At 65.5% G+C, this 113452-nt stretch carries 99 protein-coding genes (1 of these 99 cut by a window edge); 57 read left to right on the forward strand and 42 right to left on the reverse strand.

The window, feature by feature from the left end; all coding sequences use genetic code 11:
* The 4 genes from tssI to tssJ all read right to left on the reverse strand — a co-directional run.
* A partial coding sequence (gene tssI / locus AC27VE_RS12955) for a type VI secretion system tip protein TssI/VgrG (protein ID WP_488704058.1) occupies positions 1-5405 on the reverse strand: 5405 nt, incomplete at its 3' end.
* A gap of 82 nt (positions 5406-5487) precedes the next feature.
* Positions 5488-6267, reverse strand: coding sequence for a type IVB secretion system protein IcmH/DotU (gene icmH / locus AC27VE_RS12960; RefSeq protein WP_390882064.1), 780 nt, complete (start codon positions 6265-6267; stop codon positions 5488-5490).
* A gap of 16 nt (positions 6268-6283) precedes the next feature.
* Positions 6284-7630 carry a type VI secretion system baseplate subunit TssK gene (gene tssK, locus AC27VE_RS12965; RefSeq protein ID WP_088589392.1) on the reverse strand — a complete coding sequence of 449 codons (1347 nt, stop codon included), beginning with the start codon at positions 7628-7630 and terminating at the stop codon, positions 6284-6286.
* A gap of 65 nt (positions 7631-7695) precedes the next feature.
* On the reverse strand, positions 7696-8313 hold the full coding sequence (tssJ, locus tag AC27VE_RS12970; RefSeq protein WP_427959020.1) for a type VI secretion system lipoprotein TssJ: 618 nt from the start codon (positions 8311-8313) through the stop codon (positions 7696-7698).
* A gap of 254 nt (positions 8314-8567) precedes the next feature.
* Here tssJ and AC27VE_RS12975 point away from each other — a divergent pair, with 254 nt between their 5' ends.
* The 12 genes from AC27VE_RS12975 to AC27VE_RS13030 all read left to right on the forward strand — a co-directional run bounded on the left by AC27VE_RS12975 (position 8568) and on the right by AC27VE_RS13030 (position 25429).
* Positions 8568-9170, forward strand: a complete 603-nt coding sequence (locus AC27VE_RS12975; RefSeq protein ID WP_488704059.1) for a tetratricopeptide repeat protein — start codon at positions 8568-8570, stop codon at positions 9168-9170.
* Between the two features lie 73 nt (positions 9171-9243).
* Complete coding sequence (gene tssB / locus AC27VE_RS12980; RefSeq protein ID WP_006226593.1) at positions 9244-9759, forward strand: type VI secretion system contractile sheath small subunit; 516 nt, start codon at positions 9244-9246, stop codon at positions 9757-9759.
* A complete protein-coding gene (tssC, locus tag AC27VE_RS12985; RefSeq protein ID WP_280026376.1) occupies positions 9752-11248 on the forward strand; it encodes a type VI secretion system contractile sheath large subunit in 1497 nt (498 codons plus the stop codon). Before tssB ends, tssC begins: the two co-directional genes overlap by 8 nt.
* Positions 11249-11293: 45 nt before the next feature.
* Complete coding sequence (locus AC27VE_RS12990; RefSeq protein ID WP_006226591.1) at positions 11294-11797, forward strand: Hcp family type VI secretion system effector; 504 nt, start codon at positions 11294-11296, stop codon at positions 11795-11797.
* Positions 11798-11864: 67 nt separating this feature from the next.
* Positions 11865-12350: a type VI secretion system baseplate subunit TssE gene (gene tssE, locus AC27VE_RS12995; RefSeq protein WP_006226590.1), complete on the forward strand. Its 486-nt coding sequence runs from the start codon at positions 11865-11867 to the stop codon at positions 12348-12350.
* A 51-nt stretch (positions 12351-12401) separates the two neighbouring features.
* On the forward strand, positions 12402-14240 hold the full coding sequence (gene tssF, locus AC27VE_RS13000; RefSeq protein ID WP_280026377.1) for a type VI secretion system baseplate subunit TssF: 1839 nt from the start codon (positions 12402-12404) through the stop codon (positions 14238-14240).
* Complete coding sequence (gene tssG, locus AC27VE_RS13005; RefSeq protein ID WP_488704060.1) at positions 14204-15295, forward strand: type VI secretion system baseplate subunit TssG; 1092 nt, start codon at positions 14204-14206, stop codon at positions 15293-15295. Before tssF ends, tssG begins: the two co-directional genes overlap by 37 nt.
* A 20-nt stretch (positions 15296-15315) precedes the next feature.
* Positions 15316-18012 carry a type VI secretion system ATPase TssH gene (tssH, locus tag AC27VE_RS13010; protein ID WP_488704061.1) on the forward strand — a complete coding sequence of 899 codons (2697 nt, stop codon included), beginning with the start codon at positions 15316-15318 and terminating at the stop codon, positions 18010-18012.
* A gap of 17 nt (positions 18013-18029) precedes the next feature.
* On the forward strand, positions 18030-20729 hold the full coding sequence (locus tag AC27VE_RS13015; RefSeq protein WP_488704062.1) for a type VI secretion system Vgr family protein: 2700 nt from the start codon (positions 18030-18032) through the stop codon (positions 20727-20729).
* Between the two features lie 2 nt (positions 20730-20731).
* On the forward strand, positions 20732-21673 hold the full coding sequence (locus tag AC27VE_RS13020) for a hypothetical protein (RefSeq protein WP_488704123.1): 942 nt from the start codon (positions 20732-20734) through the stop codon (positions 21671-21673).
* Positions 21670-24807 carry a T6SS effector BTH_I2691 family protein gene (locus AC27VE_RS13025; RefSeq protein WP_488704063.1) on the forward strand — a complete coding sequence of 1046 codons (3138 nt, stop codon included), beginning with the start codon at positions 21670-21672 and terminating at the stop codon, positions 24805-24807. The genes AC27VE_RS13020 and AC27VE_RS13025 overlap by 4 nt, the downstream gene beginning before the upstream one ends.
* A 13-nt stretch (positions 24808-24820) precedes the next feature.
* Complete coding sequence (locus AC27VE_RS13030; protein ID WP_488704064.1) at positions 24821-25429, forward strand: hypothetical protein; 609 nt, start codon at positions 24821-24823, stop codon at positions 25427-25429.
* 39 nt (positions 25430-25468) lie between these two features.
* On the opposite strand, the gene AC27VE_RS13035 is transcribed toward AC27VE_RS13030, so the two are convergent.
* Positions 25469-27988 (reverse strand): isoleucine--tRNA ligase, encoded by a 2520-nt coding sequence (locus tag AC27VE_RS13035; protein WP_488704065.1) that lies wholly within the window; start codon positions 27986-27988, stop codon positions 25469-25471.
* Positions 27989-28474: 486 nt separating this feature from the next.
* On the opposite strand from AC27VE_RS13035, the gene AC27VE_RS13040 reads away from it, so the two are divergent.
* Both AC27VE_RS13040 and AC27VE_RS13045 read left to right on the forward strand, forming a co-directional pair.
* Positions 28475-29524 carry a hypothetical protein gene (locus AC27VE_RS13040; RefSeq protein ID WP_488704066.1) on the forward strand — a complete coding sequence of 350 codons (1050 nt, stop codon included), beginning with the start codon at positions 28475-28477 and terminating at the stop codon, positions 29522-29524.
* Entirely contained in the window at positions 29521-30882 is a 1362-nt protein-coding gene (locus tag AC27VE_RS13045) for a hypothetical protein (protein WP_488704067.1), read from the forward strand. Before AC27VE_RS13040 ends, AC27VE_RS13045 begins: the two co-directional genes overlap by 4 nt.
* 48 nt (positions 30883-30930) lie before the next feature.
* Here the strand turns inward: AC27VE_RS13045 and AC27VE_RS13050 are convergent, their stop codons facing one another.
* Both AC27VE_RS13050 and AC27VE_RS13055 read right to left on the reverse strand, forming a co-directional pair.
* A complete protein-coding gene (locus tag AC27VE_RS13050) occupies positions 30931-31731 on the reverse strand; it encodes a hypothetical protein (RefSeq protein WP_488704068.1) in 801 nt (266 codons plus the stop codon).
* On the reverse strand, positions 31724-32161 hold the full coding sequence (locus AC27VE_RS13055) for a response regulator (protein WP_234818323.1): 438 nt from the start codon (positions 32159-32161) through the stop codon (positions 31724-31726). The genes AC27VE_RS13050 and AC27VE_RS13055 overlap by 8 nt, the downstream gene beginning before the upstream one ends.
* 393 nt (positions 32162-32554) lie before the next feature.
* On the opposite strand from AC27VE_RS13055, the gene AC27VE_RS13060 reads away from it, so the two are divergent.
* Both AC27VE_RS13060 and AC27VE_RS13065 read left to right on the forward strand, forming a co-directional pair.
* The gene (locus AC27VE_RS13060; protein WP_488704069.1) at positions 32555-33073 is read left to right on the forward strand and encodes a hypothetical protein; all 519 of its coding nucleotides are present in this window, start codon (positions 32555-32557) and stop codon (positions 33071-33073) included.
* Positions 33074-33239: 166 nt separating this feature from the next.
* Positions 33240-33608 (forward strand): YMGG-like glycine zipper-containing protein, encoded by a 369-nt coding sequence (locus tag AC27VE_RS13065; RefSeq protein ID WP_488704070.1) that lies wholly within the window; start codon positions 33240-33242, stop codon positions 33606-33608.
* Here AC27VE_RS13065 and AC27VE_RS13070 read toward each other — a convergent pair.
* Both AC27VE_RS13070 and AC27VE_RS13075 read right to left on the reverse strand, forming a co-directional pair.
* Positions 33579-34370 carry a GntR family transcriptional regulator gene (locus AC27VE_RS13070; RefSeq protein ID WP_488704071.1) on the reverse strand — a complete coding sequence of 264 codons (792 nt, stop codon included), beginning with the start codon at positions 34368-34370 and terminating at the stop codon, positions 33579-33581. The genes AC27VE_RS13065 and AC27VE_RS13070 overlap by 30 nt on opposite strands.
* Positions 34371-34412: 42 nt before the next feature.
* On the reverse strand, positions 34413-34859 hold the full coding sequence (locus AC27VE_RS13075; RefSeq protein ID WP_488704072.1) for a cupin domain-containing protein: 447 nt from the start codon (positions 34857-34859) through the stop codon (positions 34413-34415).
* Between the two features lie 200 nt (positions 34860-35059).
* On the opposite strand from AC27VE_RS13075, the gene AC27VE_RS13080 reads away from it, so the two are divergent.
* Both AC27VE_RS13080 and AC27VE_RS13085 read left to right on the forward strand, forming a co-directional pair.
* On the forward strand, positions 35060-35941 hold the full coding sequence (locus tag AC27VE_RS13080) for a dihydrodipicolinate synthase family protein (protein ID WP_488704073.1): 882 nt from the start codon (positions 35060-35062) through the stop codon (positions 35939-35941).
* Positions 35938-36903: a Bug family tripartite tricarboxylate transporter substrate binding protein gene (locus tag AC27VE_RS13085; protein ID WP_488704074.1), complete on the forward strand. Its 966-nt coding sequence runs from the start codon at positions 35938-35940 to the stop codon at positions 36901-36903. The genes AC27VE_RS13080 and AC27VE_RS13085 overlap by 4 nt, the downstream gene beginning before the upstream one ends.
* An 11-nt stretch (positions 36904-36914) precedes the next feature.
* Here the strand turns inward: AC27VE_RS13085 and AC27VE_RS13090 are convergent, their stop codons facing one another.
* The 3 genes from AC27VE_RS13090 to AC27VE_RS13100 all read right to left on the reverse strand — a co-directional run bounded on the left by AC27VE_RS13090 (position 36915) and on the right by AC27VE_RS13100 (position 40612).
* Positions 36915-37832, reverse strand: a complete 918-nt coding sequence (locus tag AC27VE_RS13090; RefSeq protein WP_488704075.1) for a LysR family transcriptional regulator — start codon at positions 37830-37832, stop codon at positions 36915-36917.
* A 32-nt stretch (positions 37833-37864) separates the two neighbouring features.
* Positions 37865-39160 carry a serine hydroxymethyltransferase gene (locus AC27VE_RS13095; RefSeq protein ID WP_488704076.1) on the reverse strand — a complete coding sequence of 432 codons (1296 nt, stop codon included), beginning with the start codon at positions 39158-39160 and terminating at the stop codon, positions 37865-37867.
* Positions 39161-39370: 210 nt separating this feature from the next.
* Entirely contained in the window at positions 39371-40612 is a 1242-nt protein-coding gene (locus AC27VE_RS13100) for a calcium:cation antiporter (RefSeq protein ID WP_488704077.1), read from the reverse strand.
* 200 nt (positions 40613-40812) lie between these two features.
* Here AC27VE_RS13100 and AC27VE_RS13105 point away from each other — a divergent pair, with 200 nt between their 5' ends.
* Positions 40813-41421, forward strand: coding sequence for a LysE family translocator (locus tag AC27VE_RS13105; RefSeq protein ID WP_088589412.1), 609 nt, complete (start codon positions 40813-40815; stop codon positions 41419-41421).
* A 3-nt stretch (positions 41422-41424) separates the two neighbouring features.
* Here AC27VE_RS13105 and AC27VE_RS13110 read toward each other — a convergent pair whose 3' ends face one another.
* From AC27VE_RS13110 to AC27VE_RS13120, 3 genes are all read right to left on the reverse strand, one after another.
* Positions 41425-43494 carry a DUF8189 domain-containing protein gene (locus AC27VE_RS13110; protein ID WP_424625035.1) on the reverse strand — a complete coding sequence of 690 codons (2070 nt, stop codon included), beginning with the start codon at positions 43492-43494 and terminating at the stop codon, positions 41425-41427.
* Positions 43495-43670: 176 nt separating this feature from the next.
* Positions 43671-44378 carry a hypothetical protein gene (locus tag AC27VE_RS13115; protein WP_488704124.1) on the reverse strand — a complete coding sequence of 236 codons (708 nt, stop codon included), beginning with the start codon at positions 44376-44378 and terminating at the stop codon, positions 43671-43673.
* A complete protein-coding gene (locus AC27VE_RS13120) occupies positions 44378-45274 on the reverse strand; it encodes a LysR substrate-binding domain-containing protein (RefSeq protein WP_488704078.1) in 897 nt (298 codons plus the stop codon). The genes AC27VE_RS13115 and AC27VE_RS13120 overlap by 1 nt, the downstream gene beginning before the upstream one ends.
* A 127-nt stretch (positions 45275-45401) precedes the next feature.
* On the opposite strand from AC27VE_RS13120, the gene argH reads away from it, so the two are divergent.
* Complete coding sequence (argH, locus tag AC27VE_RS13125) at positions 45402-46934, forward strand: argininosuccinate lyase (RefSeq protein WP_488704079.1); 1533 nt, start codon at positions 45402-45404, stop codon at positions 46932-46934.
* 30 nt (positions 46935-46964) lie between these two features.
* Entirely contained in the window at positions 46965-47933 is a 969-nt protein-coding gene (locus tag AC27VE_RS13130; RefSeq protein ID WP_427959956.1) for a Bug family tripartite tricarboxylate transporter substrate binding protein, read from the forward strand.
* Here the strand turns inward: AC27VE_RS13130 and AC27VE_RS13135 are convergent, their stop codons facing one another.
* Positions 47934-49670, reverse strand: a complete 1737-nt coding sequence (locus AC27VE_RS13135; protein WP_488704080.1) for an alpha/beta hydrolase — start codon at positions 49668-49670, stop codon at positions 47934-47936.
* Positions 49671-49674: 4 nt separating this feature from the next.
* Positions 49675-50334: a glutathione S-transferase family protein gene (locus tag AC27VE_RS13140; protein ID WP_488704081.1), complete on the reverse strand. Its 660-nt coding sequence runs from the start codon at positions 50332-50334 to the stop codon at positions 49675-49677.
* Between the two features lie 218 nt (positions 50335-50552).
* Between AC27VE_RS13140 and AC27VE_RS13145 the strand changes: the two genes are divergently transcribed.
* The gene (locus AC27VE_RS13145) at positions 50553-51320 is read left to right on the forward strand and encodes a class II aldolase/adducin family protein (protein ID WP_488704082.1); all 768 of its coding nucleotides are present in this window, start codon (positions 50553-50555) and stop codon (positions 51318-51320) included.
* A gap of 49 nt (positions 51321-51369) precedes the next feature.
* On the opposite strand, the gene AC27VE_RS13150 is transcribed toward AC27VE_RS13145, so the two are convergent.
* Positions 51370-52176 carry a hypothetical protein gene (locus tag AC27VE_RS13150; RefSeq protein ID WP_488704083.1) on the reverse strand — a complete coding sequence of 269 codons (807 nt, stop codon included), beginning with the start codon at positions 52174-52176 and terminating at the stop codon, positions 51370-51372.
* A gap of 200 nt (positions 52177-52376) precedes the next feature.
* Here AC27VE_RS13150 and AC27VE_RS13155 point away from each other — a divergent pair, with 200 nt between their 5' ends.
* The 3 genes from AC27VE_RS13155 (at position 52377) to AC27VE_RS13165 (ending at position 54582) form a co-directional block, all read left to right on the forward strand.
* Positions 52377-52961, forward strand: coding sequence for a YceI family protein (locus AC27VE_RS13155; protein WP_006226558.1), 585 nt, complete (start codon positions 52377-52379; stop codon positions 52959-52961).
* 132 nt (positions 52962-53093) lie between these two features.
* Positions 53094-53351 (forward strand): helix-turn-helix domain-containing protein, encoded by a 258-nt coding sequence (locus tag AC27VE_RS13160; protein ID WP_488704084.1) that lies wholly within the window; start codon positions 53094-53096, stop codon positions 53349-53351.
* Positions 53341-54582 (forward strand): type II toxin-antitoxin system HipA family toxin, encoded by a 1242-nt coding sequence (locus AC27VE_RS13165; RefSeq protein ID WP_488704085.1) that lies wholly within the window; start codon positions 53341-53343, stop codon positions 54580-54582. Before AC27VE_RS13160 ends, AC27VE_RS13165 begins: the two co-directional genes overlap by 11 nt.
* A 16-nt stretch (positions 54583-54598) precedes the next feature.
* Here the strand turns inward: AC27VE_RS13165 and AC27VE_RS13170 are convergent, their stop codons facing one another.
* The 4 genes from AC27VE_RS13170 to AC27VE_RS13185 all read right to left on the reverse strand — a co-directional run bounded on the left by AC27VE_RS13170 (position 54599) and on the right by AC27VE_RS13185 (position 58552).
* Entirely contained in the window at positions 54599-55651 is a 1053-nt protein-coding gene (locus AC27VE_RS13170; protein WP_488704086.1) for an alpha/beta fold hydrolase, read from the reverse strand.
* Positions 55652-55802: 151 nt separating this feature from the next.
* Positions 55803-56249 (reverse strand): SRPBCC family protein, encoded by a 447-nt coding sequence (locus AC27VE_RS13175; protein WP_488704087.1) that lies wholly within the window; start codon positions 56247-56249, stop codon positions 55803-55805.
* Positions 56250-56504: 255 nt separating this feature from the next.
* Positions 56505-57014 carry a DUF1993 domain-containing protein gene (locus tag AC27VE_RS13180; protein WP_006226555.1) on the reverse strand — a complete coding sequence of 170 codons (510 nt, stop codon included), beginning with the start codon at positions 57012-57014 and terminating at the stop codon, positions 56505-56507.
* Between the two features lie 89 nt (positions 57015-57103).
* Complete coding sequence (locus AC27VE_RS13185) at positions 57104-58552, reverse strand: HD domain-containing phosphohydrolase (protein ID WP_488704088.1); 1449 nt, start codon at positions 58550-58552, stop codon at positions 57104-57106.
* 160 nt (positions 58553-58712) lie between these two features.
* Between AC27VE_RS13185 and AC27VE_RS13190 the strand changes: the two genes are divergently transcribed.
* The 4 genes from AC27VE_RS13190 to AC27VE_RS13205 all read left to right on the forward strand — a co-directional run bounded on the left by AC27VE_RS13190 (position 58713) and on the right by AC27VE_RS13205 (position 62254).
* A complete protein-coding gene (locus tag AC27VE_RS13190) occupies positions 58713-59471 on the forward strand; it encodes an alpha/beta fold hydrolase (RefSeq protein WP_006226553.1) in 759 nt (252 codons plus the stop codon).
* Positions 59472-59645: 174 nt separating this feature from the next.
* Positions 59646-60521 (forward strand): NAD(P)-dependent oxidoreductase, encoded by an 876-nt coding sequence (locus AC27VE_RS13195; RefSeq protein WP_488704089.1) that lies wholly within the window; start codon positions 59646-59648, stop codon positions 60519-60521.
* A 59-nt stretch (positions 60522-60580) separates the two neighbouring features.
* Positions 60581-61546 (forward strand): Bug family tripartite tricarboxylate transporter substrate binding protein, encoded by a 966-nt coding sequence (locus AC27VE_RS13200; RefSeq protein WP_006226551.1) that lies wholly within the window; start codon positions 60581-60583, stop codon positions 61544-61546.
* Positions 61547-61585: 39 nt separating this feature from the next.
* Positions 61586-62254: an RraA family protein gene (locus tag AC27VE_RS13205; protein ID WP_088589429.1), complete on the forward strand. Its 669-nt coding sequence runs from the start codon at positions 61586-61588 to the stop codon at positions 62252-62254.
* A 15-nt stretch (positions 62255-62269) separates the two neighbouring features.
* On the opposite strand, the gene AC27VE_RS13210 is transcribed toward AC27VE_RS13205, so the two are convergent.
* The 3 genes from AC27VE_RS13210 to AC27VE_RS13220 form a co-directional block, all read right to left on the reverse strand.
* A complete protein-coding gene (locus AC27VE_RS13210; RefSeq protein WP_088589430.1) occupies positions 62270-62632 on the reverse strand; it encodes a hypothetical protein in 363 nt (120 codons plus the stop codon).
* Between the two features lie 40 nt (positions 62633-62672).
* Positions 62673-63338, reverse strand: a complete 666-nt coding sequence (locus AC27VE_RS13215) for a GntR family transcriptional regulator (protein WP_424625045.1) — start codon at positions 63336-63338, stop codon at positions 62673-62675.
* Positions 63339-63401: 63 nt separating this feature from the next.
* Entirely contained in the window at positions 63402-64415 is a 1014-nt protein-coding gene (locus AC27VE_RS13220) for a helix-turn-helix transcriptional regulator (protein WP_488704090.1), read from the reverse strand.
* A 229-nt stretch (positions 64416-64644) separates the two neighbouring features.
* On the opposite strand from AC27VE_RS13220, the gene AC27VE_RS13225 reads away from it, so the two are divergent.
* Together AC27VE_RS13225 and AC27VE_RS13230 are read left to right on the forward strand one after the other, a co-directional pair.
* Positions 64645-66738: a TonB-dependent receptor domain-containing protein gene (locus tag AC27VE_RS13225; protein WP_488704091.1), complete on the forward strand. Its 2094-nt coding sequence runs from the start codon at positions 64645-64647 to the stop codon at positions 66736-66738.
* Positions 66711-67622, forward strand: coding sequence for an alpha/beta hydrolase (locus tag AC27VE_RS13230; protein ID WP_488704092.1), 912 nt, complete (start codon positions 66711-66713; stop codon positions 67620-67622). Before AC27VE_RS13225 ends, AC27VE_RS13230 begins: the two co-directional genes overlap by 28 nt.
* Positions 67623-67653: 31 nt before the next feature.
* Here AC27VE_RS13230 and AC27VE_RS13235 read toward each other — a convergent pair whose 3' ends face one another.
* Positions 67654-69006 (reverse strand): ATP-binding protein, encoded by a 1353-nt coding sequence (locus AC27VE_RS13235; protein WP_488704093.1) that lies wholly within the window; start codon positions 69004-69006, stop codon positions 67654-67656.
* Positions 69003-69671, reverse strand: coding sequence for a response regulator transcription factor (locus AC27VE_RS13240; RefSeq protein WP_006226543.1), 669 nt, complete (start codon positions 69669-69671; stop codon positions 69003-69005). The genes AC27VE_RS13235 and AC27VE_RS13240 overlap by 4 nt, the downstream gene beginning before the upstream one ends.
* 131 nt (positions 69672-69802) lie before the next feature.
* Between AC27VE_RS13240 and AC27VE_RS13245 the strand changes: the two genes are divergently transcribed.
* The 6 genes from AC27VE_RS13245 (at position 69803) to AC27VE_RS13270 (ending at position 75896) form a co-directional block, all read left to right on the forward strand.
* Entirely contained in the window at positions 69803-70567 is a 765-nt protein-coding gene (locus AC27VE_RS13245; protein ID WP_427959993.1) for a MipA/OmpV family protein, read from the forward strand.
* Positions 70568-70680: 113 nt separating this feature from the next.
* Positions 70681-71679 carry a Dyp-type peroxidase gene (locus tag AC27VE_RS13250; RefSeq protein ID WP_488704094.1) on the forward strand — a complete coding sequence of 333 codons (999 nt, stop codon included), beginning with the start codon at positions 70681-70683 and terminating at the stop codon, positions 71677-71679.
* A 291-nt stretch (positions 71680-71970) separates the two neighbouring features.
* Positions 71971-72162, forward strand: a complete 192-nt coding sequence (locus AC27VE_RS13255; RefSeq protein WP_488704095.1) for a hypothetical protein — start codon at positions 71971-71973, stop codon at positions 72160-72162.
* A 45-nt stretch (positions 72163-72207) separates the two neighbouring features.
* Positions 72208-72399: a hypothetical protein gene (locus AC27VE_RS13260; RefSeq protein ID WP_488704096.1), complete on the forward strand. Its 192-nt coding sequence runs from the start codon at positions 72208-72210 to the stop codon at positions 72397-72399.
* 78 nt (positions 72400-72477) lie between these two features.
* The gene (locus tag AC27VE_RS13265) at positions 72478-73725 is read left to right on the forward strand and encodes an HlyD family secretion protein (protein ID WP_488704097.1); all 1248 of its coding nucleotides are present in this window, start codon (positions 72478-72480) and stop codon (positions 73723-73725) included.
* Positions 73722-75896, forward strand: coding sequence for a peptidase domain-containing ABC transporter (locus tag AC27VE_RS13270; RefSeq protein WP_192816742.1), 2175 nt, complete (start codon positions 73722-73724; stop codon positions 75894-75896). Before AC27VE_RS13265 ends, AC27VE_RS13270 begins: the two co-directional genes overlap by 4 nt.
* On the opposite strand, the gene AC27VE_RS13275 is transcribed toward AC27VE_RS13270, so the two are convergent.
* The 3 genes from AC27VE_RS13275 to AC27VE_RS13285 all read right to left on the reverse strand — a co-directional run bounded on the left by AC27VE_RS13275 (position 75835) and on the right by AC27VE_RS13285 (position 79151).
* Complete coding sequence (locus AC27VE_RS13275) at positions 75835-76470, reverse strand: response regulator (RefSeq protein WP_488704098.1); 636 nt, start codon at positions 76468-76470, stop codon at positions 75835-75837. The two genes, AC27VE_RS13270 and AC27VE_RS13275, sit on opposite strands and share 62 nt — an antisense overlap.
* A 126-nt stretch (positions 76471-76596) precedes the next feature.
* Positions 76597-78384 carry a sensor histidine kinase gene (locus AC27VE_RS13280; RefSeq protein WP_488704099.1) on the reverse strand — a complete coding sequence of 596 codons (1788 nt, stop codon included), beginning with the start codon at positions 78382-78384 and terminating at the stop codon, positions 76597-76599.
* An 83-nt stretch (positions 78385-78467) separates the two neighbouring features.
* The gene (locus AC27VE_RS13285) at positions 78468-79151 is read right to left on the reverse strand and encodes a LuxR C-terminal-related transcriptional regulator (protein WP_006226533.1); all 684 of its coding nucleotides are present in this window, start codon (positions 79149-79151) and stop codon (positions 78468-78470) included.
* A 228-nt stretch (positions 79152-79379) separates the two neighbouring features.
* On the opposite strand from AC27VE_RS13285, the gene AC27VE_RS13290 reads away from it, so the two are divergent.
* The 5 genes from AC27VE_RS13290 to AC27VE_RS13310 all read left to right on the forward strand — a co-directional run bounded on the left by AC27VE_RS13290 (position 79380) and on the right by AC27VE_RS13310 (position 86935).
* Positions 79380-81239 carry a methyl-accepting chemotaxis protein gene (locus AC27VE_RS13290; protein ID WP_006226532.1) on the forward strand — a complete coding sequence of 620 codons (1860 nt, stop codon included), beginning with the start codon at positions 79380-79382 and terminating at the stop codon, positions 81237-81239.
* Positions 81240-81348: 109 nt separating this feature from the next.
* Positions 81349-82158 (forward strand): alpha/beta fold hydrolase, encoded by an 810-nt coding sequence (locus tag AC27VE_RS13295; RefSeq protein WP_488704100.1) that lies wholly within the window; start codon positions 81349-81351, stop codon positions 82156-82158.
* Between the two features lie 178 nt (positions 82159-82336).
* On the forward strand, positions 82337-83887 hold the full coding sequence (locus AC27VE_RS13300) for a hypothetical protein (protein WP_488704101.1): 1551 nt from the start codon (positions 82337-82339) through the stop codon (positions 83885-83887).
* 70 nt (positions 83888-83957) lie between these two features.
* On the forward strand, positions 83958-86489 hold the full coding sequence (gene uvrA / locus AC27VE_RS13305) for an excinuclease ABC subunit UvrA (RefSeq protein ID WP_488704102.1): 2532 nt from the start codon (positions 83958-83960) through the stop codon (positions 86487-86489).
* Positions 86486-86935: a GNAT family N-acetyltransferase gene (locus tag AC27VE_RS13310; RefSeq protein WP_488704103.1), complete on the forward strand. Its 450-nt coding sequence runs from the start codon at positions 86486-86488 to the stop codon at positions 86933-86935. Before uvrA ends, AC27VE_RS13310 begins: the two co-directional genes overlap by 4 nt.
* 36 nt (positions 86936-86971) lie before the next feature.
* Here the strand turns inward: AC27VE_RS13310 and AC27VE_RS13315 are convergent, their stop codons facing one another.
* Entirely contained in the window at positions 86972-87748 is a 777-nt protein-coding gene (locus AC27VE_RS13315; RefSeq protein ID WP_488704104.1) for a bestrophin-like domain, read from the reverse strand.
* Between the two features lie 142 nt (positions 87749-87890).
* Here AC27VE_RS13315 and AC27VE_RS13320 point away from each other — a divergent pair, with 142 nt between their 5' ends.
* Positions 87891-88940, forward strand: coding sequence for an NADP(H)-dependent aldo-keto reductase (locus AC27VE_RS13320; RefSeq protein WP_006226526.1), 1050 nt, complete (start codon positions 87891-87893; stop codon positions 88938-88940).
* 26 nt (positions 88941-88966) lie between these two features.
* The gene (locus AC27VE_RS13325) at positions 88967-89581 is read left to right on the forward strand and encodes a hypothetical protein (RefSeq protein WP_427955892.1); all 615 of its coding nucleotides are present in this window, start codon (positions 88967-88969) and stop codon (positions 89579-89581) included.
* Here AC27VE_RS13325 and AC27VE_RS13330 read toward each other — a convergent pair.
* Positions 89578-90387 carry a metallophosphoesterase gene (locus AC27VE_RS13330; RefSeq protein ID WP_488704105.1) on the reverse strand — a complete coding sequence of 270 codons (810 nt, stop codon included), beginning with the start codon at positions 90385-90387 and terminating at the stop codon, positions 89578-89580. The two genes, AC27VE_RS13325 and AC27VE_RS13330, sit on opposite strands and share 4 nt — an antisense overlap.
* Before the next feature lie 98 nt (positions 90388-90485).
* On the opposite strand from AC27VE_RS13330, the gene AC27VE_RS13335 reads away from it, so the two are divergent.
* The 6 genes from AC27VE_RS13335 (at position 90486) to AC27VE_RS13360 (ending at position 98051) form a co-directional block, all read left to right on the forward strand.
* Positions 90486-90917, forward strand: a complete 432-nt coding sequence (locus tag AC27VE_RS13335; protein ID WP_488704125.1) for a lysozyme inhibitor LprI family protein — start codon at positions 90486-90488, stop codon at positions 90915-90917.
* Positions 90914-91564: a DNA-3-methyladenine glycosylase I gene (locus AC27VE_RS13340; protein WP_488704106.1), complete on the forward strand. Its 651-nt coding sequence runs from the start codon at positions 90914-90916 to the stop codon at positions 91562-91564. Before AC27VE_RS13335 ends, AC27VE_RS13340 begins: the two co-directional genes overlap by 4 nt.
* Positions 91565-91807: 243 nt before the next feature.
* A complete protein-coding gene (locus AC27VE_RS13345) occupies positions 91808-94333 on the forward strand; it encodes an autotransporter family protein (protein ID WP_488704107.1) in 2526 nt (841 codons plus the stop codon).
* A 77-nt stretch (positions 94334-94410) separates the two neighbouring features.
* The gene (locus tag AC27VE_RS13350; RefSeq protein WP_488704108.1) at positions 94411-95400 is read left to right on the forward strand and encodes a bifunctional helix-turn-helix transcriptional regulator/GNAT family N-acetyltransferase; all 990 of its coding nucleotides are present in this window, start codon (positions 94411-94413) and stop codon (positions 95398-95400) included.
* A 187-nt stretch (positions 95401-95587) separates the two neighbouring features.
* Positions 95588-95755: a hypothetical protein gene (locus AC27VE_RS13355; RefSeq protein ID WP_167390088.1), complete on the forward strand. Its 168-nt coding sequence runs from the start codon at positions 95588-95590 to the stop codon at positions 95753-95755.
* Positions 95756-95819: 64 nt separating this feature from the next.
* Positions 95820-98051, forward strand: a complete 2232-nt coding sequence (locus tag AC27VE_RS13360; RefSeq protein ID WP_488704109.1) for a phosphocholine-specific phospholipase C — start codon at positions 95820-95822, stop codon at positions 98049-98051.
* A 99-nt stretch (positions 98052-98150) separates the two neighbouring features.
* Here AC27VE_RS13360 and AC27VE_RS13365 read toward each other — a convergent pair whose 3' ends face one another.
* From AC27VE_RS13365 to AC27VE_RS13385, 5 genes are all read right to left on the reverse strand, one after another.
* On the reverse strand, positions 98151-98846 hold the full coding sequence (locus AC27VE_RS13365) for a pentapeptide repeat-containing protein (RefSeq protein WP_427955905.1): 696 nt from the start codon (positions 98844-98846) through the stop codon (positions 98151-98153).
* 66 nt (positions 98847-98912) lie between these two features.
* Positions 98913-99245, reverse strand: a complete 333-nt coding sequence (locus tag AC27VE_RS13370) for a GFA family protein (protein WP_488704110.1) — start codon at positions 99243-99245, stop codon at positions 98913-98915.
* Positions 99246-99261: 16 nt separating this feature from the next.
* Positions 99262-99912 carry a response regulator gene (locus tag AC27VE_RS13375; protein ID WP_488704126.1) on the reverse strand — a complete coding sequence of 217 codons (651 nt, stop codon included), beginning with the start codon at positions 99910-99912 and terminating at the stop codon, positions 99262-99264.
* A 57-nt stretch (positions 99913-99969) separates the two neighbouring features.
* Positions 99970-100308, reverse strand: a complete 339-nt coding sequence (locus tag AC27VE_RS13380) for an Hpt domain-containing protein (RefSeq protein WP_488704111.1) — start codon at positions 100306-100308, stop codon at positions 99970-99972.
* 2 nt (positions 100309-100310) lie between these two features.
* Positions 100311-102872, reverse strand: a complete 2562-nt coding sequence (locus AC27VE_RS13385) for an ATP-binding protein (protein WP_488704112.1) — start codon at positions 102870-102872, stop codon at positions 100311-100313.
* A 227-nt stretch (positions 102873-103099) separates the two neighbouring features.
* On the opposite strand from AC27VE_RS13385, the gene AC27VE_RS13390 reads away from it, so the two are divergent.
* On the forward strand, positions 103100-103894 hold the full coding sequence (locus AC27VE_RS13390; protein ID WP_488704113.1) for a hypothetical protein: 795 nt from the start codon (positions 103100-103102) through the stop codon (positions 103892-103894).
* Positions 103895-103914: 20 nt separating this feature from the next.
* On the opposite strand, the gene gvpU is transcribed toward AC27VE_RS13390, so the two are convergent.
* Positions 103915-104361, reverse strand: coding sequence for a gas vesicle accessory protein GvpU (gene gvpU, locus AC27VE_RS13395; protein WP_488704114.1), 447 nt, complete (start codon positions 104359-104361; stop codon positions 103915-103917).
* A gap of 177 nt (positions 104362-104538) precedes the next feature.
* Here gvpU and AC27VE_RS13400 point away from each other — a divergent pair, with 177 nt between their 5' ends.
* Positions 104539-104913, forward strand: a complete 375-nt coding sequence (locus tag AC27VE_RS13400; protein ID WP_280026455.1) for a hypothetical protein — start codon at positions 104539-104541, stop codon at positions 104911-104913.
* A 12-nt stretch (positions 104914-104925) separates the two neighbouring features.
* On the opposite strand, the gene AC27VE_RS13405 is transcribed toward AC27VE_RS13400, so the two are convergent.
* Positions 104926-105885 (reverse strand): helix-turn-helix transcriptional regulator, encoded by a 960-nt coding sequence (locus tag AC27VE_RS13405; protein WP_427955920.1) that lies wholly within the window; start codon positions 105883-105885, stop codon positions 104926-104928.
* Positions 105886-106005: 120 nt separating this feature from the next.
* Here AC27VE_RS13405 and AC27VE_RS13410 point away from each other — a divergent pair, with 120 nt between their 5' ends.
* Positions 106006-106611 (forward strand): glutathione S-transferase family protein, encoded by a 606-nt coding sequence (locus AC27VE_RS13410; RefSeq protein ID WP_488704115.1) that lies wholly within the window; start codon positions 106006-106008, stop codon positions 106609-106611.
* Between the two features lie 14 nt (positions 106612-106625).
* Here AC27VE_RS13410 and AC27VE_RS13415 read toward each other — a convergent pair whose 3' ends face one another.
* Entirely contained in the window at positions 106626-107945 is a 1320-nt protein-coding gene (locus tag AC27VE_RS13415) for a ParB/Srx family N-terminal domain-containing protein (RefSeq protein WP_488704116.1), read from the reverse strand.
* A 145-nt stretch (positions 107946-108090) separates the two neighbouring features.
* Between AC27VE_RS13415 and AC27VE_RS13420 the strand changes: the two genes are divergently transcribed.
* Entirely contained in the window at positions 108091-108765 is a 675-nt protein-coding gene (locus AC27VE_RS13420) for an ankyrin repeat domain-containing protein (protein ID WP_488704117.1), read from the forward strand.
* On the opposite strand, the gene AC27VE_RS13425 is transcribed toward AC27VE_RS13420, so the two are convergent.
* The gene (locus AC27VE_RS13425; RefSeq protein ID WP_488704118.1) at positions 108732-109922 is read right to left on the reverse strand and encodes an MFS transporter; all 1191 of its coding nucleotides are present in this window, start codon (positions 109920-109922) and stop codon (positions 108732-108734) included. The genes AC27VE_RS13420 and AC27VE_RS13425 overlap by 34 nt on opposite strands.
* 84 nt (positions 109923-110006) lie before the next feature.
* Here AC27VE_RS13425 and AC27VE_RS13430 point away from each other — a divergent pair, with 84 nt between their 5' ends.
* Positions 110007-110786 (forward strand): AraC family transcriptional regulator, encoded by a 780-nt coding sequence (locus AC27VE_RS13430; RefSeq protein ID WP_488704119.1) that lies wholly within the window; start codon positions 110007-110009, stop codon positions 110784-110786.
* Positions 110787-110816: 30 nt separating this feature from the next.
* Here AC27VE_RS13430 and AC27VE_RS13435 read toward each other — a convergent pair whose 3' ends face one another.
* Positions 110817-111926 (reverse strand): porin, encoded by a 1110-nt coding sequence (locus AC27VE_RS13435; protein WP_006226504.1) that lies wholly within the window; start codon positions 111924-111926, stop codon positions 110817-110819.
* Positions 111927-112180: 254 nt separating this feature from the next.
* Here AC27VE_RS13435 and AC27VE_RS13440 point away from each other — a divergent pair, with 254 nt between their 5' ends.
* Together AC27VE_RS13440 and AC27VE_RS13445 are read left to right on the forward strand one after the other, a co-directional pair.
* On the forward strand, positions 112181-112834 hold the full coding sequence (locus AC27VE_RS13440; RefSeq protein WP_488704120.1) for an NUDIX hydrolase: 654 nt from the start codon (positions 112181-112183) through the stop codon (positions 112832-112834).
* A gap of 95 nt (positions 112835-112929) precedes the next feature.
* On the forward strand, positions 112930-113452 hold the 5' portion of the coding sequence (locus AC27VE_RS13445; RefSeq protein WP_488704121.1) for a phosphoribosyltransferase family protein. It continues 311 nt past the right edge of the window; 523 of the gene's 834 nt are visible here — the first part of the coding sequence; it begins with the start codon at positions 112930-112932; its stop codon lies beyond the right edge, outside the window.

Raw genomic sequence — 113452 nt, forward strand, 5'->3', positions numbered from 1 at the left:
CCTGGAATGGCCATGCCTCCCGCCTCTTGCATGCCCGGCAGACCAGCACCTTGTGGGAAGTTTGTACCGGCAGCCGGCACGAAACCGGGTGTTTGTGCAGAGACACCCGAGAGGGAGGGGGCGCTGTTTGACAGGGAGGGCGTACCGGCTAATGCCGCGTCCGAACTCGACAGGGAAGGCGTGCTTGACAGCATGGCGTCCGATCCAGGTTGGGTCGGCACACTAGTCAACGCAGCCTCCGTTGCCGGCATGGCGGTATTGGTCGCGACGACAGAGGCAGTATCCGGGGATATGCCTGGGATGGCGTCAGGCATGTGCAGCCCGGGCCGCGCCGTGCCGGTGTGCGACGCAATGGCCGGCAAGTCCACGGTGGCGGGCAAAGCGCCTTCCGTGACGGAGGCAACTGATGCGGCATGTGTCGCGCTGCTGGCAGCGGATGCGGTCGCGCTGAACAGGGTGCCGGCGCCCGCGGCAAGCGTCGAGAGCAGGGCGGCGTTGGGCGGTTCGCCAAGACGATGCGTGGTGTTTTCGTAGTGTGCGTTTTGGTCGGTCTGCTCGGTGCGGCCGTTGTTTTCAGCGCGTTCGTCGTAGTGACGTGTGTCGCGAGCGCCAGTCTTTGTGCTTACTTGTGCTTCTGTCGTGCCTTGTGCGATTGGCGCAGGCGATTGCGCGTCCTTAGCATCGACATCGGCAATGGCATTGGCACGATCGGCGTCGCCCCGGGCACGTAGCGGCGTTGCCGCTGCAATGGTCGTGGCAACCGCCGCGATCATGCCGGCGCCCGTTGCGCCGAGAGGCAAGGCATGAGGCGCGAGGTGCTCTGCTGTACGCGAGGTCTCGTGCGTGGTCTCGGCGGTTGCGGCCGACGCCTGCGGCGTCGCGCGGGGGGTGTTTGAGACCGCTTGGGTGTTGCTGATATTGCTCGCACCGACCACGCCTGCGCCGACGACGCTTGCCGCCATCCAGCCTGCGCTTGACGGGCTCGCCGTCGCGGGATTCGCGGCTATCTGACTCGGGGCGGTTGCGCTGAATGTTGACGGCACGGTGTCCGGGCCGACGTCGCCCTGCGCCCCGTCGGGCAGGCTAGGCGCGTTGAGCGTGCTGGCGGTGGTTGTGGCGTTGCCGAAAGACGCCGACATTTCTGACGTGGCGGACGGGGACGCCAGCGTGCCCGAGGCTATCGAGGCCGACGTATCAAGTCCCGGCGAACCGAGCGACGGTGCAAGGTTCTGTGCGTTCAAGGGCGCGTTGCCAAGAGGCGTGAGGTCGACGCCGGTGGGCACAGATGTGTTGCTCAGCGTGGCGGCCGAGAGGGCGCCACCGGCTTCGGATGGGGCGAGCGCACCCGTTGCAGCGATGCCCGCGCCCGCGGCGATAGTCGCGCTTGCGCTTGCGCCTGTGGCTGTAGCAATGCTCGTGCTTGCACCAGTGGCTGCCGCACTCGCGGCGACGGGCGTGCTTGTGCCAGCGGGTGCTGCGTTCGCTGCGATGCTGGAGCCTGCACCCGCGGCGAGGCCCGCATTCGCGCTGGCACCCGCTCCCTGGCTAGCAATGATGCCCGCCTCTGGGGGCAGCGTAGACGGGGCAACCGGAGCGCTTGCACTCGCTGCGCCTGCCGGAGGCGTGCTGGCCGTGTTCTGGCCGCTCGTGTGGGTCGCGACGGAAGGGGCTGTGGCCGCCGTTGCCGCAGCGGAAGCGTCAGGGGACGCCGTGGTGGAGGCAGAGGCGGTCTGTAAGGCTGGTGCCGCGGCGGAGTCGGGAGCCGCGTCCGGAGCCGCAGCAGGCATCGCAGCCGGCGCCGATGCTGCTTGTGCCTGTGCGGGTGTCTGTGTCGCAGCAGGAGCCGAAGTCGAGACGGGTGCCGAACCCGAACCCGAACCCGAACCCGAACCCGAACCCGAACCCGAACCCGTCACAGGCGTAACTCCCCCCGCCGCCGTTCCGCCATCGGGCCGGGGCGTCTGCGGCGCGACCTTGTCGCCTTGTGCACTGTTTGCGGCACTGGCCTCGCCAGTCATTGCCGGCGCGGCGCTTCCCGCCGTCCCCGCATTCGAGACGTCGGCCTGCGGCGTCGGGCTTGCTCCTGCCGATGCGGCCGGCGATGTCGAGGAGGCACCCGGCAGCGCCGAGCCTGCGCCCACGCCGCCATCCACCCCCGTCGCCGCACCCGCACCCGCACCCGCACCCGCACCCGCACCCGCACCCGCACCCGCACCCGCACCCGCAAACGTCGCCGCGCTACTGATCATTTTCGATGCGCCCTCGGGCGCGACGGAGGCCAGCATGTCGGTCGCGGCGGGCATTGCCGCCATGGGGTTCTTGATCAATTCTGCGGCCTTCGTCACCGTGCCGGCGGCCGCTGTTGCGCTGTCGATCATGCCGCCCGCGCCAGGCGCGACCGAGCCTAGCAGGCCGGACGCGGCCGGCAGCGCCGACATCGGGTTCGCGATCATCGCCTGCGCCTGCGACACCATGCCCATCGTGTTCTTGGCGGTGTTCAGCAGCCCGCCCACGGCGGGGCTTGCGCCGCCCAGCAGCCCGGGGGCGGCCGACAGCGCGCCCATCGGGTTCTTGGCCAACCCGGCCAGCGTATTCGCCTGGCCGGCCAGCTGCGAGAGCTTGGAGGCCGCGCCAGCGGCAGTCTTGCCCAGGTCGCTCAAACCGGCAGGCATCGCCTCGCCCAGCGCGCCCAAGCCACTGTCCGCAACGCCGGCACCACCTGCGCCGCCGAAGCCGGCCATCAGGCTGGCGCCGGCCTTCTTTGCCGCCGTGGCGAAGACGCCGTCCTTATGCACCAGCTCCGCGCTGACGATGAGCGGGTCATCGACCGTGGTGCTGGGCAGGGCGGGAAGATTGGCCGCATCGCTGCCCGGGCCAACGAAGTTGTGCGTGGCGCCCTTGACCGAGAACAGCCCGGGTCCCTTGAAGACGATGTCGGCGCCGTCGAGCGTGACGCTGCCGCCGGCGGCCTGCAAGGTGACGCGCTGGTTGCCCAGGATCTCGATGCCCTCGGCGGATGAGGTGACGGTGATGTCCTGGCCGGCCAGCGCCTCCAGGATGTCGGTGTGCGCATGCAACGAGACGGGCGCTTGCGCCGAGATGGCGCGGATCGGGCCCTGCTGCGCGAACACGCTGGCAGACCGCGCCGAGACAGCGGCGTACGTCTGTTGAGCCGCGACGTGGGCATCGGATTGGGCGGTGGTGTGCAGGTGCTCGCCCGCATGCAGCACGGCGCTGGCCGGGGTGGCCAGGTTCAACGAATTCGGTGCATCGACAAAAAGGTGGGGGCCATTGATGCGTTCGACGGGGGCATCGCCAGTGCGCTGGCCGCTGGCGGCCTTGCCAGCGGCCTGGCCGTTGACCTGCGGTGTGTAGCGACCTTCCTGCTCGGGATCCAGGGCCTGGAGCAATGCGTCGTAGCCCTCGGCCGCAGCCAAGGGGCGTGCCTGATGCTGGCCGGCGCTATCGTTCAGGCGCCGCGAGGCGTCTTGCGCACCGCGCAGCAGCAGCAGCGCTTCCTGCGCGTCCGCCTGCGTGGACTTGCCCTGTTCGCGTGCGGTGGCCGACACCAGCATGCCCTGGCCCGATCGCACGACCGCCCAGGCGTCCGAGCGCAGTTCGAAGCCGGTGCCGCGCCATTGACCACGGCTGGCCGCATCCAGTTCCTGTTCCACCAGGTAACCCAGACCCAGTTGCGTGGCGGCGGTGGAGCTAGCCAGGCGCGTGCGCAGTTTGCCCTTGGTGTCGTCAAAAACCCATTGGTTGCGCCCCGCGCCGTCCAGCCCCTGGCTGTGCCATCCGCTCAGGACGCCCGCGTGATTGGCGTCGCCGTTCTCGCCGGCGGACCACGGCGGCAGATCGGCATCGTTGTAGAGCTGGCCTGCGACCACGGGCTGGTCGATATCGCCGTCGATGAATTCGACGATGACCTCGGTGCCACTGCGCGGCAGATGATGCGCGCCCCAGTTTGGTCCTGCCTGCGAACTGGCCACGCGCAGCCAGGTGCCGGATCGTTCGTCGCCCGGCGCGTTGCCACTCGCGTCGCCGTGGGTGCGGTGCGGCAGGCCGCCCGGCAGCGGCTTGTCGCCGCGTTGCCAGGGGAATTGCACCTTCACGCGCAGATCGCGGTCGGACGTAATGGATGCGTCGCTGGCGCTGACCACGACGGCGGCAAGGCCTTCCGGGGCGGTCGGGCGGGGCAGCCAGACGGGCATCAGCGCCGCGGCTTCGGGCTGCGCGCTGAAGCGGTTGCGGTAGGTGCCACGCTCCATGTCGGGCGTGTCCAGCACCTGGGCAGCCTGTCCGCCCAGGTTGTTGGTGGCCTCGTGGATGACCTCCAGCAGGGCGTAGCGGTTGCCGCCCAGTTCGTCGACCGCCTGCCCGCCGCCGCCTTGCGCGTAGCGCTCGTGTTGGGTCAGCGCGAACAGCCGGCCCGGCGCCAGCGAACGCACGGTGCCCGCGCCGTCGAAGCGCACCAGTCGGGATTCATGGGTGCGCAGCGACCGCGCCACGCTTTGTTCGGCGGCGTCGTCATCGGCATAGCGGCCGTGTCCGGCGTAGTCGTAGTCCTCAAGCACGGGCAAGGCTTCGACCTGGACCTGCGATCGGGTCTTTGCGGCGTGGGCGGTCAGCGTGCGTTCGTTCCAGGCCGCTCGCGCGACGGCGTTCGGACGCACGGCCTGGGCCGCCGCGAAGCGCGTAATGCTGTCGCTGGTTTCCGTGGCGTCGCTGCGGTGAAAGCGCAAGGGCGACGCCGGATCTTCGGGGCGGGCGGCATCCGCATCGAAAATCACCACGCGATGGCGTGCACCGCCGCCTGAAGCCTGTGCGTCGTCTTGCTGATGTTCGAAGCGATAGCTTAAGCCGGCCTCGGCCAGGATGCGCGCAACGAAGTCCAGATCGGATTCGCGGTACTGCGTGCACGTCGTGCGCGGCGCAAGCGCATCGGTCAGCTCAAAGGCGAACGCGGCCTGGGGATAATCCGCAAACACTTCGCTAACGATGTCCTGCACCGACAGGTCCTGATAGATGAAGCTGTCGCGCCGCAGCGCCAACGCGGCCATCCACGGCGCGGCATGGAGGCGGTAGCGGGCCAGTCCGCCATCGGCGCCCAGGGCGTCAACGCCTTCGACGACCGCGTGCCAGCGCCGCATCGAGCCGTCGGCCTGCAGCAGGCTGACGGTGATCTCCTTGCCCAGCAATGCCGCCACGTCGATCTCGGCGCTGGCGGCCAGGCAGTCGAGAGTCAGCGAGAACAGGCGCGAGACGCCTTCGCGCAGCGTCATGCGTTCGGCAACCAGCTCCGCGTCCAGCGGTGCGCTCACGCGCAAGAGGCGCGCTTGTTGCGACAGGGTGGCGATGTTCAGCGACGAGTAGGCCGGGGCGTTCGAAGGCAAGGCGTTCATAGGGCTTGGCGGTATTCGATCGGCGGAGCCGAAGGCGCGCAGCGCGCGCCGGAAGGGACGGGGGCGTGTTGTGCGGGGCGCGCTAAGGCAGCGATATCGTCAGATGCGCCGCGCGCGGGCCCAGCTTGACGATGTCGTGATAGGGCGCCATGGCGGTTTGCATTTCCGTGTTCAGGAAGTGGCCGATACCCAGGAATGCCAGCAAGCCCATCAGTGCAAACACGGCCATGATCGACCACAGCGGCACGTCACGCTTGAGCGTGTGGGCAACCTTGTCCGGCAGTGGCCAGTGCGGCGCGAAGCCGGTGCGCTTGCCGCGCAACAGCGCGATCTCGTCGCCCAGCCGCGCCGTCAGATAACCCAGCTTCTCCTGGCCTTCGATCAGGTACTTGCCCTGAAAGCCCAGCAGCAGGCACATGTAATAGATCTCCAGCGATTGCAGGCGCGGCGCGCCCTGCGCGCGCAGGTCTTCAAGCCGGGCAAAGAAGTTCTCGCCAGCCAGTTGCTCGCCGAACAGGGTCAGCTGCAACGGCTGCAGCATCCACGTATCGCGGATGGCGAAGCGGGAGTTCAGCACCGTTTCGTCGACGGCCGCGCAGAACGCGTACTTGGTGGCGTACACGTCTTCAGCGGGGATATCCATCTTCTTGGCGGCGCGTTCGTAGTCCGCCAGGAACTGTTGCACGCGCGCGGAGAAGGCGGCCGCATCAGTGGGTTCCTGCCCGCTCTTCAACAGGAACAGCATCAGGAAGCCGTCGTACAGCAGGTCCAGCAATGACTTGGCGGGGCGGCTGGCGTGGAAGTCGGCAGCACGCGGAGGCAGTGTCGCGCCGGGCATCAGGGAGGGGGCGTCAGCGGTCATGGCGATGTCGTTCCTGTCAGCGGGTCACTGCGATCAAATCCAGCTTGAGTTCGGGAATGCCTGCGGGGGCATAGATGGCGATGCTGCGCGCCTGCAGCATGCGGTCGTACAGCGACCCGCGCGTCTGCAAGGCGAAATACACAGCCCCCGGCTTTACCGGCACGGCGGGCGGCACTTGCGGCGTGTAGCTCAGCGGCACGCCGGGCATCGCGGACAGCACCAGCTTGTCGACGTCTTCCGGCGCACCCACCTTGAAGCGCATGGGCACGCTCTCGGCGAGTTCGGCGGCAGGCATCGCCGCTTGCACGGCCAGATAGAGCGACGTCGTTTCGTCGAGCTTTTCCGAATCCAGCCGGCCCATGTGGAACGATGGCCGCAGTTCTTCAAGCACGATCGAGAAGTAACGCGTGGAGATCACGGTTTCAAGCAGGTCGCGCAGGATCTCGTCCATGCGGGCGAACGCGGGCCCAGGCGCATCGTGGCGATACACGGGCAGGTCGGCCAGTGTGTGGACCTTGGAAAACGTCATCAGCGCACCGGCCAGCCGCGCCAGTTCCTGGAACAGGCGTTCGGGATGCAGCTGCGGGTGATGGAACAGGTGCGAAAGCGTCGCGTAGGCTTCGTTTGCGGTGTGCAGCAGCCAGAACGAGGCAACGTCGCCCGAGCGGAATTCAATGATGTTCTTGCTGGGCTCGCGATGAAAACCGTAGAGCGCGTTGACCTTGGCCTGCAACGCATCAAGCAGGCGGCGCAGTTGCTCATGCAGCGCGCCGGAGGCCGTCAGCGACAGACTGGGGGCGATGAACGTGGTGTCCAGTTCATACCCGGCGCTTGCCGTGCGGCGCACGCGGGCGACGGGAATCGCCAGCAGTTCGTCACGCGGTTCGAATTCGGAGATCAGCCGCACGTCCTTGCGCAAGAAGGCGAGTTCTGCGGTCGTGGCGCCCGTGTAGAGATCGGGCGCGGGCGTGTTGTTGTGCGTGTAGCGCGTGTCGAAACTTGCCGCTGCCTGGCCATCGCGATAATTGCCGCCGATCGCCTTCAAGGGATGGATCGCCAGATAGAACACCGCTTCGCTCACGCCGTCCAGCGCCGTCAGCGCCACGGGCGGCGGAAGCTCATCACCGTGCGGCGCGTTGTAGAGCTCGCCATCCGGAAACACGGCGCTCATCTCGGTCGCGCGCAGCATGCCGTTTGCCAGCGCCGACGCATCGAAGCGCGCCGCGCGCAGGCCCCACGCATACGGGTGCAATGCGCGGGCCATCTCGGCCAGCCGGTCTTCGTGATACGCGTCCTGCCGCTGAAAATGCTGCGGTCGCAGGAACAATCCTTCGCCCCAAAGGACTTTGGCTGAGTAACTCAAGTTGGCGCTCCCTCTCTTGTCTTTCTATGTCTATATATAGAAGGCGGGCGGCCGCGCAGTGCGCGTCAACCGGGACACTGCACGCCGGACAGGCGCGCGGGATCATAGGTTGGTATGCCCGCCGGCAACGTGGGTTTACCCGTGGCGACCGTCAGCGCACACGCATGCGCGCCCAGGACGATGCCACTGTCTTCCACGCCGTCGACCTTGAATACGTACTTCCAACGCATCGGCGCGGGGGCATAGAACAGCCCTGCGATCGCGATGTAATCCGCTTGCTTGGGGACTTTTTCCACGCCCTCGTAGCGCTGTCCTGGCGTGAGCGTGAGCTCGCGCGAACCCAACAACGTTTCACCTAGCGCCGCTTTCTCTTGCGCAGTGTCTATCAATTGCGTGAGCGGTGCACGTTGGAATTGCTCAGGATTCTTCAGGTAGTATATTTTTGTAACGACAGCCATCGATTGCCCGCTGCTGGCATTCAAATTTTCTCCGGCGTGTATCGCCAATTTCACTTCCACAGGCGCGTTTTCCTGCTTTTTCAAGCCCGCCATCTCCATCGCATTACCCGTCAAACCGGCCACTGCGCCGATAGCCGATACGGCCGCACATCCAGTAATGGCGGTGCTTGCAAGCGTGCAAGCAATCACTGCGAAGAAGCGTGATAAATGGATATGTTTGGACATGGCCCTTTATACCGGAACTGTGTGAAGCAATACAGATCGCAGCATGATGAATGCAAATTCGATGCAAGTAACATGAAGACACTCGCTGTAGCGCTGTACTAACAAAAGGTTGTTGAAATACGGCCCCTAGTTACAACCTTGCTAGGTGCTTAAAAATGCCCTTTTCCCGCCTCGTTGTTCTTGCAGGTGTCGTTGCAGTAATGGCCGGCTGTGCATCGGTAAAACCGCAGTCGGAAGCGGAATTCAAACAATCCATGGATGCGGCGCAAAAGACGCTGGAACAGAAGGGATCCGACCAGGCTGTCGCGCAGTTCGAAGAGATCGCGCAGCGCAATCCGTCCAAGGGAGAACCCTGGTCTTACATCGCGAAGATCCGGTTCGACGAACAGAAATACGGCCAGGCCATCGTCGCCGCCGATGAGACGCTGAGCCGCGACCCGCAGGACTTTGTCGCCAAGACCGTGCGTGCGGTGGGCGGCCTGCGGGTGGCGATGCAGTCGCTGGCCGACCTGCGCGCCGACGCGCTGCTGGCCGGTAATGCACGCGCCGATGCCGTGGCGCTGGCCGCGTCGATGCGCGAGACCTTGGGACAGGACGTGTTGTTCCCCGAAGGCCGCCGTCCGCCGCCGCCGCGTCCCCGCCAGCCGCGCAAGGTGGAGCCCGCCACGCCCGTTGGCGCGGCGCAGGATGCCGGCGGGGCAGCCCCCGCATCGCAAGCCGCGTCGTCCAGTGCGGCGCCCGCAACCGTTCCCGCAGCACCGCCAGCGGCCCAGCCGTCAGCGCCCAAAGTCCCCACCCCCCCCGCCCAGCAGCCTAATCGCGCGCCGAATCCGTTCGGCGACCTGCTTACCAAGTGATTCGCCTCGGCGTGTGCCGCGCCATGCGGCGCACGCTTGACCGACAGACACGATCCTTTGCACGGAGCCTTCCATGGCCAAGAAAGAAAGCGTTCAGAAACGATTGCAGAAAGTTCGCCCGCCGCGCGTTCAGCTCACGTATGACGTGGAGAAGGGCGACGCCATCGAACAGAAGGAGCTTCCCTTCGTGGTCGGCGTAGTGGGTGACTTCAGCGCGCAATCCGAAGCCGAGTTGCCGCGGCTGAAGGACCGCAAGTTCGTCAACATCGACGTCGATAATTTCGACGACGTGATGCGCGGACTGGAGCCGCGCGCCGCGTACCGCGTGAAGAACAGCCTGACCGAAGAGGGCGGCACGTTCGGCGTGGACCTGAAGTTCCGGTCGATCGAGGATTTTCGTCCGGAGGCCGTCGTGCAGCAGGTCGACCCCCTGCGCGAGCTGCTGGACATCCGCACCAAGCTGGCCGACCTGCGCAACAAGCTGGCCGGCAACGACAAGCTTGAAGACCTGCTGGGCGAAGTGCTGACCAGTACGGAAAAACTGCAACAGCTGACCAGCGAGACCGACAAGGGAGGCCGCAATGAGTAATTCCGCCGCCGCGCAAAACACCGCCGCCGCCACCGCGGCCGATACCCAGAGCGGGCTGCTGGATCAGATCGTCGAGCAAAGCCGCGTGGCCAAGTCCACGGCCGAGCACGACCGCGCCAAGGACATCATCGGCGAACTGGTGCGCGAAGTCATGAAGGGCACCGTAGTTGTGTCCGACAACCTGTCGGCGATGCTGGACGCGCGCGTCGCCGAGCTGGACCGCCTGATCTCGGCGCAACTCAGCGAAGTGATGCATGCGCCTGAATTCCAGAAGCTCGAGAGCACGTGGCGCGGCCTGCACTACCTGTGCCAAGAGACCGACACCAGCCCGATGCTGAAGATCAAGGTGCTGAACACCACCAAGCGCGACCTGGTGCGCGACTTCCAGACCGCGATCGATTTCGATCAAAGCCTGATGTTCAAGAAGGTCTATGAAGAAGAGTTCGGCACCTTCGGCGGCGCGCCGTTCGGCGCCTTGCTGGGCAACTTCGAAATCACGCGCCAACCCGAGGACATGTACTTCATCGAACAGATGTCGCACGTGGCCGCGGCCTCGCACGCGCCGTTCATCGCCTCGGCGTCGCCCGAACTGCTGGGGCTGGACAGCTTCGCTGACCTGGGCCGTCCGCGCGACCTGGCCAAGGTGTTCGACACCGTGGAATACACCAAGTGGCGCAGCTTCCGCGACTCGGAAGATTCGCGCTACGTGGGCCTGACCATGCCGCGCTTTCTGGGCCGCCTGCCGTATGACCCCGTAGAGGGCACCACGGTCGAAGGCTTCAATTTCGTCGAGGACGTCGACGGCACCGACCATTCCAAGTACCTCTGGTGCAACGCCGCGTGGGCGTTCGGCGCGCGCCTGACGGCCGCGTTCGCGGACTTCGGCTGGTGCGCGGCGATCCGCGGCGTGGAAGGCGGCGGCCTGGTCGAAAACCTGCCCACCCACACCTTCAAGACGGACGACGGCGAAATCGCGCTGAAGTGCCCGACCGAAATCGCGATCACGGACCGTCGCGAAAAGGAATTGAGCGACCAGGGGCTGATCCCGCTGGTGCATTGCAAGAACTCCGATTATGCGGCCTTCTTCGGCGCCCAGTCGGTGCAGAAGGCCAAGAAATACAACACGGACAGCGCCAACGCCAATGCGGTGCTGTCGGCGCAGCTGCAATACATCTTCTCGGTATCGCGCGTGGCGCATTACCTGAAGGCGATGATGCGCGACAAGATCGGCAGCTTCGCGTCGGCGCAGTCCGTAGAGAGTTTCCTGAATCGCTGGGTGTCGCAGTACGTGCTGCTGGACGACAACGCGACGCAGGAGCAAAAAGCGCAGTTCCCGCTGCGTGAAGCTTCGGTGCAGGTGGCCGAGGTCCCTGGACGTCCTGGCGTCTTCCGTGCCGTGGCGTTCTTGCGGCCACATTTCCAGCTTGACGAACTCTCGATCTCGTTGCGTCTGGTTGCCGAACTGCCGGCCCAGGCCCAGAAATCCTGAGCGTCATTGCACTGACAACTCATCCATTAAAAGAGGTTATCAACAATGAAGGACATCTACGTCAAGTTCGGCAATCCGGCGCTCAAGGGCGAGTCGCAAGACAAGGACCACCCGGATTGGATCGAAGTCAGCTCATGGCGCCACGAGATCATCCAGCCGCGCTCGGCCACCGCCTCGACCTCGGGCGGCCATACCGCTGAGCGTACCGAACATGGGGAAATGGTCTTCACCAAGGACCTGGACGTCGTCAGCCCGCTGCTGTATCAGCACGCCTCGGGCGGCACCACCTTCGACGAAGTCACCATCGACTTCCTGCGCGCCGACGGCGAAGGCAACCGCGTCAAGTATCTCGAGATCAAGCTGAAGTACGTGATCATCGCCCGCGTTGCGCCCGAAGTGGTCGCCGAAGGGCTGCCGCACGAGTCGTTCTCGCTGAAGTACGCCGCCGTGCAGTGGAAGTACACGCAGCAGAAGGTGGGCGGCAACCAGGGCGGTAATGCCCAGGGCGCCTGGAGCCTGACCAAGAACGACAAGACCTACTCGGTCTGATCGCGGCTGCATCGGCAAGAAGACCGCGGCCCGTGCCGGGTCGCTGTCTTTTTTATTTGAGGCCCCGATGAAAGGATTCGAACCGAGTCTGTTCGACAAGCTGTTCGAAGGAGAGGGCCAGTCGCCCTATGCGTTGCGCCGCCTGTCGATCGAAGAAATGAAAGAGACGGTGGCGCGCGACATCGAGGCCTTGCTGAACACCCGCATGGTGTTCACCGAGGAAGACTTGAGGCGCTATCCGAACTGCCAGCGGTCGTTGCTGACGTACGGGCTATCCGACTTTTCCGGATTGAGCCTGGCCAGCCACTACGACCGCGAGTTCATCTGCCGTTCGCTGGAACAGGCGATCGCGCGGCACGAGCCCCGGCTGACCCATGTGCGGGTGATGCTGCAGGTCGACAGCCGGGCGACGTCGGTGCTGTATTTCGCGATCACGGCCATGCTGGACGTGGGGCCTGCCCACGAGCCCGTGACCTTCGACGCGACATTGCAGCCGTCGACCTTGCAGTACTCCGTGACCAAGGGTTGGGCCAAGAGCCCGGCCACGGTCTGACGCATCAATCCGTAGTGCAGGTGCACTGGCGCGCTGGAAGGGAAGACAACAATGGAAGAATTGCTGCCTTATTACGAGCGCGAACTTGGTTTTCTACGCAGTTCGTCGCGCGACTTCGCCGAACGGTATCCGAAGATCGCCGCCCGTCTCGGGCTCTCTGGCGAGACCTGCGAGGATCCGCACGTCGAACGCATGATCGAATCGTTCGCATTGCTGAGCGCCCGCATCAACAAGAAGCTGGACGACGACTACCCCGAATTCACCGAGGCGCTGTTCGAGGTGATGTACCCGCACTATCTGCGGCCGTTTCCGTCGTGCAGCGTGGCCCAGTTCGACCTGGGTGGCGCGGGCGCCCAATTGACCGCGCCTGTGCGCATCGCGCGTGGCACGGAGTTGAAATCGCATCCGGTGCGCGGGGTGGCGTGCCGGTTCCGCACGGCCTATGAGGTGACGCTGGCGCCCATCGAGGTGCAGCGCGCCGGTTTCGTGTCCAGCGCCAACGCGCCGGCCACGGCCAAGCTGCCTGCGGGCGTCACTGGCCGGTTTTCGGTCACGCTGGGCTGCCAGGGCGAAACCCAGCATTTTGGCCTGCCTGGCGTGGACAAGCTGCGGGTGTACCTGCATGGCGAACCGTCATTCGTGGCGGCGCTGCGCGATGCGCTGTTCCTGCGCACGGCGGCGGCATATGTCGAGTTGCAGCCGGGGCGATGGGACCGCCTGCCCGCGATTCCGCTGGCGCAGGTCGGACTTGCCGAGGACGATGCCCTGATCGATTTTCCGGCCAGCTCGCATCCGGCTTATCGGCTGCTGGCCGAATACTTCGTCTTTTCCGAAAAATTCAATTTCGTCGATATCGACCTGGCCGCGCTGCGCCCCTATCTGGGTACGGCGCGGCAGTTCACGCTGCATCTGCCGGTCAGCGGGTTGCGCGCCGATTCCAATACCGCGCGCCTGCTGGAGTCGACGACGGTGGACAATCTGCGGCTGGGCTGCACGCCGGTGGTGAACCTGTTCACGCAGCGCGCCGACCCCATCCGCGTGACGCATGCGGCCGCCTCGTACCCGGTGGTGGCCGACGCGCGGCGCGCTTTTGGCTACGAGGTCTATTCGATCGACCGCGTGCGCCAGGTGCGCCAGAACGCGCAGGGCGACGCGGTGGTGGACTTCCGGCCGTTCTATTCGCTGCATCATGGCGAGTCGCCGGAGGCCGCCGGCCATTACTGGACGATGCGGCGCGATGCGGCCATGGCGCAACGCAGCCCGGGCTACGAGACCGAGATCTCGATCGTCGACATCGATTTCGACCCGTCCGTGCCGCAGACCGAAACGCTCAGCCTGGACCTGACCTGCACCAACCGTGACCTGCCTTCGCACATCGCCGTGGGCCAATCGGGCGGCGACCTGTTCCTGGAGGGCGGCACGGTGGCGCGCGCCATCCGCATGCTGCGCCGGCCGACGAACTCGCACCGGTTCCAGCAGGGCCGTGCCGCGCACTGGCGGTTGATTTCGCATCTGGCGCTGAACCACTTGTCGCTGGTGCAAAGCGGGCTGCCCGCTTTGAAGGAAACCTTGCGCCTGTACGACCTGTCCGGGTCGGCCGTGGCCGCGCGCCAGATCGAAGGGCTGGTGGGCCTGGACTACAAGCCGGCCACGCACTGGATGCCTGGCGAGCCTTTCGCAACCTTCGTGCGCGGCATCGAGATCCGCCTGACCGTCAATGAAGACCATTTCGTGGGCACCAGCCTGCACACCTTCGTGGCGGTCATCAACCGATTCTTCGGCCTTTACGTGCACGCCAACAGCTTCGTGCAACTGGTCGTGCTGTCGCGCCGCGGCGCAGAGGAACTACTACGATGCCCCCCATGCAACGGCGACGCCATCCTAGCGTGATGGATACGCTGCTGGCAGAGCCGCAGCGATTCAAGTTCTTCCAGGCGGTGCGCTTGCTCGAGCAATGTTTTGCTCGCCAGGAGCGGGGCGGCACGCGGCACACGGTGCCCGTGCATCTGCGCTTTCCCAATTCGCCGGGGCTGGGCTTTCCCCCCAGCGAAATCGTCGATGCGGTGGCGTACGACAAGAACGGCGAGGTGCTGGCCGACGAGGCGGCGCGCAAGGCCGCCGTGGCCGAGGGGCGGCTGGGGCGGGTGGACCTGACTCCGGCGTTTTTTGGCCTGCTTGGGGCGCAGGGCGCGTTGCCGCTGCACTATTCCGAGATGCTGGCCAATCGCGAGAGCCTGCGGCGCGACCGCGGCGCGCGCGCCTTCTTCGACATCTTCTCGAACCGGGCGGCGGCGCTGTTCTATGCGGCCTGGAAAAAGTACCGCATGCCATTGCGGCATGAAACCGAGCAGGACCATCATTACCTGCCGCTGCTGCTGGCGCTGGGCGGCATCGGTCATCCCGCGCTGCGCGACCGACTGCACAACGGCGCCGGCCGGGTCTATGACGAATCCGTCGCCCACTACGCCGCGGCGGCGCGCCAACGGCCCGTGTCCGCGCCGTTCCTGCAACGCGTGCTTCAGGATTACTTCGGCGTGCCCTTGCGCGTTGAACAGTTCGTGGGCCGCTGGTACGACGTGCCGCCGCAGAACCGCACGCAACTGGGGCACCCGGGGGCCGTGCTGGGCGTGTCGGCGCTGGCTGGCGACCGCATCTGGCAGCGCGACCTGCGCATCCGGCTGTGGATCGGGCCGCTGTCGCGCCAGGCGTTCGCGGACTTCCTGCCGGGCGGCGAGCGGGCCCAGGCGTTAGAGAAATTGCTGACGATGTTCGGCGGCATGACCTTCGAATACGAGGTTCGGCTGGTGCTGGCGCGCGAGAGCGTCACCCCCAGCCAACTGGGCGAAGGCGGCGAGGTGCGCCTGGGCTGGAACTCGTTCCTGTGCACCGGCCCGGCCGACGCGGACCGCGACGACGCCAGCTACGAACTGCACACCATTCACTGATCCATCAGACATAGAAACTCATGGCTACACCGCTGAAGACCTTGATCGGGAAGTTGAACCAGACGTGCCGCCAGGCTGCCGAACGCGCCGCCAGCCTGTGCATGGCGCAAGGCCATTACGAGGTGGATCTGGAGCACCTGTTCCTGGCGCTGCTGGAAAAGCCGGCCAGCGACGTGAGCATCATCGCGCGGCGCTGCCATATCCATACCGACGCGCTGGAAGCCGACCTGAAAGCCGAGATCGGCCGCTTCAAGAACGGCAACACGCGCACGCCGGTGTTTTCGGCGCATCTCCCCAAATTGTTCGAGCACGCCTGGCTGATCGCGTCGCTGGACACGCAGACGACGCGCATCCGCTCCGGGCACCTGTTGCTGGCGCTGCTGACCGAACCTGACCTGGCGCAACTGGCCCGGCGGGGGTCGACCTTGTTCGAGTCGTTCCGGCTGGATGAACTCAAGCATGACTTCGCGGCGCTGACGGAAGGGTCGGAGGAGGCCGGGCAGGCCGTCGCTTTCTCGGAGGGCGCGGCGTCCCAAGGCGAGGCCGGGCAGCCGGCGCCGGGGCTGACCCAGACACCCGCGCTGGACCAGTACACCACCAACCTGACCGAACGCGCCCGCGAAGGCAAGATCGATCCGGTGATCGGCCGCGACGCCGAGATTCGCCAGATGATCGACATCCTGACGCGGCGCCGGCAGAACAATCCCATCTTGACCGGCGAGGCGGGCGTGGGCAAGACCGCCGTGGTCGAGGGCCTGGCGCTGCGCATCGTGGCAGGCGACGTGCCGCCGGCCTTGGCCGACGTGACGTTGCGGGTACTGGACATGGGTTTGCTGCAGGCCGGCGCCAGCGTCAAGGGCGAGTTCGAAAACCGCCTGAAGAACGTGATCGACGAGGTCAAGAAAAGCCCGTCGCCCATCATCCTGTTCATCGACGAAGCTCACACGATGATCGGCGCGGGCGGGCAGGCGGGCCAGAACGACGCGGCCAACCTGCTGAAACCCGCGTTGGCGCGCGGTGAATTGCGCACCATCGCCGCCACGACGTGGAGCGAATACAAGAAGTTTTTCGAGAAAGACGCGGCGCTGGCCCGCCGCTTTCAGGTGGTCAAGGTGGAAGAGCCTGACGAGGGGCTGGCCGCGTCCATGCTGCGCGGCATGGCGCCGCTGATGGAGCGGCATTTCGGTGTGCGCATCCTGGACGAGGCCATCAGTGCCGCCGCCCGGCTGTCGCATCGCTACATTACCGGCAGGCAGTTGCCCGACAAGGCGGTGAGCGTGCTGGACACGGCCTGCGCGCGCGTGGCCCTGGGCCGCAGCGCGACGCCCGCCTTGATCGACGACGCGCGCCATCGCCTGACCCGCCTGCGCACAGAACAGGCGGCGTTGCGCCGCGAGGCCGCCACGGGTACGCCGAACGCGCGCCTGGCTGAACTGGACCAGGAGATCACGACGGTCGAGCAAACGCTGGCGGACGCCGAAGCGCGCCATGCGGCCGAGACCAGCCTGGTGGAACGGATCCACGCGTTGCGAGGCGAGCTTGAAGCTCAAGGGCAGGACGCGCCGGTGGCCGATGCCGCGGCGCCGTCCTCGTCGCGGCGCAAGGCTGCCGCGCCAGCGCTGACGCCAGAGCAGCAGCGGTTGGCCGGATTGATGGACGAACTGCGGGCATTGCAGGGCGAGCAGCCGCTGGTGCCCGCCTGCGTGGACGCCCAGATCGTGGCCGAAATCGTGTCGGCGTGGACGGGCATCCCGCTGGGACGTATGGTCAACGACGAGATCCGCACGGTGCTGCAACTGCAGCCAATGCTGGCAGAGCGCGTCATTGGCCAGGACCACGCCTTGCATGCCATCGCGCAGCGCGTGCGCACCGCGCGCGCCGGCCTGGAAGATCCGGACAAGCCCAAGGGCGTCTTCCTGTTCGTGGGGCCGTCGGGCGTGGGTAAGACCGAGACGGCGCTGGCGCTGGCCGACATTCTGTACGGCGGCGAGCGCAAACTGGTCACGATCAACATGAGCGAATACCAGGAAGCTCACAGCATCTCGGGCCTGAAGGGGTCGCCGCCGGGCTACGTGGGTTACGGGGAAGGGGGTGTCCTGACCGAGGCGGTGCGGCGCCAGCCCTACAGCGTCGTGCTGCTGGATGAAATAGAAAAGGCCCACCCCGACGTGCTGGAGCTGTTCTTCCAGGTGTTCGACAAAGGCGTGATGGACGACGCCGAGGGCCGCGAGATCGACTTCCGCAATACGCTGATCATCCTGACGTCCAACGTGGGGTCCAGCACGATCATGCAGGCGTGCCTGAACAAGCCGGCCGACGAACGCCCCTCGCCTGACCAGTTGTCGGAACTGCTGACGCCGCAGCTGTACAAGGCGTTCAAGCCCGCCTTCCTGGGCCGCATGAAGACCATCCCCTATTTCCCCGTGGACGACGACGCACTGGCGCACATCATCGGGCTGAAGCTCGGACGCATCGCGCGCCGGGTGCAGACTACGCACCGCGCCGTATTCGAATGGGACGAGGCGCTGGTCGAGGCGGTGCTGGCGCGTTGCACCGAAGTGGATACCGGGGCGCGCAATGTGGACCATATCCTCAACGGCGCGTTGCTGCCCGAGATCGCTGAACAGGTGCTCAGCCGTATGGCGCAGGGCGAAACCATCGCCAAGATCCGCGTGGGCGCGGGCAAGAACGGCGACTTCCGCTTCCGCATGAGCTGACCAGAGGAGACGCCGACATGGCCCTTGAACTAGCCGCCGCCAGCCTGTTGGGCGCAGGCTTCACCCAGGCTGATCGCCTGCTGGACCTGAGCACGCCGCTGGGCCAGGACAAATTGCTGGCGGAGCGGCTCTACGGCACCGAGCAATTGAGCGACGGCGGCTTCGTCCTGCACGTGGATACGCTGTCCGACGATGCGCACATCCCGCTGAAGTCGCTGATTGGCCAGCCGGTGCAGGTGACGCTGCAGACCGCCTTGGGCCGCGACGAACACCGTGGCTGGTGCGGCCTGGTGTCCGAGGCCCGCTTCGACGGCGCGAACGGCGGCTTTGCGCGCTATCGGCTGCGCATCGAACCGTGGCTGGCATTGCTGCGCCAGCGGCGCGACAGTTACGCGTTCCAGGACTTGTCGGTGATCGAGATTATCGACAGCGTCTTTGGCGACTACAACGGCCAGGGCGCGGTGGCGCCGCAATGGCGCTGGGAAGTGAAGGACCGCGACGCCTACGCGAAGCGCAGCCTGACCATCCAGTACCGCGAAACCGACTACGCCTTTGTCGAGCGCTTGCTGGCTGAAGAGGGGTTGTTCTATTGGGTCGAGCACGAGGCGGGTGAGGGCGAACCCGGCGGGCATACCGTCGTCATCGCCGACCACAACGGAGCGTTCGAAGCCGGCCCGCAAGAGAGCGTCAAGTTCCAGCGCGCCGACGCGACCGAGACCGAAGACACCATCCAGGCCTGGCGGCAAAGCCGCACCTGGCGCACCAATGCCGTGCGCCTGGCCACCTGGGACTACCGCGCGATGCAGGCCCGCAAGGCCAGCGCCCAGGTCGACGACAAGCTGCCCAACGCCATGGAGCTGGCCGACTCCGATTACCCCGGCCAGTATCTGTTCGAGGACGGAGATCAAGGCGACCGGCTGGCCCACAACGCGCTGGCCGCGCAGCGCGTGCGCCAGGCCCTGCATGAAGGCGAGGGCACCGTGCGCACGCTGGCGGCGGCGCAGCGGTTTACGTTGACGGGCCATTGGGGGCCGTCGCAAGGCGCTGGCGCGGATTTCGTGGTGCTGCGCATCCACCACGAAGCGCGCAACAATTTCGACGAAAGCTTGGGGCGCGCGGTGGCCGACGCGCTGGGCGCGGCCGGCGAGTTCCAGGACGACAAGGCGGACTTCTACCGGAACCGGTTCGAGGCGATTGCCGCCTCGCTGGAGTACCGGCCCAGTACCCGGGATGGCCACGGCGCGCGGCTGCATCCGCGCCCCACGGTGCATGGCGCCCAGACCGCGCTGGTGGTGGGCGCGGCCGACCCGGTGCATACCGACCGTGACCATCGCATCAAGATCCAGTTCCATTGGCAGCGCGGCAGCGCTTCCAGCAATCGCCAGGATCACCCGGCGGGCGCGGACAATGCACCGGCCAGCGATGCGCTGGGCACCTGGGTGCGTGTCGCCGAGCCGGTGGCCGGGTCCGATTGGGGCGGCCATTTCGTACCGCGACTGGGGCAGGAAGTGCTGGTGCAATTTCTGCATGGCGATATCGACCGCCCGGTGGTGGTGGGCGCCTTGTACAACGGCGCGGGCACCGAGAACGCCGCGAACAACCAGGTGCAGGGCGGGGCCGCCAAGGCCACCGGCAACGCGCCTGCCTGGTTTGCGGGTAGTGAAGCGGGCCATGCGCACAATGTCGTGATGTCGGGCTTCAAGACGCAGGCCCTGGCCGAAAGCGGGCGGGGCATGGGGGGGTTCAACCAGCTGGTGCAGGACGACACCCCGGGGCAATCGCGCCTGACCGCGTCCACCACGCAGGCCGAGGCGCGGTTGAACCTGGGGCACTTGAAGCAGCAGCGCGATAACGAACGGCTGTCTGACCTTGGCCATGGCGCCGAGTTGGCCACAAGCGAAGCGCTGGCGCTGCGGGCAGGCGAAGGCTTGCTGATCAGCGCGGACAAGCGCGAGGGTGCTGCCGGCGGCTTGCTGGACAGCGAAGAGGCCATCAAGCAGATGGAAAAGGCCATCGAACAGGCGGGCGAGCTAGCCGCCACGGCCGTCCGCCAGGAAGCCACGCTGTCGGGCGATAGCGACAAGACGCGCGCGTTGAATGAGCTGGACGCGGTGCGCAAGGTGATCGAGGGCACCAAGGCGGAGGAATCCGTCACGGTGCCTGCCTATACGCAGCCGCACATCCAGGTGAGTGCACCCAAAGGCATCGGCCAGTACACGCCGCACAACGCTTTCACGGTAGCCGGAACCACCTTGTGCCAAGTCGCGCCCGACGTGAACTGGGCCGCGGGCGCGAACCTGGCCATCTGCGTGGCGCAGGGCGTGGTGCTCTTCACCAAGGGACTGGGCGGCAGTGGCCGCGCGGTTGAGGAACAAGGCATCCGTCTTCACGCCGCCGGCGGCAAGTTGCGCTTGCAGAGCCAGAAGGCGCGCATGCGTCTGGCCGCGGAAAAGGCGGTGACCCTGGTATCGGCGCAAGGCGCCGTCGACGTGAACGCGTCGAAGAAGGTGCTGGCCACGGCGGCGGGCGCCTATATGCGCATCGAGGGCGGCGGCATCCAGCTGCATGCCCCGGGCAAGGTCGAACTGAAGGCGGGTGTGCATAACTGGGTGGGGCCGCAAAGCGGAGCAGGGCCGGCCCAACCGCCGCAGGGGGATATGGAAGGCTGCGCCGCGGCGCTTGAAGACGCGGCCGGCAGCGGCGCGTTGGCGGCGTGACGATGGACGTGACGCGGCATAACCCCACACCCTGGACGGCTCGCGCCGAGGATTGCGTCGAGCGGGCGATCGCAGGCTTGCGCGCGGTGCTGGACGGGCGCCCCGACCGGCGCGTGCTGCTGTTGTGCGACTCGACGCTGGCCGACCCGCTGGCCGACGACATCGCCGCGGCGGGGCTGGCCCGGCGCGAGGTTGATCTGATTTCACAGGGCGCGACCGCGCCGCCCTTGTATCTGGCAGAGGTGCCCGACGAAATCCGGCACGAGCGCCTGGTCAACGCCAGCATCAGGCTGGCCGTGGACGAGGCTATGCGCCCGGCGCCGGCGGGCAAGCGCCCGCGTTCGATGTCGGCGTGGCTGGCCACCGACCTGCCCCTGGCGGAAGTGGCGCAGCGCCTGGTCCTGCGTGCGCGCTTGCGCGATGCGCAAGGCCGCGTGCGCATCCTGCGGTTCTGGGATCCGCGCACGACGCAATATCAAAGCGAGCTCTACGCCGGCACGGCGCCGGCCTCGTGGATACCGGGCGCAACCTGGATGACCGTGGACGGATTCGCGCGATGGAAAACGCTACCGGATACGCCCGGCCCGATGCAGACGGTCACGCCGGCTTGGCCGCGCCTGGCGCGTCTGGGCCGCATCAACGCCGTGTTGCAACGGCTGAATGCGGACGGGTTGCGTGTCGGTCCGTCGGTGCTGGATGCGGTGCGCCACGCGCTGGACGCCGGCGCGGCATGCGGCATCGATGACGATGAAGACGTCGCGTTGTTCGCGGCATGGCGGGTACGTCTGGATGCGCCACTGGAGCGCGCACCGTCGTTTGCGGCCTTGCTGCGCGAGGTGCAGGAAGAGGGCGGCCGGTTGCGCAACGCGGCCCAAGACATGGATGACGAAGATTGGGAGCGCTTTGCGCAGGAAGCGCAAACGCGGGAGGACTTGCAAGCATGACTGACTACGACGCGCTGCCCTGCAAGGGCAAGTTCTGCGGCCGCCCCGGGCTGCCCATCCTGCCGATGCGGATTGCCTACGTGCCGGGCGGCAAGAACGACCTGCCCGACGGCGTCTACCTGGATACCGAGCTGTACTACGACACCATGCGCCAGGGCGCATACATGCTGCGCGCGATCACGGCCGGTTATGTGTACATCTGGGATCCGCGCCGCAGTTACGGCTGGCGCGCGTTTGCGGCGACGGCGACGGGCCAGATGAAGGAAGTGCCGGTGGATGACGACGACCGGCCGTCCCAGCAGCCGACGTTCACCTGCACGCGCGAAGGGCACGGCCTGGAATCCGCGCTGATCAACGTGGAGGCGCCCGCCAATGCGTCGCGCACGGTCTGGGTGGGGTACTCGCGCGTGTGGTGGACGCGTGATATCCGCCGCGAGCTGGCGCGCGATGAAGGCTGGCGCAAGAAGGTCATGGTGGAGCTGGACGCCAAGGCGGTGTGGGCCGGCGGCTACCCCAAGGCCGATACCGGCTACCGCGTGGCGGAAGACGGCGCCAATCTGGCGAAGCACTCGATCGAATTCCGCGATGCCGCGGGGGCGGCGACCCTGTTCAGCAATACCTTGTCGCCGGGCGTCACCGTCTTCGGCGGGCAGGCCGCGGCGTTGGCGGCCAAGATGCGCCAGATGACACCCAAGGGCGGCATCGTGCTGGCGTTGCGGGACCCGGTGGGGATCCTCGCCGACATTTCCACCTGGCGAAACAAGTGGATGGGCGATCTGGCTGCCCATCATCTGGACCCGACGCGGCTGCGGGAAGTGGGCGTGGCGCAGATCATCGAAGGTCTGGAAAAGCAGATGCAGTCGTCCGGCGATGACCGCAAGCGTCTGCGAGAGCGCGTCGACACGGGCAAGGTCAGCAAGACGCTCAGTGACAACAAGGCGGCCATTGCCCGCATGCGCGAACATATCGAGGGAGCAGGCAAGGACTGGGCGTGGTGGTACGGGCGCGATACGTTCTGGCTGGCGCTCAAGGCGTATTCGTCCAAGGACGCCGCCGCGGGCGTGCGGCTGGAAGAAGACATGGCCCTGTGCGTGGACGGCGCAGGCGCGGTGGAATCCGAGCACAAGGCCATCGATGACTCGCTGAAAGACGAGGACATGACGGGCACGTACGAGGCGATCTGGCGCTCACTGGCGGCCAACGACGACGAGCTGCTGGGTTTCCTGAACCGCGAGGGCAAAGGCAAGGTCATCTCGAAACAGGTTTCGAGTATCCGTAAACTGGTCAAAGCCTACAACGATTGGCTGAAGAAACGCGCGTCGAAGGGTCAGTTGCCGCCAATGCGTGCGGCGGGCGCCGCCATCGGCCGATTCATGGCGACCCAGTTGCTGCGGTTGACCCTGTCGGGCGACCCCATCGCCGAGCGCGTCGCCGCGCGGGTCACGTTGACGATGGCCGCACGCATGAACATCGTGATGACGGTGCGCGTGCACACGACTACGCTGCCCCGGATGATTTCGGACATGCACCAGATCATCTGGGAACCCAATCTAAGCTCGGTGACGGTGGGCGGCGGCGGTGGGCTGTACGCCAACAAGCACATGCAGGCCGGTTGGATGGGAACGCAGGCCGAGCGTTCGACATCGATCACGACCAACTACATCATTCCCGAAGAAGTCGATGCGCAACTGAACGCGGCGGCAGCCAATGCGCGCCCGCGGCCAGGCGCGGGGGGCTCGCCGCAATTGGCGCTACCGGCGCCTGCGCCAGTCCTGGCCTTGCCCGCGCCGACGATGTCGCCGTTGGCGGGTTTGGTGAAGTGGGCCAAGTCGCGCGACGGTGCCAACGCGGGGGCGACGGGGGTGTTGACGCTGGTGGCGCTATACACCTCGGTATCGGACCTGAGCAAGGCAGAGGCGATCAAGGACGCCAAGGCGGCGCGCAAGGCCTGGTTCGGCATCACCTCCGGCGTGCTGGGGGTGGGCAGTGTGGCGATCGAAGTAACGGCGGGCGCGATCGGCGCGCGCGTGGGGGCGAACACCGCGTACACGATGAATCTGCAGCTGAACTTGCGGTTGACGGCAGTTCGTACCGCTGGCGCGGTCTTCGCCGCGGCGGCCACCTTCGTCGATGGCGCCAACAATGCGCTGAACGCGGTCGATCAATACGACGTGAAGAACTACGAGGCCGGGGGCGCCTACGCGACATCCTCATTCTTCCTGTTGCTGTCCGGCCTGACCGGCGTTGCGACGGCCCTCGTTTCGCTGGGAGGCGCGTTCAGCGCTGCCGGCGTGGTGGCGGGCGCCGGCGGGTTGGGAGGCGCCATGGTGGGCCTGACGAGCGGCGGTACGGTGCTGCTGGGCATCCCGGTATGGGGCTGGATCGTGCTGGGCCTTTGCCTGTTGGCGGCGGGCCTATACTTTAAATTCTGGGGCGACAGCGCCAAGGACAGCGAGTTGGAGATCTGGTTTACGCGCTGCTGCATGCGGTCTGCAGAATTCGAAGATGTGAAGGACCGCCCGCCTTTCGAAGACCGGGTGGAAGAGTTGGAGGCATTCAATCGCGCAGTGTTCGGCGTGCGGGTGACGCTGGATTGGAAGGGGTTTTTGAAGGGCGAGGTATTTGGCCGCGACCGGCTGGTGCTGGAAGTGATCATGCCGGGCTATTCCGACCATAGCGACTACGCGTATAGCCTCACGCTGGTCGGGGATGGCGTCAGTGCGGTCGTCTCAAGCAAGGGATCCGTGCGCGCGGAAGATCCCGAATTGCAGCCGCGCGGTCCGTCGAACCTGCAGTTCGTGAAAGGCAGGCCGCGGGAGGAAACCTGGGCCGACCGCGTGGACCAGTATGTCGACAACCTGAGCGCGCGGCCCGGTTGGGCCGACGTGTGGCGCTGGATACGCAAGGACCGCAGCCAGGCGATCGAATTCACCGGCAAGCCGTGGGACGATGTGGTGCAATTCCACGTCAGCAGCGGATGCGGGATTTTGCGGACCGAGGTCCTGGTCGACGACGATATCTTCCACGAAGCGTTGCTCAAGGTGGAATACTGGCCCGATCCGGACCGCATGCCCGACATCCGGTCGCTGCCCATGGGCGGCAGCGGATCCAATCTGGTGAAAGCCAATAACTGACAGGGTTTCAAGCATGAACAGCAACGAAGGAATCCAGGCGGCGGTCTACACCCGCTGGCATCAGCTGTCGGTGCCATTGGCCTTCGCGTTGGCTGCCGGCAGTTTCATGCTCGTGGTGCTGAACCGCGGCCCGATCGGCCTGGCCGCCGTGCTGGCGGTACTTGGCCTGCTCGTGCCGCCCTTGGTGGCCTTCAAGGGCTTTCCCACCCGCAACGCGGTCAAGGTGACGCCGGACGGGCTGGAATTCTCCCGACGCGGGCCGATCGCCTTTGCTGATCTGAAAAGCTGGGGCACCGACGACTACCTCAAGCTCATCCGCCCGGGCCTGCCTACGGTGCTGGTAAGCCCGGCGGATCTGCCCAGCCGCGAGCGCTTGCTGCGCGACTTCGAACAGGCGCTGCAGGCGTGGCAGAAGCGGCAGCCGGCCGGTACGGCCACGGCGCGCCGCACGCATTTCTACGGTTCCACCGCCGGTCGTCTGGTCGGGCTGCTGATCACCGCGCTGGGTGCCGGCTCCGCCGTCATGGCGCTGAGCCAGCGGGAACCGTCGATCTCGCTGGCCATCGTGGGCGGACTGGGCGCGCTGTTCGGCCTGGCGATGCTGTTCGGCAAGCGGGGCTGAATCCAGAGCCTTTCACCCCCGCGCCCAGGCTTTTCGCGGCTAGGACAGGGCCTCGCTGACGGTACCCTGCACCGCGGCGCAACGCGTGCACAGATCGGCATCGTCCGACACGGACGGCTCATGCTTCCTGCAGCAGGCGCATGCACGCCAGCTCGTGGGCGTGAAGCTCACATCACCGCCGTCGTCTGACCGGTCATCGGGGAAGACCGCCGCGGCGCCCAGAACGTCGGCAAATGCGCCAAGCCTTGCTGCCTTCGCCGGCGACCACGTGACGTTGACCTGGGCCGCGCCCTTGACCCATTCGTCCCGGTTGGCTTCCACCCAACGGTTGAGCGTGCCTTTTAGTTCTACCGCTTCGCCATAGGCTGCAAGAGTCGCGGCTTCGTTCTCTGCGACAGGCAAGGTCACGTCGGCAAGCGTGGCCAGCAGAACGCTATCGCCCTGTTCCGCGCCTGCTGCGCGCAAGTATTGAAAGACCTCCTCGCAAGAGTAGGGCAGCACCGGCGTCAGCAGGCGCACCAATGTGCGCACCACCAGGCCAAGCACCTGCTGCGCCTGACGCCGTCGGGGCGCGTCCGGCCGGTCGCAGTAAAGGCTGTCTTTCACCGCCGGAAAGTAATCGCTGGATGCGCTTTCCGCGTAGCGCAGCAGATGGGACACGGCTGCGGCAAAATCATAGCGGTCGGCCGCCAGGCACACGTCGACGCCCAGCTGGCGCAGCAAGGCCACCTGAACTCGGTCCAACGGGTGCGACACGGGCTGCGTCTGCCAATCGAAATCCTGAAGGTTCTGCAGGCAGAAGCGCATGGTGTTGCGCAGCTTGCGAAAGCGCTCCTTGGTCAGCGCAAGCGCCTCGCCCGAGAACTTCAGTTCGCGCGTGAAGTCCTGCTGCAGTGTCCACAAGCGCAGCACGTCCGGGCTCAGGGTCTTCAGCATCTGGTCCAGCGGCTGGTAGTTCTTGCTGGACTTCGAGAACTTCTGGCCCGTGCCGTCCACCACGAAGCCGTGGGTCACCACCTGCTTATAGGGGGCGCCGTGACCGGCCGCCGCGCACGTCAGCAGCGAAGACTGGAACCAGCCGCGGTGCTGGTCGGAGCCTTCCAGGTAGACGTCGGCCGTGCGGCCGTAGCGCTGCATCAGCACCAGTTGATGGGTTACGCCGCTGTCGAACCAGACGTCCAGCGTGCGGCGAGGGCCTTCGCTTTGCCAGGCTTCCACGCCTTCGGTCGCGACGCGCGCCGCCAGCCGCACGTCATCGGGGTCGGCCGGATCCACAAGGGGCGTTCCCCACAGCCGGTTGCGCGAGACGCACCAGGCTCCGCGCCCGGCCAGCATGCTGGTTAGCCGTTCGCGGCCTGCGGCGGGCACGAACTCCACGTCGTCCAGCGCGCGCAGCGCCTGTTGCCGGGTGTCGGCCAGGTCCAGGAACCACTCTTGCGAAGCGCGGAAGAACACTGGCGTCTTGTGGCGCCAGCAATGCGGATACTCGTGCTCCAGGGTGGACACGGACACCACGAAGGGCGCCACGCGTTCCAGCACGTGGGCCCTGGCTTGCGTCAGGTCCATGCCTTGCATCCCCGCCACGACAAAGCGGCCATGCTCGTCCAGGTATTGCTCGACGGCCAGGCCGTACGGCTCGCAGACACGGAAATCATCGGTGCCGAAGGCCGGCGCCATGTGCACCAGCCCCGTGCCCGCCCGGCTCACGAAATCCGCCGGCAGGACGGGCACGGCGTCTCGTGTGTAGGGGCTGACTACCGTCAACCCCGCCAGGTCGACGTCGGGCAGTTGCTCGTCGCCGGGCTGGCGTAGCCGCACCCGGCTACGCGTGCCGTCGCTGGCGGCGACATAGCTCAGGGCCGGGTTGTAGGCGACCGCCTTGTTGGCCGGCAGCGTGTACGGGGTGGTGGTCCATACATCCAGGAACAGATCCTCGTGGCCCACAACCGGAAATAGCACGACCAGGCTGTCGCCGACCTTGGTTTTGTATTCGACCTCGGCTTCGGCCAGCGACGAGGCGCATGCCGGACACCAATGCACGGGCCGCAGCCGCCTGACGGCGCCGGGCAGCGCCTGGAACACCTTCGCTGCGCCCGACTCGAAGCCGGGCGCCATGGTCAGATAGGGCTGCTCCCAGTCGGCGGCCACGCCCAGCTCGCGGAATTGGGCGGTCTGCAAGTCCACTTGCGAGCGGGCGTAGGACCGGCAGGCCGCCACGAAGGCCGGCGGATCGTCCTTGCCATGGCCCAGGCGTTCGACCTCCAATTCGACGGGAAGGCCGTGGCAATCGAAGCCCGGCACATACGGCGCGAAGTAGCCTTGCAGCCGTTTGAACTTCACTACCGAGTCCTTCAGGCCTTTGTTGACGGCATGGCCAAGGTGCAAGCCGCCGTTGGCATAGGGCGGCCCGTCGTGCAGCAGGAAGAGCGGGCGCGCGCCTTGTGTGCGATGCAGGCCGTCGACGACCGCCTTGCTCGACCAGCGCCGCAGGGTTTCCGCCTTGTCGGCGTGGGTGGTGGCCAGCGGGAATTCATGCTTGAAAAGATTCAGCGTGTACATGTTTCGAGTCCAGAAATGCAAAAAGGGCAGCGTTCTGTACGCTGCCCTTTGGAAGGTGAGGTGCGAAGGTGGGGCTTAGCCGCCCAACGTAATTCGCCCCCGACGCCCAATGGCAGCGGAGGTGCGAATAATCACGATCGACAGGAATCTGGACACGGGTTTTGGCTGGTTGGTGTGTTGACGTGGTGGATTCACTCTAGCACAACATCAAGACCCGAAACAAACGCAACAATAATTTTCGGGTTCCGCACCGCCGTCGTTGCCGGCGCAGCTTGCGGCTGGATTGGCGGGGCGCGGCGGTGGCCCGCGCCATTGCTGGCGTTCTGACCGTGGCGTGGGTTTGAAGCGACAGCACGGGCCCGCCGGGATGCGCGCCGCACAGTATCGGGCCATGTTTCAGCTTGCCAGGCGGGCATTGCGATCCGGCCCTGAATCAGTAGTATGCCGGCTCAACGATCCGATTCCGCCTTATTCAAGGACCGCTCCATGATGTTGCCGCGACCGCGACTTGCCCTGTCCGCCCTGGCCTTTTCGCTTGCCTTGTCCGGCTGCGCCACCCAGCCATTCTCGAGCAACGAGGGCACCATGGACGATCCGCGCTATGCGCAGCTGCTGGATCTGATCGACGAAGCGCTGAAATCGGACATGGCCGTGGTGCTGGTGGCCGATCTGACGCCGCACCCTACGCTGGGCGACGCGCTGGCCATGACGAAGTACACCTCCCGCGTGATCTGGATGAACGAAGCGGCGCCGCAAGTGACCTTCAGCCGCAGCTTCCACACCAATTCGCTGCAGAAGGACACCAAGACGCCCCTTCTGTTCAATTCGTTCGAGGTGCATATCCTGCCGCCCGGCAAGTATCTGCTGACCGGCGGAGACGATTACAAGCTGAATGCGTTGCTGGATGAGGTGGGCGCGCAGAGCGGCCCGGTCGGCTCGGGCCGCGGCGCCAACGGCACGTCTTATCTGTCGCCGGAGCTCTATCGCGAGTTCTACAAGCAGACCAATTGGCACGATGCGAGCTACGGCACACAGACGGGGTCGCGAACGGTCTGCACCGCCGTGCATGCGGCGTCGGGCGCCTGCGTGAGCTGGGGCGAGCAGCAATACAGCCAGACGACCCAGACCGGGGCTGCAGGCTACCGCGAAGATACGCAGTATCGCGACATCCCCGCCATCAAGATCCAGTCGCGCATCCCGCCTAAACAGGCGTTGGCCAGCTTCACGCTCAAGGCCGGCCAATTGGTGCTGAGCCAGCGCATGCATCTGAAGACACCCAGCTACAAATACCGGCAGTCCGCCTGCCGCGCAGTCGAGGCCAAGATGATCGAGTGCCCGCTTGAGGACATGACCGTCTACACCCGCCCGGCGCCGATGGAGTTTTCGCAGAAGCTCATCGCGCGGCGCAAGAACGTCAGCGCGGAACATCAGCAACTGCTGGCAAAGCTCCAACCCATGCAGATCACGACGCTGGGCAAGCAGGGCATGGAAGACCCGGTCTGGGGTGTGCCGGTGTCGCTGCGCAAGGGCAAATGAACGAAGCCGGGGGCGGTGATCCGCGCAAGCGCTGGCGCGAGCAGCAGCGGGCCCAGCGTCTGGAACAAGCCGACGATCAGCGCGCCGCGTTCGACGCGCAGGCGGCGCGGCAACGGGCGTGGGCCGAACGGGCACGGCAGCCGCCGGCCCTGGCCCGTGTGGCATGGCAGGGCCTGACGCTGCGGGTAGTGAACGTGGCGCAGGCCCAGACGCTTCTGAGCCGGATCCGAGATACCGACAATGCTGCGTATTACGCGCTGCTGGACGAGGCCGCAGCCGCGCAGCTGCCCGACATCGCCGGGCAGCAGTGGGTGTTCCTGGTGGCCGACGCACCGGTGACGGCAACGACTTTGGACTTGCCCGCGCAACTGCCGGACCATCCGGCATTGCGGGTGGCCGGCTGGGTGTTCACGGCGGGTCTGGATGCCGACGTGCTGCGTGTCGGCAACGCGGCCAATCCGGACATGGCAACCGGCGAATCAGAGGCCAATATCGGGCCTGATGCCGGGCCTGACACTGGGCCTGACACTGGGCCTGACACTGGGCCCGACACCCGGTCTGGCACGATGGTGGTTGCATTGGGCCCGGCACGCGCCGGACTGCTGATGTTGCACGCGGGACGGCACGCGTTCACGGAAGGGCTGCATGCCACGACGCTGCTGTGCCGGCACTATCGGTGCCAGGTGCTGGTGCGTGGCGCCTTGCGCGCAGATTGCTTGATTGCCGCAGGCGGTGACGTGTACTGCACTGAGGCGCCGCGTATCGCCCTGCTGGCGACCGACGACGCCGACCGCAATCGCAGCCGCGTCATGTCGCGCCCGGGCCGCAGCTATCGCTTTCATCCGCCTACGCATGCGCTGGAGGACATCGTGGCGCCGCCCTGGTTGCGGCGCGATGCGCGCGGCCATGCGCGGCTTTCCACGCGCCTGGCGGATCTTGCCGATGCGCAGGCCTTGCTGCGCCCGCGCAAGGCGATCGATGGGGTCTATGACGGCTTCACAGCCGAACTCCAGCAGGCCATGCAGACGCTGTCGGCGTTACTGCGCACCGCGGGCCCGGCGCAGCTATCTGTGCGGTTCGGGCCCAGTCCCTCGAACCACGCCCGGTATTCCGAGAATGCCGCAGGCGCGCGCGAGCTGGTGCGGCAGATCGATCATTCGGAATATGTGCGTATCAGCGCGACGCAGCCGGGCGCGGGCGGGGCCATTGCGCTACGGGCGGAACAGCTGAGCGCACCTGTGCGCGATCGTTCTGTGCGCGATGCCCGGCCAGAAGACGACGACCCCGAGGCGCGCATGATCAAGCTGGCGCTGCGCGACGCAATCGCGCGGCTATTGGCGCACTACGGTCCGGCGTAACCGGCCGGGACAATCCGGCCTGCGCGTAGTCGCTCGGGCGGTTGGGAGTCAAAGATGCCGGTGGCTGCACGCCATCGGCGCATCGATCATCTTGCCCACGGCGTCCGCCATCATTCTTGCGCTTTCTTCGTCCAGCCAGTTCGTGCGTATCGATCGAAAGCCCAGGCCAAGGCTGAAGTGCCAATCCAGGTCGAAAATTCGATAGGCCTTGCCAGTGGCTGGGCAGTGCCATTGCACGTCGGGGTCTTCGAAGGCCGCCCCAATGAAATCGACGTGGTCGCCATAGGGAGGCAGGTCCGGTAGCGGCTCGCCGGTTTCCGGCAGGCTAGGGACTTCCAGGTTTTCGCCGACATGCACGGCGGGGTTCGGGCCGTCATAGGCCAGCAGCATCAAGCCGAATTGTTGCGGATCGGTGTCGTACGTCTGGGCGATATGCGGGCTCATGAATGCGCGTGCCGCGGGCCCGATCAGGTAATGCGGGCTGCGCCACGAGCTGCCCTCGTCATTCTGAAGGGTGCAGTCGAGTTCGATGCCGTGGCCGGTCAGCAGTTCGAGCGTTTGCGCGATGCTGAAGTCCGGCGCGGCCTTCAGGCCGGCGGGCAGGGCGGGACACCCTTCGTACAACGCCAGCACCTCGGCGGGGCTGCGCATCGCATCTTCGTATCGGTAGGTGCAGTTCAGGGTCTGTGCCAGCGTCAAGCTCAGGTCGACCAGCGCCGGCATCGGCACATTGCGCCCGAACGGAGGCAGCACCATGCCGGTTTCCAGCAGACGGGCTTCAAGCTGTTTCCAATCCGGCGGCGGCAGATGGGGATACCGCGGGAACAGGAACTGGTGATGTTCAGACATGCGCCGCGTCTAGAACGACGTGCGGACGCGCGAGGGCATCGGGGTTGCCCCGGTAACGGGGCTGCCGCGCAGGCGCGGGCGTCAGGCGGCGGATCGTCTTCAGCACTTCTTCCGGTTCTGCCGGTTTGCGCAGGTAGGCCGCATAGCCGTCGCAGGTCTCGCTGATTTCATGCTCGGGCCGGCCGCTCAGCACCAGCACGGGCGTTTCGCTCAGATAGGCGTTTTCGCGCATCGCGGTGAGCAGTGCGCCGCCGTGCATGCCCGGCATGGAAAAGTCGGTGATCACGAGGTCAGGGCGCAGGTCAAGCATCTGCCGAAGCGCGGTCAGGCCGTCGGTATGCGTCGTGACGTCATAGCCTTCCATGCGCAAGATCTCGCTCAACATGTCGACCAGCATCGGCTGATCGTCGACCAAAAGTATTTTTTTCATGATGGTTCAGTGCCACGTACTGCAGCGTTTGGATTTCTGGCCGCCCTGGCCGTCCGCAAGCGCCGTTGTTGTACGGCCATGCGAAGTGTGGTGGGGCAGGGCCAGCGGCATTTCGCTCCTTCCGGGCGCTGACGGAGCAGGCGAAAGGAGGATGGCGGACCGTGGATAGGCGCATCCTAGGGCATGCGCGTTGTTCATGTGTGTCGTAATTGTATCGGGAGGAAACGAGTGCTTGGCTCGCCCTCGTGCCACGTCGTTGATGCGGAGCGGCACGGAAACCTTTTGCCATGCTTGAGCGGTGCGTCGATCGGAAATTGAGCGGTGGACACCGTGCTTTAATTCGATCTGGATCACGCGCGCGGCAACGCGCCAAGCAACCCACGGGAGCCCGACTTGCCCATAGAATTCGAACAGATCGAGAGCGGTTTCATGGACACGTTGCGGGCGCAGTCTGCCTTCGCGGGATGGAAGAAGAAGCGCAAGCGTTGCCTTTGGCGCGCGCTTGGAGACGTACAGCAAGGCGTGGAGCTGATCCGCTACAAGGCCTCTTTCGACAACCGGCAATTGGTGTCGTTGGGCCTGTACGTATCCGTGCCCTGCGAGCGCGAGTGGCCGGTGTATGTGCCCACCGAAATCTGGGACAAGGGTCGTCTGTACCGCAGGGCGTATCTGGTACCCGGCCAAGGTCTGGTCGACGAACCCACCTTCGCCAGCGGCGCTTCGATCGCTATCGCTTCCGCGGAAGCGTTGGCCGACTTGCTGGCTACCCTTCCGGGCGATATCGACGCGCACGTCACTCCCTGGTTCAAGCAATACGAGACGCTGGAAGCCGCCTCGTACGAGTACCAGATTCCTCGCTGGCGGCTGGAGAAGGCGGGTCTGATTCCCTTGACGCCGGGAAGTTCGGGCTGATCGTCGCCGCTCAGAAAGCGATTGAAACCGCTTATACACCCCGTATCCCGGCATGCGGGACTGACACATACCTGAAGTGATAACTTGCTTGCCAGACGAATGATTTCTGGTTCAAGCCGTTATGCATGGCTGCATCGCAGAAGCAGCCCGCTACAGGAGAATAAAGATGGCCATCACGAAACGACTCATTCAGGCGGTTCTCGCGGGCGTCCTGGCGTTGGGCGTCAGCATGACCGCCCAGGCCGACAAGCAGACCCGCAATACCGTCATCGGCGCCGGGCTGGGCGGCGTGGCGGGGGCATTGCTGTCCGAAGGCGATCCTTGGGCGACCGTGGGCGGCGCGGCCGCCGGCGGCTTGCTGGGACACGTCATCACCGATGACGACCGCGGCGGGCGCCGCCACGGCTGGGACCGCGACCGGGGGCGCGACCATTCCTACCGTCGTGCAGGCTACCGGGGTTATGACGGTTATCGCGGCCACGACGGATACCGAGGCCATAACCGTTCAAACGGGCGCTACCACCACCGCCGCTGATCCTGTCGGGCGCTTCTGGAGCCAGTCGACCACGAACTCCCCCGATTCATGGATGTGCGTGCGCATGGACTGGCGCGCGGCCGCAGGGTCGCGCGCCACAAGCGCTTCGACGATCGCCGCGTGATGCTCGATATTCTTCTTCATGCGCGACGCGTACATACCCAGCACGGTCATGTTCAGGATGTTCCTGGTGTAATCGGTATGCAGGTCCTTGATGACGCGCTCCAGCGACGAGTTGCCGGAAGCCTGGAAAATCAGGGAATGAAACTCGTGGTTCCTGGTCACCCATTGCTGCATCGGTCCCGCGGCATGCCGGTTGGCGGCGGGGCCGTCCTTGTTGACTTCCGCATGTAGCGCCGAGACCGCCTCCACGCATGCGACGTGGGCGGATTGCAGCCTGTGCAGATCGGCGTCGGTGATCCAGCGCGCTGCCAATTCCGCGGCCATTCCCTCCAGCTCTCCCCGCAGCCAATAGTTCTGGCCGATGTCTTTGACGGTGGGGGCGACCACGGTAGCGCCGTAGCGGGGTTGCTGGACGATCAGACCCTTGATCTCCAGTTGCCGGAATGCCTCGCGCACCGGCGTCCGGCTGACGTCATACTCCTCGGCCAACGCCTCCTGCCGCAGCTTCCGTCCGGGCGGATAGGTGCCGTCGAAGATCTTTCTGGAAATCTCGCCAACGAGTTGCTGCACGAGGGCTTCCTGGGATTGCGGCGGCCTCGCCGGATCGGCCCGGCTGCCGGGCGAGAAAGGTTGTTGCATGGTTCGCTCCCGCCCCGACATGCTGCACCCGGGGCTTCTGCCTCAGTGTTCCAGGTCTTTTTCGGTGATCTCGGGCAATTCGCCCTTGATGTTCATCCTGCCTTCGTACACGGGGCCGGCCTTGGCGGTGGGGCCCTGGTACTGCACGAAGAAGATCGTGCCGCCGGTTTGTGTGCTGAGCGCCTCTTCGATGTGCGGGTCGGGATGGAAGACGACGGTGCCCGGCCCGAAGCGCTTGCCACCCATATCGAACTCGCCGTCGATCACGTACCAGACCTGCGCAAAGTCGTGCCGGTGCAGCTTGAAGCCTGCTCCCGCTTCATAGCGCAGAAAGCCGGCGTTCGGTTCCGTCGGCCGTTCCGGGCGGGTATGGAACAGAAATTTCGTCTTGTTCTTGAACCGGCCCATTTCCCATTCCATGTCTTCGGGCTCCCGGTACTCGGGCATATGGTGAACCAGGGTCTGATCGTTCGCGTTGTTGCTGCTCATGGCAAGCTCCTTTTCTTGATGCGGCCGCCAAAGTCTATCGAGCTTGCGGCAAAAATACTGGATACAAGATTGGGCGTGAGTGCGCGCGTAAAGCAGGCTGGCTGGCATGCGGGCAAGGCATATCAGGCGCCTATAAATTTGATATTGGACCCGTCTGTCCAACCCTTCATAGACTCCATCGAATTATGGAGAGGTGACCTATGCACTTGAAGGGAATCATCGGGTATCTGCTGACGCCGTGCGACGACGGCGGCCGTGTCGATCATGCGTTGCTGGCGCGCCACGCAGAACGGCTGATCAGCGAAGGCGTGCACGCGCTGGCGCCGTTGGGCAGCGTCGGTTGTTTGCCTTATCTGGCCGACCACGAACGCGAAGACGTCATCCGCACGGTCGTCGGCGTCGCCAATGGGCGGCTTCCCGTGCTGGCGGGCGTGTCCAGCCTGACCACGGCCAGCACCATCCGGCACGCGCAGTACGCGGAGCGCGCCGGCGCAAGCGCCATCCAGGTGCTGCCTAGCACCTACTGGAAGCTGACGGAGCCCGAGATCTACGCGTATTACCGCGAGGTGAGCGAGGCGGTGTCTCTGCCGGTGATGGTCTACAACAATCCTTTCACCACCGGCATCGATCTGTCCGTGCAGTTCCTGGCCAGGCTGGCGGAGCTGCCCACCGTGACGATGATCAAGGAAAGCAGCCCCGACGCCACAAAGATCGCCCGCCTGCGTGAGGCCTGCCCCGACAAGACCGCCATCTACGTCGGCCTGAACAGTATGGCGCTGCGCGGCTTTGCTGACGGCGCGGCGGGCTGGTGCACGGCGTCGCCCAACGTCAGTGCGCAGTTCGCGTTGAACCTGTATCGCTGTGCGATGTCCGGCGACAGCGAAGGCGCGCAAGCGTGGTTTGCGAAACAGATCGGCCTGCTGGATTTCCTGATCGAGCATGGCCTGCCGAGATCCGTCTCTGCGGGCATGCAACTCCAGGGCGTATCGCCGGGACGATTGCGCGCGCCATTGTCCGCGCTGGGCGTGGAGCATGAACAAGCGCTTCTTGAAATCCTTAAAGGCATGGAGATCGTGAAATGAACAATGCACTGCGACGCTGCGCGGCAGGTCTGTTGGGAGTCGTCGTCCCGGTCGCGGCCGCCTGGGCGGGCGGATATCCGTCGCAACCCATCCGCCTGATCGTTCCTTTCGGCGCAGGCGGAGTGACTGACACGACCGCGCGGGTGTTCGCCGAAGGGCTGACTCGGGAATTGGGACAACCCGTCGTGGTCGAGAACCGGGCAGGGGCCGGCGGCTCGATCGCCGCCGGGGCGGTGGCGAAGTCGGCCGGAGACGGCTACACCCTGCTGGTCATCACCAACGGCATGGTTGCCGTCAACCCGCTTATCTACAAGACGCTGCCGTACGATCCTAACAAGGACTTCACCTACGTCGCCATGCTCGCCAACACGCCTACCGTCCTGGCAGTAGGGGTGGACAGCCCCTATCGGTCGCTGCCCGAGCTGGTCGATGCGGCGGCAGTCCAGGCCGACAAAATCTCGTTTTCCACGGCAGGCGAGGGGTCCGACAACTATCAGGTGCTGGAGCTTTTGCAGCAGGCGACCGGCGTGAAGATGCTGCACGTTCCCTATAAGAGCGGCAACGAGTCTCTGACGGCCGTGATGAGCCGCAATACGGATGTGACCGCGGTATCCGCAGTGACGGCGGTAGGCTTTATCGAGGCGGGTCAGATCCGGCCATTCGCCGTGACTGCTTCCCGCCGCCTTGCGAGCCTTCCGGATATTCCGACCGTCAAGGAAGTGCTGGGCAAAGAGGCCGAGGGCGGATCGCTTTCAGGCATTGCCGTGCCCGCAACTACGCCCGCGGAAATCGTCGCGCGCCTGAATGCCGCCATTTCCGTGGTGGCGGCCAGCCCTTCGGTGCAGGAAAAGATCTACGCGCGCGGCAGTGAACCTGTGGACAGGTCGCAGGAGGCGTTCGCGCGCAAAGTCGTCGAAGAACAGAAGAAGTGGGCGGGCATCCTGGCAGGCGTGCGGAAATAGGGGTGAACGCCTTAGGCTGGCTGCGCATCGCCTTGCGCGGCCAGTACCTCGCGGGCCGTGTCGGTAAACCAGCGGACCGCGGGGTTCATGCGATGGGCATGCACCGCCAGCGCCATGGGGTAGGTCAGCGGCGCGCCGGACGCGTCCACCAGATCCACATAGGCCACGTTGTCGATCGCAATCTGACGCAGGGCTTCAGGCACGATCGCCACGCCGAGTTCGGCTGCAATCAACGGCAGGCTGATCAAGGCGTGGGAGGATTCCTGCATGACCTTCGGATGAAACCCGGCTTGCCGGCAGGCTGCCACGATTTCGCCCGCGAACCCCGGGCTGTCAGAATGGGCCAGTGTCACCAGCGTGTCGTCGCCCAAGTCGGACAGGGCTACCGTCCCCTGGCCTGCTGTGGGGTGCGTCCCGGGAACGGCCAGGATCAGGCGCTGCCGGTTCAGCGTGATCATATCGATGCCAGGCACCCTGGACGCGGGCGGAACCAGGAACGCGGCATCCAGCTCGCCGCGCTGCAATTCAGCCAGGATGCTGACAGTGCTACCGCTGGTCAAGCGCAGCCGGATGTGCGGAAAGCGCCGGGTGAATTCGGGCAGGATCAGTGGCAGCAAACGCAGCGCCGCGCTGGGAACCGCGCATACCCGCAGGGTGCCGATGCGGCCATGGGCGGCATCCCGCGTGACCTCAAGCGCAGATTGCGCGCCGTCCAACAGGCGCGTGGCCTCACCCAGAAAGGCGCCGCCCGCGGCGGTCAGCCGCACGCCCAACCGGTCGCGTTCAAACAGCGGCGCGCCGATCTCGGCTTCCAGCCGCTTGATGGCAATGCTCAAGGGCGGTTGCGTCATATTGAGGCGTTCGGCCGCGCGCCGGTAGTTCAGCTCCGTGGCAAGCACCACGAACTGCTTGAGCTGCCTGAAATCCATGTCTTGCTCCGCCTGCCCGGCTGGTAGGACGTCTAATAAGGAAGCGGGAATCGCCTGGCCAGATCCGCGACGCCTGCGCGAACTGCGTCTTCCGTGCGGGCGTTGACCGTGCCCGCGCGTACGTCGCCGAGCACGGCCAGGATCATGTCTCCGATCTCTTTGAAGGCGTCGGGGCCCATGCCTCGGGAAGTGCAGGCCGCGCTCCCCACGCGTATGCCCGAGGTCACGGTCGGCTTGGCATCGTCGAATGGCACCGCGTTCTTGTTCAGGGTAATGCCGACCTGCTCCAGGGCCAGTTCGGCCGCATTGCCGGCCAGCCCCCACGGGCGCAGGTCGACCACACCCAGGTGGCAATCGGTGCCGCCAGACACGATGGACAGGCCGCCCTCGGTAAGCCGGTCGCACAGCGTTTGCGCATTGCCCACCACGGCTCGGACGTAGGTGCGGAACGACGGTTGCAGGGCCTCGCCCAGCGCGACGGCCTTGGCCGCGACGATGTGCATCAGCGGGCCGCCCTGCAGGCCGGGGAAAACGGCCGAATCGATTTTCTTCGCGATGTCGCCGTCATTGCTGAGGATCATGCCGCCACGCGGCCCGCGCAGCGTCTTGTGCGTGGTGGTCGTGGTGACGTGGGCATGCGGCACCGGCGACGGATAGACGCCACCGGCGACCAGCCCCGCGAAGTGCGCCATGTCGGCCATGAAGACCGCGCCCACGTCGTCGGCAATGGCTCGGAACCGCGCAAAGTCCAGCGTCCGGGAATAGGCCGAGCCGCCCGCGACGATCAGCTTGGGCCGTTCGCGTTTGGCAATCCGTTCCACGTCATCCATGTCCACGCGCTGCGATACCGGGTCCACCCCATAGCTCAGGGTCTGGAACCAGCGGCCCGACATGTTGACCTTGGCGCCGTGCGTCAGATGGCCTCCCGCCTTCAGGTCCAGGCCAAGGATCTTGTCTCCGGGCGTCAGCAACGCCAGATAGACGGCCTGGTTCGCCTGGCTTCCCGAATGGGGCTGCACGTTCACGTACCCGGCGCCGAACAGCAGCTTCGCCCGGGCGATCGCGATGTTCTCCGCGACGTCCACGTTCATGCAGCCGCCGTAGTAGCGGCGCCCGGCATAGCCTTCGGCGTACTTGTTCGTCAGTACCGAGCCCTGGGTATCGAGCACCGCACGGCTGGCGAAGTTCTCAGAGGCGATGAGCTCGATCGAGTGCATCTGCCGATGCCGTTCCGCGTCGATGGCGGCCCAGATGTCGCGGTCGGCCTGTGGCAAGGCAAGGGCGCTGACAACGGGCAGCGGGCCGTCGGGGAGTGCAATGGTCGTCATGATGGATGCCTGCGGCAAAAAGTGGGGCGGTCAGGCCCGGCTTTTTCGGCGCGTCGCTAGCGTCTGCAAAAGTGACGATGGCGTCCAGGCGCCGGCCCTGGGCCAAAGAGGCAGTGTAGGAGGGGAGTGGCATAGCTATTCATGCCACTTTTTTTGCAATAGGCAGACCACTTGGTCTGCCCGAGGCACCCGATCGAAAGGCTTGCTGCGTCAGGGGTTGAACAGCAGGAACCCGTAGGTGATGAACAGCGCCAGGTGCATGGCGCCCTGCATGATGGAGGTCCGCTGCCCGTTGAACGACAGCATGCCCAGCAGCACTGTCAAGGCCAGCAATACGGTTTCCAACGGCGATATCCCCATGATGACCTGCTTGCCCGTGATGAGGCCGATGACCAGCACGGCGGGGACGGTCAGGCCGACGGTGGACACGAAGGCGCCCAGACACAGATTGATGGCGCGCTGCATCTCATTGTTCAGGGCGGCCTTGATGGCGGTCAGGGATTCCGGCGTGAAAACGATGATGGCGATCAGCACGCCGCTGACGGCGACCGGCGCGCCCGCGGTCGCCACGCCGTAGTCGATGACGATGGCAAGGTGATGTGCCAGCAGGACGATCGGAATGATCATGCCAAGCAGCAGCAGGCTGCTGCGCACGATGGCGGACCGGTCGCCGGGAGCGGATGCCGTGTCTTTCGCCTGCGCCGCGGTTTTTTCGGGCTGCGCCGCCACGGCCATCAGGCCGGGATGCGGCTGAATGAAGAGCCGCTTCTCGTTGCGCATCTGAAGCAGCAGGAACACCGCATACAGTGCGGCGGTGACCGCGGCGATCGTCCAGCCTTGCAGCGTCGTGAATTCGCCCGCGCCCGACAGGTAGTTGGGCAGGACCAGCGCCGTGCCGGTCAGCAGCACGATCATCGCCAGATAGGCGTTGGCGCCTTGGGCGTTGAACTCTTGCTCGCCATACTTCAGGCCGCCCGCGACCAGGCAGATCCCCATGACGAGATTCACGATGATCATCATCACCGCGAAGATCGAGTCGCGCCCGATGGTCGGAAACTCGCCCGGGCCAAGCAGCACCGAGGCAATCAGGATCACCTCGATCGACACGATAGAAAGCGTCAGGATCAGCGTCCCGTAGGGCTCGCCCAGCTTGTGCGCCAGAAGATCGGCTTCATGGACCACGCCGAACGAGGCGGCGATGATCGTGAAGAACAGCACCGCAAAGCAGGCGATGGCGGCGACGGGGGTAAGCGGCTCCGCCAGCCATGCGCCGCCGTAGACCGTAAAGGCGATTACGACAAGCCAGGCCCAGCCCAGCTTGAACCAGGTGGCCTTGGGAATGCGAGGGGCGTGCGAAGGGGGCACGGCGGTCTCAGGTTCGGTCGCGGCAACCGAAGGCGCGCGAGGAACGACAGAGGTGGGGAGGAGGGCGGGGAATAACGGGACGCGCATCGCTGGTCTTTCCATGAAAGATAAGCGGGGTCGTCCCCGATAAAGACACGCCAGTCAGGTCGTCCTGGCTGGCGAGAGCGAGCTGCTCGATCGCTGAAATTCTAACCGATCGGGACTTGGGGCAAGGTGCCCGGGGCGCGTTGGCACATCTTTCCCGTCCTGGGCTAGACTGATCTCCCTTTCATCTGCCCGCCTCCGTCATGGCCCTGCACAGCTGGCTCATTTACCTGGTCGCCGTCATCGGCCTGTCGATCACGCCTGGTCCCAACACGCTGCTTGCGCTGACCCACGGCGCGCTGCACGGCCATCGCAAGGCGTTGTGCACCATCGCCGGTGGCGCGGTGGGTTTCATCGCCTTGATCGCCTTGTCCATGCTGGGCATCAGCGCGCTGTTGAAAGCCTGGGGGCCGGCGCTGACGGTGTTGAAGTGGGCGGGCGGCGCCTATCTGATCTGGCTGGGCATCCAGTTGTGGCGTGCCCCGGGCGTCCAACTGACGCCCGCGCCCGATATGCCCCGGCCGCGTCGCACGCGGATGTTCAGCCAGGGCCTTTTGTCCGCGATCTCCAATCCCAAGGCGCTGCTCTTTTACGGCGCGTTCCTGCCGCAATTCATCGATCCGGCGCGCAGCCTGTTCACGCAGTTCGTGATCATGGCGGGCACCTTCGCCGTCATCGAATTCCTGGTCGAGTATGTGCTGGCGCGGCTGGCGCACCGGGTGCGGCCGTGGCTGGAGCGTACCGGACGCCGCTTCAACAAGGTGTGTGGCGGCCTGTTCGCCGCCATGGGGGCGGCGCTGCCGGGTTCTTGACGCCTACTGCACCGTCGTAGGGGTTGCGGCGCGCGAGGACTGCGTGGGCATGCGCTCCAGGGTCAACGTGCCGGGTTCGCTGGACGATGGGCGGACCACCACGGCCTTGTTGGTATTGTTCGCGCCCAGGTTGGGTAGATCCGTCGGGCGGGCGGCCACGGCCGCAAAGGGGCCGCCGCCCGTCGACGGCACGCCGTCCAGGGTCAGGGTGCCAGCCCACAGGCCGTCGCGGCGCGATAGCACCTGGTATTGCTGGGGCGCGCCGGCAGTGCGTGCCACCACGTACAGCGTGCCATCAACGATATTGAGCGCCGGGGGCGACGCGGCCAGGGCGTCCAGTTTGGCCGGCTTGCCGTGCTCGACGAGCCAGAGCGGTCCGCCCGTGCGTTCCAGCAGCGCCAGGACGACGTTACCTTGCGCATCGGCGCTGATGGCCGGGCGCCCGATGTAGGGCACGCCCAGATCCGTTGCCGCGCTCCAGTCCATGTCGAGGTCGGTGGTGTCGCCGGCTTCCACCAGCTTGATCAGATGGTTGTTGCTGCGCTGGCGGAAATAGAGTTCCACGCGGTTTTCGTGGTTGCGGATCGCGGCCAGGCCGCCCGCCGCTTCGGGTGCCGGCACGCGGCGCCAGCCTTGCCATTCCGGCCGATGGCCTTTGGCGGCCGGCAGTTGGCGCGTGTAGAACAGTTCGCCCGCACCGGCCGACGCAAAGATCACATAGCGCCCGTCGGCCCCGCGCGCGGCGGCCGGGGCGCCGGTGGCGCCGTCCAGCGGCGGCAGGTCTTGCCAGGTGCTCCAGCTGCCGTCGATACCGGAGGGCGTGATCCAGTGCAGCACGCCGTCATAGCCCAAGGCCACGGCGGCCGCTTCACCGCGCGGCGCAACAGCCGGGATCTGCGTGACGCGCAGGCCGCCCAGCGCCTGCCAGCCTTGCCAAGTGCCATCGTGGCGCTGCTTGTTCGCCCACACGCCGCCTAGCGGGTCGCGCGCCATCAGGCCGGCCGTGCCGTCGGCATGGGTGAAGGAAACCAGCGGACCGCTGGTGCGCCCGCCCAGGCTTTGCCAGCGGCGCTGGCTGGAATCCCAGCGGTTGACGGCGGCATTGGTTTCGCCGGCGGCGAACACCACGAGGCCGCCACGCCCGTCCGGATACAGCTGCGGTGCGATGTCCTGGCGGGAGACGTAATAGGCGCGCTGCACCCAGGCGGCAGCGGGGCCGGCGGGCTCTTTGCAGCCCGTCGGGCCGGCGCAATAGTGGTAGTCGTTCCAGGCGTAGTGCTGGAAGATCACCGACTTGCTGGCGATTTCCGTGTCGGCCAGGTTGGTGGCGCGTTCCTGGCTGGGGTAGTCGATGTAGCCAGTCTCGGCATAGTTTCCGGGCACGCGCAGCATGGCTTCGCGCACCAGTCGCGCGCTGGCGATGTGGTCCGGATGCCCATGGCCCGCGCAACGCCAGCAAAGCTGCGTATAGGGAACGACGATGGTGTCGTCCAGATGGCGCACCGTGGTCGGCTTGTATTGGCGGATCAGGTCCGCCAGGGTGTCGATGAGTTGCTCGCGCGTGTAGACCTGGGGGTAGGGGCCCAGCGTATCGACGCTTTGCCCGGGTTCCGATTCGGTGCGGCTCAGCGGCGTGAGGCTACCCCAGCCCTTGCCCAGCCATGGATCCTTCAGGCGCATGTGCCAAAGCTGCACGCGCGGATTGTCCTGCAAGGTGAAGCGCGCGATGGCACGCCCGCCGGCCATGCCGGCATCTTCCTTCCACTGGTCGGGCTTGTGCGCCATGTAGGCGTAGGCGGCGCGGATGCCGCGTTCGCGACCCAGCATGTAGCCGTCGCCTTCGCCCGCGTCGCTGGCCGTCAGGTAGATGACGCGCACGCAGCCGCCCGCCTCGATGTTGGAGGCGATGTCGGGGTTCATGAACAGCAGGTCGTCATCCAGGTGGGCCACGAAGGCCAAGTCCTTGATGCCATGGCATTGTTCCAGCGTCGGCGGGGCGGCCAACGCGGACGCGGAGACTAGAACGGTGACTGCACAGAACAGCGCCCGGCAAACGGGGCGTACTAAGGCCATCAAAGCTGGCATAGGTGGGCGTCGCTTAAAAGGCGCGGCGCGGCAGTGTGTTTTTGGTTCAACGAGTATAGCGGGCAGGTGTTGCGGGCTGACGAAGGAACCGGAACAGAGTGTTGGATAGGGTGTCAGTCTGCAATGCTGCGGTTTGGCATTTGGTCCGTCACTTTTTTTGAAGCTCAAACGGCCGGCTCCCACCGTCCCGAGGCCGGGTCCACCACCGTGCGCACGCCGCCCGCCCACACCTGCTCATCCGCCATGCCTGCCGCCCGTTGCGGGTCGATATCGAATACCACGCCCAGCGCCTGCGCGACGCACGCCGCTTCTACCGGCAATTCCCAGGTCAGGAACAGTTGAGTGAGATCCTCATCGGCAGCGAAGTCAGTGGCTTGAAAACCGCTGCTGCCACGTGGGATCACGGCGTGCGGCTGGCAGGTATCGAAGAGGATGGCGGTGCCCCGGACGAGCGGGATGCGGTGCCCGGAATACGGGAAGTGCACGTCCATCCCTTTGTCGTCGCTCAGGAACAGGTTGCAGAAGGCGGCGCTGCCGTATTGTTCACCGTCATGGTGGTACCTGGCGCCGCGGCATGCCATCAGGGCAATGTCGCTGTCCGCAAGCACGTCGCCCAGCCCCAGCGCGCGTGTCCAGGTGGCCATGGCCTGCACGCAGCGCTCGTAGTCGGGCCAGCGCACTTGCGTTCGGGCCAGCGGCATCTGTTCGACGTCGCCAGGCTCCAGGGACAACCGGGTGGTGATTTCGCGATGCCAATCGGCGACTACGCGGGCGGGGGGCGGTGGCACGTCGACCATGCCTGACAGCACCGTGCCGCCCACGCTGCGGCTGCGGATCGCGTTGCCGCTCCAGAAGTAGGAGGTGAGAGGCATCATTTTTCTGCCGCCTGGTTCAGCAAGGTGAACACTTCCTGCACGCAGTCCGCCATTTTCCTGGCCAGCGTGCCCACGGGGAAGTGGTCGGAGGTCACCGCGTAGCTGGGAAATTCGATTTTTCCCGAGAACGGGATTTCGCGCAGTTCAGGCATGTTCAGCGCCCGCGATACGACGGGGTTGATGATCGAAACGCCCAGCCCTCTGCCCACCATCGAGCAGATGGTCGTGGCGTAAGGCGTTTCGATCGACAGGATCCGCGAATCATCGGGAAAGTGCCGGTCGACCGATGCGCGGTTGAAACTGCCTGCCGGCAACGAGATGAAATTCTCGTCGTTGAAGTCGGCGGGCTTCAGTATTTTCTTGCGGGCCAGCCGGTGCGTGCGCGGCACGATCGCGACGCCGTGCGCCGCGTTGATCCGCGCGTACTGCAAGCCTGGCACGTCGGCCTGGATGGAGGCGAAGCCGATGTCGCAGAAGCCGGTGGCCATCCACTTCGCCACCACGTCAGACCCACCCGTGCTGACCACGACTGGAATGTCCGAGACCTTGTCCCTGAACAGCCGGAGGGCGTCCGGCAGCACGCATTGCGTGATGGATCCCACCGCGCCGACCCGCAGCAGGCCCGTGCCCCGGCGGCGGATGGAACTGGCGCTGTCGTTCAGCGATTCCAGGCCGATGAAGGCGCGTTCGACGTCGGCGTAGAACGCATCGGCTTCAGGGGTAGGGATCAGCCGGGTGCCGACGCGTTTGAACAGCACGAAACCCAGCGTGTTTTCAAGCAGCGCGATCCAGCGGCTGACATTCGGCTGCGAGGTGTGCAGCAGCCCGGCCGCCGTCGTCATCGAGCGCGTCATCATCACGGCGCGAAAAGCTTCGACCTGCTTGAAATTCATCGTTCAGTCCGGAAAAACGGCGTATGGATAATCATATCAATTTTGTATTTGAAGCCGTAAATATCTGATTTGACGCATAACTTGGCGGAGACGGAGACTACAGTTTTCGTGTTCCTACCGGACTGAAATGGAATCCAAAGTCAGCAGCCGCCTGAAGCAACCGCTTGCCCCGGAAGTGCTTCAATATATTTTCCTTCCGCGCTTGAATCGCGAGTTCTTCGCCAATTTCGAGATGCTGAATCAGATCAACCTTGCGCATCTGGTGATGCTGCACGAGCAGGGCATCCTGGACCACGACGCGTCGGTCCGGTTGGCCCAGGCGTTGCTCAAGATGCAGGCCGACGGGCCAGATGCGGTGGAGTTGGATGCCGCACGCGAAGAGGCCTATTTCAACTACGAGGCCCATCTGATCAAGCTGGTGGGGCAGGAGCTGGGCGGGCGCCTGCATACCGCGCGCAGCCGCAACGACATCGGCGCCACCGTCGACCGCATCCGTGCGCGGGATTTCACGGCCCGGATCGCGACCGCCTTGATCGACGTCGCCGATGCGGCACTGCGCCAGGCTGGCCAGTACGCGGACTGCGTGATGCCCGGCTATACGCATATGCAGGCCGCGCAGCCGATCACTTATGGCTATTACCTGTCAGCGCTGGTCGACGCCTGGTCACGTGATGTCGACCGCTTACTGCACGTGTTGGAAACCACGGATGCGTCCCCCTTGGGCGCCTGCGCGCTGGCCGGCACGTCGTTTCCGATCGACCGCGACACAACCAGCGCGATGCTGGGCTTCAGCCGCCCGCTGGCAAGTTCGCTGGACAGCGTCGCATCGCGGGATTTTGCGCTGGAGCTGAGCGCTTCGCTGTCGATCATGATGATCACCAGCAGCCGGATGGTGCAGGACTTCTATATCTGGTCGACGCCGGAATTCGGCTATCTGTCGTTCCCGGACAGCATCGCCAGCACGTCCAGCATCATGCCGCAGAAGAAGAATCCGGCGGTGTTGGAATACCTGCGTGGCAAGACCGGCCACTTGATCGGCCTGACCTCGGCGGCTTTCGCCACGGTGAAGTCGACGCATTTCACGCACTCGGGCGACAGCAGCCGCGAGAGCACGCGGACCTGCTGGGAAGCCTGCGAAGAGGCGTTGAGATCGTTGGCGCTGATCAAGCTGCTGGTGGAACGGGTCGAACCGAACCGCGGGCGCATGGCCTCGCGCGCGGCCGAGGACTTCTCCACCGTCACCGACCTGGCCGACCTGCTGGTGCGCAAGGCCGACGCGTCGTTCCGCGACGCCCATCACATCATCGGCGCCGTGGTCCGGCAGGCATTGGAAGCGGGAATTCCCGCCAAGGACATCACGCCCCAGATGGTCAATGCTGCAGCCGCCCAGCAGCTTGGCCGGCAGGTCGCGCTGCGCGAAGACGATATCGCCGCATGCCTGGACCCGGTCCGCAATGTGGCGGCGCGCCAGTCGTTCGGCGGGCCCGCGCCAAGCCTCGTGACCGGCCGTATCGGCGAGCAGCAGGCAGAGCTGGCCAAGCAGCGCAGCGCCATCGCCGCGACGGTGCAGCGCGTGGCGGATGCGCAGGATCTGTTGCGGCAACGCGTGCAAACGCTTATTTCATCCGAGTCAGCGGTGACTTCCGTCCTGGAAGCTTGACTGGCCATAACAATCAAGGGGAATTCCATCATGCTGAAAACTATCGGGGCGGCTATCGCAGCCATGGGGATCTGCCTGGGCACTCAGGCCCAGGCCCAGACCTACCCCTCCAAGCCCATCACCATGATCGTGCCGTTCGCGCCGGGCGGCACGGTGAACCTGATGGGGCGTCTGCTGGCCAATCGGATGTCGGAAGCGCTGGGCCAGACGGTCATCGTGGAAAACAAGCCGGGAGGCGGCGGCAGTATCGGGGCGAACTTCGTCGCGAAGGCACCAGCCGACGGGTACACCTTGCTGTTGGCGACGATGGGGCAACAGTCGATCCAACCGTTGCTAACCAAGAACCTGCCGTACGACGCGATCAGGGACTTTGCGCCGGTTGCGCTGTTTTCCACGGTGCCGAACGTGCTCGCCGTGTCGGCCGACTTGCCGGCCAAGAACGTTGCCGAATTGGTGGAATACGCCAAGCAGCATCCCGGCAAGCTGAACATGGCTTCGGCGGGCATGGGGTCGGTCAACCACCTGACGGGCGAGCTGTTCATGTACCGCTCGGGCGCCAAGTTCGAACACGTGCCTTACCGCGGTGCGGGCCCGGCGACGGCGGATTTGCTGTCGGGACAGGTTCAGGTGCTGTTCGCGAACCTGCCCAACGTGCTGGCCTACATCAAGCCGGGTAAGGTGCGCGTGCTGGCGGTGGCCAGCGAGCAGCGCAGCCCCGCGATTCCGGATGTGCCGACGTTGGCGGAGGCCGGCGTGAAGGATGCCGTGGTGGAATCCTGGTACGGCGTCATGGCGCCGGCAGGCACCCCGCCCGAGGTGATCCGCAAGCTGCAGGACACGGTCATCGACCTGACCAAGGACCCGGCCATGATCGCCCATCTGGCCGAGCAGGGCGCCGTGCCGTTTGCCGGCACCAGCGCGGACCTTGCCAAGCTGTCCGGCGAAGAGACCGAGCGCTGGAAGCGCATCATCGACAGCGCCGACGTCCAGACGAACTGATCAGCCGCCGCGGTTGTCGTACGCGGCCTCTTTGCCGTCCCCATCATCCATCGCCGCGCGGGTCCGTTCCATCAGATGCTGTTTCAGGCCGGCCAGCGCATCGACCGGCCAATCCGGCGCACCGGTCACCGCCAGCCAGGCGTCCACATAATGCTGCGGCGCGTACACATGGCCGTAGCCGATCGGCGTGTGGGTGCTGACGGACATGTCCAGCGCAAGTTGCAGCATGGTCACGACCGGCACCCAGCGCAGGTCGGGCGATACGTCGGGGCCGTAGGGGGGATCCATCCACGCGGGCCGCCGATACAGGTCGCGATAGTCGAAGAACGTGACGGCGTCGCTGGCGTACTGCAGGTAGACGATGCGCATCGGGCCCCAGGGCGCGTCGGCGGGCACCGGCGAGCCGTCCTGGTTCATGAAGCGCACGAAGGCGCCGTCGCGTAGTTGCGGCAGCCAGGCGGGGGAGCCTGGGTTGCGGGCGTCGGTGATGGCGCGCCAGACCCGGCTTTCAAACGGCGGGCCGCTCCAGAGTGCGCCCTGGATGGGGTCGCCGATCATTTCGAAGAGCTCGGCGGACCGCGCGGAATTCATGGCGCCCAGGCTCAGGCCATGCAGATACAGCTTGGGCCGCTGGTCTTTGGGCAGGGCGGTCCAGTGGTTGTAGATTTCGACGAACAGCGCGCGTGCGGCTTCGGCGCCGTACTCGGGCTGGGCCAGCAGCGATAGCGGGCTGGACAGGTAGGAATACTGGATCGCCACGCTGGCTACGTCGCCGTGCAGCAGGTATTCGACGGCGTCCATGGCGGCCGGATCGATCCACCCCGTGCCCGTGGGCGTCACCACCACCAGCGCAGACCGCTGGAACGCGCCGACGCGCTTCAATTCTTCCAGCGCCAGCCGGGCCCGCGCCTGCGCCGTGGCGGCGCCGGGCAATCCCACGTACACGCGGATGGGTTCCAGCGCGTCACGCCCGGTCTGCGCGCGGATTTCACGCGCGCTGGGGCCGGAGGCGATGTATTCGCGGCCTGCCCGGCCCAACTGCTTCCAGGCGATCAGCGAGTCGGGGCTGCCGGTCTTGGCGGGGTCAGTGGGCTGCGGGCGCTCGGGCTCGATCAGCGCGTCGTACTCGCGGAACGAGGCGTCCAGCACGTGCAGTGCCGCACGGAAAAACACGTTGTTGGCCAACGACCAGAAGATCACGATCGCGATCGTCGCGCCGGCCACGTTGGCGACGCGCCGCGGCACCACGCGGCGCACCTGCGCGGACAGCGTGCGGGCCAGCAGCTTGAACAAGCGGCCCAGCGCCAGCAACACGGCAAAGGTGATCAGCGCCGTGGCGCTGACCTTGAAGGGGTGCGCGCTGGTGACGGGTTCCATCTTCATCAGGGCGCGGATCGTGTTCTGCCATTCCGCCGCGCGCCACAGGAACAGCACCAGCACGGACAGGCACAGCACGGTGATCAGCGCGTTGGTGATGCGGGCGGCGCGTGCCTTGGGTTCAGGCAGTTCCAGATAGGCCCATAGCCAGTGCCACAGCACGCCCAGCCCGTAACCGGCGGCCAGGCAGGTGCCAGCCAGCACGCCCTGGGTCAGGTAAGTGCGGGGAACCAGGGTGGGGGTGAGCGAGGCTGCAAAGAACAGCGTGCCCAGCAGCAGGCCGACCCCGGACAGCGATTCCAGGTGCGAGCGGAAAAAGGCAGGCAGACGGTGTGGGAGGCCAGGGCGCAGGGACGTCATCCTGTCAGTCCCGGTCCGGCGCGCCCAGCGGGAACAAGGGGCGGAACACTCTGGCGTCTTCGACCGCCCGGGCAAAGGATGGCCGTGCCAGCAAGCGGGCGCGGTACGCGCGCAGCACCCGATAAGACGCCGAAATGGGGTGCGTCCAGTCCGCATAGAACAGCGCTGGCGCGGCGGCACAGTCCGCCATCGTGAATTCCGGGCCGGTGGCCCAGGCACGGCCGCCCAGTTGCGCATCCAGCCAGGCGTAGGCTAGTTCGAGCTTTTCCGTCGCAAGCGCCAGGCCCTCCCGCCGCTTGGCGTCGTCGCCCGTCAAGGCGCCGTTGACCGCGTGCTGCACCCAGTTCATGACGTGCAAGTCGAAGAAGCGGTCCAGGAAACGCACCTCCAGCGCGGCGGCCGGGTCGGCGGGTACCAGGCTTGCCGGCCCGGGGTGGGCCCGTTGCAGGTATTCGATGATGATGCTGGTTTCGGCGACGTTGCGGTCGCCGTCCACCAGCAGCGGGAACTTGTGCAAGGGCCAGCGCCGCAGCCATTCGGCGGCGTGCTCCGGCGTCTCCGGACCGATGCAGCGGAATTCGAACGGGATGGCGTTCTCGTACAGCGCGATCAGCACTTTCTGCGTGTACGAGGAAAACGGATGGCCGTAGAGCGCAAGCGACATGGTGGGGTCTCCTGAGTCGGTCGGCCTTTATTATGCAAGCGCCAGCCCGACCTGGGGGTAAACCGGGGGCGAAGCGGGGCAGATAATTGTTTTCACCAGACGGACGGCAGCCGTTTCCACCATGCCGGATCCGCGCAAAACCAATACAGTGTCTGGCAAGCCGACGGCAAGGTCGCCGCGGGACAACATGAAGTCTGGATACCAGGACTGGAGACGGGATGGATACGATTCGCAAACAGGGCGCAAGCGTGCGCGATCAAGTCAGCGCAACGGAATGGCAGGTCCGCACGGACTTGGCCGCCCTGTATCGGCTGGTGGCGCTGTTCGGGTGGGATGACCTGATTTTCACGCACATCACCGCCAAGGTGCCGGGCACCGAGCATTTCCTGATCAACCCCTACGGCATGATGTTCGACGAGATCACGGCGTCCAGCCTGGTCAAGATCGACCTGAACGGCAACAAGGTCATGGCGTCGGAATACGACATCAATCCGGCCGGCTTCACCATCCACAGCTGTATCCACGCGGCCCGCAAGGATGCGATGTGCGTGTTGCATACGCACTCCATCAACGGCGTGGCGGTTTCGGCGCAGAAGGCAGGGTTGCTGCCGTTGTCGCAATTCGCGTTCATTGCGCTGCGTTCGTTGAGCTATCACGATTACGAAGGCTTGGCGCTGAACCCGGAAGAGCAGCCGCGCCTGGTGCGCGACCTGGGCAGCAACAACTACCTGATCCTGCGCAACCACGGCTTGCTGACGGTGGGGCAGACGATGGCCGAAGCGTTCCAGGCCATGCACCGCCTGGAGGCTGCCTGCATGGCGCAGGTGCGGGCGCAGGCGGGCGGCGGCGAACTGATCTTCATTCCGCCGGAAGTCCTGGCGCGCGCCGCAGTCGAATCCCCGGCCGACCGGGCACACAAGGCGGCGCTGGCGTGGCCGGGCTTGCTGCGCCGGTTGGACAGGAAGAACCCGGGCTACGCGGAGTAAGGCGGCGGCAGCGCTCTTTTTAGGGGCGCTGCCGGGTCCGGTTGCGGCGTTACGGCTTCGCCTTGGGCGAGGCCTGCAGGAATTCGGCGCAATCGGGCAGCGGCGACGTCGGTGCATAGACCGAACCGTCGGATTTCCATTTGTAGGTCACCGTGTAGCTGCACTGCTTGTCGGCCGCGGGTGCAACCTCGGCCTTCGTCGGCGCCGGCTTCGCGCTGGAGTCGGCGTAGCGGCTGGCGGTCGCTGGCGCGCGTGTTGCCTGGGTGGTGACTTGCAGGTCCGGATACTCCGCGCCGCTGGCCGTCTTGCTTCCCGGCAAGGCTTTCAGATCGGCCTTGAATTGATAGGCATCGATGCAGTGCCCATCACGCTTGCGCTGGTCGGCTTCATTGAAGCAGGCGCGGATCGTCGCTTCCGTCGACGACGGCATGATGAACACCAGATTGCTGGCGGAAGGTTCGCCCAGCGTGACCTCGAACAGATAGAGGTCCTGGCGGATGAAGCTGCCGCCTGAGAATTGCGTTTCCAGTTTGTAGTCGGGTTCGGCCGGGCCGACCACGCCCACCAGCGCGCGATCTTCGCTCAGGCGGATCAGCTGAGGCCAAACGGTGAACTTGGAAAAATCCGGAATGTCGGGCAAGTCCCAGAATGCGCGATCGGAGCGCAGCGTGCGGCTGGTAGCGAACGGGCCGTTGGTTTCGAAGGACCCGTCCGTTTTGATGCCGACGCACCAGTCGGTCTGCGCGTTGCAGAAAAGCTTGTTGTCCGGGTTCAGCTTCAATGGTTCAGTGTCCGGCTGTGCCAGGGCAGCAACCGGCAGGGCGGCCGAAATCAGTAAGGCAAACACTTTTTTCATTGTCGTTTCCGTGATCGCGGTAGAGATGCGGCGCATTATTGCCTGAATCAAGTTTTGTTCATTTCAATCTGGCAGGAATGCCGACAGGACGTTTCAGTCCTATTTTTACGGCTGACTCCAAGCTGAATGTTATGGTTTGGCTTCCAATCGGTGGCCGCGCTGTATCGCGCGCGGCCCCGTTCCCGTCATGAGGAGCCCTGATGAAGTCGATCCCGTCCCTGCTGCTGGGCGCAAGCGCGCTGATGCTGACCCTGCCGGCCGCCGCTGCGCCGGTCACCTACGATCTGGACCCGTCGCATACCTATCCCAGCTTTGAAGCCGATCACTTGGGCGGCCTGTCCACGTGGCGCGGCAAGTTCAACAAATCGCAAGGCGTGGTGGTGCTGGATCGCGAAGCGCGCACCGGCACGGTGGAGGTCACGGTGGACATCAATTCCGTCGACTTCGGCCACGACGAAATGAACCAGCATGCCGTCGCGCCCGACATCTTCGACGCCGCCCGCTATCCCACGGCCACCTTCAAGGGCAAGTTCACCAAGTTCGACGGCGACCGCCCCGAAGAGGCTACGGGCGACCTGACCCTGCGCGGCGTCACGCGACCCGTCAAGATGGAGATCGACGATTTCAAGTGCATCCAGCACCCGATGGAAAAACGCGAGGTCTGCGGCGCCGACGTGTCAACGAAGTTCAGCCGCAAGGACTTCGGGCTGGACTTCGGCCTGGACATGGGGTTCAAGCCGGAAGTGGAGTTGAAGATCCAGGTGGAGGCGGGGCGGCGTCCTTGAGACTAATGAAAGTACGATATTAGCGATATTTTTCGCAATTCTCTAGAAAATGTCCGATTAATCGTACTTTTTATGAACTTTGGTGTACGGTATAGCGAACATTATTAATCTTGTGTTCGAAGAGTATCCGCCATGCCGTACGTACCTACCGCCGTCCTTCCCGCCCAGTTCGGGGCGAGCTTTCAGCGCGAGCGCAAACAGCAAAAGCTCAGCCAAGCGGAACTTGCGCAGCGGGCGGGACTGACGCGCCAATTGATCGTGCAAATCGAGAAAGGCGAGAACGTGGGCCTGCATTCGATCATGAGAGCATTGGCCGTGCTTAATATGGGCCTGCGTATCGATACTGCCAGCATCAATTACGACGACGTGGGGAGCATGGATGATGAGTAGCGCGAAGATAAAGCGGCTTGAAATAAGCACCCCGCAAGGCGAGGCGGGCCTGCTGGAAAAAGAGTCGCGCTTCGTATTCAACTACACCCATCCCGGCAAGGATCGGGAGATATCCCTGATCATGCCGCACCGCGCCGAAAGCTATTCGGACACGGTGTTGCCGCCGATTTTTGCGATGAATCGGCCAGAAGGCTACCTGTACGAGAGACTCTGGGAACGCTTTGGCAAGGAAGTGGAACTTGACGACATGCGGCTGCTGGCCTTGACCGGCAGCAACCAGATCGGGCGCTTGCGTTATCGCGAACCTGGCAGCGACGTGGCACGGCTTCCACCCCAGGTCGGGCTTTCTGAGTTGCTCACGAGCGGGGCAAGCATCGAACTGTTCGAGCATCTAGTCAGCGCCTATCTCACCTCCGGCATTTCCGGTTTTCAGCCAAAAGTACTGATGCCGGACGCGGATGCTGCCGATGCCAAGCCGGTAGTCGATAAGTCCACCACGTTTACGTCTGACCTGATCGTCAAGGCCGCAGGAGAGGACTACCCATTCCTTGCCCAGAACGAGTTTCTATGCATGAGCGTCGCCCGGAAGGCAGGCATACGCGTACCGGATTTTTGGCTGTCGGACGACGGGACACTGTTTGTGATGCGCCGCTTTGACCTTGCTGGCAATGAGCAGCTAGGTTTCGAAGATATGGCTGTGCTTTTACGCAAGAGTGCCAAAGAGAAGTACCTGAGTTCGTACGAGACGGTGGCCCAAATGATCGGCCTGTTGTGCGACGCCAATCGTACTGAGAGCCTTGCGCGGTATTTTGAGTATGTGGCTCTGTCGGTACTGGTGAGAAATGGGGATGCGCACCTGAAGAACTTTGGCTTGCTCTACCGGCACCCTGGCGCCGCGCCCGCCGAACTGGCCCCGCTCTATGACGTGGTAACCACAAGCGTGTATGAAATTGACGATCCCCAATCGGGGCGAAAATTGTCGGACCGCACTCTTGCGCTGAAATTGAATAAGAAAAGGGAATACCCGACACGAAAGGCACTCCTGCAATTTGGCCGTACGGTTTGCAGCGTTTCGCATCCGGAAGCGGCCATCGAACGGATCGCGACGGCGATGGAAGAGGTGCTTCGCGATGAGGCTCACCGCGTCGACGGCAGCTTTCTGGCAAGGATGAAGAACGAGTGGGACAACGGCGCTGCCTCGGTGCAGGCGCCGAAGTTCTTTCAGGCATAGTCGAGAGCGCCGCCTCTCAAAGCCGCACCACCGCCAGCACCGCCTCTGCAAACGCCTCAGGCGCCTCTTGCGGCAGGTTGTGGCCGATGCCGCCGGTGATGTCGCGATGCTGGTATTTGCCGCTGAACTGCTTGGCGTAGCTGGCGGGGGGCGGATGCGGGGCGCCGTTGGCGTCGCCTTCCAGGGTGATCGTCGGCACCGTGATCTTCGGTGTGGCCGCCAGGCGTTTTTCCAGTTCGTCGTATTGCGATTCGCCTTCGGCCAGGGCCAGGCGCCAGCGGTAGTTGTGCACCACGATCGCCACGTGGTCAGGGTTGTCGAATGACTGTGCGGAACGCTGATACGTCGCGTCGTCGAATTTCCACTGCGGCGATGCCAACTGCCAGATCAGCTTGTTGAAGCCGTCGCGGTTGGCGGCGTAGCCCGCTGCGCCGCGTTCGGTGGCGAAGTAGAACTGGTACCACCACTGGAACTCCGCCTGCGGGGGCAATGGTTTGCGGTTGGCTTCCTGGCTGCCGATCAGGTAGCCGCTGACCGACACCAGCGCCTGGCAGCGTTCGGGCCACAGCGCGGCCATGATGTTGGCGGTGCGCGCGCCCCAATCGAAGCCGGCAATGACCGCGCGTTCGATCTTCAGCGCATCCATCAGCGCGATGATGTCCACGGCGACCACTGCCTGTTCGCCGTTGCGGGGCGTGTCGGCCGACAGGAAGCGCGTCGAGCCGTAGCCGCGCAGGTACGGGACGATGACGCGATAGCCGGCGGCGGTCAGCCGCGGCACGACGTCGACGAAGGCGTGGATGTCGTAAGGCCAGCCGTGCAGCAGGATGGCGACAGGGCCGGTGCTGGGGCCGGCGTCCACATAACCGACATCGAGCGTGCCGGCCCGGATCTGGCGGATGCCGTCGAACGACGCGGCGCTGCGGCGGGGGGTAGTGTTGGCGGGTTGCGCAGGGCTGGACTTGGCCTGCGCCGTGCCGCTCACGCCAAGGTTCAGCAGGCTGATGCCTGCCAGGGTGGACGTCGTGGCGAGCAGGCGGCGACGCCGGGTGTCGATAGGGTCTGTCATGGCGGAGGTTCCATAAAAGGTTCGCAGGGTTGAGGACTTGCTGCGAACGATTTATAGAGGTCCGGCGCGCGCGCCGGGTGTCCGAATGTATGGGCCCCGGGGGCGGATACAGTGCGATTCAAATCCGCCGGTTTTCCGCCATAGATTCGGCTCAGTCGGGGATTTCCGGTTCCACCAGCTTGGCCAACTGCGTCAGCGATTCCTGCCAGCCCAGGTAGCACATCTCGGGCGGAATGACGGCAGGGATGCCTTCCTGCACGATGCTGATGTCGGTGCCGCAGGAGACCTTGCGCAGCGTGATCGTGGTCTGCATCTGGCCCGGAAGGTTCGGGTCGTCGAAGCGGTCCGTGTAGCGAATCTTTTCGGACGGGACCAGTTCCAGGTATTCACCGCCGAAACCGCTGCTGTTGCTGGTCGTGAAATTGCGGAACGACATCTTGTGGACGCCGCCCACCTTCGCGTCCAACTGGTGGACCTGGCAGGTGAATCCATAGGGGGGAAGCCATTTCGCGATGGCGTCGGGCTCCAGGAAAGCACGGTAGACGCGTTCGGGGGAGGCGCGCAGGACGCGGTGGAAGGTAACGGTGCCGGTAGTCATGGTGTGTCCGCCTTACAAGTAGAGTGGGTCGTACTGATACGACGAATAGACGACACCGGAATCGACAGGCTGGGGATCGGGAGAAACCCTGATCCGCGGCAACACCAGAAACAAGGAAGCCCGCGCCGCCCCGTACCCGTGACGCGGGCTTGCTGCTCCGGGGCATTTGCGTATCGGGACGTACGGGCGAAAAAAAGGGCCGCTTATTGCGGCCCTTTTTCTGTGCGCGGCGTCAGGTGCGCGCGCGGCGTGTCATCAGTACGCGCCCATGTAATCGCGCTTGCCGACTTCGATGCCGTTGTGGCGCAGGATCGCGTAGGACGTCGTCACGTGGAAGAAGAACTGCGGCAGGCCGTAGTGCAGCAGGTAGGCGCTGCCCGACAGCTTCTTTTCTTTCGGCGTGCCCGGGCGCAGCACGATTTCAAGCGATGCGCTTTGTTCGAACTGTTCCGGCGTGAACGAACCGACGTGTGCCAGGGTCTTCGCGATCAAGGCCTGCAGTTCGGCAAACGTGGGTTCGCCGTCGGGCCAGGACGGCACTTCCGCGCCGGCCAGGCGGGACGTGATGCCCTTGGCGAAGTCGGTGGCGATCTGCACCTGGCGCGACAGCGGGAACATGTCCGGGAACAGGCGGGCGCCCAGGTAGGCGGACGGGTCGATGTTCTTGTCGGTGGCGTGGGCTTCGGCCTTCTTCAGCACGTCCGACAGCGCGGACAGCATTTGCTTGATGACAGGAACGGAAGCGTCGTACATGGGGGTGGTCATGAGGGGACTCGCAAAATGAGTGAGGCGGGCGCGGGGCTCCCCGCGCGGCTGGTCCCAAGACTACCAGCAATTGGCGACAGGATGGCGGCTTACAGGATCCCCGCGGTCAGGGCCTTCAAGGTCGCGGCGACGCGGGTCGAGCACTCCAGCTTGCGGAACACGCTTTCCACGTGGGTGCGCACCGTGCTGGGGCTGATATTCAACGCCCGGGCGGCCTCCTTGTTGCTGGCCCCCAGGCTGATCTGGCGCAAGACTTCCAGCTCCCGTTGCGACAGCGTGCTGGTCGTGCGCCGCGCCGCGGGGGCGCCGCCGGATGCGGCGGTGATGGCGGCAGCGGCCACCTCTGCATCGAAGCGGCCCGCCTCGGCTTCCTCGCGCAGGATGCGGGCGGCCTCCTGCAGGGAATAGGCCGGCCGCCAGGGGCGGTCTTCCAGCAACGCCTGCAGCGCGACCGTCGTGGACAACACGCGTTGCGCAGGACTCAGCGCGGACCCGGACGCGCCGCGGAAATAGCCGCTGCCGTCCAGGCGTTCGTAGGCGTAAGAGGCCAGTTCGGCCGCTTCGCTCAGGCCCTGGATCTGGCGGGCGGCCCGGGCGGTCCAATAGGGCATCAACCGGACTTGTTCCCACTGGTCGGCGGACAGTTTGCCGGGGGTGTTCCACAAGCGGTTCGGCAAGGCGGCGCGGCCGATCCCGTGCACTAGCGCGGCCGCCTGCAACGATTCCTGCGCGGCCGGGCCCATGCCCAGCAGCGCGCCGCAACGGGCGGCCAACTGCGCGACCCGGCGGGAATAGCCTGCCAGCCACGGCAGCTTGAGTTCGGCTACGTCCGCCAGCAGCGTCAGGTCGGCGGCGGGCGCGTCGAGCGGGGCGTCGGCCAGCGCCCATTCGGTGCCTGACGGCGGGTGGGCGTCGATGTCGTCAAGCCAGGCATGGCCGTGGCGGATCGCCAGGTCTGCGACCGCGGCGGGATACTTGGCGCCGGCCTGCGTGCGCAGGTAGTCCATTGCGCTGTCGCGGCCATGCGCGCGGCTCAGGATTTCCAGATCGCTTGCCGCATTCACGTAGAACACGACCCCCGGGATGGCGTCTCCGGCCACGCCCTGCGGCATGCCCTTGCCGTCATGGCGTTCGAAGGCGTGGCGCAGACCCGCCACCACGTCGTCCGGCATGCCCAGGTTGACGGCCACGTCGCCCGAGATTTCGCAATGGATCAACGCCAGCGGCACGATCAGCGATTGCGTGCGGGGATCCAGGGGCGGCAGCGTCTGCGCCATCATGGCCTCGCGCGAGGCCACATCGTCGCCCAGGAGGTCCGCGAAGCCGCTGGCGTTGGCCGTGCAGCCCGACCAGCGCAGCAGCGCCACCGCACGGGCGTGGTTCTGGGTGGCCTCGCCCGCACCATGGGCCGCGGCCAGTTTGCCGGCCAGGCACGCGGTGCGGCGCGAATGATCGGTGGCGCGCCCCATGCTCAGGTCGCCGACAAAGGCCATGGCCAGCACGGCATCGGTGAGTTCCATCGTACTGGCGGCGGTCATCGGGGGCGGGCGGTCAAAGGGGCAGGGGGCGGGCTGATTGCGAGGCTGATCGCGGCCTTATCGGTTAATCAACCGATACCGGCCTGGCGGGAGGATGACGACACTGGAACCCAGCAAGCACGACACCGTCGCTTGGCACCCAACCTAAAGGAAATTCAGTATGAAACGCCATATTATCGCAGCCTCATTGCTGGCAGCCGGCCTGTTCGCAGGCCCGGTTTCGCAGGCCTTTTCGGCCCAGCCTTCCGTCGTGATCGTGCACGGCGCCTTCGCCGACGGCTCGGATTGGGCGAAGGTGATCGCCCTGCTGCAAGACAAGGGCGTGCAGGTCCAGGCGGTGCAGAACCCGCTGGATTCGCTGGCCGGCGACGTGGCCGCGGCCAATCGCGCCATCGACAATCAACCCGGGAAAGTGGTGCTGGTCGGCCATTCGTGGGGCGGCGTGGTGATTACCGAGGCGGGCAAGCACGAGAAGGTCGCCAACCTGGTCTACGTGGCGGCGTTTGCGCCCGATGCAGGCCAGTCGGTGGCGTCGATGACCAAGAATGAGCCCAAGGCGCCGGGCACGGACAGCATCGCCGCTGACAGCCATGGCTGGCTGAGCATGCCGCCCCAGGGCATCGCGCGGGACTTCGCGCAAGACGTCCCGGCCGCTCAGGCCCGCGTGATGGCGGCCACCCAAGGGCCGATCAAGGCGACGGCGTTTGGCGAAGCCGTAACCTCCGCAGCCTGGAAGACGAAGCCGTCGTGGTTCATCGTGGCCGAGAACGACCGCATGATCCTGCCCGCCTTGCAGCGCACGATGGCAGCGCAGATCGGCGCGAAAGTGACGGCCCTGCCGTCCAGCCATGTGCCGCAGCAATCGCGCCCCGCCGATGTGGCCCGCGTGATCCTGGATGCAGTCGCCAGCGTGAAGTAAGGCGCACCCTGCCCGCCCGGCGGTTGCCAAGGCGCCGGGCGGATGAGTCCGCAATGTTCCTAAAATGTACTTTTTATGTTCTGAGACACCCTGAAATACTCGGGTTAACACTAGTGATTCCCAGCCTTTCAGTCAGGCTATAACCATGTTTGTATTTTTTTTGTATTTATGAACATGAAAATTGCACTGATTGGTTGTGGTGAAGTGGGTGACTGCTATGCAGCGGCGTGGGTGGCCGCGGGCCATTCGATCGTGGGTATCTGCGAGCTGCGCGAGGACGCCGAGATGCAGGCGCGCGCGGCCTCCTATGGCAGCGCGTTGCATGCCGAGCCCGGCCCGTGGCTGGCTCAGGCCGACATCGTGGTGTCGGCCGTCTTCGGCCACGCGGCGCTGAAAGTCGCCACGCAGGCGCTGCCGCACTTGCGCGACGACGCGTCCTACGCCGACTTCACGACCGCAAGCGCCGCCGACATGCGCGCCGCTGCCGACATCGCCGCGCAGCGCGGCGTGCCCTTTACCGATGTGGCGATCATGGGCGCCATTGCGCTGCTGGGCGCCCGCACCCCGCTGTTGTGCGCCGGCACGGGCGCGCCCGCCGTGGCTGCTTTCACGTTGTCCGCGGGAGCCCCCGCGCAGGCGATCGACGGCCAGGCGGGCGACGCCGTCCGCTTGAAGCTGTTGCGCAGCATCCTGACCAAGGGCATGGAAAGCCTGGCCGTCGAGTGCCTGGTCGCCGCTGAAAGCATGGGCCTGCGCGCCTCCCTCTATGAAGTCCTGTCCGATATGGACCGGACGCCGCTGACGACATTCGTCGATTCCTTCGTCCGCTCGCATGTGCTGCACGCACCGCGCCGCCTGGCCGAAGTGCGCGAAGCGCGCGAGCAATTGGTCGAGGCCGGCTTGCAGCCGCTGGTGCTGGACGGCGTCGAACGGCTCTTCGCGCGTACGGCCAAGGGCATCGAAACGGCACGCGAGGCCGGTTCGTTCAACGTGCCCGACTCCGTGGCGGACCGCCTGGCATGGCTGACGCCCCTGGCGCGCCAATCCTGAATCGCGGCAAAAGGCCCCTCAGAGGGCCGTGCAATTCCCAAACATCAGTGAGGAAGACAATGAAATCCCTGAAGACTGTGTTGGCAGCCACGCTGCTGGCCTCGTGCGCCGCGGCCAGCGCGGCCGACATGGGCTCCGCGCCCATTACGCTGATTTCCCCGTTTCCCCCGGGCGGTGGAACCGACACCCTGACCCGCATGATCGGGTCGGCCATCGCGCAGGACACGGGCTGGAACATCGTGGTCGAGAACAAGCCGGGCGCGGGCGGCAACCTGGCGCTGGACGCCACGGCGCGCGCCAAGCCTGATGGCCACACGCTGGTCATGGCGCAGACGGACAACATCGTGCTGAACCCGTGGCTGTACAACAAGCTCAGCTACGACACCTTCAAGGACTTCAAGCCGGTGGGCCTGGTGGCCTCGTCACCCAGCGTATTCGTGGTGGTGCCGGAGTCTCCGTACAAGACGCTGGACGATGTGGTGAAGGCCGCCCGCGCGCGGCCGGGCCAGGTATCGCTGGGCATTCCCGGCATCGGCGGCAGCGGCGACCTGATCGGCCACCTGTGGCGCAAGGCGGCGGGCATGGAACTGATGCACGTGCCGTACCGCGGCTGGTCGCAGGCGTTTCCGGATCTGGCCAGCGGCCGCATCGACCTCTACACCGGTTCCGTGGCATCGCTGTTGCCGCAGATCCGCGGCGGCAAGGTCCGCGCGCTGGCCGTGGTGGCCGACGAGCGTTCACCGGCGCTGCCGGATGTGCCGACCTTCGCGGAAAGCGGTTTCAAGACCATTAACCAGACGATCTGGTGGGGGCTGATGGCGCCCGGCAAGACGCCGGACGACGTGGTCGCCACATTGAACCAGGCGCTGAATAAATCCCAGGCGCAGGCGGATGTCGTGAAGAAGCTTGAAGACTCCGGCTACAGCGTCATGACGGGCACGCCGGCGGATCTGGGCAAGCGCCATCGCGCCGACCACGACATTTTCGGCAAGGTCGTGCAGGAAGCCGGCATCCCCAAACAATGATCGTGCGAGATCCACAGACAACGCATCAGGAGAACCCCAATGATCGGTTTTGAGATTCACCCGCGCAAACGCGCGGTCGCGAGCGAGTTCGTCGAGAAGTTTCGCCGCATTCCCGTCGCCAACATCAGCGACTGCATGTCGCGCATGACGGCCGGCGGCGCGCGCCTGCGGCCCATGCATGACGGCCATCCGCTGGCCGGCCCCGCGCTGACGGTGCGCTCCCGCCCGGGCGACAACCTGCTGGTGCACAAGGCGCTGGAACTGGCGCAGCCGGGCGATGTGGTGGTGGTGGATGCGGGCGGCGACCTGACCAACGCCATCATCGGCGAAATCATGACCACCTACGCGCAGAAGCGCGGCCTGGCCGGCATCGTGATCAACGGCGCGATCCGCGACGCCGGCACCATCCGCCGCGGCTCGTTCCCGGTGTATGCCGCCGGCGTGACGCACCGTGGGCCCTACAAGGATGGCCCGGGCGAGATCAATGGCGTCATCGCGCTGGACGGCATGACGATCGAACCGGGCGACCTGATCCTGGGCGATGAGGACGGCCTGCTGGCCTTGCCGTATGACCAGGTGGCCGCGCTGTACGAAGCCGCGTCGGCCAAGCATGCGGTGGAAGAAGAGATGCTGGCGCAGATCGCCGCCGGCACGCTGGATACGTCGTGGATCGATGCGCGGCTGAAGGCGCAGGGCTGGAAGCCCTGATCAAGCTATCGGCAATCAGCCTTGGGCGATGCCCAGGCGGCGCAGGACCCGATCTTTGACTGCGCCGCCGTAGGCCCACGACAGCACCGCCAGCACCAGCATCGCGACGGTGAAGTAGGCACGTGCGGCCATCGGTACCGGATTCAGTTCGGCGATGGTCCGCATCGGTTCATAGGACGTGAAATCGCTGGCCGCCAGCACGCTGAACACCAGGGCCAGCACCGGCCCGGTGAAATGCGGCCGTTCGCCTCGCGTCGCCTTGTCGGCGTTGAATGACCAGCGCAAGAGCTGCACCAGTTGCACGGCTACCGTGACAAGCGGAATGGCCACGGCCAGCAACAGGACGAACAGGGCGACAAGGATCTGGGGCGAATACATGAAAGCGAATATAGGGAAAGACTGACACCCGCGGGCCGCGTCACGCGGCGGGCGCATCGGCCGGCGGCTTGCGCTGGCTGCGGAAAAGCAGGTGGGTCGTGGTCAGGTGAAAACGCATGGCGATATCCGCGCATCCCGGATCGCGCGCGCGCAACGCGGCGATGATCTGGCGATGGTGCTCCACACTGCGCAGCATGTCGTCATGCGTGTAGAAGTAGAACGAGCCGATGATGATCGGCATGTCCAGCAGGTTTTCCACCATCGTCCGCACGCGCGCGGATTGCGCCGCATCCAGCAAGGCATGGTGGAAGAGGTTGTTGCAGTGCTGGACCCGCGCCACGCGGTCGGTGTCGTCGGAAAGGATGGCCTCCAGCATGCGCTGGTTGATCTGCTCCAGTTGGTCGATCTGTTCAGGCGTGGCGCGTTCCGCGGCGCTGCGCGCGGCATAGGGTTCCAGCAGCAGGCGCAGTTCGAACGCCTCGTTGATGTCGCGGTCCACCCAACCCAGCACCACCGCGCCGCGGTGGCCTTCGCGCTTGACCAGGCCGTCGGTGATCAGCCGGTCGATGGCGCTGCGCACCGGCGTGCGGCTGACGGAAAGCTCGGCCGCGATATGCTCTTCGCGCAAGCGCTCGCCAGGCAGGAACACGCCGGACATCAGCCGTCGGCGGAGTTCCCCATAGACTAGGTCGCGGGCGCTGGTCATGGTGGCGCAGGATTCCTGAGGGCGCAAAGAGATCCAGACTATACCCGAAGGGGGTAGGCCAAATCACCCGTGCATCCGCACGTCACGGGGCGACACGCCGAACAGGCGCTTGAACGCAGTGGCGAAATTCGCCGCGCTGGAATAACCCGCCAGCGCGGCGGCCTGGGCCACGCTGACGCCCTGGCCCTGCAGCGCGCGCTGGGCGGCTCGCAGCCGCTGTTCGCGCAGGTATTCGACGGCGGACGATCCGGTCAACGCCTGGAAGCCCTGTTGCAGCGCTCGCACGCCCAGGCCCGTCTGCGCGGCCAGGTCGGCCAGGCTGCAAGGGCCGGTTAAGGTGCCGGCGTCGATGCGGGCGCGCAGCTCCAGCAGGCGCTTGGCGTGCCGCGGTTCGATGCGGCTGGCCGGCGTGCTTGCCGCGTCGCCCGCTGCGGCCAGCGCCACATGACGCAGCCCTTCGCCCAGCAATGCCAGGCAGCGGGATTCCAGCATCAGCCGGTCCACGCCGTCCTCGTGGGCGGGCGGCCGCGCGATCCGTTGCGCCAGCGTGACGCCGCGCGGCGTCAGTGTCCACGCATGCAGGGCCAGATGGGTTTGCAGAAAGGCCTGGATGGCCGAGGTGTCGACGTTGCTGGGGGCTGATCCGTCGGGGATCAAGCCGCCGTCCTGCAGCCATTGCGGCGCCACCGTCAGCGTGATGGAGCGTTCGCGGTGGTTGCGTGCTGCCCGGCGCATGAAACTGGCCGGTCCGGTCAGCATCAGCAGGCGCGCCTGCAGGCCTTCGCCGGGCGCAGGCCCTTTCAGATGCAGGTGGTGATGGCCGAATTCGAGTTCGACGTCGCCTTTCTCCAGCACGATCAGTTTCAGGCCGGGCGTGAGCGTGGAGCGCACCACGTTATCGCCGCAGTCCCGCACGTCCGCACGCCGCAGCATCAGTCCGGGCCGCATCGTCAATATCTGGAAACTCCCTTCCAGCGGCGTCTTGGCCCCCGCGCCGTGGCGGGATTCGATGTCGTGCGATCCCCCCAGGTGCGTCCCCGCCGCCCGTAATTGGGCGGAAGAGATCCCGCCCGCCATATCCGCCCTTTTTCGCGGCCCCGCCATCCCTGCTCCAAAAGAAAAATGCCCCCACGCCGCGCACGCTATGCGTGCTTGCTGCCCCCCAAGGGGGCGTTTTTGTCTTGGGGCGGCCCTGCGACAAAAAACCTTCTCGCAAAGCATCTGGTGCGTTGCGCAAACATGCCGGCCTGAATTCCGTGGAATCATGGGCACGTTTTCCCAAATGACCATGAGAATCAGTACCATTATGACCCAAAGTCCCGCCGTCTTCGTCCTCCGCCGGCCCTGGATGATGATGGCCCTGGCCTGCGCCGGGATCGCTGGCGCTGCCCAGGCGCAAGCTGCCGAGCCGTCGGGCGAGTCTTCAGCAAGCCCCGTGCAGTCCCTTTCCCCTGTAGTAGTGACCGCCAGCGGCTACGATCAGTCCATCGCCGACGCGCCAGCCAGCATCACCGTGTTGACGCACGAAGACTTGGCCCGGCAGCCCTTCAATACCCTGCAGGATGCGTTGCGCAACGTCGAAGGCGTCAGCATCGTCGGGGCCAATGCCAACAAGCAGGACATTTCCATCCGCGGCATGCCGGGCAAGTACACCCTGATCCTGGTGGACGGCAAGCGGCAGGGGACGCGCGAAATGCTGAACCGTGAAGAGCTGGGCATGGTGCAGGCCAGCCAGATTCCGCCCTTGGCCGCCATCGAGCGGATCGAAGTGGTGCGCGGGCCGATGTCGTCGCTGTATGGATCCGACGCGATTGGCGGGGTGGTCAACATCATCACGCGCAAGGTGCCGCAGGCCTGGACGGGCTCGATCAACCTGGGCGCGACGTTGCAGCAGCACAGCGAACTGGGCAACAGCCGGCAGGCGGATTTCTACCTGGCCGGCCCCATCAAGGAAGAGAAGCTGGGGCTGCAGTTGTTCGGCAAGTCGAACCAGCGCACGGAAGCCGACGTGGTGGACGGTTCCTACGGCATCCGGGACCGCGGCCTGACGGCCCGCCTGACGCTGACGCCTACGAAAGACCAGGACATCCAGTTGGAAGCCGGGCAAGACGAATACAACCGCTATGGCACGGTAGGCAAGTCGCTGGCGGCGACCGAGACGGGCGATTATCGCTTGAAGAACCGGCACACGCACTATTCGATCTCGCATGAAGGTCGCTGGGACTTCGGCACGACCAACGTGTCGTTGCAGCGTGAAGAGGGCAAGGCCAGCAACACGATCGGGGACCAGGGCACCACTTCGTACCCGGATACGCGCCTGGTCAACACCACGCTGGACGCGACGTTGACGCTGCCCCTGCCCGACAACATGCTGAAGGTGGGCGGGCAGTACATCGACACGCGCCTGTACGGTACCGACAAGGAAGCTGCTTCCACCACGGCCGGCAACACCGTGTCCGGGCTAAGCACGCGATCCTGGGCCCTGTTCGGCGAGGACGAGTGGGCCGTCACCGACAACCTGTCGCTGACCGGCGGCGTGCGGCTGGACGACCACGAGCGCTATGGCCAGCATTGGAGCCCGCGCGGTTACGCGGTCTATCACCTGTCGCAGGCGTGGACGCTCAAGGGCGGCGTGTCGCGCGCCTTCCGCGCGCCGGAACTGCGCCAGAGTTCCGCGGACTACATCCAGGCGACCGGCGGAGCCGTCGGTGCGCCGCGAGGCAGCATTGCCGGCAATCCCGACCTGAAGCCCGAGACCAGCACCACCACGGAAATCGGCCTGCACTATCAGGGCGATGACCGCGTTGCCGCGGGCGTCACGCTGTTCAACAACGAGTTCAAAAACAAGATCTACAGCCAGTGCGTGACCGGGTGCGCGGGCTCGTCGGGTGCGACCTATGAATGGGGCAATATCGGGCGCGCCACGCTGCGCGGCGTCGAGACCAGCCTGACCTTGCCGCTGTCGCGCACGGTGACGCTGACCGGCAACTACACCTACACGCAATCCAAGCGCAAATCCGACGACGAAGTGGCCTATGACGGCACCTCGCTGCAAGGGCAACCGCTGGACCGCACGCCGCGCCACGTGCTGAACCTGCGTGCGGACTGGCGGGCGACGGATGCCCTGTCGCTGTACACGTCGGCGAACGTGCAAAGCGAGCAGTACTGGGCGAACTACCGCAACGTGTCGACGACGACGCGCCGCCGTCCCGGGGCCACCACGTTCGATCTGGGCGGCAGCTACGAGCTGAACAAGCACGTCACTTTCCGGCTGGCGGTGATGAACTTGACCGACAAGCGCGTGCCGGTGGACTACCGAACCCGTACGACCGGTCTGGATGGCAATTGGCAAGTTGATGAGGGTCGCCGGCTATGGCTGAACACATCCGTTTCGTTCTGACGGGGGCCGCTTTGGCGCTCGGCGTGGCCGCGTCCGCGAACGCGCAACCCGGGCACGCCCGGCCCATGGCGGCGCAGCCGCCAGAACTGGCGATCGGCGTATCGGCGCAGCAGGTACAGCGGTACGTGCTGGCCGCGCCAGACGGCGGGCCCGAGTACCGCGTGTCGGTCTGGGCACCGTCTGGCGGGAAGCCGCCGGCGGCCGGTTACCCGGTGGTCTACATGCTGGATGGCAACGCGGTGTTTGAAAGCCTGACGCGGACGGCGTCCGCCTTGCCGCCGGGGCAGTCGCTGCAAGCGGTGGTGGTGGGTATCGGCTATGAGGATGCCCAGCGCTTTAATGTGACGGCGCGTTCCTATGACTACACGCCGCCTTCTCCGGGCGCGGACGCGCCTCGCGGTTCGCCGCGCGACCCGGACGCGCAGGGCTGGGCGAAGCCGGGCGGCGGCGCCGACCGCTTCCTGGGCATCCTGCAGCAGCGCATCCAGCCGCTGGTGGAACGGCGCTACCGCGTCGATGCCGGCAACCGCACGCTGTACGGGCATTCCTATGGCGGCTTGTTCGCGTTGCATGTGGCGCTGAGCCGGCCGCAGGCGTTCCGGCACTACGTGGCGGCCAGCCCGTCGATCTGGTGGAATGGCCGCTTCATCCTGCAATCGCTGGCGCATCCCGCCGCCGTTCCTGGCGAGGACGTGGATGTGACGGTAATGGCAGGCGAGGAAGCGCAAGGCCGCGACGACCTGCCTGATAGCCCGGAAAGCGTGGTCCGTGCGCTGGGCGATATCCCGCGTGTGCGGGCCAGCCTGCGGGTATTTCCGGGCCTGGGCCACGGCGAAATGCTGCCCGCGTCATTGGCCGCGACGCTGCGCGGGTACGTGCGGTAGCGGCGGGCCTGCGCGCAGCGCCAGGGCGCTTTCAGACGGTGGCAGGAAACGTCACGGTGATGCCCACGCCGCGGCCGTCCAGCCCGGGTCCCCACTCGATCCGCGCGCCGTGCTTGGCGGCGATCTGCGCCACCAGCGACAGGCCGATGCCGCTGCCGCGTTCGACCGTGCCGGCCTTGCGGTAGAAGCGGTCGAACACGCGTTCGCGTTCGGCGGGCGCGATGCCTGGTCCGTTGTCGGCCACCGACAGTTGCGCGCCGCCGTCCGCTAGCGACACGCAGGACACGGCCACGCGGCCGCCCTCGGGGGTGTAGCGCAAGGCATTGTCCAGCAGGTTGCGCAGCAGCACGCCCAACGCATCGACGCCGCCCTCCACGGATGCGGGCCGGGCATCCAGGCTGATGCGCTGGTGCTTGCGGTGGGCGAGCGCTTCGTTGTCGCGCACGATCATTTCGGCCAACCGGTCGAGTGCGACTGATTCGGCGGGGCCTTCGCTCAGGGCTTCGGTGCGAGCCTGGTCCAGCAGTTGCTCGGCCAGGCGGGTGGTGCGGGTCGCGACGTCGCGCAGCTTGTGCACCGCCTGGTCGCGTGCGTGCGGGGTGTCACTGCGCACCGCCAATTCCGCGTAGGCGCTCAAGGCCGCCAGCGGCGTGCGCAATTCATGCGCCGCGTCGGCAAGAAAGCGCCGTTCCCGGTCCAGCGACGCGGACAGGCGTTCAAGCAGGCTATTGATGGATTGGATGAACGGTTGCAGTTCACCGGGCATCCCGGAGGTCGGCAAGGGGGTCAAGTCCATGGCCGGGCGGCTCAGGATGGCGTCGCGCGCGCGGTCCACCGGGCGGAAGGCCCGGCGCATGACCAGCCAGGTCATCCCGGTCAATATCAGGAAGAGCACGCTCAGGAACGCGAAACCGTTACGCATGCGCTCGGTCGTTTCCTTGCGCAGTTGCGCTTCCGACTTGGCGAACTGGACTTGTATGCGGCCGTCCCGGTCTGCCACCGCGTAGGCGCGCCAGCGTTCGCCGCCCAGCGTGACGTTCTGGAAGCCGTTTTGAAAATCGCTGATCAAGGGTTCATCAGGCGCCCAGGGCGATTGCACAAGCAGCCGCTTGTCGGCCAGCGACCACACCTGGAAGTTGAAGGACTCTCCGTCGAAGCGGTTGGAGTTGGGGAGTTCGAAGCGGTCTTCGCTGGAAGGCGCGGCCCGCAGCAGGCTGGCAGGCAGGGACAGCAGTGCTTTCTGGGCGGCGTCGCGCATGTCCCGGTCCAGCATGCCGGTCTCGGTGCGCGTCTGTTCGTTGTAGACCAACGCCAGCACCGTGAGCCAGGTGGCAAGCATCGCAAGCAGCAAAGTGACCGCGACTTGTTTGCGCAGCGTCTTCATGGCGCGCCGTCCGGCACGATGCGATATCCCAGGCCATGCTGGGTTTCGATCAGTCCGTCGCCCAGCTTGCGCCGCAACTGATGGATGTACACGGCCACGGTATTGCTTTCGATGGTGCCGCTACTGCCATAGACGGCGACTTCCAATTGATCGCGGCTGACGGTGTTGCCCATGCGTTGCATCAAGGCCAGCAGCGTGTGGTATTCGTGGGCGCTCAGATTCACCTCGTTGCCGCCTTGCGTCACCGTGCGGCGCGCAGGTTCCAGTACGACGTTCCGGCACCGCAACGCCGACACCACGCTGTTGCTGCTGCGCCGGAGCACCGCGCGCATCCGGGCCAGTAGTTCGTCCAGCTGGAATGGCTTCACCAGGTAGTCGTCGGCGCCGGCGTCCAGTCCCTGGATGCGGTCGCTCAGGCGGTCGCGCGCGGTGATGATCAGCACAGGCGTCGTGTCGAACCGGGCGCGCAGCGCCTTGAGCAATGTCAGGCCGCTGCCGTCGGGCAAGCCCAGGTCAAGCAGAACGGCTTGATAACCGTGGTCCACCAGCGCCAGGTGCGCTTCGGGCATGTCGTGCGCCCAGTCCACGTCGGCGCCGTCTTGAATCAGGCCCGCGCGCAAGGCATCGCCCAGCATGGGATCGTCTTCTACCAGCAGGATACGCAAGCAAGCTCCAGGGCCGTCTCCAGCAGTGCCGCCGGAGCCTTAAAGAATTATTAAAAGATGCTCAGGACAATGCAGGCCAAGCCCGGGGGCGGTCGCCCACGGCCATTGTCATAGAACGGAAGGAAGCCCTGATGCGGATGGGTATATTAGCAAGAGGCGTCTTCGCGGGCGCGGTTTTCAGTGCAGCTGGCGCCGCCTCTGCGCAAAGCACAAACTTCATCGGATTGGGGGTCGGAGCGGTCCCCGTTTATGAGGGTTCCCGCGAGTACCGGGCGCTGCCGGTTCCGCTGATCAACTATCAATCGGGCAATTTTTTCATCACGCCGCGCATGGGCTTGCCCGCGATGGGGCTGAAGACCTCGCTGGCTTCCGACCTGGACGCGGGCGTTTTCGTGGGGATGAGCCTGGGGCGCAAGGCCGATGACGCCGACCGCTTGAAGGGGCTGGACGACATCAAGTTTCACGGCGCCTACGGCGCTTATGTGGAGTGGCGTCCGGGCCGGTATTCGCTGGGCGCGGGCTACAAGCAGGCGGCGCGCAGCGGCTACGGCGGCACGTTGGAGCTGCGCGCATCGTACGCCGCGCTGATGACCGAGCAGCACACTGTGCAGGTCGGCGTCCGCACCGAATGGGCCAACAGCGACTACATGCAGACCTGGTTCGGCGTGACGCCGTCGCAGGCCGCACGCAGCCGCGAGGGCCTGTCGACCTATTCGCCGTCTTCAGGCTTCAAGTCGGCGGGCATCTACACGACGTGGTCGTACCGCATCAACCCCAGCTGGAGCACGGTGTCCACGATCGGCGTCAGTACCTTGCTGGGCGATGCGCGGGATAGCCCTCTGACGGAACGCAAGGCCAACGTGTTCGGCTCGGTGGGCGTGGCGTACCGCTTCTGACGCGAGGGGCAGATGAACGGCGGGGGATCGGGGCGGATCGGGGCAGATATTCGGGCGGAGCAGATACAATTTCCGCCAGAATTTCCGTCATCACGTCCTGAGGATCCGATCCCATGCCTGACTTTCCGCCCGAACCTCAAGCCGTCCACAGCCCGCCTACGCGTCACGCGATATTCATCGTCGCCACGCTGAACCCCGGCGCGGCCGCCGCCGAAACCGTCCGCGGCTGGTGCGCCGACGTGGCTACGCTGACGCGCACCGTCGGCACGCGTTCGCCGCAAGAGAACCTGTCGTGCGTCTGTGCATTCGGGTCCGACGCCTGGGACGCGCTGTTCGGCCAGCCGCGACCCGCGGCCCTGCATCCTTTCCGCGTGTTCGGCGAGGGCGCGCGCGTGGCCGTGTCCACGCCGGGCGATCTGCTGCTGCACATCCGCGCGGATTCCATGGACCTTTGTTTTGAATTGGCGACCTTGCTGGTCAACGGCCTGGGTGATGCAGTGACCGTGGTCGATGAAGTCCATGGCTTTCGCTACTTCGACCGGCGCGCCATCATCGGTTTTGTCGACGGCACTGAAAATCCCGAAGGGCGCGAGGCCGTCAATTTCACCGTGATCGGCGATGAAGACGCCGAATTCGCCGGCGGCAGCTACGTCCTGGTGCAGAAGTACCTGCACGACATGACGGGCTGGAACGCGCTGACCGTGGAGAACCAGGAAGGCATCATCGGCCGTCACAAGCTGTCGAACGTGGAGCTGGACGACGACATCAAGCCGGCCTCTTCGCATAGCGCCTTGACGACGCTGGAAGAGAACGGGCAGGAAGTGAAGATCCTTCGCGACAACATGCCGTTCGGCCGTGCGGGCGTGGGGGAGTTCGGCACGTACTTCATCGGTTACGCGCGTTCGCCCGCACCGATCGAGCAGATGCTAGAGAACATGTTCGTCGGCCGCCCGGCGGGCAATTACGACCGCCTGCTGGACTACAGCCGCGCGGTGACGGGCAGCCTGTTCTTCGTGCCGTCCGCCGAACTGCTGGAAGACCTGGAAACGCGTACTGCCACGGCTGAAGCGCCGCAGCAGGCGACGACGGCGACGACCTCTTCGATCGCTTGAACATCACGTCGGGTGCCTCTCCCGCACCCTGACGCTACCCGCCGACAGGGCTTCATCGGCGCCGACGCTCGTCGGCGCTGCCCACGACAGGCCGGGTAGTACGCCTGCATCAGGCATCTACGACTAAAGACCGATGCGCCCATACCTGTGTCTTGCTACCGTTCGCCCGGAGCAGTTCAGCGATTTGGGCTCTGGATTTCCGTTGGCTTTGCAAGACGGCACGAGCCGGGCGCCGGTGGCTGCTCGGCCGGTGCTGGCGCGGCTTCCTTTGCCAGCAAGCAGGAGATCACTATGCAGAAAATCAATCAATCGGATGCGTCGGACAAGGCAGTGGACGTTGCGGTCCAGCCCTTGACCCCGGCAGAGATCCAGCAGGTCAGCGGTGGCAACGGGCAAAATCGTTTCATGGGTGTGGGGCCATCGCCCGCCGCGCGGCCCGGCCAGGCGGCCGCGATGCCCGGCAGGACTATTCACCTCGCTTGATTCAGACAATGCGGACCGAAATGGTGCGCTAGAACAGGAGTTTCCATGGAAAGGACCGAACATCCGGCGTCTCTGGAGAGCGCCGCAGAAGAACAATTCCAGATGCTGAGCGAAAGCGAAATCCAGGATGTGAGCGGAGGTGGCGGTAGCGCCAAACCCAACATCATCATGAAGGTGTCAGGCGTTCCTGGGGCCCCGCCTGGACTTGGTACTGGTCGCCAGCACTACTTCAAATAATTTGAACCCGGGCTGCACCCTTGAATCGCGGCGGCTTGGCCGTCGCGGCTTTTTCTGATCGTCTTCGGCCTCGATCTGATGTCGCTCTATCGCAAACAGGCGCTTGCCGCGCAACGCTCCGTCGGTCTGGGCGATATCGTGCTGATCCGGCCCGTGTCGTTCGCCCTGGTCACGTTCGTGTTGGGTGGTTTCGTATTGGCGGTGTGCCTGTTCCTGGCGTTTGGCAGCTATACCAAGCGCGCCACCGTCAGCGGCCAGCTTGCGCCGGACACGGGTCTGCTCAAGCTCTACGTGCCGCAGGCCGGGGTGGTGCTGGAGCGTCCGGTCCACGAGGGCCAGCACGTCAATGCGGGAGACGTGTTGTACGTGGTGTCGGGCGACCAGCAAAGCGCACTGGGCGACACGCAAGAAGCCATCAGCGGGCAGATACGACAGCGCGAAGACAGCCTGCGCCTGGCCCGCCAGAAGACATTGCTGCTGCAGCAAAGCGAGCATGAGGCCCTGGCGGCCGGCATTGGCGGCTTGACGTCGCAATTGGCGGCGATAGACAGCCAGATCGCCGGCCAGCGCAGCCGGATCAAACTGGCCGAGGACAGCGCCCAGCGTTATCGGAATTTGATGGAAAAGGGCTATCTGTCGCCCGAAGAGTCCGACCAGAAGCGGGCCGAGCTGCTGGAGCAGCGCAACCAGTTGCAGGCCCTGCTGCGCGACCGAATCGGCATCGCCATGGACCTGTCCAACCGGAAAGCCACGCTGGCGGACCTGACCCTGCGCCAGCAGAACCAGCTGGCGCAGCTGGACCGCGACCTGGCCGGCGTGGCGGTGGACCTGACCCAGAGCGAAGCCAAGCGTCGCATCGTCGTCACGGCGCCGCAATCGGGCGTGCTGACCGCTGTGACGGCCGAGGTGGGGCAGGCGGTGGATACCCGGCGTCCGTTGGCCGCCATCGTGCCCGACGGCGCCAAGCTGCTGGTGGAGTTGCTTGCGCCCAGCCGCGCAGTGGGCTTCGTGGCGCCGGGCGATGCCGTGCTGATCCGCCTGGCCGCCTATCCGTACCAGACCTTCGGCCAGCAACGCGGGGTGGTTCAGACCGTGACGCGCAGCGCGTTGCCGGAAGGGCAGATGAACGACGGTGCCGCGGCGCAGGGCGATAAGGAATCGATGTACCGGATCACCGTGTCGCTGGAGACACCCGCGCGCGGGCCGCAGGGCCAAACGCTGGCATTGCGGCCCGGCATGCGGCTGGATGCGGATTTGCTTCAGCAGACGCGCCCCTTATACCAATGGGCATTCGATCCTGCCTACCGATTGTCGGGGAAATTGTGACCATGCTTGAACGCCTGACGCTGGGCGTCAAACGGCGGGTGCCCAGGCTCCTGCAAACCGAGGCCGCTGAATGCGGCCTGGCCTGCGTGGGCATGGTGGCCGGTTTTCATGGGCATCATCAAAGCCTGGCCAGCCTGCGCGGCCGCTTTCCGGTGTCGCTCAAAGGCGCCACGCTGGCGACGCTAATCCACGTGGCCGGCCAACTTGGGCTGGCATCCAGGCCGGTCAAGGCGGGCCTGGGCGCGCTCAGCAAACTGAAGTTGCCTTGCATCCTGCATTGGGAATTCAACCACTTCGTGGTGCTGACCGACATCAATGCGCGGTCGGCCACGCTGATCGATCCGGCCTCTGGTATCCGCAAATGCACCATCAGCGAGCTGTCGGCGTCATACACCGGCGTGGCGTTGGAGCTTTGGCCCACGCCGGACTTCGTGACGGCCAACGAAAACAAGCCGGTCCGGCTGCGCGAACTGACGGGGCGCGTCACGGGTCTGGGGGCGGCGTTCTCGCAAGTGATGCTGCTGGCGCTGGCGCTGGAAGTGCTGACGGTGGTTCAGCCGTTCTTTCTGCAATGGGTCGTGGACCACGTGTTGAACACTGGTGACCGCGACTTGCTGACCACGCTGGCGCTGGCCTTCGGCCTGCTGATGGTGATGCTGCAGCTGACGTCGGTTGCGCGTAGCTGGATGCTGATGTTCATGGGCACGACGCTGAACCTGCAATGGCGCAGCAATGTCTTCACGCACCTGCTCCGGCTACCGGTCAGCTATTTCGAAAAGCGACACCTGGGCGACATCGTGTCGCGCTTCGGCGCCATCGACACCATTCAGCGCACCGTCACCACGTCGTTCCTCGAGGCCCTGCTGGATGGCATTGTCATGGTGATCACGCTGGTGCTGATGTTCCTGTACAGCCCGCCGCTGGCGTGGATCGCCGTGGGCGCCATGACGCTGTACGGCTTGGCGCGCTGGTCGGGCTATGCGTCGCTGCGCTATGCCACCGAAGAGCACATCATCCATGCTGCGAAAGAGCAGTCGCACTTTCTGGAAACGGTGCGCGGGGTCAAGGCCATCAAGCTGTTCCAGCATCAGAACGACCGGCGTTCGCGTTGGCTGGCGTTGCTGGTCAACGAAATCAACGCGGATCTGCGCGTGCAGAAATGGGCGCTGTTCTTTCGGACCTTCAACGGCCTGCTGTTCGGGCTGTCGTCGATCGCGATTCTGTGGCTGGGGGCGCGGCTGGTGCTGGACGGCCAGTTCACCGTGGGCGCCTTGCTGGCATTCATCGTCTATAAAACCTTGTTCGACAAGCGCGTGGCGGCGCTGCTGGACAAGTTCGTGGAAGTGAAGATGCTGCGGCTGCAAGGCGAGCGCCTGGCCGACATCGTGCGCGAGGCGCCGGAGCCCATCGACGAGATGCCGCGGGCGGACGGCGCTGTGACGCGCTCGCCGGCCATCGAAGTGCGCAATCTGCGCTTTCGCTACAGCCCTCAAGAGCCGTATGTACTGGATGGCATCAGCCTGCGCATCGAGCCTGGTGAATCCGTCGCCATCACTGGGCCGTCCGGGGGTGGCAAGACGACCCTGATCAACATCCTGCTGGGTATCCTGACGCCGACCGAAGGCGAGGTGCTGGTCGATGGCGTGGCGGTGCGCGGGATGGGCGCGGCCGCCCTGCGCAGGATGGCCGGCACCGTGTTGCAGGACGACGTGCTGTTCGCCGGTTCCATCGGTGAGAACATCAGCTTCTTCGACCCCCAGTACGATCCCGACCGTGCCAGGGAGTGCGCGGAAATCGCCGCCATCCACGACGACATCTGCGCCATGCCAATGGGCTACAACACGTTGGTGGGCGACATGGGAACGGTGCTGTCCGGCGGGCAGAAGCAACGCGTGTTGCTTGCGCGCGCGCTGTACAAGCAGCCGGCGATGCTGTTCCTGGACGAGGCAACCAGCCATCTGGACATCACGCGGGAACGGGTGGTCAACATGGCCATCGCCCGCCTGAACATGACGCGGGTGATCGTGGCGCACCGGCCCGACACCATCGCCGCGGCGGGGCGGGAAATCGCGCTCGCAGGCGGCAAGATCGCCTCGGACGGCGGTGCGCTCAGGTCGGCTTGCCGAACACGCCGCCGCGCCGAGCCACAAGTGTCGCCTGTGTTCGATTAAGCACGCCCAGCGTGGCCAGGATGGCCGACACATGCGTCTTGACGGTCTTCTCCGTCATGTTCAGCCGTTCGGATATTTCCTTGTTGCGCAGGCCATCGCAGATCAGCCGCAAGACTTCGCTTTGCCGCGGCGTCAGGGTGCGCAACAGGGCGGCGTCATCAGGCGAACGCGGCGGCGTGCCTCCGGCATACGGCGTGCGAGGCGCATCCGCCGCATTGATCGCTTCCAGGGCGGCGGTCAGCGCCTGGCAACTGGCGGATTTGTTCAGGAACCCCCGCGCGCCGGCCTCCATGGCGCGGCGTTCGTCATCGGGATCCTGCGAGGCGGACAGCACCAGCACCCGCAGTTGCGCACGCCGCTGGCGCAGGCGCTTCAAGAGCTCCGCACCGGCCATGTCCGGCAGGTAGTAATCCATGATGACGTTGCCGATGTCGGCATGGCGGTCCAGGAGCGCCAGGGCCTCGTGGCCGCTGGCGGCGGGGTGCACCGCCAGCGTGGGCATGGCGTGCGCCAGCGCCATTACCAGCGCCTCGCGGAACATGGCGTGGTCGTCGATAAGCAGTACGGCGTTCATTCGACGTCTCCGTCCGAGGGTTTTTCTGCCGCGTCTTGCAGCAGGGCGGCCAGATCGGATCGTTGTATTCCTCGCGCAGGATGGGCCTGTACCGGGAGGACCCCCGGTTCGGAACGTGGGCGGATTTTAGACCGATTGCGCCGCGGCGGGGCGCAATTGCAGCACCGCGGTCAACACGGTTTTGCCCGGCGCGGACGAGATGTCCAGCGTCCCCTGCACGCGGGCGATGCGGGCGTACATGCTGCGCATGCCCACGCTGACACCGGCCTGCCGCACCGCCGCCACGTCGAAGCCGGCGCCGTCGTCTTCGATCCGCAGCTGCAGCTGGTCGGGCTGCGGCTGCTGCAGTTGCAGCCGCACGCGGCGCGCACGGCTGTGCTTGACCACATTGGTCAGGGCTTCCTCCACCAGCCGGGTCAGCGCCAGGCATTGCAAGGGGGAGGGAGGCGTGGTCCATTGCGGCGGAAATTGCCAGCTGGAATCCAGGTCCAGTTCGTCGAACAACTGCACGAAGCGGTGGCGCAGCGGGGCAGCCCACTCTGGAGGCGTCTCCGGGACTTTGACGCCCGCGCTGGAGCCGCTGTCGATCGTTTGGCGCAGGTCGTCGCGCAGCAGTTTCAGCATGGACAGGAATTGCTGGCCCTGCAGCGGGGCCTTGGCCTGTTCCACCATGGCCATCATGCGCACCAGCGATCCGCCCAGCCCGTCATGCAGGTCGTGCGCGATCTGCAAGCGTTCCTGCAGGCGGGTGTTGCTCATTGCCAGCGCGTGCTCGCGCTCCAGGGTGGTGGCCAATTCCGTACGCGCCTCTGCGATGCTGTCGGCCAGCTCGTGGTTGAAGCGTTCAATGCGGCGCACGTTGCGCGCATGGCGCAATCCCAGGATCGCGGACATGCAGAGGGTAACGGCGATGCTGGAGAACGAGGTGTAGGTCGGGCCGGGACCGACCAGTTTCATCAGCCGCAGCAGATCGTGGATGATGACCACGAAGATGATCAGCAGGCAGGCCGCCAGCATGCGTTGTTCGGGTCGCCGGGTACGCCATGCATGCGCGCAGAACTGCAGGCAATTAGCGAGGAAAATTCCGGCGCTACCCAATACGGCGGCGCGCTGCGCTTGGGGCAACGCGGTATCCGGCGTGATCGCCAGCATGGCCAGCATCGCGGCCGTGACTGCCCACAGCACGCGTTCGGTGCGCGGCAGAAACCGTTCGCTGAAACGCCAGGTGAACAGGCAGAAGCACGCCGTATACAGCACCAGCGCCATGGAATTGGCCCGGGCCGCCATCAACGTGGTGGCGAACGGCCAGGGGCTGGTCGCCAGCACGTTGGCGACGAACAGCACCCAGAACAGAGCCATAAGCGCGTACCAGCCGTAGGTGGTCTGTTCGCGGCGGACGATCCAGATGCAGAAGAACAGGGCGCCCAAGACGGCTGAGATGATCAGGTTCAGGACGTAAAGGGTGCGGTTGTTCCACCACAGGTCTTCCTGCAGCGCCTGCATGGCCTGCGCGGCGCCCAGGTGCACCGGACCCAGGCCGGGCGTCTGCTGCGACACGCCGACCACGCGGAGCCAGAGGGTGTTCACGCCGTCACGCAGCAGGGCTTCGGGCAGGCGCCAGTAGCGCGGCAGGTTCCAGCTGCGCGACAGGGGTTCGGTCAGGTGCGCATCGCGCCAGATCAGTTCGTCGTTGATGAAGACTTCGCCGGCCATGACCACGGATTCCAGCGTCAGGCCCACCGGTCCGCTTTGGCCATCCGGGCATTGGCGTTGCCAGTCGATGCGGTACCAGACCGTGCCGCTGTAGTCCGGCCATCGCTTGCTCCAGTCGTCGGGCAGCGTGACCGGCTGCCAGGGCGACGCGCCAGGCCGGCTGCCGTCGGCCGCGCCCTGGGCGGCTGTGATGGACAGCAATTGGACCGTGCAGGCGGCAGGGGTCGCAGGCGCGGAGAGCGCCGGTGCCGCCAACAGCGCCAGCCAGCACGCAAACAGCCATCTCAGGCCAGCAAGCCTCGCGAGCGCGCGGCATGGACCGCCCGCGTGCGCGAGGAGACGGCCAGTTTGCGGTAGATGTGCTTGATGTGGCATTCGACGGTGTAGCGCGACAGGAACAACTGCTCGGCGATTTCGCGATTGGCAAGCCCTTCGGCCACCAGGCGAAGGATCTGGCTTTCGCGGGGGCTTAGTATCTCACCGCTTGCCGTGTCGGGTTGCTCCGTGGGCCGGGGGCGCAGTTCGTCGATGATGCGGCGGGCCACAAAGGGGTCGATCGGCGCGCCGCCACGCAGCACGCTGCGCAACGACAGCGAGACCTCCAGGTCGTCGCGTTCCTTCAGCACATAGCCCGTGGCGCCGGCCCGCAGGGCAGCCAGGATCGCATCTTCCGTGCACCAGGCGGAAATCACCAGGATGGCCAGGCCGGGATCGGCCGCGTGCATCTCGGCGATCAGATCGATGCCGCTGCCGTCCGGCAGGCCCAGGTCCACCAGCGCCAGGGCGACCGGCTGGTTGGCCAGACAGGCGCGCGCCTCGGCCAAGGATCCGGCATGCACCAGCGCGTCGGGCTGATAGCCCAGTTGCAGCAGCAGGCCCTCCAGCCGCCGGCGGACCAGCGGTTCGTCTTCCACCAGCAGCACCGGGGCGGGCAGGGTGAGCTCGGGAGTTTGCAGGGTGGCGGACATAGGTGCGGGGGGAGGGAAGACCGGGAAAGGCAGGATTGCCCGATTCTAATTGTGAGGGGGCGGGTGCCAGGGCGGCTATCCCTGGAAACAGGTAATTGACGAAAATTCAAGGGTTTACCCCTAAAGTCCCGACCGGGCATGCCGTAAGTCCATGGTGGCTGCCGGTTTTCGCCAGCGGGCCGCAGACCCGTGTCCTCCGATATGGGAAATGGCTGAAAAAAGGCAGGCATGAAAATTACCTCGTTGCGCAACCGTATCCTGTTGATTACTTGCTTTACCGTTGTGGGTGCCCTGGTCCTCTCCGGGATCACCACCTACCAGATCGTCCGCAGCAACATGATGGCGACGATCTCGGGCAACCTGGATGCCATTGCCGCCGGCAATGCCAGCGCCATCGAACGCTGGTCCGAGGACAAGGCCCAGGCGGTCGTCGCCACCGCGGCCGTGGTGGAAAAGGGCGATCCGCGCGGCCTGACCAAATTGATGGGCGAAACGAACGGCTTCCCCATTTCCACCATCGGCTGGTCGGACAAGACCTTTTTCTCGACCACGCAGGTGGCAGCTGACTATGACCCCACGGCGCGCCCCTGGTACAAGAGCGCGGTGGCGGCGGGCAAGCTGACGGTCACCAAACCCTATGGCGACTCGGGCACCGGCAAGCTCTACGTGGCGTTCACCACGCCGATGATCCGCGGCGGCCAGACGACGGGCGTACTGAGCGGCGCGGTGCCGCTGGACGGCATCCAGAGCATCATCCGCGCAATCCGTCCCACACCGTCCAGCCTGGCCTTCGTGGTGGCGACCGACGGGCAGGTCATTGCGCACGTGAACGACAAGCTGGCGCTCAAACCGTCCACCGACGTGGCGCCTGAACTGACGCCTGCCGCGCTGTCGGCCATGTCGCGCGACGGCGCCGAGCCCCTTGCGGTCAACCTGGACGGGGTGCCGAAGCTGCTGAAGGTCCGCCGCATTCCGGGCACGGACTGGTCGCTGGCGATCGCGCTGGACAGCGCCGAGGCCACCGCCGGCCTGACGCAGGTGCTCAACGCCACGCTGATCTCGCTGGTGGTGCTGACGCTGTTGGCAGTCGGGATCGCCAGCGTGGTGACCTCCCGCGCCTTCAAGCGCCTGTCGGCCGTGCGCGACGCGATGGACACCATCGGTTCGGGCGACGGCGACATGACGCATCGCCTGGAGGTTGTGGGCCATGACGAAGTGGCGCAGATCTCGTCGTCGTTCAACGCGTTTGTCGACAAAATAAGCACCGTGATGCTGGATGTACGCACCGGCGTGCATTCGATGTCGGCTGCAACTCGCGAAATCGACATGGGCAACCGCGATCTCTCGCAGCGCACCGAGACCTCGGCGGGCTCCTTGCAGGAAACCTCGTCGGCGCTCACGCAACTGACTTCCAGCGTGCGTCAGACGGAAGAGGCCGCGGAACACGCCACACGCCTGGCCACGGAAGCCAGTTCGGCGGCCGAGCGCGGCGGGCTGGTTGTCACCGACGCGGTGACGACGATGAGCGCGATTTCGCAGTCGTCGCAGCGCATCACGGAAATCATCAGCGTGATCGACGGCATCGCCTTCCAGACCAACATCCTGGCACTGAACGCGGCCGTGGAAGCGGCGCGTGCCGGCGAGCAAGGCCGCGGCTTTGCCGTGGTGGCAGGCGAAGTCCGCACCCTGGCGCAACGCAGCGCGGCGTCGGCGCAGGAAATCCGGACCCTGATCCAGGCCTCGGTCGAGAACGTCAAGAGCGGCACCGAACGCGTGCAGGCCGCCGGTTCGACCATGAGCGAGATCGTTGAAGGCATTTCGCGCGTGCAGCGCCTGGTGACCGAGATCCACGGCGCGATGACCGAGCAAAGCGTCGGCATCAGCCAGATCGACCGCAGCGTGGCGGACATGGACCAGGCAACGCAGCAGAATGCCGCGCTGGTCGAAGAGTCCGCGGCGGCCTCGGCCATGCTCAGCGATCAGGCGCGCGTACTGGCCGATACGGTGGCGCTGTTCAAGCTGCGGGGCGACGCCCACGGCTCGGCGCCTCGGATGCTGGCCTTGCCGCAGGCCGCACCGGCCTACTGAGGCCGGCCCTCGGCGCCCCTCTCGGCCCGCCTTGGCAAGCGGGCGGGAGTTGCCTGTCAGCCCGGTTGGCCGCAGAATCTGCGAAGCCCAAGGACTGAACAGAGGACCCATGATGGTTGAGCACGCCGCGCCCGCACCAGAAAGTTGCCTGATCCCTACCGCACAGGGGCGGATCCACGCCCGACAATGGCCGGGCGGGACCGACGCGCAGGCTGGCGCGCCCATCGTCCTGCTGCACGACTCGCTGGGATGCGTGGACCTGTGGCGCGATTTCCCGGCCAAGCTTGCCCAGGCCACGGGGCGGGCGGTCATCGCCTACGACCGGTTGGGTTTCGGCCAGTCGGACCCGCACCCCGGCCGCCTGCAGGCGGATTTTGTCGGCAATGAGGCGAGCGACGCCTTCGCTGCGCTGGCGGCGCATTTCAAGTTGACCGTCTTCATCGCATTCGGCCATAGCGTCGGGGGCGGAATGGCCGTTTCGATCGCCGCGGCTTATCCCGGACGCTGTATCGGCGTCATCACCGAATCCGCCCAGGAATTCGTCGAAGACCGCACCCTGGAAGGCATCCGCGTGGCCGGCGAGCAATTCAAGGATCCGGCGCAACTGGACCGCTTGAAGCGCTATCACGGCGAGAAGGCGAAATGGGTGCTGGACGCCTGGGTCCAGACCTGGCAATCGCCCGAATTCGCCGACTGGAACCTGGACGCGCTCTTGCCTCAAGTCACCGTGCCGCTTCTGGCCATCCATGGCGAAAACGACGAGTACGGATCCATGCGCCACCCCGAAAAACTGGTGGCGCTGGCCGGAGGCCCGGCAGACATGCTGCCCATGCCTGGCTGCGGCCACGTGCCGCACCGCGAGCGCGAAGACGCGGTGCTGGACGCGGTGCGGAGGTTCCTGGATCAGCGGGGCGTTTGAATCGGCTTTTCCGACAGCCTCAGCCTGTCCGCTCCATGCAAAAGATGTCGTCGGTCCGAAGTTCCCATCGGGCAATGGCTGTGGGCCATTAATTTTTCGCGCCCCGTGCCGTTACAACTCAAAGAGACCTCGAAAAGACTCGGGCAGGCACTGCCCACGCGTATGGATGACATTGCCCATGACCACCATCAGCTCGTCGGGAACTGTGCAGAGCCTCGTCGCGCTCAGCACGCCCATCTCCAATTCGCGTAATGCGAACACCGCCGCGCCCGCCGAGGCGCCAGGATCGTCGGCGGTGGTGCAACTGCGCCAAGGCCCAGCCGATAACCTGGTCACGACGTACACGGAAACGGGTGCCGTTACCGATGGGATCTCGGCACTGATGAGTCGGAACGTGGGCACGCGCGGGTTGGCCGGGCCATTTACCGACGTGGGAGCGGCGTTGCTGAACCGTTTCCGGACGGACGGCGCAAGCCTGTCCTTATGGGTCCCGGCCGCTCAGACCATTGGGGCGCCGGATGGCGTAACTGACACGACGTCCCAAGCCGAATTGCGCGCCGACAACACCGTTTCCTTGCGCATCGCCACCGCCAGCGGCGTCAAGGTCGAGGTCACGCTGGAGCGGGGCGCCCAGGGCATGGCCGTGCAGATTGAAGTGGCTGACGGAGAGCTGAACGAAGACGAGCGCAAGGCGATCGCGGGTTTGTCGGGCGCCTTCCAGGATGCACTGGACGGCTTGGCGGAAGATCCCCCGCGCTGGTCGCTGGCTCGCTTGGCCAATGCAAGCTCACCGCTGTTGTCGTCGGTGAGCCTGCGCGAAACCCGCCAGGTCGACGGCGCAGTGGTGCAAACGATCGACTTCGAGGCGGACAGCACGCAGCGGACGATGACCGTGTCTGGACTGACGGGCGTCGTCAAGGTGGCGGTCGACCTGACGAAGCCGGTGACGCTCGGCTCGGCCGAACAGCAATCGGCGGCAGTCAGCAAGTATCTGCAGCAATTCGACCGTGCCCAGCGTCGGGGAGAGGGCGACGAAGCGCTGACGGCCACGTTCAAGGATATGTTCGCGGCAATGCACGGAAGTTACGGCGCGGCGCAGGTTCCTGCGGCGGCTTCGAATGGAACCACCTTCCGCATGCCGGCGGCCGATGCGCATCGCAGCCTGCTGTCCGGTTTGGCGGATTTCTCGGCGTCGATCGAACAAGTACGCCAGGCCAGCAATCCGGCACAACCCAAAGAAATGGACGGATATTCGTTCCAGACATCGCAAAGCAGCACCGTCTCGGGTCAAGCCCGTTGGGATCTTGCTGTCTCGCAAGAGCAGCAGAGCACGCTTACCGCCAGCTTTCACCGGGCGCTTACACCGGACATGACCTTGGCACTGACCAAGGATAAGGAATCGCAGAACTATCGGTATTACGAGATCCACGATACCACCCGGAATACCACGGATCTGGCTTATGAGAATGGGCTGCTGAAGTCGGCGTCGTTGAGCGAGTCGCGTAGCCAGAGCACGCAGGTCACGATGTACATCAAGGGCAAGCGGATGGATCAGTCCCTGACGCCGGTGTCGGATTCCCACAAGCGGGATTTGCTGTCGCTGGTGCAGGCCGCGAAGCTGGAAGAAGATCCGGACGATATGCTGACGCCGCGCGATCAGGCTGAAGAGATCCTGCGCCGCAAGTACCTGGACTTGGCGCGATCGGTCGCCGACTTGCGTCAGAACTGATCCCGCGTCCTGATCGTACGCCGCAGTTTTCCATTGGGGGGCGGCGCCCGGCGTCCATTATCATGGCTCCATGAGCCAGCGAAAGAACTCCGCCAAGCCGCGCGCCGACGCCTGCATCCGCGTCCGAGGCGCGCGCGAGCACAATCTGAAGAATGTGGATGTGGACATCCCGCGGGATGCGCTGGTGGTGTTCTCCGGTGTATCGGGGTCGGGAAAGTCGTCGCTGGCCTTCGGCACGCTGTACGCCGAAGCGCAGCGGCGCTACCTGGAATCCCTGTCGCCCTACGCCCGGCGGCTGATCGACCAGGTCGGAGTGCCCGACGTGGACGCGATCGACGGCTTGCCTCCCGCCGTGGCGCTGCAACAGCAGCGCGGCACGCCGAACGTGCGTTCCACGGTAGGCAGCGTCACCACCCTGTCCAGCATGTTGCGCATGCTGTATTCGCGTGCCGGCACGTATCCGGCACGCCAGCCGATGCTGTACGCCGAGGATTTCTCGCCTAACACGCCGCAGGGCGCGTGCCCCAATTGCCATGGGCTGGGCTACGTGTACGACGTGACCGAGCAATCCATGGTGCCCGATCCGTCGCTGAGCATCCGCGAGCGCGCCATCGCGTCGTGGCCCCCGGCCTGGCACGGGCAGAACCTGCGCGACATCCTGGTCACGCTGGGATACGACGTGGACAAGCCGTGGCGTGACCTGCCCAAGAAGGCGCGCGACTGGATCCTGTACACGGATGAGCAGCCCACGGTGCCGGTCTACGCGGGCTTCACGCCGGCCGAAACCCGCGCCGCGTTGCGCCGCAAGCAGGAACCCAGCTATATGGGCACCTATACCGGGGCGCGGCGCTACGTCATGCACACGTTCGCCACCACGCAGAGCGCCATGATGAAAAAGCGCGTGGCGCGCTTCATGACGGGCGCGCCGTGCCCGGTGTGCGATGGCCGGCGTTTGAAGCGCGAGGCGCTGTCGGTCAAGTTCGCGGGGCTGGACATCGGCACGCTGTCGCGGCTGCCGCTCACCCGCATCGCGCAGGTCCTGGCGCCGGCCGCCAACGGCCACGCGGACGGAGCAGCGGCGGACGGTGCGCGCCATATCGCCGCGCAACGCATTGCCCACGATCTCGTCGAGCGCATCGGGACCTTGCAGGCGTTGGGCCTGGGGTATCTGGCGATGGACCGTTCCACCCCCACCCTGTCGCCCGGCGAACTGCAGCGGCTGCGGCTGGCGACCCAGATCCGATCCAACCTGTTTGGCGTGGTGTATGTGTTGGACGAGCCCTCTGCGGGCCTGCATCCGGCGGACGGGCAGGCGCTGCATCGCGCGCTGGACCAGTTGAAGGCGGCCGGCAACACGCTGTTCGTGGTGGAGCACGACCTGGACACCTTGCGCCGTGCCGACTGGCTGGTGGATGTGGGACCCGGCGCGGGGCAGCACGGCGGGCAGGTGCTGTATAGCGGCCCGCCCGAAGGCCTGCGCAAGGTCGGGGCGTCGCTGACTGCCCGGTATCTGTTCGACCGCGCAACCACGCCCCGCCGCCCGCCGCGCGAGCCCGCGGCATGGCTGTCCTTGCGCGGCATCCACCGCAACAACCTGCATGGCCTGGATGCCCGCTTTCCGCTGGGCGCGTTCACGGCCGTCACCGGGGTGTCGGGGTCCGGGAAATCCAGCCTGGTCAGCCAGGCGCTGGTTGAACTGATGGGCGAACATCTGGGGCACGAGCCCGTCGTGGAAGAGCCCGAAGGCGATCTGCCCCAGCCCGACACGCTGCCGCGCACGACGGGCCGCATCCACACGGGCGCCGATGCCATCAAGCGGCTGGTGAACGTGGACCAGAAGCCCATCGGCCGCACGCCACGCTCCAATCTGGCGACCTACACGGGCCTGTTCGACCACGTCCGCAAACTCTTTGCCGGTACCCGCACGGCCAAGTCTCGCCGATACGGCGCGGGCCGTTTCTCGTTCAACGTCGCCCAAGGCCGCTGCGAGACCTGCGAGGGCGAAGGTTTTGTCCATATCGAACTGCTGTTCATGCCCAGCGTCTATGCGCCGTGCCCCACTTGCCATGGCAGCCGCTACAACGCGAAGACGCTTGAAATCGAATGGAACGGCCGCAACATCGCCCAAGTGCTGGCGATGACGGTTGACGAAGCGCAGGTCTTCTTCCAGGATGAACCCGTGGTGCAACGCCCCTTGGCGCTGCTGCACGAGATCGGCCTGGGCTATCTGCGCCTGGGGCAGCCAGCGACCGAGCTGTCCGGCGGCGAAGCGCAGCGCATCAAATTGGCCACCGAACTGCAGCGCAGCCAGCGCGGCAATACGCTTTACGTGCTGGACGAGCCCACTACGGGCCTGCACGCGGCGGATGTGGATAAGCTGATGGCGCAGTTGCACGGGCTCGTGGACGCCGGCAACACCGTCGTGGTCGTCGAGCATGACCTGCGCGTAGTTGCGGGTAGTGATTGGATGATCGACGTCGGCCCGGGCGCGGGCGACGAAGGCGGCCACATCGTCGCCGAAGGCACGCCGCAGGCCGTCAGCGCGGCGGGCGTCGGGGTGACGGCGCCATTCCTTCAAAAACTGTTTCAAGAGTCTGTATGAGCCTGACCTACCGTTCTGCCCTCCCTGAAGACGCCGCCGCCTGCATCGTGTTGCGCGGCTTGACCCGAGAAAACGCCGTGACCGCCGCCGAACTGGCTGACGCCGGGATCACGCAGGAGACCTGGGGCGCGGGCATCGAATCCGGGCTGTATCCGGGCGTGGTCGCGTTGGACGGCGGCAAACTGGCCGGCTACTGCTTCGGCCATCGCGACACCGGCGAAATCGTGGTGCTGGCACTGTTGCCCGAATACGAAGGGCAGGGCGTGGGCAAGACCGTCCTGGGCATGACGACGGCCGGGCTGCGCGAGCGCGGCTTTACCCGCTTGTTCCTGGGCTGCGCGGCCGACCCCGCTGTGCGGTCCTACGGCTTTTATCGCCATCTGGGATGGCGCTCGACGGGCACGTTCGATGCGGCGGGCGACGAGGTGCTGGAGTATCTTTTTTAAACTTCCGCCCTGCGCAGAAATCGTCGGGACGAGTCCCTACTGCTCTTGCTCCAGCGTTTTCTGCATCCGCTCCATGCTTTCTTGGCTGACCTGAATCACACCGGTGCCGGGTTGATCGATGTCGACGATAAACGTCAGCACAAGTGCTATCAGTGCGGAGAACAGGCCCGTCGACGTCAACCGCCTGCGGCCGTACAGGCCGGTGCCGTAGGCGATATAGGCCACGGCGCCTGCGCTGACGATGAACAGCAGATAGAAGACGGGCTCGGGGACGTGGTTCTCCAGCGCCACGCGGCGCTTCTCATTGACCTGCGCCATCTCGTTGATGGCTTGGATGAACATGATCGTCGAGATCGCCGGCGGGTTGTCGGCGGTAGCGGCGGCCAAGCTGCGGATCTGGCGTTCGATGCGGCGCGATGTGGCGCTTGCGGCGTCGAAGCGGGGCATGTCGTTTTCCGCGTCATGCAATTCCAGCGCGGCCTTCGTATATTCCAGCAGCAGATTGGGCACCTGCGCCCGCGCAGACGGAGCGATCAGTTGCGAACGCCAGTAGGCATTGCCGATGGCATTGGCCTCTTCCAGCACCAGGTTCTTACGCGCTTCGAAGCGCGTGACCGACATCAGGAAGGTAAAGCCCAGCAGCAAGGCCAACAGGCCGAGCAAGGCGGTTTGCAGCGCGGTGATGTGCGTCCGGTGCGACTCGTCGGCCGGTTTGCGCTGCCGGCGGCCCAGCCGGAAACAGAGCTCGATGATGCCCAGGAAGGCCAGGACGCCGATGAAGAACAGGTAGGATTCGTCGAAATTCCTGAGCATGGCGCCTCCCCTCGCGGACAGGCCAGCGTATGCGGATTGCGGCAAGGAGGCAAGCTGGCGGATCCCCGGGGTTTGTCAGCGAAACGCCAAGTTCTTGGGGTAAGGTGTCGGTTCCCCACTAAGACCCCGCACGGAGCAGAACTTGAAAACCCGCAAACTCGGCCGTACCGACCTGGATGTCAGCCTGATTGGATTGGGCACCATGACCTGGGGCGAACAGAACACCGAGGCCGAAGCGCATCAACAACTGGACTACGCGCTGTCGCGCGGCGTTAATCTGGTCGACGTGGCCGAGATGTATCCGGTGCCGCCCAAGCCCGAAACCCAAGGCCTGACCGAAACCTATATCGGCACCTGGCTGGCGCGCAGCAAGCGCCGCCAGGACATCGTGCTGGCCAGCAAAGTGGCTGGCCCCGTGCGCGACCCCAAGCGCCCCGGCCACATCCGCGACGGCAAGACCTTTCTTGACCGCAAGAACCTGACGGCCGCCCTGGACGCCAGCCTGAAACGGTTGCAGACGGATTATCTGGACCTGTATCAGCTGCACTGGCCCGACCGCACCACCGCCACGTTCGGCCAACTGAACTATCCATGGGTCGAAGATGACCACACCGTGCCGATCGAAGAGACCCTGTCGGTGTTGCAGGATTTCGTGCGCGCCGGCAAGGTGCGCCACGTGGGCGTGTCCAATGAAACGCCGTGGGGCGTTTCCCAGTTCCTGCGCCATGCCGACACCCAGGACCTGCCGCGTATCGTATCGATCCAGAACGCATACAGCCTCTTGAACCGAGTCTTCGAGATCGGCTTGTCGGAGTTCACGCACCATGAAGGCGTGGGCCTTCTGGCCTACTCGCCGCTGGCGATGGGCATGCTTTGCGGCAAGTACCTGAACGGCGCCCGCCCGGAAGGCGCACGCCTGACGCGCTACACGCGTTTCACGCGCTACAGCAATCCGCAGGCCGAGGCCGCCACCAGCGAATACGTGGCGCTTGCCCGTGAACACGGCGTGTCGCCCACGCACCTGGCGCTGGCCTGGGTAAACCAGCGTCCGTTCGTCACCAGCAACCTGATCGGTGCCACGACGCTTGAGCAACTGAAAGAGAACATCGACAGCGTCGACGTGACGTTGTCGCCCGACGTGCTCAAGGCGATTGACGAGATCCACGTGCGCCACCCGAACCCGGCGCCCTGATCCGGCTGCCGGTGGAATCCGCCTTCATGACGCGTATCCGCGTATCGCGACTGTTGCCGGCGCTTGCCATGGTCCTGGCCATGGCGGGTTGCGCATCGACCAAGCCTTATACGGAAGAGGTCTCGGCCCTGATGGTGTCTTCGGACAGCAAGACCTTTGCGGTGTTGGGGCCGAAGTACCACTACCTGTTCCAGATGCCGCCGTCGATGGCGCAGTCGTTGACGTCGGATTTCCGGACGCGGCTGACGGCCGTGATCCTGCGGGAATTCCACGTGGGCGCAGGCGGATACACCTGGGGTTATGTGCGGCTGCAGCTGGCGGACAACGCGACCGATCGCGACCGCCAGCAGGCTTACGCCATGCATTACAGCACCACGAAAGAAGGGCTGGTCTATTACACCTACCATCTTGAAGGCAAACGCTACGTGGCGCAGCCGGGCACGCCCAGCGCGGCGCAGGCCGGCGAAAGCCGGCAAACCGTGCTGGACAAGCCCTATCGCGTCACCGTGATGGATTCGCAAGGCAGCGCGGAAGCCATGAAACTGCTGTCGCCCGTCACCTTCCTGGCCGGCACGGGGTTCGTCGTGGCCAATCCCGCGGTGGTGCTCTTCGCGCTACCCATGGTCGGTCTAAAACCCTAGGCGTTGATTTCCCACAGGCGATCAGGCGCGAAGTCCGCCTGTTCGCCTTTCTTGGCGTAACCCAAGGGGTTGGCCACGACGCGGCAGCCGTCCTTCAGATAATCGTGCGCGCAGTGCAGATGGCCGTGCATCCAGGTGTGCGCCAACGGCAGCAGGGCGTCCAGCGCGTTGCAAAAGCCCGCCGTGCCCGGCGACACGCCGTAGCGGGGATCGGCGCTGGCCAGCGTGGGCGCGAAGTGCGTGATGGCCAGGGTCGGGCCCTCGAACGGCACGCGCAGCGCCGCGTCCAGCCAGGCTTGACAGGCCAGGCCCTGTTCGCGCATCTGCTCGGCCATGAAAGGCGCGCCGTGGCGGCGCATTTCGGCCTTTTCCAGATAGAAGTCGGCCGCGCGAAAGGCTTTGGCGCGTTTGGTCAGCGCGGTGCCGATACTGTCGCTGTCGGCCGCCAATGCATCGAAGTCCGTCCACAGCGTGGTGCCGATTAACCGCACGCCGTCGATGACGCAGGATTCACGCTCCAGCCATTGGATGTCCAACGCGTGGCACAGCTCGCGCAGCCGATCGTGCGCGTCATCAAAATCCAGGTTGTCGTACTCGTGGTTGCCGGGCACGAACACCACCGGCGTCGGCCAGCCGTTGCGCGGTGCGTAGCTGCCCAGGCCGAAGTCGGTACCCGTCAATTTCGAGCCCCGGCGGTAGGAGCCGATATCGCCGGCCAGCACCAGCAGATCGGCGCCGGGAACCGGCCGGGCCAGAAAGGTCGGGTCGGATTCTAGATGCAGGTCGGAAAGCAATTGGATCTTCATGGCCGATATCTTAGGCGACAGGGCGACATGCGCGGTAACCCTTATCCATGCGACACTTTCCCATCAGCCTTTCCCGCTTACTACCCGGAGGAACGTTTATGCGTATCGTGACGGCCCTGGCGGCCGCGCTTGTCCTCGCGGCCAGCGCGCACGCGCAGCCGCAACCACAAACGCAACCGCAATTGATCAAATGCGGCAATGCCAGTACCCAGACCGATCTGAACCTGTGCGCCGACCAGGACTATCGGAAGTCGGACGCCCAGTTGAACGCGGCCTATAAGTCTGTGACCGAACGCCTGAAAGGCGATCAGACGACGTTGGCCAAGCTGCAGTCGGCACAGAAAGCGTGGTTGTTTTTCCGTGATGCGGAATGCGCCTTTTCTTCGGGTGGCACGACCGGCGGCAGCGCCTATCCGATGGTCTTGAGCCAGTGCCTGGACAAGCTGACGCAAACGCGCACGAAGGAATTGCGCGCCTACCTCAAATGCGAGGAAGGCGATATGAGTTGTCCCGTGCCGGGCAAGCAATGACCATGCCGGATGCCGCGGATGCCACCAACAGGGGCGGCCTGATCCTGGATGCGCAGGGCGCGTCGCGCTGCTTTTGGCAGCCGTCCATGCCTGACTATCACGACCATGAATGGGGGCGGCCGGTAGCGGATGACCGCCGCCTGTACGAAAAGATCTGCCTGGAAGGGTTTCAGGCGGGCATGGCCTGGATCACCATCCTGCGCAAGCGCGAGTCCTTTCGCGAGGCCTTCGACGATTTCGACTTCGAACACGTGGCGCGCTACACCGAACAGGACGTCGAACGCTTGATGGGCAATCCGGGCATCGTGCGTAACCGCGCCAAGATCGTGTCCACCATCAACAACGCGCGCCGCGCGGTGGCGCTTGCTGAGGAAACGGGTTCCCTGTCCGGCTGGCTGTGGCGACACGAGCCGCCCGCCGTCGAGCGGCCAGCCACGATTGACCTGGACTACTGGAACCAGAACCCGACTTCTACCGCATCGGCAGCGTTGTCGCGCGCCTTGAAAAAGCGCGGCTGGACGTTCGTTGGCCCCACCACCATGTATGCCTTCATGCAGGCGGTCGGCATGGTCAATGACCATATGAGCGGCTGCGTTTGCCGGCCGGCCATCGAGGCCGCCCGAGCCAATTTCGCGCGGCCGGCATAGCCTCGGCACGCCAGGCGTGATGCTGCTCTGCAGCATTGATCCGACACGATTTTGTACATTTAATCAATTGCGGCAGCGTGGTGTATCCGCCAGTATTCAACCGAAATAATCCAGTTGAACCCTTGCAGCGGCACTCGGGAGCAGAGATTGATCGTCTCATCACGCCAGTTCCACCCGCAATGTTCCTCCTGTTTTCCCAGACTGGCGCAGCCCGCGTTATGGGCGCTGGTCCTAAGCCCAGCCTTGCTGCCGGCCCTGGCCGCCGCCGCTTGCGCGCCCACGACGTCGCCGGGCTCCGGCCAAAGCGTGACCTGTACCGGGGCCACCACCAACGGGTTCGTTGCTGCCGCCGCCGGCAGCCAGAACGTGACGATCACGGTGGCGCCCGGCGCCACCTTCGTCACCAATGCGCTACGTGCATTCACGGTGGAAGACGCCAGCACCATCATCAACAACGGCACGATGAGTGTCCAGGGCGGGCCCTCGGGCGCCTCGCGCGGGGTCATGGTGGGCTTCGGCAACAACAACACGCTGATCAACAACGGTTCCATTGTGGCCTCGGGCGTGTCGGTGCGTGGCATCTCGGTGCCTAACCTGGGCAGCACGGGCACCAACGTGACCAACGCGGGCAGCATCGTCACATCGGGTTCCAGCGGGCACGGCATCGCCGTCAACGGGCCGGGCAATCGGGTGACCAATACCGGGTCCGTCGATGTCAGCGGCACGGATGCCAAGGGCGTCTACCTGCAAGGCGGCAGCGGGGCCGAGAACGTGCTGATCAACAGCGGTTCGATCCGCGCGCGGGGAGCCAGTTCCAACGGCATCGCCGGGGCCGACGGCGTGCACGTCAACACGACCAACGCCAACGGCTTTTTCTCGCGGGTGGAAAACCTGCCCGGCGGATCGATCATCGCCGACCATTCCTATGCCTATCGCGGCCAGAACGGCAACGATACGTTCGTCAACGCGGGGTATGTCGAAGGATACGGGGGCGCGGCGGGCAACACGGCCATCTTCATGGGTCCGCAGGGTACGGGCACGCTGATCCTGCGCACCGGTTCCGTGATCCGCGGGGTGGCGGACGCGGGCGGCGCCGCCAGCAACGCCTACCTGGAAGGCCAGGGCGTGGCCGACAACGTGTTCACCAATTTCCGCACGCTGACGATGCGCGGCGAGCAGTGGCGCTGGACATCCGACTCCACTTTCACCAACAGCATTTCGCTGCAGAGCGGCACGTTCTTTTTGACGGGAACCCTGGGCAGTCCGGCCAATTCGCTCGCCTCGGGCGCGGTCCTGGCAGGCACCGGCACGTTGGTGGGGGCCTTGAACAACGCAGGCGAAATCCGGCCAGGTCCCAATGATGGCGTGGGTTTCGGCGCGTTGACCGTACGCGGCAATTACGTGGGCGCAGGCGGTTCGCTGACCGTGAATACGCAGCTGGGCGACGATAATTCCCCTTCAGACCGTCTGGTCATCGACGGCGGGCAAGCCAGCGGCGCCACGCCCATCTCGGTCATCAACCGCGGTGGCGCAGGCGCGCTGACGACGGGCGACGGCATCGCCGTGGTGCAGGCGGTGAACGGCGCCACCACGACGGCAGGAGCCTTCTCGCTGGCCACGCCCTTGACGGCGGGCGCATACGACTATCACCTGTATCGCGGCGGCGCAGAAGGCGGCAACACCGACAGCTGGTTCCTGCGGTCGCGCGGGTATGTGGTGGACGGGCAAGTGGCCGGCAGCCTGCCGGAAGCCCAGGCCATCGCGGCTGAAATCGCCGCGCAAACAGGCGAGGCGCCGCCTTCCATCGCGGCCGTCAACCTGTACCGGCCTGAGGCGGCGCTCTACAGCGCCATACCCATGGTGGCGCGCCGGGTCAGCTTGACGCAGTTGTCCACCTTTCACGACCGCCAGGGCGATCAGGACCTGTTGCGCCGCGACGGTGCCAGGCTCTCAAGCTGGGCGCGAGGTTTTGGCGGCAGCTTCAAGCAGACGCTGGATGGCGATGCGCAGCCGGCGTTCGACGGGGACCTGACGGGGCTGCAGGTGGGCCAGGATCTCTACACGCACACGAATGCGTCCAACACGCAGGATCGGCTTGGGCTGTTCGCCGGCTACACCCATGCGCGTGGCGACGTGGCGGGATCGGTGTCGGGCGTAAGCGGCGCTGGCGCCGGCCGGCTGACGGTAGACGGCTACAGCCTGGGCGGATACTGGACCCGCGTGGGTGCCGCAGGCTGGTATGTAGACACGGTGCTGATGAACACGTGGCTCGATATCGATACCGACTCCAAAGCGCAACGCAGCGCCAGCACCAACGGCTCGACGTTCACGGCCTCTGTCGAGACCGGCATGCCGTTCCCCGTGTCGCAGAACTGGAGCCTGGAACCGCAGGCACAGCTCCTGTACCAACGCACGCGGGTGGATGACTTCAACGACGATATCTCGCGCATCAGCCTCAGCAACGACAACGCGCTGACCGGCCGCATCGGCGTGCGCTTGCAGGGGGCGTACGAATCGGGGGGCACGCAATGGCGGCCGTACGCCCGGGCGAACCTCTGGCGTACCTTCAGCGGCACCGATCGCGTCGTGCTGGGCGACGACGGCGTGGATACCCCGCGCGGCAGCACGGCGGTCGAGCTGGCGTTGGGCGTCACGGCCCAGATGACGGACCGGCTGGGTTTCTACGGCAAGGTGGCTTATACGACGAGCGTCGACAGCGGCTACGTGCGCAGCACGACGGGGCAAGTGGGCGTGCGCTACGCCTGGTAGCGGGGGAACGGGAAAAGCTTGAGTTGGTTGCGGTTCGCAAGTATATTGGTTGCGAACCGCAACTTATTGGGGCCGCCATGGATCTCATCGATTTTCCCTCCCAGTCCCGCGAACAGACCATTCGCGACCTCCGCGACTTTTCCCGCAAGCTGGTTCGCGAACTGGGCTTCATGCGCACCTCGCTGGCTGGCAGCGACCTGGCTCCCTCTGCGGTGCACGCCATCATCGAAATCGGCTTGCAGCCGGGCATCCAGGCGCGAGACCTGGCGGGCATACTCCGGCTGGACAAGTCCAACACCAGTCGCCAACTGGCCAAACTGGAATCCGCCGGATTGGTCACGCGAGAAACCGACACCGATGACGCGCGGTCTTCCCGCCTGGCCCTGACCGACGCGGGCCTGGCCCTGCGCGCTCGGATCGACCAGTTCGCCACCGACCAGGTGTCGCGCGCGCTGCGCCAGTTGGCGCCTGACGACCAGCAATCCCTGATCCGCTTCATGTCCTTGTACGCCGACGCCCTGTCTCGCGAGAATCCCAACGTGACGCCCGGGGCGACCCCCGCCATCGGCGACCAGATCCACGAAGGCTATGTGCCGGGATGCATCGGCGACGTGGCCAGCCTGCACGCGCGCTATTACGCGCAGGCCTCGGGCTTCGGCGTGTACTTCGAACGCAAGGTTGCCACCGAACTGGGCGCGTTCACCGAAGGCTTGCCCGCGCAGGGCAAAGGCATGTGGCTATATGTGGACGGGGGCAGGGTGCTGGCCTCCATCGTGATCGACGGCGACTTGCCCAGCCGCCAGGCGCATCTGCGCTGGTTCATCGTGGACGAGTCGCTGCGCGGCATGGGCGTGGGCCGTGCGCTGCTTGAACGGGCGCTGGCATACGCCGACGCCCATTACGACGAGACCTACCTGTGGACCTTCAAGGGGCTGGACGCGGCCCGTCACCTGTACGAGGCGGCCGGCTTTGTGCTGACCGACGAATCGGAAGGCCGGCAATGGGGCAGTGTGGTGGTCGAGCAGCGGTTCCTGCGCCGCGGTAGCGCACCCAACCGGCGGGCGTGATAAAGGAGCGGTCGTCCTTTTCATTCGGGCGGCCGTATCTGCGCGCAGCAGAAATACACCGATACATCACCGTCGCCGGGCGGGTCGTCCATTCACGGGGCTGTCACGTCGCGTTCCTAGACTCGCGGGGGTCATGCCGGCTGACAGCGGCATGAATGCCTGCCCCCCACCCTGGACCGATCTTCCCATGCCCCCCAAACGCCTAGCAAAGATGCTTGCGGCCACGTTGTTCGTGGCCGTTTCCCTGTCCGCCTGTGGCGGAGACGATAGCGACGACCCGCCCACGACCAATCCTGAGCCTCCCGTTACGGAGCAGCCCACGCCGCCCGCGCCGTTGCTGCGCTGCGCGCCGTGAGCCGCCGCGCGCCAACCCGCGTGGCCGTGTTTGTTCCTCTCCTCAACGACTCCGGATTCCGCCTATGACTTCCCGCCGTAATTTCCTGCAGACCACCACGGGCGCAGGCTTTGCCGCCGCCGCGCTGGCCGCGTTCCCGCCCAGCATCCGCCGCGCGCTGGCCATTCCCGCCAACAACGCCACCGGCACCATCAAGGATGTTGAACACGTCATCATCCTGATGCAGGAGAACCGCTCCTTCGACCATTACTTCGGCACGCTCAAGGGCGTGCGCGGGTTCGGAGACCGCTTCACGATCCCGCTCGCCAACGGTCGCAAGGTCTGGCAGCAGGAGCGCGCCAACGGCGCCGTGCTTACGCCCTACCATCTGGACGGCAGCGCCAACAACGCGCAGCGCGCCGATGGCGCCCATCACACATGGGTCGACAGCCAGGCCGCCTGGGACCATGGACGCATGACGCGATGGCCTGCCGAAAAAACCGATATCTCGATGGGTTACTTCAAAGAGCGCGAAATCCCATTCCAGTTCGCGCTCGCCAACGCCTTCACCTTGTGCGATGCCTATCACTGTTCGATGCACACCGGCACCGACGCCAACCGCTCTTTCCATCTGACGGGCACCAACGGCGCCACGGCCGGTGGCGCATCGTTCGTCAACAATGAATGGGACTGGATCGACGGGCAGGCCTCGACACAGAACCGCGGCTACACCTGGAAGACGTACGCCGAACGCCTGGAAGAGGCAGGCATCAGCTGGATTTCGTACCAGAACATGCCGGACGAATGGGGCGACAACATGCTGGGCGCGTTCCAGCAGTTCCGCCGCGCGAACGTGGCCTCGGGCTTTCCGGTATCCAGCGGCGGCGAGCCGGGCGTGCCGTATGCCAACACCGGGCAGGCGCTGCCCTACCACGCCTACGACGCGGCAAGCGACAACGCGCGTAATCCGCTCTACAAGGGCATCGCCAACACCTTGCCCGGCACTGCGCCCGAAAACTATCTGGACGCGTTCAAGCGCGACATCCGGGAAGGCAAGCTGCCGCAGGTCAGCTGGATGAATGCGCCTTCGATCTATTGTGAACACCCCGGCCCGTCCAGCCCCGTGCAAGGCGCGTGGTTCCTGCAGGAAGTGCTGGATGCGTTGACCGCCGTGCCGGAAGTCTGGAGCAAGACGGTGGTGCTGGTGAACTTCGACGAGAACGACGGCTACTTTGACCACGTGCCGTCGCCGTCGGCGCCGTCGCCTGACTCCGGCCTGGGCAAGGCGGGCAAATCCACCCTGAGCGATGCCGACATGGGGTTCGAGTATTTCTCGCATCCGGCGCCGGCAGGCAGCCGCACCCAGCCCGCCCCGGATGGCCGCGTTTACGGCCCCGGCCCGCGCGTGCCCTTGTTCGTGATTTCGCCGTGGAGCCGCGGAGGCTGGGTCAATTCGCAGGTCTTCGACCACACCTCGGTGCTGCGCTTCCTGGAGGCCCGATTCGGGGTGAACGAGCCCAACATCAGCCCGTTCCGCCGCGCGGTCTGTGGCGACCTCACCACCGCCTTCAACTTCCAGACGCCCAACACCGAAGCGTTGCCGACCCTGGCCGGCCGCAGCACGCGTAGCGCCGCCGACCAGTTGCGCACGGCGCAGGAAGCCTTGCCCGCGATGCCGTTGCCGACCGACATGCAACTGCCCATCCAGGCCAGCGGTACGCGCCCGTCGCGCGCGCTGCCCTACGAGCTGCATGTCAGCGCGCGCTGCAGCGCCGAGGGCATGGTGGAACTGCTGTTCTCCAACACGGGCAAGCAGGCGGCCGTCTTCCACGTGTATGACCAGCTGAACCTGGCCCGCGTCCCGCGCCGCTATGTCGTGGAAGCGGAGAAGTCTCTCTCGGATACCTGGAACGCGTTCCAGGACAATCTTGGCCGTTACGACCTGTGGGTGCTGGGTCCCAACGGCCTGCATCGGCACTTCAAGGGCGACACCAACCGCATCGCCGACACCGACGTCGCGCCCGAGATCCGCGTCTGCTACGACATCGCCAATGGCGACGTCTATGCCGAGCTCATGAACACCGGCGCCAAGAGCGCCGACTTCACGGTGACCGCCATGGCCTACCGTCAGGACGGCCCGTGGCGCGAGGCGGTGGCGGGCAAGGCGAAGGCGTCGTTGCACTGGTCGCTGGAAGGCAGCGCGCAGTGGTACGACTTCGCCGTTACCTGCGCAAGCGACCCCACGTACTACCGTCGCTTTGCGGGGCGGGTAGAGACCGGCAAGCACACGGTGAGTGATCCGGCCATGGGGGCATAGGTCGGATTCGCACTGGAGACCAAACCCGGGATCACTCCCGGGCTTGCAACGCGAACGTGCAGGCGGCGGCCTACGGCCGGCCGCCTGCCGCCGGGCGGTTCAGATCACGCTGATGCGCAGCTCCGCCAACAGCACGGCGGCCTGCGCTTTGGAGATGGTGGCGCCGGCCAGGCGCGCGGCAACCGTCAGGTCGATGCCGCTCAAATCCACTTCCCGCAGGTCAGCGCCTTCAAAGCGGACGTTCTTCAAGTTGGCGTTGCGCAGGCTGCCGCCATGGAACACAGAATCGCGGAAATCACTGCCGGCCAGGTCGGCATCCGAGAAGTCCAGTTGCATGATGTTGGACTTGCGGAACGAAACGCCGCGCAGCAGCGCGCCCACCAGCAGGCATTCCTCCACGGTCCAGCCCAGGCAGGCGATGCCGTCGAAATCGGAACCGGTCAGTTTGCAGCCCTGGAACCGGGCCGCCGCCAAGCGGGCCCGACGCCAGTTGGCGTTGTTCAGGTCGCAGTTCTGGAACACGGCGTCGCTGGCGTCGGCCGAGGCGAAGTTGGCTTGGCCGCCGCGGCAACGCACCCATGACGTATCGGCAAGCGTGGCGCCCTGGAACGAGGCATTCGCAATGGCGCAGGCCGTGAACCGCGCGCCGCGTAAATCCAGCCGGGAAAAGTCGGCATCCTGAAAATCGCAGTCCTGGAACGACAGCGGGTTGCCCGCCGCACGTTCAATCAAGGCCTCCATCGCCTTGCGGTCCACGTGAGCGTCGGTCACGGTTTCAATCTGGTCTTGCGTCATGCTTGTCGTCTCGGTTCGATGCCTCGCGTGCGGAGCAGGAATGCGCCACGCCCGGCGGGGCAAGCGCTAGGATACCAAGCTAGTAAGGTCGTCTCGCACGTCGAAGCTGCCTGTCACCAGCGCAACGATCGGGCCATCGTCGATGGCGCCCAGCGTGCTGCCGCAGCGCGGACAGAACAACCGCGAGGAATAGTCGGACGATCGGTAGCGCGATGGCGCGCCGCCCGGGCCGGGCCACGCAACGTCGTCCTTCGCAAATTCCACCCAGCAAAGGCTGGGTGCGCCAGAATGCCGCTGGCAGAATTCGCAGGAGCAGGTGTGAGGATTTTGCGGCGTTCCGGTGGCGGCGAAGCGGATGTGGCCGCACAAGCAACCGCCCGTGTAGGACGTTGAGGTCATAGGCTTTCGTAAAGGGTTACTGGAAAATCCCGCATTCGACGCAGAACGCTACCAGTTCCTGGTCGGTCTGCACATTCAGCTTGCGCATGGCGGAAATCTTTTGTCCGCTAACGGTCTTGACGCTGCGCTGCAGCGTCTCGGCGACTTGCATCATGGATTCGCCGCGGATGAAGTGGCGCAACACTTCAAACTCTTTGGGCGACAGGCTATTGATGCGTTCGCCAATGAACCTGGTGTGTGAATCCTCGGCGCCTTCGCGCTGAAAGCCGGGGGGATAGTACTTGCGGCCGGCTTGCAGCGTCCGCAAGGCGGTCACGATTTCGGCCAGGTTGTCGCGCTTGAGCACTACGGCGGACACCCCCGCGTCGTACAGCGCCGAAATGATCATCGGGTTGGATACCATCGTCAGCACGACGAGCCGCGCGCGCGGGAAATGTCGTGCCAGGTACTTGACCAGACGGATGCCGTCGCCATAAGTGTCGTCGCCCGGCATGGAATAGTCGGTGATGATCACATCCGGCTGGTCGCCGCGCAGATGATCGACCAGCGCCGTCGGGCTGGAAAGCGTCGCAGTGATCTCGAAACTGAGCACGCGATCAAGCAGGTCGCGCATGGCCATCAGCACAAGGGGATGGTCATCGGCAAGGACTATTCTGAGTCGTTCCATTCGAAGGCGCACGGTGAAATGAGCGGGTGGGACATCGGGACCATGCTGCGCCATGACTCACACCTGAATCAGGAATGCTCGCAGTTCAAGCATGAGCCCTGATGCCGTCCGAAACGTGTGCTCGTTCCAGCCGTCACGCCTGACCTGCGTGTCGAAGGCATCGACGCTTGTCAATATTTCGGTCAGTTTTACCATGGCCAGCGCGCCCCGTATGCGATGCAGCATCTGCTGGGCCGCCTGCGCGTCGCGCCGGGCGAGCGACTGTTCCAGCGCCGCCAGGTCGCTGTTCATCGTGTCCAGGAAAAGACGGCGGAGCCTGGCGGGCACGGCCGGGGCCGGGCCACCACGTCGAGGCGCTTCGCCGCCCCGCTGGGGCCCCTTGGGATCGTGAGGCATGGTCAGCTCCGGATGCCTTGCAGTGCCTGCAGGGCTTGACGCATGGCGGACAGCGCCAAAGGCTTGACCAGCAGACGCGTCATGCCGGCGTTCCTGCCGCGGCGCTGCTCGTCCTCGAAGGCGTTCGCGGTGATGCCGAGGATGGGACCTTCATATCCCCGCTTGCGCAGTCGGCGCGTGAACTCGTACCCGTCGATCAGGGGCATGTTCAAGTCGGTCAGCACGGCGTCGAAATCCATCAAGCCAGGCAGGTTCAGCGCCTCTTGGCCATCGCCTGCCAAGACGACAGTGCAGCCCAAGTGCTCGAGTTGTTCGCGCAGGATGAATTGGCTGATCGGATTGTCTTCCGCGACCAGCAAGCGCAGATTCAGGGCTTCGGTCGCGGCTTTGGCCTGATGCGGCATGCTGCGGGCCAGGCCGATGTGCGCCTGGTGGACTGCCTGGCGGATACCGTCAAGACGGTAGGCATTGGCGAACCACGTGCGCGGACTGCCTTCATCAGGCGCAGGCAAACCCGGCGGGTGGATGATGACTTGCGGGCCGTTCCAGTCGCCGCGCCTGTCCGTGTACGGCCAGGCCCGCACCAGCACGGCGGGAGCCAGGGGTGCAGTGCCGGCTAGGGGATAAGGCAAGGCCACCGCTCCCCAGTGGCGCAGCCATCCGCACAGGTTGTGGACGATCTCGGGTACGGCGCCTTGCACGTACACGGCCGTGCCGCTCAGATCGGGGCCTGCGGCCTCGGGGGTATCCGGCGCATACGGCAGCCGGACGTCGAACGTGACGCTGGTGCCCAGGCCGAGTTCGCTGACGGCGTTGAGACGGCCCTGCATCGCGTCTGCAAGGCGACGGCAGATCGACAGCCCCAGACCTGTGCCGGGCAAAGCGGCCGGGTCGTCGGATGCCACTTGGTAATAGGGGTCGAACAAGCTGATTTGATGCTCCGGTGCGATGCCGGCGCCCGTATCCGCGACCTGAAAGCCCAGGCAGACGCCTTCGTGGCTGCTGCCGGCCCGCTTCAGGCGCAACACGATCCGGCCCGAGTCCGTGAACTTGATGGCGTTGCTGACCAGATTGTCGAGGATCTGCCGGATGCGCGTGGCATCGCCGATAACGGCGGCAGGCATGTCGGGGTCGGCCAAGGCATAGGTCTGCAACCCTTTGGCTTGGGCGCGCGCGGCGAAACTGGCGACGACGCTGTTCAGCAGTTCAACGGGCGAGAACGGGGCGCACTGCAACGCCGTGTGGCCGGCCTCGATGCGGGAGAGGTCCAGTGTGTCGTTGATCGTACGCAGCAACGTCGCCGACGATTGCTGGACGGTTTCGAGATACTGCGCCTGTTGGCGGCTGACGGGTGTGAGCGAGAACAGTTCCAGCGTGCCGAGGATGCCGTATAGCGGCGTTCGGATCTCGTGGCTCATCGTGGTGAGGAACACGGTCTTGGCCTGGTTGGCGGCCTCGGCATCGCGTTTGGCCTGCAGCAGGGATTGTTCGGCGCGCCTCAGCGATGTGAGGTCGCCGGCCAGGGTTTCGTACTGGCGCACCGCGGGCAAGACAAGATGGCGGCGGATGTAGCGAATCTGCAGGACGACGGCAAACGTCAGCAACAGGCAAGCGATGGCCGCTGTCTGCAGGGCGAATGCGTTGTCTTGCAGCACACGCATAAGCGGCGTGTAGTACACGAGCCGCCAGCCGTCGTCCCCCACCGATTTGCTCAGCACCAGATAGTCGGGGATCCACCCTGGGCCCTGCAGGCCGAAAGCGTCCTTGCGCGCGGTATGCGCCAGCGCGCGGTCGGCGGCGGGGTCCGGGCTGTGCAGCACGGGGCGGTTGCGCTCGTCGAACAGCACGTAGTTGCCCGCACCAGCTTGCGGCGTATCCACGGCGGACTCTACGCCTTGGACTTCCAGGCCGATCCAGCCGGCCTCGGGTTCAACGGGGTCGAGTGGGGTGAACAGGAAGAGGCGCTTGTCGGTGTCTTGTGGCGGGTGCAGCCAGATGATCCGGGTTTGTCCCGTGGAGGACGGCCGGAGGGTGATGTTGGCCAAGGTGCGCGACAGCCATGCCTGGGTATCGGCAGGGATCGGCGCCAGCGCGACCTGATCGCGGGCGGCCATGCGCAGCGTGCTGGCATGGCGGGGCGAGCTGTAGACCACTTTGGTGCGGGCCAGCGCCACGCGTCGCAGGTCGCGGTGGGTCAGCACCAGCGCCCAGTCGTAAGTGCCATCCGCTACTTGCAGCGGCAGGATTTCTACCTGTGCGGCCGCGCCCGTGTGGGCCAGCGCTTCGTCCAGGTGTGCGCTGCCGACGTTGCGCACGGCCGATGCCGACAGGGACCGCAGCAGCGCTTCGCGCTGGTCGAAGAATTGCTGCGCATCGTAGGCGGCCGCGTTCATGTGGCGGCGGTGGGAGGACACGACATTGTTGAAGGCCCAGTACAGGTAGAGCGTGGCGCCGGCCGCGATGCAGACGAGCAGGGCCACTGCAAGACAGTGCAGCAGCAATGAAGCCGCGCGTGGCGCGGCCTGAGGTTCAAGGGCGGGAACGCCACGGTCTTCTACCAGCATTGTTCCGATGATAGAAACACCCGCTTACCAAGAGAATAAGAAAAATCTCAAAGTGAATAGAAGTCGTGAGGATTTTCCGCCAGACCCGCTCGTGGGCGCGGCAGCCGCCCGGCCGGCACCGGTGACCGCGCTTTCAGAACTTTCTTGTTCAGTTGGCGAGCTCGTTTGGGCAGTATCAGGCAGGCGTCAATTGAGACGTCACTCGATAACGGAATGATCTTCACCCTATGAAGGACGACACTCGACTCTGGCCCGTGCACGAACAATCCGTCCTGCTGCGCTTTCAGCCCGTCTTCACGGCGCAAGGCCAAGTCCACGAATACGCCGTGCTGGGGCGTTCCCGGCCTTCTCTCTGGGGGGGCCTCATGCCCTCCGGGCCGGGCGCCGGGTTACAGGCCGGCGTCGCATTCTTCAACAAGTTCGATACGCCGATCGAACTGTCGTTCGAACATCCGCTGGATGTGACCGCCTCCGGTTGTCTGGGAGAACGCCTGTGCGCCGAACTGGGCATTGGCTTGATCGGCGAAGCGATCTGGGTCAATAAGCTGGCCTGCCATGACGACATTGCGCCCTTGACCATCCGTGCGTCAAACGTCACGTTTACGGTTCCGTTGAGCAGCAGACTGTCCAATCGCGCCGACCTCCTGGCGCGCTACCCGGATTTTCATCCCCGCTTGCGCGTGCGGCTCGTACCTCGCGCCAAAGGGGCGGCGGCGACGCATGGGCTGTTGCGCGTCGAAGGGCTGCAGGTGGAGATTCCGCGTGGTCTGTTCAACAGCCGGTCGACGCAGGGCCGGTTCTTCACCTTGATGGAACGTGCGTGGAGCGCCGGCCTGCAAGTGGTGGCAAGCGGGGTCGACGACATCCGCGATTTCGCCTGGATGCGCGCGCATGGCCAACTGCTTTACCGCGGCGCCGCGATGGCCGGACCGCTCAGCCCGGAATGCCTGGACACCTGGCTGCAAGCCGATAGCAGCCAGTGGCGTTCATTCAACGCCTGTACGACGCGCTTTCTGGGCTGATCGTCGGCCGGCGGGGTGTTTCAGCTTGCCGCGTCAGATTGCAAACGACCCAGGATAAATCCGTCGACTGCGCTGGTGCGGCCGCGCCACAGCGTGGGTTGACCCGCGACAGGCGTGCCGTCGGCCGCGAAGAACAAGGCGTCGGACAAGTGGATGTAGTTGGGCAGCGGATCAGCGGGTTGGGGCACGCGGAAGACGTCGCCCAGTTCGGCCAGGGAAGCGTGCACGGTGCTGCGGGTGTCCGCATCCATCGCGCTGAGCGAATTCGTGAAGCTGGCGGCGAAGCGGTCGAAGTATTCCGCGCCCGACACGATCGAGCCGGACACCAGCATGCCGCCCATTTGCAACGTGACGCCGATGCTTTCGATCTGGCTGCCGTTGTTCACCAGGTTGACCAGGAATTGAAGAAAGGCGTCCGCGCCGGGCGCGGCGTGCTTGTCCTGGGCGGGGAGGGAATCGATGCTCATTGTTCGGGTCTCGGAAAGGGCGGGAAAGAGCCACAAGATACTCGAAGCATGCGAAAAATACACAAACGGCAATAGCGGGAAAAAGGGCAGGATCGGGCGTCAGACCGCCCCATCTCCGACGGTTTGCCGGCGCTACCGTGTCAGGCTGCGGGAGATCCCGCCTTCTGGATGACCGACATGAACACCACGAACATCGCGAACGCCTTGGGCGCCAGGGCATCCGGCGCGCCTTCCGCCGGCACGTCTTCCGCCGGCGCGGACGGCGCATTCCGCACTGCCTTCCTGAACGCTGCCGAGCGCAATCAGTCTGCGATGGCGGGCGGGGTGTCGGGCAGCACGGTATCGGCGCCGTCCAGCGCCGAGCAGGAATTCATGGACTACGCGTCCCTGTCGCTGGAAGAAAAGATGTTCTATGCCGCGCTGGCCTCGCTGGGCATCTCGAAGAAGGAATACGACGCGATGTCGGCCGACGAGCGCCTGGCGATTGCGGCCAAGCTGTCGTTGGCCATGCAGCAACTGACCAAGGCCGACAATACCGAAAAGGTCCTCTGAGCACGGGCCTGGTTAGGCCTGCACGCTGCGTGCCAGGCGTTGCGCCGCGGCTTTCAGGCGGTCCCGCAACGCGTCCGGCGCGAGCACTTCGAAATCCACGTCCAGCGTCATCAGCCAGTACGCCAGGGAATCCAGCGAATCGGCGCCGCATTGCAGCAGGCAGCGCGCCTCGTCCAAGGGCTGAAGCTGGCTGGCGGATTCGGCCAGCTGCCGCGCCATGACGGCCAGGGGCGCGTGCAGAATGATCTGCGCCTGTTCCGCATACGGCGCCACGTGAATCGACCGTGAGACGAACGCCCGCAGGTCTCCGCCTTCAGGCGGTGGACGCGGCGTGAAATGGCCGCCGACGCTCGGCGTGCCGGTAATGCGGTCGATGCGGAACGTGCGCCAATCGTCGCGTGCCGGGTCCCATGCCACCAGATACCAGCGTTGCGCCGTGTGCGCCATACCCTGGGGTTCGACATGCCGGCGGCTGGTCTTGCCACGGATGTCGGTATAGCCGAACTCGATCAGAAGCTGGTCGCGACAGGCGGCGGCCAGCGTGGCGAGCAAGCCCGCGTCGACGGTCGGGCCGCCCCGGTCTATCGGCACGATGACCGCTTTCAAAGCCTCTACCCGGCGCCGCAGGCGCGCCGGCATGACCTGTTCAAGCTTCACCAGCGCGCGCAGCGCGGACTCTTCGATGCCTCCTACCGATCCCGTGGCCGCGGTGCGCAGCGTGATGGCCACCGCCAGCGCTTCGTCGTCATCCAGCAGCAGCGGCGGCAAGGCGTTGCCTGGGCGGAAGGCATAGCCGCCGGCGACCCCGCTGCTGGCCTGGACGGGATAGCCCAGTTCGCGCAGCCGATCGATGTCGCGTCGCAGGGTGCGCGGGTGGATGGCCAGGGTCTGGGCAAGCTCGGCGCCGGCCCAGTGGCGGCGGGTTTGCAGCAGCGAGAGCAGGCGTAGCAGGCGATTGCTGGCGGTTAGCATCGGCCTACGATACCGCGAATCGAGGGCGGAATCTGTCCGCAATGGCTTCTACAGTGGCGCCTGCTGACCGAGGCATTCCGCCGCGGACGAGCTTCTTGCAGATGAATAGGAGATTTGCCCATGTCCATCGTCCTTTACTGGCACCCCAGGTCCAGTGCGCTTCCCATTGCCAGCGCCTTGACGGAACTTGGCGTGCCCCACGAGCGTGTCGTCATCGATATCGAAGCGGGCGAGCAACGGCGTCCGGAATTCCTGGCACTCAATCCCCATGGCAAGGTGCCGACGCTGACGGTGGATGGTGCGCCGATGTTCGAGTCCCTGGCGATCCAATTGTGGCTAGGGGAACGCTATGGCGTCGACGCGGGGCTGTGGCCGGCGCCGAACACGCCGGCGCGCCTGCTGGCCATGTCTTGGTGCGCGTGGAGCTATGTATCGTATGGCGCCGTGCTCTGGCGGGTGTACCACGCGACCCACGGAGAGGAGGCGCGCCGGGATGCGAGGCAGGCCGAGGCCGGCCTCGCGGACATGAATGCGCTGCTGGCCGTGCTGGACGGTCACCTGTCCAGGCAACCCTGGATCCTGGGCGCGGCATATTCGCTGGCTGACCTGATCGTTGGATCGGTGGTCGGGTACAGCGCCTTCCTGGGGGCGGTGCAGAACCACCCGCATGTGCGGGCATGGTGCGACCGGGTCAATGCCCGGCCGGCCATGCAGATCGCCGCCTAGGGCGGCGCGCCGTCCTACCAGCCCCAGCAGGTGCCTGCCGCGGGCTTGCCGCAAGCGCGGTAGTTGACGGCGAACCACAGCTTGCCGGCGTTGCGCGGGGTGTTGTCGCTCTTGACGTCGTTACGGATCAGCTCGTCCAGCGTGTCGCGCGAGCCCTTGATGGAAACTCCGGCTGCGACGTTCGCCACCAGCGGAATCCCGCCAAGGCTGGCCGCCGTACGATCGTCGAACACGATGTCGGTGGCGGCCAGCGCGCCCATCTTCAAGGACGCGTCCCGCACGGCGGTGGCGTAGCTGTCGTTCGCGCCGCCCGGCACCAGCGTCGCGTTGAACGAGCTGGCCGCCAGGATCTGCGCAGGCGTGGCGGGCGCTTGCAGCTTGTACTGGTCAAGCGCAGGCAACTGGCCCGCTGCGGCCTGGCGGCGCAGCCAGTCGCCCCACAGGAATTCCGCGAATTCGGGCAGGCTGCCGTTCTTGTAGGCGACGTCGCGGGTGTAGTAGACCAGCGAGCGGTAGCGGTCCTCTTGCATGCCGCCGGCCTCATCGGCGTTGGCCATGCCCAGGCGGGTGGGCAACTGGTCCACGGTGATGGGCTGGTTCTGGCCGTCGCGCAACCAGGCGCGGCGCTCGTCGACCATGCGTTGCCAGAATGCGGCCGCAGTGGGCAGGTCGCTGTAGTTGGCGTCGACCTTCACCCAGACGGGCAGCTTGGGGCCGCCGTCGAAAATCATGCGCAAGGACGAGAACGTGTGGTGGCCGTCGGTCAGGTACAGATTGCCGTCCCAGCCGACCACGACGGTCTTCAGGTTTTCCGTATGCGTGCCCGGTGCGTCCTTGCAGGCGAAGGTGGCAGGCTGGTCCAGCCGCGCGGCGCGGGCCGCGGCGATGTCCGCGAACTTCTGCGCGCGTTCGGTGCCGCCCATGTCTTCGCAGTAATCGTCGAATTTCTTGCCGACGGTGCGGTCCAGATAGTCCAGCTGCAAGGCGGGATCGGCCGCCCAGGTGGACCGATTGAAGTCGCCTTGCCAGCGTCCCAGCTTGTAGTAGATCTGGTCGTAGCCGATGGCGGCTTGCGTGGGGTTCAGCTCTTCGATGCGGACCTGGATGACGTCGCCGGCCTTGGCCTTCAGATAGGCGGTGTTGCGCGTGGGTGTCTCGGGTTCCGGCGCCGGGTCGACGACAACAGGCGGTGGGTTGACGGCGGGCGTGTCGTCGTCGTCATCCCCGCCGCCATTGCAGGCGGCCAGCGCCAGGGGCAACAAGGCCGCGGCCAGCAGGCGCGCGAGGGGGCGGTGAATCAGGGCGGGAGTCTGGGGGGTAGAGGTCTGGGTCATTGGCCGGCAGGGGCTGCGATCGAAAGGTATCGAATCATGACTGGCGCGTATGTCCCGCGTATTGCACTGTCCGTGGGTAAGGGAAATTCCCAATGCCGGCGTGCTTGTCCATAATCTACCTGTGATTCATGAAAAGGATACCGGCATGGCGATCATCAAATTCTGGCGGGCTTGTTTTGTTGCGGTCTTGAGTGCCGTGGGCGCGGGGGCGCTGGCGGCCGAGGACCCGGCTGCGCAACTGCGGACCGCCGCCGCGCAGGGCGAGACGGCCCGCGTGCGGGAATTGCTGGCCATCGGCGCACCGCTGGAGGCGCGGGACGCACAGGGCAACACCGCCTTGCTGCGCGCGACCCAAGGCAACCATGCTGAAACTGCGCGCGTCTTGATCGAGGCCGGTGCGGACGTGAACGCGCAGAACCAGATGCAGGACAGCGCCTACCTGCTGGCGGGCGCGCAAGGCTATCGCGAGATCCTGGACCTGACGCTACGTCACGGCGCAGACCTGAAAAGCACCAACCGCTATGGCGGGACGGCATTGATCCCCGCATGCGAACGGGGCCACGTCGAGGTCGTGAAGACGCTGCTGAAGGCCGGCGTGGATCCCAACCACGTAAACCGGCTGGGCTGGACGGGGTTGCTGGAAGCCATCATCTTGAGCGACGGCGGCCCGCGCCATCAGGAAATCGTGGCGCTGTTGATCGAGGGCGGCGCCGACGTGAACCTGGCCGATGCCGATGGCCGCACGCCGCTTGCGCATGCCCGCCAACGCGGGCAACGTGCCACGGTTCAGTTGCTGGAACGCGCGGGCGCGCGCGGGTGAGGCCGACGCTGCGTGGCCAGCAGCAGCGCACATACCGCGAGCCACGCGCAAGACAAGGGTAGGGCCGAGTCAAAGGGCAGCCACGAACTGGCCGCCAATCCCGCGCCCAACAGGGTGTAGTAGCCAAGCCCGAACAAGGCGCCCGCCCGTCCCAGGCAGTGGCCGTACTGCTTCAAGGCCGGGCCAAGCAGGTTCGGGATGGCGAGTCCATAGCCTGCGAAGAGGGGCAACGCCGCGATGGCCCACGCGAGCCCCGGCTGCGGCAACAGCCACACCACGGCGCATTGCGCCACTACGCCGGCCAGGACGCAGCGCAAGCCATAGCGCACGCGTTGCGCCGGACCGGTTTCGGCCGGCAGGCGCCGGTTGCTGGCCGCGCCCAGGCAGCCGGCAGCGGCAACGGCCAGGCCGACCCAACCGAATCCCAGGCCTGGCAGAGGGCCAACCATGAACGGGCCAGCGGAATAGAACGAGAACACCAGGAAGTTCAAGCCGGCGACCTGCACGGCGGTGCGCCGCAGCGGCGCGTCCGCCAGCATGTGGCGGCCAAGGGTCCGTAGCGGGACAGCGGCCGTGGCGGCGCCACGCGTCTCGATAAGGAGGCGGCCGCCCGCGCCCAGCAGCAGCATGATGACCAGTGCAATCGCCAGCAGCACGCCCTGGTAACCCAGGCGGTCCGAGACCAGTTGGCCGACCAAGGGTCCGACGGCGGGGGACCACGCCAGCACCGCGCCCAATGTCACGAAATAACGCGTCAGGGCGTCGCCGACCAGGCGGTCGCGCAACAGCGTCTGCGTCGCGACCGAGCACGTCGCCAGTCCGGCCGCCTGGACGAAACGGCCGAACAACAAGGCTTCGAAACTAGGCGCCGCCAGCGCGCATAGCGTCCCGGCCAGGCCTGTGGCCAGGCCGGCGAGCAAGGCGGGACGGCGGCCCCAAACGTCGGCCAGATGTCCCCACAGCAGGACACCCAGCGCGAAGCCCAGGAAGAAGATGCCCATGACGGATTGGGCGGCGCCGGCGTCCAGTTGCCAGTGCCGGGTCAGGTCCGGCAGGGCGGGGGCAAGAATGGTCTCGGCAATCTGCGGCAGGGCCAGAAGCGCAAGGATCAAGCCGCGCGGCGGCAGCCCATCGCGGCGGGCGGAGGCGTGTTTCATGGGTGCGGGAAAAAAGGGCCTAGCGTATCCAGCCTGGGCGAAGCAAAATCAAGCTGTTTCGCCATAAAACATCGTCAATCCGACATGCCGCATTACTCGCCAGAATCCGTCCTGGATCCCGATAGCGCCGTTTGCCCCGTTGTCGGGCTGGCCATCGATACCCGCGCCCACGCCTCGGATTGGCACACGCATCGCCGCACGCAGCTGCTTTACCAGGCCGAAGGCGGGGTCACGCTGTTCTTGCCGGACCGGGTGGGGCAACTGGCGCCGCTGCAGGCCGCATGGCTGCCCGCCGGCTGCACGCACCGCACTGCCATGCATGGCACGTTCGCCTACCGCAGCCTGTATTTCGACGTGCAGGCCTATCCGGGATTGCCGGCCGAACCGCAGATCCTGGACGTCAATCCCCTGTTGCGCGAGTTGATCCTGCGCGTGACGGATTGGTCGGCCGACGCCGGACTCACCGCGGCGCAGAGCCGCATTGTGGATACCTTGCTGGATGAATTGGCGGCAGCACCCGCTGCGCCCATGCCTCTGCCGATGCCGCGCGACCGCCGGCTTGTGCCCATTGCCCGCGAATTGCTGGCGAACCCGGCTTGCCCGCTGTCCCTGGAGGATTGGGCCAGCCGCGTGGGCGCCAGCAGCCGCACCGTGGAGCGCTTGTTCCTGACCGAAACCGGACTGCCGTTTGCCCGCTGGCGCACGCAGACCCGCTTGCTGTTCGCCCGGGCGCGGTTGGCCGAAGGCATGTCGGTCACGGCCGTCGCGCACGCGGTGGGGTACGCCAGCGACAGCGCGTTCATCGCGATGTACCGCCGCATCTACGGCGAATCGCCCGGCGATAAAAAACGCCGGCCCCGTTAGGGGCCGGCGCGTTTTGACGCTGTGCGACGCTTAGAACTGGTGGCGGATGCCCACGCCTGCGGCGGTGCTCTTCAGCCCGTCGATGAACGCGTAATCCGTGCCGTACGAACCGTAGGCATACAGATTGGTGCGCTTGGACAGGTCGTAGGTGTAGCCCACGCTGTAGACGTTCATGTTGGCATCGCCGCCCGTCAACTTGTCGTTGGACGGGGCGACGTGTTGCCACGAGGCGAAGACGCTGCTGGCGCCGCCCACGGGCAGGGTCGCGCCCAGCATGTAGGCGTTCGCCTTGAAGCCGTTCACGAAGCGGTTGGTGCCGAATTCGTCGCTGAAGGGCGTGCCGGCGGGCAGGTCCTGGCCGACGAACCAGCCGTCGGTGGTGCGGCCGTAGGCGGCGGCCAGCTTCACGACTTCCAGGTCATACGACACGCCCAGCGCGTACTGGCGCGGCGTGGCGTCCTGGTCGATCGTGGTGCTGCGGTGCGAGCCGTTCAACTGGTCGTACGTCAGCGCGACGTTCAGCGGGCCTTGCACGTAGCGCAGGCCGGCGGTGATGCCGCGCGTGTTGTCGGCGGTGCGAAAGCCCGTTTGGTCGGCGGTCGTGTCGTCCGCGTTGAACGAGTAGCCGATGCCGAATTCAAAACCGTTCACCGAAGGGGTGCGGTACATGACCATGTTGTCCCAGCGCATGGTGTTGGCCGCGCTGAAACCCAGGCCCAGGTTGGATTGGGTGTAGCTGGTGTAGAAGGGATCGATGTCGGCCAGGTAGTTCGAGCCGATCGTGGCTTGGCGGCCGAAATCCAGCTGGCCCCAGGCGTCGTTGGCCAGGCCGATGGTGGCTTGGCGGCCGAACAGGCGGCCGGATTGTCCGCGCTGGCCGTTGGCGGAGTCGAAACCGCTTTCCAGCTTGAAGACGGCGCGCAGGCCATCGCCCAGATCTTCGGATCCGCGCAGGCCCCAGCGGGAGCCGGCCTGGATGCCGTTGATCATGCCGAGCTTGCTACCACTGTAGCCGTCGCCTTTGATCTTGTTGTAGCCGATGCCGGTGTCGATGACACCATAGAGGGTGACTGACGGTTCTGCCTGAGCGATGCCTGTAAAAGCGGTCAGCATCGCAGCGGCGAGCAGCGTCTTTTTCATCCGGGGATCTCCTGGGGATTTGGGTTGGAAAAAACAAAGGGAACAGCACGCTCGGCATAGCGCCAAGCGGTGTTCCCAGACCCCAGTGTAAAACATTTCCTTTAATTTCTGCTTATTGCATAGGATGTTCCGGCTATTCCTGTTAATTCCTGGGCGCTTGTCCTTGGCATGATCGGCTTGCCTCACCGTGCTCTGTTTGACTGTCGCACGCCATAGTGGCATCTTGCCCCGAAGTCTTACTTACGGAGCCGCCCGTGGACTATCCACTGCCCCTCGTCACTGTCGATGCCGTCTTGCTCACCTTACGGGCGGGTGGACTGGAAATCGCCCTGCATCAGCGCGACCGTGCGCCCTATAAGGACGCGATGGCGCTGCCGGGCGGGGTGGTGCACGTGGACGAAGACGCCAGCACCGAAGCCAGCATCCGCCGCGTGCTGCGGGACAAGACCGGGTTCGAGCCGCGCTACCTCGAGCAGTTGCAGGTGTTCTCGGGGCCGGGCCGCGACCCGCGCAAGTGGTCGCTGTCCGTTTCCTATGTGGCCCTGGTGCCGGCGGCCGAGCTGGAGGCCGCGACGCAGGCCGGCTTCCAGTTTGTGAGCGTGGACGCGCTGCCGCCCTTGGCGTTCGACCATGCGGACATCGTGGCGGCCGCCGTAGCTCGCTTGCGTGGCAAGTCCAGTTATTCGACCTTGCCGTTCTTCCTGTTGCCGGAGCGCTTCACCCTGACCGAGCTGCAACACACCTATGAAGCCATCCTGCAGACGCGGCTGGAGAAATCGAATTTCCGCCGCAAGATGGAGGCGTGGGGCGTGCTGGAAGCCACCGAGGACTACGTTCTGGGCGCGCAGCGTCCCGCGCGCCTGTATCGCCTGAAGGACTTTGCCTTGTTCGACCGCAGCGTCGGATAAGCGCCGCACCCTTTGAATTCAACATAGTTGCAAATCAACAATAAGTTGGCCTATACTGGCCTAACTTAGTTTTAAATTGCCACTAAGGGCTGATCATGTTCACCATCACTGCGGTAGTAGAAGGACAACGCCAGAGCGAGACGCCGGCTGCGTTCGTGTTCCCCGGGGGCGAAAGCCAGGTCACGGTGCCCGCGGGATTGCAGGCCCGGGCCGATGCGGCCAGCGAGTTCCGCATCCATGCCCTGTTGAAGTCGGCCGACGACGTCATGCAGTTGCTGATGCTGACGGACGCGCTGCGCCGCCTGAACCCGGCGGTGCCGGTGCATCTGGACATGCCCTATGTGCCGTACGCCCGGCAGGACCGCGTCTGCAATCCGGGCGAGGCGCTGGGGGCGGCCGTGTTCTGCAAGTTGATCAACGATCAGCAATACGCCACGGTGACCGTGGTGGAACCGCACAGCGATGTGACACCCGCGCTGCTGCAGCGCGTGCGAGTGGTCGACGCCGCCGCCTTCCTGAAGAACGCGCTGGCCGCCCCGGTCTTTGCCGACGGCGTGACCCTGATGGCGCCTGACGCCGGGGCGCGCAAGCGCGTGCAGGCTCTGGCCAAAAAGCTGG

It is taken from the genome of Achromobacter sp. 18P8.1.1 (genome assembly GCF_057799415.1).

Bases quoted from the DNA above. Each gene is read 5' to 3' on its own strand.
- AC27VE_RS13090 (WP_488704075.1), bottom strand. From the start codon at position 37,832: ATGGATTTCAGGCAGCTCAAGCAGTTCGTGGTGCTTGCCACGGAGCTG.
- AC27VE_RS13045 (WP_488704067.1), top strand. From the start codon at position 29,521: ATGAACGAAGCCGGGGGCGGTGATCCGCGCAAGCGCTGGCGCGAGCAG.
- AC27VE_RS13075 (WP_488704072.1), bottom strand. From the start codon at position 34,859: ATGAGCAGCAACAACGCGAACGATCAGACCCTGGTTCACCATATGCCC.
- AC27VE_RS13065 (WP_488704070.1), top strand. From the start codon at position 33,240: ATGGCCATCACGAAACGACTCATTCAGGCGGTTCTCGCGGGCGTCCTG.
- AC27VE_RS13025 (WP_488704063.1), top strand. From the start codon at position 21,670: ATGACTGACTACGACGCGCTGCCCTGCAAGGGCAAGTTCTGCGGCCGC.
- AC27VE_RS13340 (WP_488704106.1), top strand. From the start codon at position 90,914: ATGACCATGCCGGATGCCGCGGATGCCACCAACAGGGGCGGCCTGATC.
- AC27VE_RS13435 (WP_006226504.1), bottom strand. From the start codon at position 111,926: ATGAAAAAGACGCTGCTCGCCGCTGCGATGCTGACCGCTTTTACAGGC.
- AC27VE_RS13265 (WP_488704097.1), top strand. From the start codon at position 72,478: ATGTCGCTCTATCGCAAACAGGCGCTTGCCGCGCAACGCTCCGTCGGT.
- AC27VE_RS13290 (WP_006226532.1), top strand. From the start codon at position 79,380: ATGAAAATTACCTCGTTGCGCAACCGTATCCTGTTGATTACTTGCTTT.
- AC27VE_RS13260 (WP_488704096.1), top strand. From the start codon at position 72,208: ATGGAAAGGACCGAACATCCGGCGTCTCTGGAGAGCGCCGCAGAAGAA.
- AC27VE_RS13160 (WP_488704084.1), top strand. From the start codon at position 53,094: ATGCCGTACGTACCTACCGCCGTCCTTCCCGCCCAGTTCGGGGCGAGC.
- AC27VE_RS13175 (WP_488704087.1), bottom strand. From the start codon at position 56,249: ATGACTACCGGCACCGTTACCTTCCACCGCGTCCTGCGCGCCTCCCCC.
- AC27VE_RS13365 (WP_427955905.1), bottom strand. From the start codon at position 98,846: ATGACGCAAGACCAGATTGAAACCGTGACCGACGCTCACGTGGACCGC.
- AC27VE_RS13215 (WP_424625045.1), bottom strand. From the start codon at position 63,338: ATGACCAGCGCCCGCGACCTAGTCTATGGGGAACTCCGCCGACGGCTG.
- icmH (WP_390882064.1), bottom strand. From the start codon at position 6,267: ATGACCGCTGACGCCCCCTCCCTGATGCCCGGCGCGACACTGCCTCCG.
- AC27VE_RS13220 (WP_488704090.1), bottom strand. From the start codon at position 64,415: ATGGCGGGCGGGATCTCTTCCGCCCAATTACGGGCGGCGGGGACGCAC.
- AC27VE_RS13385 (WP_488704112.1), bottom strand. From the start codon at position 102,872: ATGCTGGTAGAAGACCGTGGCGTTCCCGCCCTTGAACCTCAGGCCGCG.
- AC27VE_RS13430 (WP_488704119.1), top strand. From the start codon at position 110,007: ATGCCGCATTACTCGCCAGAATCCGTCCTGGATCCCGATAGCGCCGTT.
- AC27VE_RS13155 (WP_006226558.1), top strand. From the start codon at position 52,377: ATGAAGTCGATCCCGTCCCTGCTGCTGGGCGCAAGCGCGCTGATGCTG.
- AC27VE_RS13200 (WP_006226551.1), top strand. From the start codon at position 60,581: ATGAAATCCCTGAAGACTGTGTTGGCAGCCACGCTGCTGGCCTCGTGC.
- AC27VE_RS13170 (WP_488704086.1), bottom strand. From the start codon at position 55,651: ATGACAGACCCTATCGACACCCGGCGTCGCCGCCTGCTCGCCACGACG.
- tssG (WP_488704060.1), top strand. From the start codon at position 14,204: ATGCCCCCCATGCAACGGCGACGCCATCCTAGCGTGATGGATACGCTG.
- tssB (WP_006226593.1), top strand. From the start codon at position 9,244: ATGGCCAAGAAAGAAAGCGTTCAGAAACGATTGCAGAAAGTTCGCCCG.
- AC27VE_RS13185 (WP_488704088.1), bottom strand. From the start codon at position 58,552: ATGACCGCCGCCAGTACGATGGAACTCACCGATGCCGTGCTGGCCATG.
- tssC (WP_280026376.1), top strand. From the start codon at position 9,752: ATGAGTAATTCCGCCGCCGCGCAAAACACCGCCGCCGCCACCGCGGCC.
- AC27VE_RS12990 (WP_006226591.1), top strand. From the start codon at position 11,294: ATGAAGGACATCTACGTCAAGTTCGGCAATCCGGCGCTCAAGGGCGAG.
- AC27VE_RS13235 (WP_488704093.1), bottom strand. From the start codon at position 69,006: ATGAAGACGCTGCGCAAACAAGTCGCGGTCACTTTGCTGCTTGCGATG.
- AC27VE_RS13035 (WP_488704065.1), bottom strand. From the start codon at position 27,988: ATGTACACGCTGAATCTTTTCAAGCATGAATTCCCGCTGGCCACCACC.
- AC27VE_RS13370 (WP_488704110.1), bottom strand. From the start codon at position 99,245: ATGACCTCAACGTCCTACACGGGCGGTTGCTTGTGCGGCCACATCCGC.
- AC27VE_RS13095 (WP_488704076.1), bottom strand. From the start codon at position 39,160: ATGACGACCATTGCACTCCCCGACGGCCCGCTGCCCGTTGTCAGCGCC.
- AC27VE_RS13230 (WP_488704092.1), top strand. From the start codon at position 66,711: ATGGCTGAACACATCCGTTTCGTTCTGACGGGGGCCGCTTTGGCGCTC.
- AC27VE_RS13150 (WP_488704083.1), bottom strand. From the start codon at position 52,176: ATGAAAAAAGTGTTTGCCTTACTGATTTCGGCCGCCCTGCCGGTTGCT.
- AC27VE_RS13115 (WP_488704124.1), bottom strand. From the start codon at position 44,378: ATGCCTCTCACCTCCTACTTCTGGAGCGGCAACGCGATCCGCAGCCGC.
- AC27VE_RS13335 (WP_488704125.1), top strand. From the start codon at position 90,486: ATGCGTATCGTGACGGCCCTGGCGGCCGCGCTTGTCCTCGCGGCCAGC.
- AC27VE_RS13420 (WP_488704117.1), top strand. From the start codon at position 108,091: ATGGCGATCATCAAATTCTGGCGGGCTTGTTTTGTTGCGGTCTTGAGT.
- AC27VE_RS13120 (WP_488704078.1), bottom strand. From the start codon at position 45,274: ATGAATTTCAAGCAGGTCGAAGCTTTTCGCGCCGTGATGATGACGCGC.
- tssJ (WP_427959020.1), bottom strand. From the start codon at position 8,313: ATGTCCAAACATATCCATTTATCACGCTTCTTCGCAGTGATTGCTTGC.
- AC27VE_RS13210 (WP_088589430.1), bottom strand. From the start codon at position 62,632: ATGTATTCGCCCCAGATCCTTGTCGCCCTGTTCGTCCTGTTGCTGGCC.
- AC27VE_RS13300 (WP_488704101.1), top strand. From the start codon at position 82,337: ATGACCACCATCAGCTCGTCGGGAACTGTGCAGAGCCTCGTCGCGCTC.
- AC27VE_RS13310 (WP_488704103.1), top strand. From the start codon at position 86,486: ATGAGCCTGACCTACCGTTCTGCCCTCCCTGAAGACGCCGCCGCCTGC.
- AC27VE_RS13360 (WP_488704109.1), top strand. From the start codon at position 95,820: ATGACTTCCCGCCGTAATTTCCTGCAGACCACCACGGGCGCAGGCTTT.
- AC27VE_RS13285 (WP_006226533.1), bottom strand. From the start codon at position 79,151: ATGTCCGCCACCCTGCAAACTCCCGAGCTCACCCTGCCCGCCCCGGTG.
- AC27VE_RS13050 (WP_488704068.1), bottom strand. From the start codon at position 31,731: ATGTCTGAACATCACCAGTTCCTGTTCCCGCGGTATCCCCATCTGCCG.
- AC27VE_RS13085 (WP_488704074.1), top strand. From the start codon at position 35,938: ATGAACAATGCACTGCGACGCTGCGCGGCAGGTCTGTTGGGAGTCGTC.
- AC27VE_RS12975 (WP_488704059.1), top strand. From the start codon at position 8,568: ATGGATGCGGCGCAAAAGACGCTGGAACAGAAGGGATCCGACCAGGCT.
- AC27VE_RS13080 (WP_488704073.1), top strand. From the start codon at position 35,060: ATGCACTTGAAGGGAATCATCGGGTATCTGCTGACGCCGTGCGACGAC.
- AC27VE_RS13375 (WP_488704126.1), bottom strand. From the start codon at position 99,912: ATGGAACGACTCAGAATAGTCCTTGCCGATGACCATCCCCTTGTGCTG.
- AC27VE_RS13070 (WP_488704071.1), bottom strand. From the start codon at position 34,370: ATGCAACAACCTTTCTCGCCCGGCAGCCGGGCCGATCCGGCGAGGCCG.
- AC27VE_RS13110 (WP_424625035.1), bottom strand. From the start codon at position 43,494: ATGGCCTTAGTACGCCCCGTTTGCCGGGCGCTGTTCTGTGCAGTCACC.
- AC27VE_RS13100 (WP_488704077.1), bottom strand. From the start codon at position 40,612: ATGCGCGTCCCGTTATTCCCCGCCCTCCTCCCCACCTCTGTCGTTCCT.
- AC27VE_RS13250 (WP_488704094.1), top strand. From the start codon at position 70,681: ATGCCTGACTTTCCGCCCGAACCTCAAGCCGTCCACAGCCCGCCTACG.
- AC27VE_RS13390 (WP_488704113.1), top strand. From the start codon at position 103,100: ATGAAGGACGACACTCGACTCTGGCCCGTGCACGAACAATCCGTCCTG.
- AC27VE_RS13245 (WP_427959993.1), top strand. From the start codon at position 69,803: ATGCGGATGGGTATATTAGCAAGAGGCGTCTTCGCGGGCGCGGTTTTC.
- AC27VE_RS13425 (WP_488704118.1), bottom strand. From the start codon at position 109,922: ATGAAACACGCCTCCGCCCGCCGCGATGGGCTGCCGCCGCGCGGCTTG.
- tssF (WP_280026377.1), top strand. From the start codon at position 12,402: ATGGAAGAATTGCTGCCTTATTACGAGCGCGAACTTGGTTTTCTACGC.
- AC27VE_RS13255 (WP_488704095.1), top strand. From the start codon at position 71,971: ATGCAGAAAATCAATCAATCGGATGCGTCGGACAAGGCAGTGGACGTT.
- AC27VE_RS13020 (WP_488704123.1), top strand. From the start codon at position 20,732: ATGGACGTGACGCGGCATAACCCCACACCCTGGACGGCTCGCGCCGAG.
- AC27VE_RS13130 (WP_427959956.1), top strand. From the start codon at position 46,965: ATGCTGAAAACTATCGGGGCGGCTATCGCAGCCATGGGGATCTGCCTG.
- AC27VE_RS13105 (WP_088589412.1), top strand. From the start codon at position 40,813: ATGGCCCTGCACAGCTGGCTCATTTACCTGGTCGCCGTCATCGGCCTG.
- gvpU (WP_488704114.1), bottom strand. From the start codon at position 104,361: ATGAGCATCGATTCCCTCCCCGCCCAGGACAAGCACGCCGCGCCCGGC.
- AC27VE_RS13040 (WP_488704066.1), top strand. From the start codon at position 28,475: ATGATGTTGCCGCGACCGCGACTTGCCCTGTCCGCCCTGGCCTTTTCG.
- argH (WP_488704079.1), top strand. From the start codon at position 45,402: ATGGAATCCAAAGTCAGCAGCCGCCTGAAGCAACCGCTTGCCCCGGAA.
- AC27VE_RS13355 (WP_167390088.1), top strand. From the start codon at position 95,588: ATGCCCCCCAAACGCCTAGCAAAGATGCTTGCGGCCACGTTGTTCGTG.
- tssH (WP_488704061.1), top strand. From the start codon at position 15,316: ATGGCTACACCGCTGAAGACCTTGATCGGGAAGTTGAACCAGACGTGC.
- AC27VE_RS13205 (WP_088589429.1), top strand. From the start codon at position 61,586: ATGATCGGTTTTGAGATTCACCCGCGCAAACGCGCGGTCGCGAGCGAG.
- AC27VE_RS13165 (WP_488704085.1), top strand. From the start codon at position 53,341: ATGATGAGTAGCGCGAAGATAAAGCGGCTTGAAATAAGCACCCCGCAA.
- AC27VE_RS13330 (WP_488704105.1), bottom strand. From the start codon at position 90,387: ATGAAGATCCAATTGCTTTCCGACCTGCATCTAGAATCCGACCCGACC.
- AC27VE_RS13190 (WP_006226553.1), top strand. From the start codon at position 58,713: ATGAAACGCCATATTATCGCAGCCTCATTGCTGGCAGCCGGCCTGTTC.
- AC27VE_RS13145 (WP_488704082.1), top strand. From the start codon at position 50,553: ATGGATACGATTCGCAAACAGGGCGCAAGCGTGCGCGATCAAGTCAGC.
- AC27VE_RS13055 (WP_234818323.1), bottom strand. From the start codon at position 32,161: ATGAAAAAAATACTTTTGGTCGACGATCAGCCGATGCTGGTCGACATG.
- AC27VE_RS13180 (WP_006226555.1), bottom strand. From the start codon at position 57,014: ATGACCACCCCCATGTACGACGCTTCCGTTCCTGTCATCAAGCAAATG.
- AC27VE_RS13015 (WP_488704062.1), top strand. From the start codon at position 18,030: ATGGCCCTTGAACTAGCCGCCGCCAGCCTGTTGGGCGCAGGCTTCACC.
- tssE (WP_006226590.1), top strand. From the start codon at position 11,865: ATGAAAGGATTCGAACCGAGTCTGTTCGACAAGCTGTTCGAAGGAGAG.
- AC27VE_RS13315 (WP_488704104.1), bottom strand. From the start codon at position 87,748: ATGCTCAGGAATTTCGACGAATCCTACCTGTTCTTCATCGGCGTCCTG.
- AC27VE_RS13140 (WP_488704081.1), bottom strand. From the start codon at position 50,334: ATGTCGCTTGCGCTCTACGGCCATCCGTTTTCCTCGTACACGCAGAAA.
- AC27VE_RS13195 (WP_488704089.1), top strand. From the start codon at position 59,646: ATGAAAATTGCACTGATTGGTTGTGGTGAAGTGGGTGACTGCTATGCA.
- AC27VE_RS13415 (WP_488704116.1), bottom strand. From the start codon at position 107,945: ATGACCCAGACCTCTACCCCCCAGACTCCCGCCCTGATTCACCGCCCC.
- AC27VE_RS13275 (WP_488704098.1), bottom strand. From the start codon at position 76,470: ATGAACGCCGTACTGCTTATCGACGACCACGCCATGTTCCGCGAGGCG.
- AC27VE_RS13410 (WP_488704115.1), top strand. From the start codon at position 106,006: ATGTCCATCGTCCTTTACTGGCACCCCAGGTCCAGTGCGCTTCCCATT.
- AC27VE_RS13380 (WP_488704111.1), bottom strand. From the start codon at position 100,308: ATGCCTCACGATCCCAAGGGGCCCCAGCGGGGCGGCGAAGCGCCTCGA.
- AC27VE_RS13405 (WP_427955920.1), bottom strand. From the start codon at position 105,885: ATGCTAACCGCCAGCAATCGCCTGCTACGCCTGCTCTCGCTGCTGCAA.
- AC27VE_RS13350 (WP_488704108.1), top strand. From the start codon at position 94,411: ATGGATCTCATCGATTTTCCCTCCCAGTCCCGCGAACAGACCATTCGC.
- uvrA (WP_488704102.1), top strand. From the start codon at position 83,958: ATGAGCCAGCGAAAGAACTCCGCCAAGCCGCGCGCCGACGCCTGCATC.
- AC27VE_RS13135 (WP_488704080.1), bottom strand. From the start codon at position 49,670: ATGACGTCCCTGCGCCCTGGCCTCCCACACCGTCTGCCTGCCTTTTTC.
- AC27VE_RS13400 (WP_280026455.1), top strand. From the start codon at position 104,539: ATGAACACCACGAACATCGCGAACGCCTTGGGCGCCAGGGCATCCGGC.
- AC27VE_RS13030 (WP_488704064.1), top strand. From the start codon at position 24,821: ATGAACAGCAACGAAGGAATCCAGGCGGCGGTCTACACCCGCTGGCAT.
- AC27VE_RS13225 (WP_488704091.1), top strand. From the start codon at position 64,645: ATGACCCAAAGTCCCGCCGTCTTCGTCCTCCGCCGGCCCTGGATGATG.
- AC27VE_RS13295 (WP_488704100.1), top strand. From the start codon at position 81,349: ATGATGGTTGAGCACGCCGCGCCCGCACCAGAAAGTTGCCTGATCCCT.
- AC27VE_RS13325 (WP_427955892.1), top strand. From the start codon at position 88,967: ATGACGCGTATCCGCGTATCGCGACTGTTGCCGGCGCTTGCCATGGTC.